Origin of the sequence: Chlamydia trachomatis A/HAR-13 (assembly GCF_000012125.1) — a bacterium.
Classification (GTDB): domain Bacteria; phylum Chlamydiota; class Chlamydiia; order Chlamydiales; family Chlamydiaceae; genus Chlamydia; species Chlamydia trachomatis.
Genome location: NC_007429.1, coordinates 57,672 through 173,014, shown reverse-complemented (window position 1 = coordinate 173,014; position 115,343 = coordinate 57,672). Strand labels below are relative to the sequence as shown.

Here is a 115,343-nt window from a genome sequence, read left to right as displayed (position 1 = left end):
TCACCGCATTGGTATTGCAGGAGTTTCCTTGGGTTGTCACACTACCATTCATCTCGCTAGCACCTATAGACCTAGAGACTATACGGTTCAAGCCATCTCCGTCTGGGCTCCTATTGCTGACGGAGTCATCCTTCTCAAAGAGATCTGTGCTACTATTGGCCTAACCATGACCCAGTTTTCGGATATGGGTGAAGTGGGTAAAGCATTTGGATTCAAACAACTTCCCCTCAAGCTGTGTCGAGATGATATCGATTTCTTCTTAGGTATTCAGGATCACATCCTCCTGCTATCCTTACCAAGAAGAATCCCCGTTCTCCACCAACAAGGACTAGAAGATCGCGTAGTTTCTACGGCTCACCAACGCCTATTTTTAGGGGCTGCTCCAGCGCAAATGCTGTCTAAGAGTTACCCTGAAACTCCTCATGAAATCGCTTCATCTCCTTATCGCCAAGAGGTTTTGCAGGAAATCTTAACGCATTTCCAATCAAATCTTTAATAGTTTGTTTTCGTAGAGAGGCTGGGTTCAGCCTCTCTTTTCTCTTCCATTAGCCACACCAGGTTTTATATCCTCGAGATTCCTTTTAAAAAGCTTCTCGAGTATACTTCTCCACTAGGCACAAACGTAGTTTCTATCCCTCCTTCAAGATAGAAGTTTTCTCTGAGAGAAAAGCACATTTTTGCTTGTGAGGATAACAATGATCGATGTTTTAATCATGGGAGCCAATCCCTCGGGACTGATCCTTGCTAGCATTTTGCAACAGCACAGAGCCCGTATTAAAGTAATAGACTCTCGAGATAGCATAACAGCCTCTCTTCCGCTCCCCCTGCACTCTCTGCCAGTAGTTTTGTCATCATCTTCTTTAGAACTTCTTGATAATATCAATCTATTGGGAGATTTACTTGATAAAGGGCGAAAAATTTTTGGGGTTCGCTATCACTGGAAACAACGTACTGTTCTTTTTAAGTTCAATCAATCATCAGCCTCTCGTTGCCCCTTTTCTTTATTAATTTCTTATAACGAATTGGTGACCCATTTACTCGAAGAGTTTGAAAGGTTAGGCGGTGTGGTGAATTGGGCTACGCGCCCAGTTACCCAAGTAGAGCAGAATCTATTTATTGAAAGCACAAAGAGCTCTTCACAAGTCTATGAAGGACGAGAGATCTTTACTCCTAAATGGATTATAGCTTGTGAAATGGACGCTGATCCCGATCTTAAAGATCTCCTCAAAACACAAATCAAAACAAAAAAAATCCATAAGGAAGCTCTTTTTGTAGATTGTGAGGAGGGGGAGCCTTTTGAAGAATCTCATATTCACTTGCTCCCTGTTACAAAAAGCTTTGTTAATTTTGTTTTTTATAACCCTTACAGAGGCTCTCGTCAGCTATACCTCGCAAATACCTCTGGCCCTCTTTCTTCTAAATTTAAAAATAAACTTCTGTATACCTATGGCCTTGCGCTAGCAGAGGATCCTCTCTCCATTTCCTCATCTCTTCTACAGTATCCTTTTTGTCATGACCGTTATATTTTCTTGGGGAGCATTGCTAATAATCTATCCTTTTCTTACCTGTCGGGAGTAAATTCCAATATCCATGACGCTTTTAATCTAGGGTGGAAGCTCCTGCCAGTAATTAAAAAAGCCGCTTCTTCCCAATTGATCCTTTCCAAAGAACTAAAAACGAGCCATATATTGCCTCATTTTAATGAGGTCCATCAGAAAAGAGCTACCAAGCTTCTTTTTTCAAACATGTATACTCCAGCCCTGATGTACTATTACCTTAAGGGGTGTAAGCAGCTCGATGCTGCGGAAGGAGAGCTATACTATCCCTCCCACCGCGCATCGAAATATGAAGCTAGTGATATTATTATGGTGTCTCCTAATGATAAAGAAATCCAAGGCCCTAGACCGGGATCACGAGCTTTAGACATACGGTTAGACACTGGGAATTATCTATTAGATTCCTTAAAAAATGCTAAACATCTACTTGTCTTTTTCAAAGAACGTCCCGATCTAGTCCACGCTCTTCTAGAAGAATATGGCGAATGGGTAGACGTGATTGTCACCGAGGATCCTAAAGTCCACAAGTTATACCACGCCAACCCAGAATCCTTGTTTATCATTCGTCCTGATCGTTATATTGGATATAGAACGCACACATTCAAGTTGCATGAGCTAATTTCTTATTTGCTTCGTATTTTTGCTGCAGAAAATGCTAATTAAACAAGTCTGTTCTACACATCTGTATCCTAACTAAAAAGGGGGCTTTAGCAGCCCCCCTTTTTTTATTCTTTCTTATCTGTCAGTCTTCTTTTCTGAGACTCCAGCTTCTCCATCTGACTTTTTAGTATCTGATACTGATTATGCCACACTTCCCCATTCTTCTCGAACTCAGCTTCCTTGGCTTTTACAATAGCATTTGTCTTCGCAAACTGCTCTTCTAACTTTTCAAGTTCTAACTTTTGATCCCTAATATGAAGAACTTTAGAAGACAAAGATCGTAAAATAGCACGCAAAACATCTAGAGGTATTTTATTCAAATCTTCTTCTAAGCTAGAAAATAGTATCTCTGTAGATTCAGCAAGATTCTCCTTAGATCCGGCTTTTTGGCAGAACTCGCGTATTTTTGTTTCTACTTTTTGACATTCTGCCGACTCCTGTCGCGTTTTCCGCACCCAATCTTCTAAATGCTCTAAAACATTTCTGCAACTCTCTTGGTAACAAGCGGTTACTCGAGCTTTAACTCGTTGATTATCTCGTATTTGATGTTGTAAACCAACGGTAGCATCTGAGCTCTTACCAAGAGGTAAGCCCAACTTCGGACGCAGACTGTCTCGCGCTTTAAGAAAACGTTCTAACACTCTGCAGACTTTCTCATAATCTTCAGGAGCAATTGCGGCTTGAGAAGCGCTTCTTTTCCAACGTTTGCGTAGAGACTTCAGCTCAGAGCTGGCCTCACTGATCATCTCATATCCAGATCCTAAAACAAACCGTAGAAGAGCCGATCGATCACTTCCATCGTAAGATGCAAACAGATCTTCACCGTATTGAAGAAGTTGCCGAGAGGTTCTAGGGCAAGATGCTTCGAAAACCTCTCTCTTTAGCCTTGAATGATAAAGGGTTTGCTCAGCATTACCTAAACACATATTTAGTTCTAGCAGAGCTTTTACTTTTTGTAGGCTCCCTTCTTCAGATAACTTTTTAAACTGCTGTTGCAGTTGACCGTTTATGCTATTATCCCGGTTCACATCTTGAGCTGTATGAGCTTTTAGAAGTTGATCATCTAAAGACAACAGCTCTCTCATTTTTGTAGAAATCTCTTCTTTAGAAGCGTGTTGAGTAGATGCTCCTTTTTTCATTGAGATGAGCTCTTTCAAACGATTGACTACTTGAGTATAATGAGCTTCTTGATGAGATAAATGGGACACATCTCGACGTTTTTGAACTAACCGCTCTTCCAGAAACTTAGCTTTACGCTGTTCGGCTAAAAATCGCATGCTCACAGACTCAAATTGCAAGCAAGCTGCATGATACTGGTCTTGCAACTCTTCTATGGCAGCCATATCTTGTGCTACCAAAACGTCATCCCTGCTTTCTTGTTCCGTTACACCTTGGACTCCTGTGACTTCAGAGTGTTGAGGCTGATATGACTCAGGAAGCTTCTTAAATTTCTTATTAAGAACCTTCGCATCCGCCCGCAATGCTTTAACAGCACTTTTTAAAGATTCTTGTTTTTGCTCTTCAGGAAGTTTCTGAACTCCTAATAAAGCTGATTCAGCTACCCGTAATTCTGCAACACCATCCAGCCCATAAACATCTCGAATCTTCTCTAGATGCTTGATATTTTGATCCCCCAAATCTGGATAAGGAAGTTTTCTTCCATCCGAAACTAACTGCTTCGCTAAAGAGGCAACCTCATATTTCCAGTTTCTTTTCTCCACCCAAATAGATAAAGCAGAAGGGATAGCTTCCAATACCAAAGCTAAAACGCAGAGCATAATAGGAAGCCATGTAAGCTGCACAGAGAAGAGCGCAATCGCTAGGCAGGAAAAAGCTACAGAGAGAACCGCCGCTACAACAGCTTTAGTGATCATCGCATTACGTAAAGATCCTCGTAAGCCTTTGATCAGCTGTGAAAATGCTTCTAATGTGCGATTCACTTTCGCTTTTACCCCATTATAGACACGCTGATGAGAAGCATACACCACCTTCTCTGCTATAGAAGAAGACTTAGGAGATCCTTTCTTCTGTTCTATAGAAGCAGCTGGAATGCTTAACCCCTCTAATCCATAGAGCAAACTCTCTAAAGAATCCTGTTGGAAAGAGGACAACTCTAGAGCAAGCTCATCAGTCAATCCAATCAGCTGTCGTATATCTTGGGACGCAATTTTCTTGCCTCTAGAACCTTCTAATATTGTCTTAAGCGCATTAATCTTCCTTACAAGACTAGAGAAGTACTCACATCCTTCAGAAAGCTGCTTCAACGTTTTCTTCTTCGTTGGAGAAGGCTGTTCGCCCTTTGTTAAAGCCTCTAACGAGGCTTCTTTTGCTTGAACTTTCTTACGTAATACTTCTGGATGAGAGAAGACTATATTAAGTAGAAGATGTTTACCGCTTACCCCTTCTTCATAAATAGGTTGAGCGATCTGTTCTAGCTGCTCTTGAATACCAGCTAGCTCTTCCATCAACCGCTTAAACTCTTCTCTTGCAGACTCTATCTCTGTAGGATTCATTTTTTGCTCAACATGAGTGAGATCTGCTTTCATAGCATCCTCACAATCTTTGAGCTCTGCAACAGCTTGCTCCAGAGAGCATGCTTCAGCAACGTTTTTCAGGGTATCTAGAAAAGCTTCTGTTCTCGATACAAAGTCCGTAGACACAATGTGATTCAGTTTTGTCTCTTCAAATAGCCCGTAACGTTCTCTCCAGTCTGCTAGGCTCGTTTGGATGCGCGTAAGATCAGAAACAAACTTATGTTTTTGCGCTAGAGTCTCTTCAGCAGAGGTATGCACTGCCGATGCTCCCCACTTAGGATCTCGGATAAATGCTTGCAACTTCTCTACAGCAGATTGCACCCCTAGGAAAGATTGTCTTGGATGTAAAGACATAGCCCGGCTAAGTTCACTACGTAAAGTTTTTCCTTCTCTAATAGCTTTATGTACACCATCAACTAATGGTGTCACTCCTCCTGCCGCACTTCCCATTTGTAAAATAGTAGTGATCAAGTCTCGGTAAATACTCTCTTCGACTTCTTTTATAGGAGTCGGCCCCGAAATTCCTAACTGGCTTTCTAAGAGTGTGACAACAAGATTAGCACACGAACTAATGCCTTCTTGCATTTTAGAAAGATCGCTTTCATTTAATGGTGCTTTCTTATTAAGAAGCTCTTGTAAATCTTGTCGTAAATATTTTTGTGTGACCTTACGCACCCGAATCTGTATAGAAGCGGAAACCCCATCTTCGATACAAACCTTATGCATAGCTTTTTCAATGTCTTGGTACAGTTTTCGTAGAGAGTCTTGATCAAGATTTTTGTTTTGGATTAGAGTATCAATCTTCTCTTTCCAATTTCTCATTTTGCCTAAAACGGAAACTAGCTGCACACGTTTGATAGCATTCTGCATCTTCGTATGATTTTCACTAGCAATATCTAAGATATTCTTACCTTTAAGAACAAAATCCTGAGCAGATGCGGAAAACCCAGCTCCACACCACGTAGCTAAGATGGGACTACCTAAAAAGCGCATTTGATATTGCTGTAAAGCTTCGTGAGAGTCTTTGCCGACTTGAGAACCCCACGCAAACAGACTGGATAAAGATTTTGCTAGATCCAACAAAGACTCTTTCCCTGCAGCGCCAGAGAAACCTACCCCCGCTGCTTGTAGAGCCTGTTGCGCTATCGGGTACAGATCTGTACTCGCCTTATCCCCTAAAACAACATCGTCCTTAACAGATTTTACCTGCTGAGCAACCCCTCTCCAAAAAGCGTCTTGGCTACTAGAGATTCCAAGAGCTGCATCCACCTGGTAGCGTTGATGAGCCAACCCGGCAAAATCATATCTCTTGTCCGCTTCTAGTGGATGATTAACCTCTCTTTTATCAAGATCTAACCCGTGTAATTTCTCTTCCGCTTTTCGAAAACGGATATCGAAGCGACTCAAAAGAGTCCCATCAATGGAATCTTTGTTGGAAAGTAGATAGCGATGATAGAGATGTAGAGCACGATATTCTTCTCGAATCTGCTGACATCTTTTCTGTAAGCATCCTTTGGCGATACTAAAAGCAATTCCTACACCGATACACGTTACAATAGGAATCCATAAAGGTACACCGAGCAACATACAAAGAGGAACAGCGAAGAGAATCGCGGCTCCAATAATTGTAAGAATCTTTAGAGCAATCTCATATATTCGAAGTTTTTTAAGCTCGCTGCCCTTAGCAGTCTCTATAGACTCCTCTACAACATCAATTAAATCTCGCCGAGTAGAAAAGTTTGAGGTCAAGCCTCTGGACTCTGGACTCAAAGGTTGAGGGTCCCCTTGTCCGGCCTGCGTACATTGCTGACTTGAAGCCCTTAAACGACCTTGTAAAGAAAGGTCGGAATGATTGAATGAGGGTGTAGACGGATTCGCCATACTTTCCTGAAAAACTATTTTTGAAGGAAGTATTATACCCTATTCTCACATATAAATCTCGGTTAACTTAGGCTGTCTCTTAGAAAAAAACTCGTTTTCAGGAGACCGATTTTGCGTCAAGAATTCTTAATAATTCGCTCTCGTTCCAAATACTTAAACCTAAATCTTGAGCTTTTTTCAATTTACCCCCAGCTTCGCTACCCGCTATGACGGCATATGTGCTCTTCGATACCGAAGAGCTCACTTTCCCCCCTAGGGAGCGGATACGCTCCTCTGCTTGCGTTCTCGTCATTTGTTGGAGAGTCCCCGTAAGAACAAACACTTTTCCTTGTAAAGGAGCCTCTTTATCGGATTGCTTAGAAAGAACCTGAACTCCTAGCTCTTGCATCCGACGAATTTCCTCTCTATTCTCATGTTTCGAGAAGAACGCGACGATCGATGCAGCTACCTTAGGACCAATCCCCTCTATAGACATCAGCTCATCTAAAGAAGCTTCGATTACTTTGTCCAGAGTTACGAAGTGGTCTGCCAGAGCTATGGCACCAGAGCTCCCCACAAAAGGAATAGAAAGAGCCGTTAAAAGCCGATCTAATGCCACCTTTTTGGCTCCGGCAATGCTTGCCAATAAATTCTGTATAGAACGATCTTTAAACCCAGGGACCTGTTTCAAATCTTCTTCTGTAAGAGCAAATATATCCGAACAAGAACTAATGAGACCTACTTCGAATAATTTAGTTACGACCTTCTCTCCCAAATGATCTATGTTTAAAGCGCTCTTACTTGCAAAGAAACAGATCTTTTCTAGCATCCCCCCTGAACAAAGTGGATTGATACAACGCACCGACACCTTCTCTTTAACAACAGGTTCATGACATACAGGACACAGGCTTGGCATTTTCCAAGGCTCGCTCTCTAATGAACGCTTAGCCAAATTAATCCCAACAATTTTGGGAATAACCTCTCCTCCTTTTTCGACATACACCGAATCTCCGATGCGAATATCTTTTTTTTCAATCTCATCCTGGTTGTATAAGGATGCTCTGGACACGCGGCTCCCAGATAAAAAAACAGGAGCTAACTCGGCAACCGGAGTAAGAATACCCGTTTTCCCTACTTGAACGACAATATCCTCCAAAATCGTTTCTGCTCTTTCCGGAGCATATTTATAAGCTATCGCCCAACGATAATGTTTGCTCGTCAAACCTAGCCGATCCTGGTGTGCAATATTGTCTACTTTAATGACGACTCCATCGATAGCCATCGGGAGCGCTGCGCGCATCTCCTCTATCTCTCGAATACGTTCTACCACCTCTTGTCTCGAACGGCATTGTTTCGGCATCCCTGCAACGAAAAATCCCCATTGAGAGCATAACTGAAGATTTTCAAAGTGTGAGCGTTTTTTTTGATCTGTGATCAACCCATAAACAGACAAGTCTAATTTACGCTTAGCAGCTTCCTTAGAAGATAAAAGCTTAAGAGTTCCTCCAGCTGCATTACGAGGATTAGCAAATTCCAGTTTCCCTTGTTCCCGTTGACAAGCATTGAGCTCTTCAAACGCTTCATATGAAAGAAACACTTCTCCTCGCACTTCTAGATCCTCGGGAGCCTCTTGAGGGAGTCTCATAGGTAAAGAGCGTATAGTACTGACATTAGCTGTAATATCTTCTCCTTTTACCCCATTCCCCCGACTCAAAGCTTGAGCAAACAATCGCTTCTCGTACCGAATGGCGACAGCAATTCCATCAATTTTGAGTTCTAAAGAATATCCAGGAGAGTACCCCAATAATTTTTCTGTACGGGAAAAAAATTCCTCTAGCTCTTGCAATGAGTATACATTCGCTATAGACAACATGGGACTAGAATGAGGAACCACAGGAAACTGTCCTGAAGGACGATCCCCCAAATACATGGTAGGAGACCATGAAACCTTCCATTCCGGATGCTGAACTTCTATTTCTTGAAGCTCTCGCATTTTCACATCATAGCTGTAATCAGAAATCGTCGGTTGATTGAGCACATAATAGCATCGGTCATGTTCCACTAATTCTGTGCATAAAGCAATATAATCATCTCGAGATACAGCACCCATACTCAGTCCTTTATTTTACATCTTTCGCACAACGAAACCCGTAGGTACTGTTAATAGCCCCAGGATTATTTCGATGGCGATGTGCACAACGTAGATCATCTTTTAGACTTTTCCAACATCCTCCTCGCAACACACGGTAGACCCCTTGAGGAGGCCCTAAAGGAGCATCTGGCTCTAAAGCAGAACTCTCATAAAAATCATAACTATACCAGTCTTGGCACCATTCATACACATTGCCAGCCATATCATAAAGACCCAGTATACTAGAAGGATAGCTCATAACTGGAGTAGTATCCGAACTAAAGAAATTTGCTTTGCTTTTATCTATTTCTTCCCCGGTAGGGTACCGCAACCCTAGCTTTCCTCCTGAGGCTGCTACCTCCCATTCAGCTTCTGAAGGCAACCGCTTACCTATCCAACAAGCATAAGAAGAAGCTCCATACCAAGTTACTCCTACAACAGGATGCTTAGCATACCCTGGCTCAATGATCAGTCGGCCTGATCGACGTTGAATTCTCGAATCTTTCAAACGAATGAGCTCATTGTAGTGTTCGTCTTGCTCACTTCCTACGCATTCTAAAAACCGGACAAACTGCTCATTGGTAACAGGATGAATGTCCAAGAAAAACCCTGGTAAAGTAATATTGTGTACAGGCAACTCATCTCGTTGACCATCCCCACTTCCTCGAGAGAACTCCCCTCCCTCAATGAAGATCATTTCCGTCAATAATGGTTGCGGCTTAATCTCTTCTCTTTCCACTTCTACATAGCGACTCACTACAGGCTCCCTTGCTAACAGGGATTGAAGAGGGTTCACATATCCCTCGCTACTCTCAAGCTCTTCCTCTGAATCTACAGTGGTAACCATCGCCTCATCGATCGACTTGGCCTCTACTAATACAAAAGCATGCTGCTCTTCCTTAACTTCACACAGCCTTTCTCCTTCCCGAATAAGAGCGGAAGGGGGTCCCAACTCTGTAGGAGTGTCTTCTATTTCCATTTCACGTAGAGGCTCGCGACAGCTGTCAAGCGTAACCTGCAGCTGTTCTCCTGACGTCTTTCTCCTTAAAGCCTCTCGTAAACATTTAGGGCGAGCTTCCCGTTGTTGTTGTAAACAACTTAAGATAAACCCATCCCAATCATACCAGCTATCAGGCATGCAAAGCGAAGGCTTAGGGAAAGATCCCCAAGGAAAAGATCCTACTAATAAATAATAAGCTAATACACCAACGGAGTAAACATCGGCCTCTCGACCAAAGACCTCTTGTTCTTCAGGAGCCTCAAACATCAACAAGTCACGAATACGTGTAATACTCTCTCGCGCTGATCCAGACTGCATGATAGTGGAAAACATGCGTTCTCTGAGCAAAGAAGCAAAGCCGACTTCTGGAAGATAGATATTAGCTATCCCATTAAAGAAAGAAACGTGTACCGAATGTAAATGAATCTGACCATGGGCTAACCCAATACTATGCACAAGCTCTAGTGCATCGCACAGTTGCTGAATCAAATGCACTACTTCTTCTTCAGACAGTTTCCTTCCAGACAAATACTGCGCAAGAGAAATAGTCCCTCCATTTTCTTCAGTAACAACAAAATACCGATCCCCTTCTCGCGACACATTTTCGATAGCCACCAAGCTTGCATGACGAATGGCAGCCAATTGAACAATCACTTCCTGAAAAACTCGCATAAAATTTTCTGAAGAGGAAAGTTCCGAAGGCAGTATCTTGAGAATATAACGCTTTTTAATGAATCGATGTTCCGCAAGCACATCTCGGCTCCACAATCCATGTCCGAGTTCTGCGATTACTTTGTAGTCTCCCCAATATTCAACTGCGGCTCGCTCTTCCATCTCCTCGGGACCTCTAACCTTATTGCGAAGTTTCTTTACTTGAACCTATTAAGCGACTTGCTCTTCCCAGTACTATACTTGTAGCTTTCCGATCCGTCTACAACAAAAGATCTCTTATTTTGTTTTGATAAAAAGGAACCGCTTAACTAAAGCAAGCTAAGCGGTGTAAATAGAAAAGGGCTCCGTTAAGGAACAACAGGTAGCCGAACCACACTCCAAGAGAGAGAAGAAACACGAAAGTTTCGCTCTCCCACAATCAATTGGAAAAATCCTGAAGAAGTTGCATAGTATGTTGCTGCGCACCAAAACATAGGTACTGTTGTATACCATGTGGACCCTAAACATACGGCTATTCCTAATAAGCGTCGCACCGTCTTCCCAGCAGAATCTGTAGTGTTTACATAGAGCATCACACGTCCCCCTACTCCATTATCTAGCCAGTCTCCATTTTTTCTCATAAAGACGGAGAGACGGAACAAAACGGGAGCCGCAGGAGATGCCTTAAAATACAATTTACCTCTATTCGCAGAGCTAAAAGTCACAGCCTTATCTTCTAAATCCGCTCTCTGCTCAGTATAGGCATCCCAAAGCACTTCTGCTCCCCAGCCTCTAGTATCTCCAGATCCTACGTGGCCTCCGGATAGCGCTGAACGCATACTTATTTTAGGCTCTCCATTCTTATAGAGCCCATAAGGAACGTATTGCTTCCCTTGACGAGAGTTAATATTTGTAAATGAAACTTCTGCACCCCCATTACTATAGTTCACTGTATTGTCCGCTAGGTTCACACGACCACCAAAAGAGATATCCGATTTCGGATTAGTCACGATCAATTTTCCTTGAGCAATAAGATCTTGTGTACACTCAAGTTTGGCTGTACTACTGGTTAAATCCTGTGTTACATTCACGTAATTGGCTGTTGCTGTTTCTGTAATCGTAACCGCATTACTCTTATTTTCCTCTGCTAAATCCGTAGTCGCTACATTCAAACGCACAAATGTCGGGAAAGAAACATCAATAGTATTATTATCTGGTGTTGTCATTAATCTGCCTCCTTATAAGAAGAACCAAAAGGAAACCAAATCACGTTAATCATTGAGTACGCAATATTGACATGAATTTTTGTGAAAACTTGTATAAAAGGATGCTCATTCCCAATAGAAGGAATAGAAAAGATAGAATACAGGGAGGTATTCGTTGTATTCCCTGGATTAAATCCTCTTGTATCTCCAGTACAAAGATTAGTGTACTCATAGGCTGAGGTGTATAATCTTAAGAAGATCGTTGGATCATCATTACCTGAGTGGTATCCCCCACTTCGAAATATTTGAAAGGCTACTTGATAGATGCCTGGACTTTTCAGATATAATTTTTTTTGATCATTATCTTTCCAATAGAACCGATTCCGATACATAGGTGTGTAAGACTCCGAGTCTTCACTATTATGCAGACGTAAATCGATAAACCTGTTCCCATTAACTAGTGCACCATTACGGTGGGTCGCGCAGTTATAAGCTTGTGTAGATCTATCTCGATAATAATCAAAAGTAATCGCATCTCTCGCGGAGAGAGGATCGCTTAAATTAGTGAACTGAGGAACTTGTCCTTGATTACACTTAATATTAAAATCTCCTTCTAGAACGGTTTCACCAAGAACCGTCCTACCTCCTTTAACATCTCCTCCTACTGACAGATCAAGATCTGTATGTATTGTAGGCCCCGTAACCTTTAAATCCCGACTGGTTAATGTGTCATCTATAGTCGCATCTCCCTCTACCTTTAAGGTGGCATTGCGCATCCATAAGTTTTGATCTTTAACCCCCGTTCCTTCTTCTGTACTTATCCCAGGAATAGGAGCTCCCCCTGTAAATACTGGTTTCTTCATGTTATCCTCCTATCTCTGGGTATACGAGCACTCCAAAATATAAAGTGGACAAGGCGGACTTGTCCACATAGTCTCCGCCCTTGTAACGCACCTCTAAAAGTGTCTTCATAAGTTCTGTATCTGAAGAAGAAAAAGGTCCGTCAGGATTTGTGCTCTCTTTTCTGATATGAATTGCTGTTCCTACAGCAGTAGAAGCATAGTATCCTCCTCTACTAAATGTAGAGCTCTCACTGTATTCCTTTCCTAAAGGGACCGCTAAACAGTAATCTCCTCCATATCCATTATTCCACCCCCATCGCTTCCCAACTCCTACGTTGATAATGTACACACCTTTCGCAAGCATTTGCAGGCCTGTAGTCCCTGAGAGATTTATTTTCACCTGATTCTTAGTTTTATCTTCTTCAAACGATACAAAACGAATGAACTCATCAATACGAGACGATTGATACACCAAGCGCGAAGGCCCGATTAGAGGAAGCTTCTGCCCCCGTTTCCATTCGATTCTTGCTCCATCTTGCAATGAGCAGAAATAGTATTCAGGAGTACGAATATAGTTAGCAGGAACTGGTTGGGAGTCTTTCTCCGGGCGTTTGACATTACTAAGTCGATTACCGTTGAGATTGATTGAAATTTTGCCTTGAGTTGTCAGATCATATCCTGCGGCACCGGTAAAACCGTTAACAATGATGTCGTTCTCATTCACATCAACATTTCTTTTCACAGAAAAGGATTCTTTTGCGGAAATACTCTTTACCGTAACGTCCCCTTCCGTAGTCAGATTTGAAGCTAAAAGATCTCCATGAATAGTTGTATTAAAGTCGAACCAACAATCATTAATAATTTTGTCAGAATCACTCATTTAATTGTTTCCAAGTTTTTATTTTGAATAAAAAGCAAACTATTAATTAGAAGTCAAAACTAATTCTTTTTTTAAATAAAACTTGGATGAAAACGAGCATAAAAAAAGCCTGGGAGCACCCAAGCTTCGCAAATAATCGATTTCTGATAGGATTTTTATGAGGTCCTGGGGGTGGCTGGATTTGAACCAACGTATCCGTAAGGAGTCGGATTTACAGTCCGATGCAATTGACCGCTATGCGACACCCCCAAAAAAGATGCTGGAGAAAGGAATTGAACCCTCAACCGTTCGATTACAAATCGAATGCTCTGCCAATTGAGCTACTCCAGCATAAGAACCGGCATTATGACAAAAAGAAAACTTTAGCCGCAACAAAAAAGTTAAGAATTTTCAGATTCTTATGAATCTTCCTCTTTCTGCACACGGTAGTCTTCTTCTGTAGGAAGAAACTGTTCATAATCTAGTGAAGACTGTATATCTTCTCCCGATACTTCTGTATCCATCACTTGAAATTCGTGCTGGCTTAGTTTCTCTGAAATGATGCGCTCTTCTTTTGCCTTAGCCTTGCGAATCGCGCGTTTCCCTATAGGTTCCTTATTTTTAGTAATAAGAAACCGACTCATCCCCTCTTTTTGTTCTGAGGTATAAGAATCCGCTGATTGGCGAAACAGTTTTGTGAAACCTTCCGTGGAAGCGCCTGCGGCAGGCGAAGCTGTTATAGAAAACTTAAACTTCCCTTCAGGAGTATGGCGAGCAGTTAGAGCTTGTGATTTCAAACAACACTGCTTATACTTCTTCCCAGACCCACAAGGACAAGGATCGTTTCTATTAGGCTTTTTCAACATCAATTCTTTCCTGTCTCTTCTCATTCGTAAAATTAATTACAAAGAACCTTCTTTGCAACCCCAGTTTTTACAAGGAGCTCACCGTTTCCTAGTAGCAAGAGGAACGAGAGCAGAGGGATACTAGCAGGTTCGTGTTAATTCGTAAAATTAAATAAAGCTTTCTTTGTGAAAACCTAAAATCGATTAAAAGTGTGCTTCTTCTTTATTCAAGCGATTATAAAAAACCTTGGCTAGAGCCACACAAGGAGAAGCTAACAAAAGAGCCGTCCCTTTGGATAACAAAGAAAACATCATGACATCTGGTAAGTTAGCAACGAGTCCATACAAACCTAGAAAAGAAAAAATTACGGTGTCTATGCTTTGAGAAAGCGCAACGGAGCATGCGGAACGCAATCCAAAGACCCGTCCTTGCGAATGTTTTTTCAGCCAACCAAACACCTTAAAATCAACAAACTGCACAATCATCGTTGTGATCACTGATGCTGAAATAATCCGAAGAGAAGGGGCGAATAGAGCTTCATAGTGCAGTTGGCTGATATCTCCTGGAGAAGGCTTAAGATGGAGATGGAGTTGTGTCAGGATTAGAAAAGAAAGCGTGCTGCACCAAGAAACAAAAATCACTTTTCTTGTAGACTCCTTCCCCCAGAATTCTCTCGAACAATTCAAGCAAGAAAACAGCCCTATCACGTAAACATCCGCTGCAGTTACTTCGAATCCGAATAACACGATTTGCTTTGATACAAAAATGTTCATGATAATGGAAAGCAATGAGGCCCATGCCGCTAACATAATTAGATTACGCGCAGCAAAAAAAGCTCCGAACCCAATAACTACAAGGATTTGCAATACAAATAATGTCTCGTTTAACATAAATGAAACTCACTTTGAAAATACGAGAAAAGCATTCTTTTCAGCGAAAAATACTGTGTATTTTTCTCCGACAGTTATTATACTTCCCGCTCTCTGGGGAAGTATTATACGTTTCTAGAATAGAACCGGCAACAAACAAAAACTTCTGATTTTACAGAAATACTCAAAAATATTTTATGTATGTTCGCTCTATCTTTTTTAGTATTATCGCCTTCCTAACGGTCGGATGCTCCTTTTCTCCTCCAGAATCGGGCTTAATCATAGCCATTCACGATGATCCTCGCTCTCTTTCTCCAGAAAAAGGAGAAAATGCTTTCCATTTTTCTTTGTCCAAGGCTTTATTTGCTACTCTCTTCAGAGAAGAGCTCTCTGGATTAACCCCTGCTCTGGTCTCCTCCTATCAAATTTCGGAAGACGGGCGGTTTTATCGTTTTTGTATTCGTAAAGATGCTAAGTGGAGTGACGGCTCTCTTTTACTTGCAGAAGATGTAATAGCTGCTTGGGAACACACTAAACAAGCTGGGCGATATTCCCTACTTTTTGAAAAGCTATCTTTTCGAGCCTCTTCTTCTTCAGAAATCCTTATTGAACTCAAAGAACCCGAGCCTCAACTATTGGCGATATTAGCCTCTCCGTTTTTTGCTGTGTATCGTCCAGAAAATCCTTTTCTTTCTTCTGGACCTTTTATGCCAAAAACCTATGTGCAAGGGCAAACGCTCGTTCTACAAAAAAACCCTTATTACTATGACCATGCGCATGTGGAATTACATTCCATAGACTTTCGCATCATTCCCAACATTTACACAGCTCTACACCTCTTAAGAAGAGGTGACGTGGATTGGGTGGGGCAGCCTTGGCACCAAGGGATTCCTTTTGAGCTTCGGACTACCTCTGCTCTCTACACCCATTACCCTGTAGATGGCACATTCTGGCTTATTCTTAATCCCAAAGATCCTGTACTTTCCTCTCTATCTAATCGTCAGCGATTGATTGCTGCCATCCAAAAGGAAAAACTGGTGAAGCAAGCTTTAGGAACACAATATCGAGTAGCTGAAAGCTCTCCATCTCCAGAGGGAATCATAGCTCATCAAGAAGCTTCTACTCCTTTTCCTGGGAAAATTACTTTGATATATCCCAATAATATTACGCGCTGTCAGCGTTTGGCCGAGGTATTGCAAGAACAATGCCGAGACGCAGGTATCCAGCTGACTCTTGAAGGACTCGAATACCATGTATTTGTTCAAAAACGAGCCACTCAAGATTTCTCTGTCTCCACAGCAACTTCTATAGCTTTCCATCCCCTTGCTAAATCTAAGTTCGATCAAACGGCTCTAGACAATTTCACTTGTCTGCCCTTGTACCACATAGAATATGATTATATTTTGAGCAGACCGCTAGATCAAATTGTTCACTATCCTTCAGGTAGTGTTGATTTGACCTATGCACACTTTCACTAGAACGCAATGTGATTGACAACTTTCTTTTGTGCCGAAACTACCCGATTCAAAAATCGCTGAGCTCTTTCCTCTAGCAGAGATTGCGCCTTGTCTATAGGAATAGCCTCCTTAATCAAAGCGTGTAGTTTAGGGTGATCTTTTGCTGTGGAAAAATTAGGGAAAAACTTTTCTTCCTCAGTATAAAAAAAGTCTGTTCCTAATACTAAACTATCTAAAATCCCTAACTCTTGGGCATGAGCGATATGCTTTTTAATATCTTCCAAAGATGCTCCTACAAAATAGTTCACTCCATTCAGCCCAATCACCCCATCCCTTGCAAAAATCTCTTTAGCATGCACATCTAATAAGTTCCGCTCGATATCCTGAACCGCGCGAAAATTGGAGTGACTAGCCAATACGAACATGTCCGGCATTTTATCCGCAGTAAAATCTAAAATATCATCCGCTAAAGGATCTGAGCAGTGACTAAGATCCACTGGAATAGCTAGAGCATGCAACAATTCCAAAAGATTTTTCCCATCTCTGGACAAACGTTTAGGCTCTAAAATCCCACCACCAAAACGATTTGCAAAATTCCAAACAAGCCCTATATAGGCTAAGGGGCCCTGTTCATGTAACAACAAAAGCTTGCGAAATAGTTCTTGTAAAGGCTGAGCATCAGAGCCAAGACCTGAAGCATTTTCAATACTACGAACTACCTGCAAAGAGCGTTCTACTTGTGGTTCGTAAGATAGTGGAGTCAGTCGCTCATCTTGCTCTATTAAAGAAAAGAACAATTGGTTTTGTTCATCTAATGTGGTGCATTCTTGTGATTCTGTGAATAAGGCGCAGGCCTGCAATCCCACTCCACCCTCTATTAATTGATCAGGAGAGCTTCGTACCGCTGGGTCTGAAGAGGAAAAGTTTTTATGAGATAGCATATCACAATGCATATCCACTATCATAACTCACTCCTAGAAAACGTGAAAGAATTGGATATTCTGTATTGCACAAATCGTAAACGAAAATGATTTCTTGTGTAGGAGAGCGTAAAGCCTGCCTTAGAACAGAATAAAAAGTATGAGGATGAGGCTGATAGCAAATAACACCCTTAAAATGAGGTCTAGACAAAAGAAAACTACATAAATCTGCGGGGGTTTTTACAACATGGATACCTATTTTTTCTCTAAACCCTAGTTCCTTAGACAGATTAGCACATGGAGCCCCCAATACAGTTTCTATTTCTGCAATAGAAATAGCACTCTCACGATAAACAATTCGCTCCTCAGGATCGATTACTGTAGACTCCAACCCTATAGAACATTCTCCTGAAATCATTACGATATCTTCTTCCGGGAAATCTTGTTTTACCTCATCAGCAGAAACTGCAGAAGGAAAGCCGGATAGATTCGCTGAAGTAGCAAGAAACGGCCCTACTTTTTGAATGATCTGCTGCACTATAGGATGATTAACAATCCTGAATCCCAGTGTTTTCTGAGGAAATCTCGGATTATTATGTTTTGTAATCAAGGTAAGAGGCCCAGGAAGAAACTTTTGAATTATCTTTCTCGAAGATGCTCCTAAAGACTGTTGGGCAACAGCCTCTAATTCTTCTAAAGATGAGACATAGACGGACAGAGCTTTTTGGGAAGATCTGTGCTTAAGAGCAAATAATCGCTGATCAGCATCAAGGATATGAAAAGACACTCCCAAACCATATACTGTATCTGTAGGGAAGGCAAAAACTTGCCCCGCCTTAATGCTCTCCTCAATCTGTTGCGAAAACACCTAAAACTCCTGTCCGCCTTATGTCAACTGACTCCATAGCGCGATGCTTTCCTGTATCTTTTGCATCATAACAACAGGAATTTCATGTCCTCCATGAAAAGAAACCATCTCGCCTTTTAAAGAAGCTGTTAAAACCTTATATAACCGCTCCCCTAAGAAATAGGGCAAAATAGGATCATCGTACCCATGACTTTGTATATAAGGAGTTTTCCCACATAAAGACGCATTTTCTTCCCAAGATTGATTCGGAACGGCTGCTCCAGAGCAAATCAAAGCACCTCGATAAGGAAGCCGCGAAGAAAGCATCAGATGCGTCGTCATCATAGCTCCCTGACTAAAACCTCCAATAATCACTTCCGATCGATCTCTTTCCAAATCGTGAATAAGACCCTCTAAAGCCTGTTTAGGCTTTTCAAAGTCTACATCCAATAGCTGCTGATATAAACGATCCGTATCTGGAGTGATTTCCTGAGAAGAAATCAATTTTTCAAAAAGAACGGTATCCAATGGAAACCAAGCTCGTCCCCCTCCCAACTGGTAGGGAAGCTGTTCTATACCATGAGGGAAGACCCATGTGGGACGCAAATTGGCGCACACGCACATGGTTGGGAAAAAAGTAAGATGATCGGCACTTGCGCCATACCCGTGACAAAAAATGATCACAGGAGCTTCAGGATCTCCAGGACACTCTATAAATTCTATCCCAGCAAGCTTTCGACGAAAAAAAGAATAGCTCATATATCTCCCTAAAAGCTGATCTAAAGCTTTAGGGAGCACTATACCACAAATCCGCCGCTATGAGCAGAAAATTCTTTTTTCGAAACCGTTTACTCTATACGCGCATCTAAAGGACTTGCAGAAAGAAAGGAATACGCCTGAGCATCCATTCCCTCTCTTCCTAAACAAGCTGTGATGCTCGGCATCTCTTCCCAAGCCAACTCTCCTGTATCCAAAGATTCCCCAGCTTGAATCGCAACAACACTTTTCGCTACACCATCTTTAAGGAATTATTTAGGGAATCGCTGCATTTTCTCAAGAACAAGCGCATAAAGAGCACCTCGCTGAATACACCGCGCAGCTTCTAATTTATAGTTGCGCTGGCAGATTCCGGAAACGATGCCGACCAAGACTCCGACAGCTAAGGCTCCTATGCCTCCCCATAAGCACCCAAAGAAAACGCTTGCTAGTCCAGCACTTGCTGCACCAAAGAAAAATGCTGCGATTACCGCAGAAGCTAATAAAGCACAGAAAGCTAGTGTAATGAGTGCATTTGCAACAAAAGCTGTGATCATTTTGTTTCTTAATTTTCGATGGCCCCTCTCTACTTCATTAAGAGCTCTTATGGCTATAATACCTTTGAGCTTGGAGTAAGCAGAACGCATATCTGTAGCTCGTGCTGCTAACTGTCTTTGAATTGTTTCACGGAGCGCATGTGCCTGCGTCATAGTTCTCACAATGCGACTAATTTTCACAGCACAGGAGACAATGGCAACAAACATAGCCCCGCATACCAAAGAAATGCATCCAATTACGCAACTCATCATCACAGTATCGCAAGTTGAAGGTTCATTCCCTCTCAAACGGGCGAAGGCAGATATCCAAAAAGTTGCTTCTACGGCTTCGAGAACACTAGGAACTGCAGCCTCTTCAAACATGATCCGTTCGTTACTTAGAGAATAGAATCCTGCAGCTGGTCCCGAACACGCAACAAAATGTTGAATACGATGCCCTAAGTCTTCAGCACTAGAAGGCCTTTGAGCAAAACAGAAAGCTCCCATTGGAGAGCATACCACTGGTGTTAACAATCCTATGCCGCCAGCAGCACAAGTCGCACTATTGAGCATGCGATTGATATTTCTGTAATGATTGTCTGTATTCCTTACTGGATCATTTAAATCGAAGCTTACCATCTTTAAAAGCTTTACCTCTTTTTATTTCGTTCCCCCAAATCTTTTTTAGACTGTTTTATTAGACCATCACGATCTTTAGCTCAGATCGATTCAAACGAAGGGAGTCTAATAGCATCCATGGAGACTGCATAGCGCACACTAGAGAATCTAAATGTCCATAACCTTCCTCTCTAGCTTTAGAGTAAACAACAGCTGCAACTACCATTGGCCCTAAAACTGGGATTAATGAGAACCATTCAGCACGGCTTTCTGTGATAGGGAAGAAGTTTACTCTCTCACTAGCAGGAGAACAGTAGTTATGAATTGCACACGCAATCAACCTAATAAGAAGCCATACTGCGGAGACCGCTGTGGTGATCGCTGCTGCTATATGAAAAAGCACGCAGTCTACTGCGACCGCCACTACTTTTTCTGCAGTCTCCTCTCTACAACAAATCTCATCGTAACCGTATACACATGCGCAACAAGCCATAACTGCTCTCCTCCCGCCGCAGGATTTCCTTACTTTCTATCGAAGTTTCGGTCTCTCCTAATTAGAAATCGCTATCCACGTATCATAGGTCTCTAAAGGGCAGCCAGCATATCCTCTTTAATTGGAATGAAAACCAATAAGATAGATCTTGCTTATGCAGCCCAGTCCCGCTTTTTGAGCTCTTAGAATATAAAAACTTGCGAAGAAACTAGGAACTTAAAAAAATCCTGATAAAAGCTGCGACTCAGAAGCATTGTACTCTACTTAGAGAAAATCTCCTAAGTCGAAGACTGTCCACCCTTCAAAATAACAACTACTTCTTGAATTCTTACTCAGAGAATATCCGAGTTTTGCCAAAGATTTCTGTTAAGAACTTTACATGGATTCTTCCTTGACGAAACGATCCGAAACGACTTATAGTGTTTAGGATGAAAATTTAAGGAACCTCTTAATTATGTCCAGAAAACCGGCTTCTAACTCATCCCGGAACACCAAACGGGCCTCAGACACTTCCTGGGAAGTCATTGCCCAAGATTATAATAAAGCCGTTGATCGCGATGGACATTTCTATCATAAGGAAGTGATTCTCCCTAATCTCCTTTCTAAGCTACATATTTCCCGCTCATCGTCTCTGGTTGATGTAGGATGTGGTCAAGGGATTTTGGAGAAGCATTTACCCAAACATCTCCCTTATCTAGGAATCGATCTTTCCCCTAGTCTGCTGCGTTTTGCAAAGAAAAGCGCTTCCTCAAAATCACGTCGCTTTCTTCATCACGATATGACGCAACCGGTACCAGCAGATCATCATGAGCAGTTTTCCCATGCTACAGCAATCCTTTCTCTTCAGAATATGGAATCTCCAGAACAAGCTATCGCACACACAGCGAATCTTTTAGCTCCTCAAGGTAGGTTGTTTATTGTTCTCAACCATCCATGCTTTCGCATCCCTAGGCTTTCTTCATGGCTTTATGATGAGCCTAAAAAACTCTTATCTAGAAAAATAGACCGCTATCTCTCTCCTGTGGCGGTTCCTATCGTTGTGCATCCTGGAGAAAAACATTCTGAGACGACATATTCTTTCCATTTCCCCTTAAGCTATTGGGTACAAGCTTTATCTAATCACAATCTTCTGATTGATAGTATGGAAGAATGGATCTCCCCTAAAAAATCCTCAGGGAAGAGGGCTCGAGCAGAAAATCTTTGTCGCAAGGAGTTTCCGCTTTTCTTGTTTATCTCAGCATTAAAAATATCAAAATGATTTTGAAAAACTATAATTAAAAATCTTCTTTTTAGTTTAAAATCTTTTTAAGATCTGTTTTTTATTATAGCTTCATTATGTTGCGCCCTCCGTCTTTTCTTAAAAAGCTTCTCTCTTCTGTTCGCAACAATTTCATCATCAAATCTATCCTAAAAGCTCCTAAAGTTCTTTATCACAACGAGGCTTCTAAAGAAGCCTGCGTTCTAAGCTATTATGGACTATTCAGTTGTGTTCCTATATTGGTCTTCTTCCTCAGGCTTTCTCAATACCTATTCATTAGTTTAGACTGGAAAGAGTGGTTACTCCTCCACTTTCCCGATTACAAAGCGCCGATCTTGGCAATTATTGAAGCAGCTTACTCAACAACTAGCAATATCGGAGTGGTTCTTGTCAGTAGTTTCTTTGTCTTCTGCTGGGCAGGTATTCTGATGCTACAATCTTTAGAAGATGGGCTAAATAAAATCTTCTGTTCAGGAATCACTCAAGCTTCTTTAAAGAGACTAATTAGCTATCTAGTTATCACTCTTGTTAGCCCCATGATCTTTATTATTGTTTGCGGATCTTGGATCTATATTACACAGATTCTACCTATCAACTACCCCCAACTATTTAGTTTCAGCCATTCCATGGCTTTTATTTACATTGTTTCACGATTACTTCCCTATGCTCTTCTGTACGGGATTCTCTTTTGTTGCTATGCATTCCTCTCTAGAGTCCCCACCAAGAAATCTGCAGCTTTTTTTGCAGCAACTATAGCTGGTAGTGCATGGATCCTCTCTCAAAAAATCTTCTTTTGCCTCCAGCTCCACCTTTTTAATTATAGCTTCACTTACGGAGCTCTAGTTGCTTTACCCTCTTTTCTTCTCCTTCTTTACCTCTATGCTATTATCTATTTGTTTGGAGGAGCCTTAACCTTCTTATTCCAAAACAAAGGTTTTAGCATTTTAATCCCTAAAGAAGAAATTTTCCCAAGTAGCTATTTCAAGTTCATTTTATGTGTGTATGTTCTTTCCCTAATCACAGAACACTTTGATAATGCTCTCCCTCCTCCCAGTGCAAACTATCTTGCTAACAAAGCCAAAGCTTCTATTGGAGAAACCTCTCAATGTTTAGATATTTTAGAAAGAGAGGGTATGATTCTTAAATACAAAGAGGGCTATAAGCCTTCTCATAACATTGCGAACCTTCATATCAACACCATCTTCGATCAGCTTACTAAGTCCCCTGCTTTTTCTAAAATCTGCTCCCCCTCTCTTATTCCTATACAGGATGCGCTGACTCATATACTTACTGAAATCAAAAAGAACTCGCATAACCTTTCCCTTTCAGAAATTGCTAAAAAAGTGAATTCATGAAGCGTTCTCCATGGTATAAAATATTTGGCTACTATCTTCTCGTGGGAGTGCCTCTAGCTTTATTGGCGCTGCTTCCTAAATTCTTTTCCAGTGAATCGGGAAAATATCTGTTTCTTTCTGTATTAAATAAGGAAACGGGACTGCAATTCGAAATTGAACAGCTACACTTATCTTGGTTCGGTTCTCAAACGGCTAAAAAAATTCGCATCCGAGGAATCGACTCCGACTCTGAAATATTTGCTGCGGAAAAGATCATTGTAAAAGGATCTCTTCCTCGCCTACTGCTCTACAGATTTCCTAAAGCCTTGACCTTAACAGGCTGGTCTTTACAAATCGATGAGTCTCTCTCCATGAATTCCCCGTCCCTTTATCACTTAGATCCTGGGGTCCTTCTTTCTAAAATAGAGCGCAGCGATATCACTTCAGAACTTGGATCCATAACCATGAAAACGATTAACGGCTCTACCCTTTCGGTTTCCGGGTTTTATGTAAAAAAAACCGCTGAACAACTACTTATACGAGCTCTTACAAAAGAAAATGATGTGCCAGGATCCGTCGCTGTAGAAGGAGCTCTTTCCCCCAATTTTGTTCTTAATGTTGAGCTTTCCTCTGTTCCTGCTTCTCTTTTCAAACTCTTTATAGCCTCTCCTTCCTTAGACCGAATCCTATCAACAGAAAATCTCATCAATCTAACCGCAAAAGCTCATCAAGAAAAAGACTCTACTCTCATTACTCTGACTGCAGAAGGAAATCAAATATCGGCAAAACTTCGTGGTTACGTACGCGATCGCGCATTCCTGATCACACAAGGCGGAGCCTCTTCTGTGCTCTTACAGCCTACAATAACTTCTCGAATTCTCTCTGAACTCTCTCCTCTAGATACGCCCATCCGATCTCAAGAAGCCTACCTTTTTATATCGGAAGCAAAACTTCCTCTCTCCATCTCGAAATGGAGCGCATCAGACTTTTCATTACAAGCTAACCTGCCTCAAATTTCTGTAGATACCCCCGATCCGAACCTTTCTATTCGTACAGAAAATACAAAAATTTCCATACGCAAATCCGATCATCTTACGGTCATTCGTTCTTCTTCCTCTGCCATTCTAGGAGGAGCTTCTCCTTCCTATATCCATAGCACACTCTCTATGGACAATCACAAACATGTTGCAGAATTTCATATCCAACACTCGCTCTTGCCTCACACATATTTGCGAGCTCTTCTTCCTAAACCTATTGAAATCAACACTCCACTTGAAGTCTCCTATTATACTCTAGATATCAAAGGAAAATATCGGAATACACAGCTCTCTTGCGAGGCTTTACTAGATAACCCTCTATTAAGACTCTCCTGCAACCTATCTGGACCTTTATATGCCCTACAATTTAGTGGAGAGGGCGCCTATACATTATCCGAGCGTTGGAAAGAACGTTTAGCTCCACACTTTTTACAAATACAAGCTATCTTCTCTGGGAAGATGCATTTTTCCCAAAAACACGTCTTTTTCCCAAAACTATCAGGCAAACTCATTGCTGGAGATAATGAAATTTTTATCCATGGAAAATTTGGTAGAGCTAGTGAAGAGATGAAGCCTTCCAATTCCTCTCTTTTAGTGTATGGAACACTCTCCTCTCTTCCTTTAGATTTATATTCCCCTAAATTTGCTCCACTGCAAATGACGCGCTATAGCTTTTCACTTCATTCTGATGGGGGAAAGGCGTTGCTCAAAGGAAACGTAAAATTATTTATAACGGATCCAGAATCTCCTCACTTAGAAGAAACAAAAATTCTCATTCCAGATATCGTGATCTCGTCTTTAGATCCCAGTGCTCCTTGGACTGCAGATAATATCTCTGTGCAAGCATCCGGGGAACTTCTACAACTTCCGGTGGATAGGCTCATTCGATTACAACACAAAGACCTTTCTCTATCCCGTTATATTGGAGAAACGAGTGAAGCTTCCTTTCAACTTCTTTACTCTCCGGATAAAGAGGAAACTGTAGATATCTCCTCTAGATTTAAAACGGATGCTCTTACCGGAGACTTCCGTTTTGTTATGAATAAAGAGTTGTCTCTGACTGAGAAAACTCATGGATCATTACAATGGGAAATTTCCCCAGAACGCTATAGCTCCTTCTTTGAAAAAGCCTCTTGCCCACCTTCATGTATTTTGCATCGGCCTACGACATTTCGTCTTGATCTGTCTAAAATTTCTTGCTTAGATAAAAAAACAGGCTATTCCTGTCTCTCTCTATTATCTCAAGGCGGCATAGAAGGGAAGCTATCTTCCACCCCATTAGTTTTTTATGACCATCTATCTAAAGAAAATTTTATCGTAAATAATATAGGTGGATCGGTTTACGCACAAAATGTGAACGATCTCATTCAATATCAACTCAATGGAAATTGCCTTGCTCCTAACCAGGATAATAAGACTCCTGTATCTTTTATTATTGAAGGAGAAGCTAGAAATATTTTTTCCGATGAGACTAGAGCCTGCTCTCAAACAGCAACTTGGGTAAATATTCCTACCTCTTTTATTACAGGAATCTTTCCCATCTCTCCTGGAGTTCGCTCTAAACTAACCTCTTTAGCCGGACCAAAAATTCATGTCTCCATTCACAACGATTTCTCTAGAGGAGAAGGTCCTGTAACGATTAAAGTAGATTCCGAAAATCTAACAGCCTATTTCCCTCTAGTCCTTACAGAACAAGCTATTCTCTTAGAAGGCGACCTTACAGCATCTCTACATATCAATGAGGAAATCAATAAAGCCTTTCTTAGAGAATTCAATCCTTTGATTGCTGAAGGTGGAGCTTATTCCAAACACCCGGTAAGTTTACGAGTGAACAAGCAAAATTTTTATCTTCCTATCAAGCCATACTCCTTTGAAAATTTTCGTATTCAATCCGCTTCTTTAGATTTTGGTAAGATCGAAATAGCGAATACAGGAACTATGCAAGATCTCTTTCAATTTTTGGATGTAGAAGCTGAACAGCAACGTGTTGAGTCTTGGTTCACCCCAATCTTTTTCTCTGTACAAAAGGGGCAAATCATTTGTAAACGCTTCGATGCTCTTATTGATGGGCGCATACGACTAGCTTTATGGGGAAAAACAGATATTGTTCGCGAGAGATTAGCGATGACTTTGGGGATTGATCCGGAACTGATTAAAAAGCTTTTCCGTAATACTATGCTAAAGACAAAAAACTTCTTCCTAATCAAGATTAGAGGACCTATTTCGTCTCCAGAAATTGACTGGTCTTCTGCATATGCGCGAATCGCTCTACTTAAAAGCTATACAATAGCGGGTCCTTTAAACTCGTTAGCCGATAAATTATTCTCATCATTAGGAGAGCCTACTCCTACGCAAACAGTCTCTCCTCTTCCGTGGGAAGTTTCTGAAACAGAATAATCTTATTCATCGGATCCTGTGGGCCCTTCTTGCAGAGAAAGATACTGCTTCACAAAACTATTTGCTTGAGGATCGTCATGCAGACTATCGTAAGCATCTATAATTTGCCCCTTATCTACAAGATACACTCTATCCAAACATTGATTAATGAATAGTATATCATGTGTAGAGATCGCAATAGTCATGCCCTGCTCTTTTAGAGACAGAACGATTTGAAGAAACTTTGAGGCTGAAAAAGGATCCAAAGCAGAAGTCGGCTCATCAAAGAGAATCGTTCTCATATCAAGAGCAAGAGCACGAGCAATTGCTACTCGCTGTCTCTGCCCTCCAGATAACTGATGAGGATAGCTGGATGCATATTCTCTGAGCTCCAGCATACCAAGAAGATCTAAGGCCTTATCCTTAGCTTCTCTCTCCCTAAGTTTTTTGACTATCATCTGAGGATGCGCACAATTATCCAGTACTGTCATGTGAGGAAACAGCTCTGGTTGTTGAAAAACAAAACCTGGAGGATCTCCTACGACAGAAATACTACCGCTGGAAATAGGAGTTAAGCCTACCAAAGAACGTAAAATTGTTGTTTTCCCAGACCCACTTCTCCCGATGAACAAAGTGATTCGCCCGGGGACTAGAGAAAAAGAGACGTTGGAAAGGATCTCTTTACCCTTCACAGCTACAGTCAAATCTTTAACTTCAACAGTCATGCAGACTCCTTCTCTGATAATCTAGCAAAATAAGAAAAAGCAGAGGTCATTATCAAATAAAGCCCTGCACAGATTAAATACATCTCCATAGGGTTGAGTTCCCGAGCTACAATGTCTTTAGTGACTTTTGTTAATTCAGGAACTCCTACTACCATAAGAATGCTGCTCTCTTTGATTAAAGAAACAAACTCATTCGTTAGAGAAGGAAGAATATTTTTAAAAACTTGAGGATACAATATATGCAAGAAGATCTGTGGTCCTGTATACCCCAACACTTTTGCTGCCTCCCATTGTTGAACAGGTAGCGCATTGATCCCCGCACGCACATTTTCAGCTAAGTAAGCAGCAGAATTCAAGGTTAGGGCGATCAGTCCGGCCACCAGTGGGGATAAATTAACTTTGATCAAAGAAGGCAATCCGAAATACACAATCAAAATTTGAATGAACAGCGGTGTTCCTCGAACCGCCACTACATAAAAATTCCCTAAAAATTTAGATATACGACAAGGGAAGTACCGAGAATTCACAGTTCCTATACCCCAGCCCAGTACAAACCCACACACCAAAGAAATAGCTGTAATCAATAGGGTGTATCCGCACCCGCGAAGAAGTAATTTTGCTGTTAGCAAATAGTGTTCCACTATCCCCTATCCTGTCATTAGTATCACAAGAAATCTATGTAACTATATTGACCGAAAGGTTCTTATAAAAAAAGCCTTTCCTAATTAAAATCTTTTATCGAAAAAATTTTATACGACTTCTGTTTCGAAAAAAATAAAAACTCGTGTACATTTTATATGGCCTCCAAAAGTATTGTCGGCTTACAAGATAGTTTATTAGGATGATATGGATCGATCCCCTCTTTTTCTTATTATTATGGGCGCCCCAGGATCCGGGAAAGGCACCCAGTCAAAGTTACTAGCATCTCAATTATCCCTCCTGCATATTAGTTCTGGAGACTTGCTTAGAGATGCGGTTTCCAAAGATACCCCGCTCAGCCAAGAAATTAAGTCTTATCTAGACCAGGGGAAGTTGCTTCCAGATACATTGGTTTGGAAGTTAGTGCACGAAAAACTAGATGAATTCCAACAGGATACGTTATTACGACGACTTTCTTTCCTATCTCGTTCTGAGAACAGTGCTATTTTAGATGGCTTCCCAAGAACTGTCACCCAAGCGAAGCTTTTACATGAGTTTCTTAGTTCCTACTTCCCCAATTACAAAGTTATTCTGTTAGACATTTCTGATGAAGAAGTTCTTAATCGGTTGACTTCTCGGTATATTTGTCCAGCTTGTCAAGGCATCTACAATGAACAACAAGGATTTTCTTCCTGCCCTAAATGCTCTGTAGAACTTATTCGCCGATCAGATGACACTCTAGAAGTGATCCTAGATAGAATTCAAACGTACAAACAGGAAACTCAACCTGTTCTGGATTATTATACGGAGAAGCAAAAGCTCATCACTATTGATGCTAATGCTCCCACTCAACAAGTATTCCAGAGTATCCTAGATAGCCTTTCTGCTTCTCTTGTCTATCAAGAAAGAGACTGTTGCAACTGCGATTGCGATGATGAAGACTAGAATACGGAAAAGAATTTCTTTGGTATAGTCGTGTTCAACAAGGACTAAGAACCTCTTTTTAGTCCTCTTTGTGATGTCTCTACCGAGGTTCTCCCATGCCGCACCAAGTCTTATTGTCTCCTGTTTGCGATCTTTTATCGAATGCTGAAGGTATAGAGACGCAAGTACTGTTTGGAGAAAGGATATGCAACCATAACCATCGACACTATGCCTATTCTCAACTAGTCTTTTCTTCTATATGGAAGCCATACCCTGGCGACTCTCTACAGAATATTCCTCTATTCTCTTCCCAACTGCAGCCTCCTAATGCTGTTGTCTGCTCTCAAGAAGCTTTTTTAGATCCTTGGCATATCCCCTTACCTTTTGCCGCTCCGCTCCACATAGATAACCAAAATCAAGTGTCCCTATCTCCTGCTAGCATAGCATTATTAAATTCCAATTCCAGAAGTAACTATGCAAAAGCTTTCTGCTCTACCAAAGAGATTCGTTTTTTAAATTCTTCATTCTCTCTAAGAGATTTAGTTTCTTTCGCAGAACAATTGATAGATACTCCGTACGTTTGGGGTGGCCGGTGCATTCATAAACAGCTTCCTCGTAATGGTGTAGATTGTTCGGGGTATATTCAACTACTTTACCAAGTCACAGGAAGAAATATCCCTCGCAATGCTAGAGATCAATACAGAGACTGTTCTCCAGTAAAAGATTTCTCGTCTCTACCTATAGGAGGACTTATCTTCCTCAAGAAAGCAAGCACGGGACAAATCAACCATGTTATGATGAAAATCTCGGAGCATGAATTCATTCATGCTGCGGAAAAAATAGGGAAAGTAGAAAAAGTAATCCTAGGAAATAGGGCTTTCTTTAAAGGGAATCTATTCTGCTCATTAGGTGAACCGCCTATAGAAGCTGTTTTTGGCGTTCCTAAAAATAGAAAAGCCTTCTTTTGAAAGAAGGCTTTTCTGAAACGCACTCCAATATATGGACAAGCAATAGCTTATCGTTTGGAGAATTGGAAACTCTTACGAGCTTTCTTACGACCGTATTTTTTACGCTCTTTCTTACGAGGATCTCGAGTCAAGAAGCCTTGAGCCTTCAATTCTTGCTTCATGTCTTCTTTCTCTTGCAGAACAGCTCTAGCTAAACCCAATCGAGTAGCAATAACCTGACCTTGAACCCCTCCTCCACTTACTCGGATAATCAAATCGAAACTGTTGACATCACCGAGCATTCTGAGCGGAGCTAAGATGGTTGCTCTTTGAACTTCAAGAGGGAAATATTGCTCTAAAGTCTTTCCATTTACGTCAATTTTTCCATTTCCAGAACGAAGACGAACGCTAGAAACAGCCTGCTTTCTTCTGCCTGTTGCAACAGACTCTTGTATCATATTCTTTGTCACAAATTACCCCAAATTACGCGTCTAAAACAATTGGTTTGATAGCTTCATACTGTGCGTAAGAACTACCTTTCAAAACTCTTAAAGATTTCATTTGACGTCTTCCAAGTTTTGTTTTAGGCAACATTCCTTTAACAGCATGCTCGATAACATAAGCAGGCTTTCGCGCAATCATGTTTTCAAAAGGAACTTCTCGCATCCCAGAAATAAAGCCTGTGTAATAGTGATACACTTTCTGAGCTCTTTTTGCGCCAGTCAAACGCACTTTCTCAGCATTGATCACAATGACACCATCTCCCATCGCTACGTGAGGAGTAAAAGTCACCTTATGCTTACCTCTCAGGATCTTCGCAACTTCTGAAGATAATCTCCCTAAGGTCTTCCCTTCAGCATTAACTACATACCAGGCTTTGTTTCGATCGTCCGAAGCCTTAGCTAGGGTCGTTTTCGTATCTTTTCTTTTTTCCATAACTTAAATCACCTTATCAGAGGGAATGATTATAATTTTGATGATTATTTTTTCCAAACAAAAAGCAGCTGTATTTGCCTTCTAAAGAATTTAGAAAAGAAAAAATTTCAAAAAGATCTCTTTTCTTTTTGCCTTCAAAAATAGCCTTACACTTCTACACTTCTTTCGAAAAAATATTTTAGGGAAGTTCTTGAATCATGATTTACATAATAAAAAAAATAGTTAGCTGCCATCAGCTAAATTTAAAAAGGTGCTACCAGACGCTAAAAGCTGGTCCACGTAATTAATATCATAATCAGAAAGAAGAAACTTCGGATTATCCAACATGAACTGATGAAAAGGAATTGTAGAATGCACCCCACCAATATGGAACTCTTTTAAAGCTCTTTTCATAATGGCTATCGCTTCCTCTCGATTCTTTCCTTTTGTGATTACCTTAGCAATCATGGAATCATAATAAGGAGGTATCGCATAACCACTGTAGCAAGCCCCGTCTACTCGCACAGCAGGACCTGCAGGAGGGAGATAATAATCTAATCTACCAGGGGAAGGAGTAAAGTTATTAATTGGATCCTCTGCATTGATTCGGCATTGAATCACGTGCCCTTTAAACTCTATATTCTTTTGCTTCCAAGGCAGTTTTTCTCCCTTAGCGACACTAATCTGAGCCTTTAACAAATCGATCCCTGTCACTTCTTCCGTAATAGTATGTTCCACTTGGATACGCGTATTCATCTCCATGAAATAAAAACGCTTCTCCTTATCTAACAGAAATTCTACTGTTCCAACAGAGAAATACCCGGCACTCCGAGCTAAATCCACTGCTACTTTTCCAACTTTAGCTCGCATTTCTGGAGTTAAAATAGGACTTGGAGTCTCTTCTATTAATTTTTGCCGACGCCTTTGTACTGTACAATCTCGTTCTCCAAGATACACGTAATTTCCGTGCTTATCTCCAATTACTTGAACTTCTAAATGTCTTGGATTTTCAATAAATTTTTCAATATACACGTCAGGATTATTAAATCCCGCTTCTGCTTCAGCCCGAGCGGCAGTAAAAGCCCTGTAGAATTCGTCTTTTTCTCTAACAATCCGTATTCCTCGTCCACCGCCTCCAGCAATAGCTTTGATGACGATGGGGAATCCGATCTTTTCTGCAATTCTAATCCCTTCCACCTCATCCTTCACTACACCTTCAGATCCAGGGATTACAGGGCACTTAATCTTTTTAGCCAACTGCTTAGCTGCGACTTTATCTCCCATAGTCGCTATCGACTCAGCACTAGGACCGATAAATGTGAGCCCACAACTTTCACAAATAGAAGCAAAGTTTGCATTTTCACTTAAGAAACCATAACCAGGATGCACAGCATCTACCCCAGTAATCTCACAAGCAGCTAAAATATTGGCGATCTTTAGGTAGGATTTTGCTGCCTGAGCTTCTCCAATACAAACAGCTTCGTCAGCAAGAAGCACATGCAAAGCTTCTTGATCCGCCATAGAATATACAGCAACAGTAGCTAATCCTAGATCATGACATGCTCGAATAATCCGAACAGCTATCTCGCCTCTATTTGCAATCAATACTTTCTTCATTAACTAAGCCTTAACTATACGGAATAACTTAGAACCAAACTGGACTGGATCACCATTAGTAATCAATATTTCTTCTACGCGACCAGACATTCCTGCCTTTACCTCGTTCATTACCTTCATAGCTTCCACGATACAAACAACGGTATCCTCTGAAACAGTATCCCCAGGCTTAATAAATGCTGGAGCCTCTGGCGAAGGAGAGCCATAAAAAGTGCCTACCAGCGGAGAAACAATAAAATCTCCCTGAGCAGGCGCCTCACTTTCTTTCTTCTCGATACTCTCTTTAACAATAGGATTCCCAAGGTTTTGATCTGTAGGAATAGGTCTTTCTTGGGAAAATCCAGCAAACAGTCTGTTATCATAAAAGACTGGCTCCTGAATACTTGGGACTGTATCCCTTTCTAACTCTAACTCCAAACCTTCACGCTTGATAACAATGCGCTTCATTTTATTACGGCCCATAGCAATCATGAGCTTTTCTATCTGCTTTAAATCCATGCTATCCCCAATTTAGACGCGTTGAATATACTCACAAGTACGCGTATCGACCTTAATAACATCTCCTATTTCTACAAAAGGCGGTACCAAAACCTCTACTCCTGTTTCCAAAAGGGCTTTTTTGGCTCCTCCTGATAAGGATAAAGAGTCTCCAGGGAAATCTGTTTTAGCAACCATTAATTCCAAGAAATGGGGTAACTCCATAGAAAAAACAGTGCCTTGATGCACTAAAGCAAAGACGGTAACACCTGCTTTCAAAAACATGGCGTTGTCTTTCATAATTTCTTTTGGAATATAGATCTTATCGTAATTCCCTAAGTCTAAGAATAGGTATTTATCCTCTTCCAGATATAGATACTCTAAATTTCTTGGCTCAAACTGAGCTTCTTTGACCTCTTGCCCCGCTTTAAAATTTCTCTCGACTGTCACGTCTGATCCAGCGGCCTGCAGGGATACTTTAATAAAAGTATCCCCTTTGTTTCCTGAGACTTTCGAAACAGAAACTACTTTGTATAGGCCATCTTTTGTAGAGATAAACATCCCTACCGAGAGTTGGCTACTTAGCACCATGTTCTTCCCCTTGAAGTAACAAAACTTTTTCTTTCATATTTATAGAGTCTTTCTCAAAAAAATAGGAGGCTGCAACCAAAATATCTGCGCCTGCTTCCCTACATGCTCGTGCAGACTCTTTATCAATACCACCGTCAACTTCAATCAAGCAACTTCCTTCTCTTCCTAGGACTTGTATAGCTTGTTTAACGAATTGAATTCTTTCTATCGTATCAGGAATGAACTTTTGCCCACAAAAACCAGGATGCACAGACATAAGCAAGATGACATCGCATAGAGGTATGAAAGATGTGACAAACTCTATAGAAGTCTCTGGAGAGAAAGCTACCCCTGCTTGCACTCCGCATTTTTGAATATAGCTAATAATTTCTTTAATATTTTCCGCTGCCTCAAAATGCACAATGATACGATCCGCCCCGGCCTTAACAAAAGCCTCTACAAATTCAAAAGGCGTATAAATCATAGCATGAACTTCCAGAAATAGCTCTGTTGACCGATTAATCGCAGCAACAACTCCGGGACCAAAAGTAATATTGGGAACAAAATGTCCATCCATAACGTCTATATGAATAAGATCTGCTCCGGACTCTTCTATATTTCGCGCTTCTCTTCCTATGCAAGCTAAGTCAGCTCCCATAATAGATGGAGCTACCAACACCCCTTGTTTTTTCATGGCCTCTTCTCTCATTTCCTTCTGTAGAGATGACGCACATACACTTCAATCTTGTGGTCAAAAATTTTAACTCTCTACGATAAGAAGGAGAGTGTACAATGGCAATTATTTTTGGGGAACTAAGAGTTTCCCTCTATCCTCCTTTTCTCTTTACATACATTTCACGACAGGCATACCCCAAAGCGATTCTGCACTGCGCAGACAAGAATTTTCTTGAATCCCTCCATAGCAATCAGTGCTTTCGTATCGCCAATGCAACATGTTCTACTCTGTCCTATGCAGAAATTGATCGTTAATCCAGTCAACAATATTAATGCAAATGCTTTAGAAAACATGTAAGCTGGTTTTTACATAGAATTTTTATCATATAAAGCCATAGGATCTGGTTTCAGCGAACTTTAAATGAGAAAGTGCCTATGACAACGCCTACTCTAATCGTGACTCCTCCATCTCCCCCTGCACCTTCCTACTCAGCCAATCGCGTACCTCAACCTTCTTTGATGGACAAAATTAAGAAAATAGCAGCCATTGCCTCCCTAATTCTTATAGGCACAATAGGCTTTTTAGCTCTTTTGGGACATCTTGTTGGCTTTCTGATCGCTCCACAAATCACTATTGTTCTTCTTGCCCTATTCATTATCTCATTAGCAGGGAATGCTCTTTATCTACAGAAAACCGCTAATCTACATCTATACCAGGATCTGCAAAGAGAAGTTGGGTCTCTAAAAGAAATTAATTTCATGCTGAGCGTTCTACAGAAAGAATTTCTTCATTTATCTAAAGAATTTGCAACGACATCTAAAGACCTCTCTGCTGTATCTCAAGATTTTTATTCTTGTTTGCAAGGATTTAGAGATAACTATAAAGGTTTTGAATCTCTTTTGGATGAGTATAAAAACTCTACAGAAGAAATGCGCAAACTTTTTTCGCAAGAAATCATAGCAGATCTTAAAGGCTCTGTTGCCTCATTAAGAGAGGAAATCCGATTCCTAACCCCATTAGCAGAAGAAGTTCGCCGATTAGCGCATAACCAGCAATCATTAACAGTGGTTATTGAAGAATTAAAAACAATTCGTGATAGCTTACGAGATGAAATTGGACAACTTTCACAACTTTCTAAAACTCTTACCAGTCAAATTGCATTACAACGAAAAGAGAGCTCAGATCTGTGTTCCCAGATAAGAGAGACGCTCTCCTCCCCCAGAAAGTCTGCATCACCCTCTACAAAAAGCTCCTAGTCTTAGGAGCTTTTTGCAATGCAAAACATAACACCCTGTAAAAGGCTGCAGAACTAGTCTACTCATCCTAACTGTACACAGGGTGCCAATAGTAACGGAACTCTACAAAATAAAAAAAAGAGGAGGTCTCCCTCCTCTTTTTCCTACGCGAATCACATGTCATCCTTAGAAGGAGTGTGATCGAGAACGGCTGTTGTCCTTATTTATATCATCGAATGCCCCAGAAACACTATCTCCTATTGAGCGCAAAGCGGATTCAAGACCAAAAGTAGACGAAGTAGGAGATGCTTGTGGTGAAGCGCTCTCCTCGGACAAACGTCCTCCTGATTCCTGCTGATCAGAGGGACGAGCAGCCCCTTCAATTTCTTCAGGTGATCTCTTTTTACAACTCTGAACAACTGCTGATAAATTTCTTAAAAGCACAATAACAGCACAAACAAATCCTAGAAGAGCTGTTGTTAATATCAGCAGATATGGAAGAACAGCAGCAGTGCCACTAAACAGTACCGCCGCTGATAATATGGATAAACTTCCTGAAGCAAACACCGCAAACAAAGACAACGCAAGAACAGCTGCTTGCTTAGCCGTTTGTAAGCATTTCGTTACAGAGCATTTATCTATAACAGGCATTGATTGTACGCTCGACAAGACTTTGTCACAGCAGATCATGTATCCCCCTATCCCTTTATCAAATTTCGTTTCTTGTCATTAAAAGAGTTAGCAGACCTAGAGGAAGTCTGCTTTTCGAGTTTTGCCTAGCACTTATTTGTAGAAGCGATCCATCCCCGATCCTTAGCAGCTATAAACAAAACACAAGCTGCACACAAGAAGCTCGCCAGTGTTGTCGCTACTAAAACGGCTAAAGGCCCTACAGGAGTAGCTCCCACACATAAAGCAACCAGTGAAAGAACACACAAAGCCCCATTCAAAACAAGAGCGGCGAGAGCAACTACGAGTTTCGCAACTTTAGCTAGCGCTCCCACCACACGTACCAAAGAATCACAGATTCCGCGATGACCCTCAACTAACCCACTTTCTGTTTTCACGCTCTGTATCATTACGTCTCCCATTGTCTTATTGAGTTACTAAAATCACTTTGTCTGCGCTTCCATTTTTACCTTTAAAGAATTGTACAGTAGGTTCATTAGCTGGACTCGATTTGCATGGCAACTTAAATGGACATCCCACCAAACCATGATCCTCTAGAACATCCAAAGCAGATATTGCAAACAATACAATCCCTAAAAGAATGGCGATAACACCCAATCCAATAGCGAATCCACTACACGAAACACCCACTGCCGCTGCAGCGATTCCCAAAGCTAAACAAATAATCGAACAAACAACTCCTAAACAGGATACCACTAGCTGAACTTTTTCTGCAGTTGTTCCTTTCGTCAACACCGAACGCACAGGATCCGTCAAGTTGTCTAAACGTAGATGGTTTCTACATAACTGTTTAACGCATTCCACAGAACCTCCTAAAAACTCTTAAAACAGCCTCTCAATGAAGCGTAATCTTTAAAACCGGACTCGCCTTTAGCTTGCCCCTTTTTTACTCACCGAGTTTTCGAGTCTTATCATTGCTTTTGGCATTTGCACTAGCTGTCGAGATTTTCTGCTCAACCTCTGCCGTTTTACAGCATAAGTTGTTCCACATCAAAGTTTGTGATCGATGCAACCGCTCTCTAATCACAGCTTCTGTAGTCAGCACTCCTCCAACCAAAGCTCCTCCTAAAAGGAAAGCTCCTACCCCGAAGAATAAAGATGCCGCTACAACAGAAACAAGGCTACAGAGCACTCCAGAGAACAACAAGCCCGCGACAACTAGAAGAGCGATGGCCAATATAGTGGCCACAGCAACTGCCACCAATCTTTTCGCTGTCGGCAATGAATTACTCGGATCTAAGCATCTCTCTAAAAGAGCTATCCTATCCACAACCCTCTCTTGCTGAATGCTATTCGCATAAACCTCACCATCGACAGACTTTAGCCAGATCTCATTTCTCACTTAATAAAACAATGTTTCGGACGCAAAAACTACCGGATTTAAATTATTTAGGCATCCATTCTAACTAAAAAACTATTTAAAACAAACTTTTTTCAAATACACCTGAACAAGATTCTTCAAGCCCTCGCTGAGCTTTGAAGAATCTAAATTGTTAAAATATTTACAAAATAGCTAGAAGGCTCCGTTTAACTCGGAGCAACAAGAGATAGCTTTTTCCCGATAGTTTTTAAGAGAGTATAGGAAGTTTTTTCGGAAAACAACCCTTCTTTAATGAGAAGAGCTTGCGCTTGATCAAAATGATATTTTGCTCGGACATAATCATGTCGATTGCAAAGAATTTTACAAAACTGCAGACGTAAAGAGAGGTCCTCTGGGGCATCCTTAACACTCTCTTCTAACAACTGCACCCCCTCCTTGACCAGCCCTAGCTCCAATGCTGTTGTCGCCAACCTCAACCTAAGAGATCCACTTTTTGGATACTTCTTGGAAAGCATCACTAGTTTTTTTCGATACTCCAAAGTTTCTTGATAGGTCACCCCTGAATCGGCAAACAACACCCCTAGGATTTCGGGGGAAATATATCCTTGGAAATAGTCATAGATAGATGACCCTCGCCGAGTCTTTTCTGCAGATTTCTTTAAAAGAGCCTCTCCCGCCGCCTTCTTTCCTAAAAGAACATAAGTAATCCCTAACAAATCAGAAATCTGCTCGTCTGATAAATATGATTGAGCTTGCTCATAAGCTAAGGACGCCTGAAGAAACTCTCCTTTTTGCAAAAAGAAAGCTCCTCTATTCATAAAAGTTAACCCTATAAGCTCCATCTGCGAACGCACCTTTAACTGCGACTCTTTTATGCATTCACAATACCTTTCAGTAGGAAGATGCCTTCCTCCAGAAGTGGTTTCAATATTCACCTTGTCCTTATAGCGTAAGTAAATATGTCCAGGAGGGGTGACAGGGTCCAGAGACAAATCAAGCCGCTGGGCGACAGCTTGATAAAGCACTACAGTTCCCAAGCAAACTCCAAATTTACTATCTGTAACAGCAGCTAACTCAGAAAACCTGCTTTCAAACATCTCTTGTTTTGAAGGATACCTCCATCCTTCTTCCTGAAAAAGGATGGTATTAATAGCTTCTATGGTTGCCAAATCTATCCGCTCAGGATCTCCGTGTGCAGCACTCGCCAAACGCTCTCTTTCAACGTATGCACGCAAAGCTAAAACATCCAGATACAATGAATAGTATCGAGCCTTCTGCTCTTCCGCAGAAGGCTCCGCTAACACCAACACTCTCGCTAAATCATCGTCCCGATGAACACCTAGAGAAACCCTTGGCAAAATCAATTTTGCAAAGAGCTCTTCCTCCGATTTTGAAAAAAGGTATTCTGGACGCTTTGAAGACAAAATGCATCGAGCAAAAACAGATACATCCTCTTCTGAGAGCTGAGGAAACAGATACATTAACCGTTTTGCACTCAAAGGATCTCGATGCGCTACAAAACAAGCGCATATAGATTCCAGACAATAAGGATCTACATTCCAAAAGCTTTGTTGCTTATCTAGGAGCGGGATAGGCTCCTTTCTCATCCGTTCAGTCGCTCGCAGAGCGGTCGGTAACAGAAGACTGCCTATCCCAATAAAGCACATCCAATGCCGCAAACACACAAACGTCCTACACAGCTGGATTTGTTTTAATTTTAAACACAACTACATCTTTTGCCATAGTAAGCTCCACCGCCATTCCAGGTTTGATATCTCCTTTCAAAAGAGCTTTAGACAACATAGTCACTACTTTTTGCTGTATCAAACGCTTCAGAGGGCGAGCTCCAAAAGCGCTGTCATAACCTTGCTCACTGAGAAATAGCACTAAAGAATCATCCCAAGTTAACGAAATTTTTCTTTCCAGCAAACGTAAAGCAACCCGATTCATTTGAATACCGACAATTTTTACAATGTCTTCCGTAGTCAAAGGAACGAAAGGCAGAATGTCATCGATACGATTGATAAATTCTGGACTAAAATAATTTTTAAGCGCAGGGGCAACAACAGATAGCACAGCTTCTTTGTCTACGATAGTTCCTTTCTTAGTACAATAATCAGCAAGCTCTTGCGAACCAATATTTGATGTCATAATGAAAAGAGCATTCTTACAATTTACCTTACGCTTCTTGCTATCCGTAAGAATCCCATCATCAAAAATCTGCAATAAAATATTAAATACTTCTTTATCTGCTTTTTCTATCTCATCAAAAAGAACAACAGAATAAGGTCGTCTTCTTAAAGCTTCTGAGAGACTCCCTCCTTCTTCATATCCTACATACCCTGGAGGAGATCCTATCAATTTGGAAACGGAATGTTTTTCCATATATTCGGTCATGTCAAACCGAATCATCGCTTCTTCCTTATTAAATAAAAGCTCTGCTAATGCTTTAGCAAGCTCAGTTTTCCCTACCCCTGTAGGTCCAAGAAATAGAAACACTCCTAGAGGACGCTGCGGATCACTCAATCCTACTCGAGCAGCTCGAATCGAATCACTGACTGCGGCAATAGCGAAAGGTTGTCCGACAACCCTTTCTTCTAAAGACTCCTCCAACACCAATAACTTTTCAGATTCTCCCTCTAACATTTTTTGCACAGGGATTCCAGTCCAATTCGCAACAACTTGCGCAATCAACCGCTCATCAACTTCCTCTTGAAGCAGGCGCCCATCTCTTTGATTTAAAGCTTCCTCAGCTAAATGAATTTCTTCCTCCAAAGAAGGAATCAAACTATAGCGTAGTTCTGCTACCCGATTGTAATCGGCAGTACGCTCAGCTTCCTCTTCGGCAAATTTTAAATTTTCTAAAGCATTCTTCTTTTCTTTTAATCCTGCAATTAATCCTTTTTCTTCATCCCAGCGCAAGCGTAAAGCGGCCAGCTCTTCCTTAACCCGGTCAATTGCTTTTTGCATGTCTTCAGCCTCCTCCTGATAAGCTGGTGCTTGCTCGCGTTTAATAGCTTCTTGTTTCACGATTAAAGCTGATAATTCTCTTTCCTTTTCATCAATAGGCAGAGGTAAACTTCCTATTTGCATACGGATTAAACTCGCAGCCTCATCAATTAGGTCAATCGCCTTATCAGGAAGAAATCGGTCTGTGATGTAACGATAAGAAAGAACTACAGCTGCATTCAAAGCCCCTTCTGTAATGCGCACACCATGAAAAATTTCATATTTTTCTCTTAACCCCCGGAGAATGAATACAGCATCTTCCAAAGAAGGTTCTGTTACAAAAATAGGCTGGAAACGCCGTTCCAAAGCCGCGTCTTTCTCTATATATTTTTGGTATTCATTCAAAGTCGTAGCGCCAATACAATGCAAAGTGCCTCGTGCTAAAGCAGGCTTTAATAGATTCGCTGCATCCATAGCTCCATCTGTAGCTCCCGCTCCTACTAAAGTATGCACTTCATCAATGAATAGGATACACTCGCCTTCAGAAGCTTCTACACCCTTCAATACACTTTTTAACCGCTCTTCAAACTCTCCTCGATACTTGGCACCTGCAATCAAAGCTCCCATATCCAGTACATACAGATGCTTTTCCTTTAAACTCTCTGGAACATCCCCTGGCACTATGCGAAGAGCAAGTCCTTCAGCGATTGCTGTTTTCCCAACTCCGGGCTCCCCTATCAACATAGGATTATTCTTTGTTCGTCTAGAAAGAACCTGTATCGTACGTCTAATCTCTTCATCTCGACCAATCACAGGATCAAGCTTGCCTTCTCTTGCAAGTACAGTCAAATTTTTGCAGTATTTCTCTAATCCTTTCAGATTTTCTTCAGCACTAGGTGAGTCCATACGACTTCCTTGTCTTAATTTAGTAATTAATTCTTTCAACGCTTCAGAAGTAGTTTTTACAGTTTTTCTCCAAGAAGCAAAAGGCTCTTTAGTCGATCGCCAAAAAGCTAGTAACAAATGATCCCCTGATAGATATTCGTCACCCATACTTCTAGCTTCTTGATGTGCATTGAGCAACAACTGCTGTAAACTTGGAGAAGGACTAGCAACAGCGGTTCCCTCGACTACAGTTGGTTCTCTGCGTAAGGCGTCGTCCACAGCAGAAGTAAGCAAACCAAGATTACCGTGCACATCCTTAATGACCAAACAAAATAGGGAGCCTGGATTTTGTAAAAGACTTTTCAGCAAATGGTTTTCTGTCACGTAGGAATGCTTAGAGTTTTTAGCTAACTCAAACGCCTTTTCTAAGGCTTCGCTTACTGCATCTGAAAATTTCTCCATAAATACCTTTTATCACACCTGTTACAAAGGCTATCAATTCTGAGAAGGCTTGCCAATCACATCGATCAATAAAGCAGACCTCTTATCCATACAGCTTAATTCTCTTACAGTCAATAAAAGAGCTAAGATCATTTGATCACAGAAAACTACAGGCAAAAAACTTGATTAGAAATCGATCTTGATCGAAACTGCTCTCTTTGATCAAGAAACAGCTAACTCTCTTCTCCTTACTGGCTATCCTAACCAAGGAGCTGATGATTTAGCTGACACAAGCATAAACAGCTTACTCTAAGGAGAGATTCATGACCACTTCTACTACTTCACAAACAGCTTTACGCTCTAGAAAAGATGTTCCTCTTTCTGACTGCTGGGATACGAAAAGTTTGTATGCGAGTCGTGAAGTCTGGCAAGACGAATTAAAAAAAGTAGGTGCTGAAGGAGCTCCATTTTGGCCTCACCTTAGCGAAAACAATTTTGATATAAAACAACCTTCTTCTCTTCGTGAGCTGCTAACCACAGTCTTTTCTATTGAAAGAACTTTGGATAAACTTTATGTATACGCTCATCTTACTCATGATGAAGATATTGCGAATCAAGAAGCCGCAGCTGATCTGAAATCTATTACCTTCTTGCTCACATCATTTGTAGAGGAAATTTCTTGGATTCAACCGGCCCTTATCGCCCTCCCTCAGCAAGAGGCTAATATGCTATTAGCCTCTCCCGAACTTCAGGAATACCATTTCTATTTGAAAAAACTATTCCGTTTAGCTCCGCACACAGGAACTTCTCGAGAAGAAAAAATCCTAGCGTCTTCTTTCCCTGCATTGGAAGTAGCCTATAAAACTTTTTCTAGCTTAACAGATTCTGAAATTCCTTTTGGGGAAGCTGTCGACTCTGAAGGTAAATCTCATCCCCTTTCTCACGCTCTAGCTTCTCTATACATGCAATCTACAGATCAGGAGCTACGCAAAAACACTTATCAGAAACAATGTCAACGCCATCACGGGTATCGTTTATCTCTCGCGAATCTACTGAATGGCAAAATTCAAGCCCATCTATTCAATGCAAAAGCTCGCGATTATGATTCTTGTTTAGAAGCAGCACTATTTCAGAATGATATCAGCACTTCTGTGGTTACCACGCTCATTGATACCGTTAAACAACACACACACCTGATCACTAAGTATTTTCAGTTAAAACAAAAAGCTCTTGGTCTCTCGGATTTCCATTTCTATGATGTCTATGCACCGTTGGTCGCTAGCGAAGCTTCACGCCATTATTCTTATCAAGAAGCTGTCACTCTGATCTGCGATAGCTTGTCCCCTTTAGGGAACGATTATGTGGAGACTCTACGCAAAGGTCTTACTTCCGATGGATGGGTAGATAAATATGAAAATACTAACAAACGCTCAGGAGCATATTCGTCTGGGTGTTATGACAGCAAACCTTACATTCTTCTCAATTATACAGGAACGTTATACGACGTATCGGTAGTTGCGCACGAAGGTGGTCATAGTATGCACTCATTCTTGAGTCATAAACATCAAAGTTATCATGAAGCTCAGTATCCGATTTTTCTAGCTGAAATCGCCTCAACCCTCAATGAAACCCTATTGATGGAATTTCTGCTAAAACAAGCTCCGTCTAAAGAAGAGAAGATTGCTATTCTTTCTCGCTCTCTAGACACTGTTTTTGCAACTTTATTCCGACAAACACTATTTGCTGCTTTTGAGCTGGAAATGCATTCTGCAGCCGAACAAGGTCTCCCATTAACTGAAGAATTCTTTTCTCAAAGTTACGAGAAACTGCAGCGCCTATTTTATGGCGATTGCATAACTTTTGATGAACATAGCTGTATCGAATGGGCTCGCATTCCTCATTTCTACTACAACTTCTATGTTTATCAATACGCCACAGGAATCATTGCATCGTTGTGTTTTTCTGAAAGAATTCTTTCTGGAGAAGAAGGCGCTCAAGAAGCATATCTCACATTTTTGCGTAGCGGCGGATCCGATTTCCCTATCGAAATTTTGAAAAAATCTGGATTGGATATGACCTCATCAGCTCCTATGCTTAAAGCCTTTTCCTACATCGAACGGAAGCTGGAAGAACTAGCTAGCTTGCTATAAATTTTTAAAAATAGCAGTTGATCATGCCAATTGCTAAACCAGTTGCAAAAAAGCGAGGACTTTGCTATCGTTCTTCCTCTGAACGTTCTATCGTTCAAATCCCTACGTTGGTAGCGGAACAAAGCCGGACCACGAGGCCTCATAGAATATAAAAATACGAGGAGCTTAAACATGTCAGATCAAGCAACGACCCTCAAGATTAAACCTTTGGGAGATAGAATTTTAGTTAAAAGAGAAGAAGAAGCTTCCACTGCAAGAGGCGGAATCATTCTTCCTGACACTGCCAAGAAAAAGCAAGATAGAGCTGAAGTTTTAGCTCTAGGAACAGGCAAAAAAGATGATAAAGGGCAGCAACTTCCTTTTGAAGTTCAGGTTGGTGACATCGTTTTAATTGATAAATATTCTGGCCAAGAACTTACTGTCGAAGGTGAAGAGTACGTCATCGTTCAAATGAGCGAAGTTATCGCAGTTCTGCAATAAAAACTAAGAGAGTGAAGAAGATTTAAGGAGCGCATCAATGGTCGCTAAAAACATTAAATACAACGAAGAAGCCAGAAAGAAAATTCAAAAAGGAGTTAAGACTTTAGCTGAAGCTGTAAAAGTCACTCTAGGGCCTAAAGGACGACATGTTGTCATAGATAAAAGCTTCGGATCCCCTCAAGTAACTAAAGATGGTGTTACCGTTGCGAAAGAAGTTGAGCTTGCCGACAAACATGAAAATATGGGCGCTCAAATGGTCAAAGAAGTCGCCAGCAAAACTGCTGACAAAGCTGGAGACGGAACTACAACAGCTACTGTTCTTGCTGAAGCTATCTATACAGAAGGATTACGCAATGTAACAGCTGGAGCAAATCCAATGGACCTCAAACGAGGTATTGATAAAGCTGTTAAGGTTGTTGTTGATCAAATCAAAAAAATCAGCAAGCCTGTTCAGCATCATAAAGAAATTGCTCAAGTTGCAACAATTTCTGCTAATAATGATGCAGAAATCGGGAATCTGATTGCTGAAGCAATGGAGAAAGTTGGTAAAAACGGCTCTATCACTGTTGAAGAAGCAAAAGGATTTGAAACCGTTTTGGATGTTGTTGAAGGAATGAATTTCAATAGAGGTTACCTCTCTAGCTACTTCGCAACAAATCCAGAAACTCAAGAATGTGTATTAGAAGACGCTTTGGTTCTAATCTACGATAAGAAAATTTCTGGGATCAAAGATTTCCTTCCTATTTTACAACAAGTTGCTGAATCCGGCCGTCCTCTTCTTATTATAGCAGAAGACATTGAAGGCGAAGCTTTAGCTACTTTGGTCGTGAACAGAATTCGTGGAGGATTCCGGGTTTGCGCAGTTAAAGCTCCAGGCTTTGGAGATAGAAGAAAAGCTATGTTGGAAGACATCGCTATCTTAACTGGCGGTCAACTCATTAGCGAAGAGTTGGGCATGAAATTAGAAAACGCTAACTTAGCTATGTTAGGTAAAGCTAAAAAAGTTATCGTTTCTAAAGAAGACACGACCATCGTCGAAGGAATGGGTGAAAAAGAAGCTTTAGAAGCTCGTTGCGAAAGCATCAAAAAACAAATTGAAGACAGCTCTTCTGATTACGATAAAGAAAAACTCCAAGAGCGTCTTGCTAAGCTCTCTGGTGGAGTAGCAGTCATTCGCGTTGGAGCTGCAACAGAGATTGAGATGAAAGAGAAAAAAGATCGTGTAGACGATGCTCAACATGCTACAATCGCTGCTGTTGAAGAAGGAATTCTTCCTGGTGGAGGAACAGCATTAATCCGTTGTATCCCTACTCTTGAAGCCTTCTTGCCAATGTTGACTAATGAAGATGAGCAAATTGGAGCTCGCATTGTTTTGAAAGCTCTTTCCGCTCCTTTGAAACAAATTGCTGCAAACGCAGGAAAAGAAGGTGCTATCATCTTCCAACAAGTTATGTCCCGTTCTGCGAACGAAGGATATGATGCATTGCGTGATGCATACACAGATATGCTTGAAGCTGGTATTTTAGATCCTGCTAAAGTAACCCGTTCTGCTTTAGAAAGCGCGGCTTCCGTAGCTGGATTACTTTTGACAACAGAAGCTCTCATTGCAGAGATTCCAGAAGAAAAACCTGCTGCAGCTCCAGCAATGCCTGGCGCAGGAATGGACTATTAATTCCTCTAATGGGAACAAATAGATTCTTCGAGCCTCGTTTCCAAAAGGAACGAGGCTTTTTTTTAGATTCCTAATATTTCTCTATTCCTCTATCGTAAACATCTAGTGCTTACGACCATCCTTTTCTATGTTTAAACTAATCAAGAGCGCATTTCTCATAGCCTGTTGTATTGTAGGGTACTTCTGGATAAAAAAAGAAAGTATTGTTGAGCAGTGGCTATCCCAACAGTTGCATGCTCAAGTGACCGTTGGCAATATTTCCCCCGGTCTTTCCAAAACGAAGATTCGCCATTTATGTATCCACAATCCTCTTTCTTCCGATAAGTATCCCTATGCGGTAGAAATTGAGTACGTGAGTCTCAAGTATTCTATTGTTACCATGATTCTTTCGAAAAAGATCGATATTTCTGATGTAATCCTACAAGGAACATCTCTAACTATATTCCCCTGCGAAGGATCTTCTAAGACAAACTGGTCATTCTTTTGGGATAGCTTTATCAATCATTCTAATGAGCTGACCAAGTTTCATTCTTCACAGTTTGAGTCATCTGTTGATACAATCCCCGTATTCATTAAACGTTGTCTATGTACAAACACGAGAGTCAGTGGCATCAAAAACAACTATAAGGAAATCCCTACTACACCTGTGCCGTCTCTCGAATTTAGAGGGTCTTTATCTTGTTCTCCTCTACCAACTTTAGGAGAAACTGCGAGAGCCTTACTGTATCTCATCGTGGAGGAGAGTTTTTATCACGCAAATGTTTCGGGAGATATCGCTCGTCCTCTTTCTAAACAGGCTCGAGCATACTTCAATTCTTCTCTATCCGATTACTCTTATCTAAAAAAACGAGGAACATTTCCTTCGAATCTTACCAATGAACTTGAGGGTTTTATGAAAGAGTTGCTATTCCGATAGAGCCTTTCTTAATTAAAAAGGGTTGTCCGTATCCAAAAACACAACTGATTCTAAACCCGCTCCTTTTAAATATTGAGCCAAGGCTTTTGGACCAACTTTTTCAGTAGCTGTATGTCCAAAAGCCAAAAAATGAATAGCCAGCTCATGCGCTAAAGACCATGCCGGCTCATCAAAATTACCAGTGATGAAGCAGTCTACCTGCTGGTTTTTAGCTTCGGAAATTTCATGATAAGCCCCGCCAGAAATAAGCGCTGCAGAAGAAACTCTTTTCTTTCCTCCAAGAGCTTTCGCTAATACCGGTGTTTGATAGTATGCAGATAATTGAGATATGAAATCATGAACCTCCATTTCTGGGAAGACTCCCTTAACTCCTAAAGAAGGCTGAGAGCTTCCGAAAGATTCTAGTTGTTCCCAACCTAGATCCCTTGCTACTTTCCAGTTATTACCAATCGTTGTATGCGCGTCTAGCGGTAAATGATAAGCTATCAACTGAATATTCCCTTCCATCAAGCGTTGCATACGCTGATAGAGTATCCCTGTGATGGGATAGGGCATCCCCTTCCAAAATATCCCGTGATGTACAAGCAAAACATTGGCTTCGCAAGCTATTGCCTTCTCAATAGTTGCTAAATCCGCTGTGACTGCAACCACCACCTTACGAATCGCAGTTTGTGCATTACCAACTTGTAAACCATTAGGGCCATAGTCACTAAAATATTCAGGATGTAACAGTTCATTCAAAATATTGAGAAGGTCTGAAACGTTCATATAAAAAAACCTCTGCTGCAAAGAGTCGAAAAAAGACTACGGACTATTTTTATTTATCTCCAGAACAGCTTACCATCTTTTTCCAAAGACTTATGATACTCGACTAAAAAAGTCTCTTTAATTCTGCGATGTCCTGATGAGCTTGGGAGACTTGATAGCTCTGCTAACGTGTAGCTATTCGGTAAACTATATTTTGTGTAGAAAACATGTGGGAATAGTGTAACGCGATAGCGAGTAAATGCCTGCTTTTGAGAAGGAAGACTACTAACAAAATACAGCGTCTCTCCATAATCTTTCTGAACAAGATGAGTGATTTTCTCAATATCACAACAATCTTCTTTGGGAAGCTGGTAGTAAGGGAACTCATACAAACCTGCCATAATCTCTTTCTCTTCGCGTTTTGTCATCAAGACCTGATCCTTATACAAAACAATCACAACAGCTCGAAATAACCTGGAAATAGCTGCTCGTGTATTTCTGACAGGGTATTGTTCCATAGTCCCTTGTCGATATGCTGTACAAAATGAACGCAACGGACACTGTTCACAAAGAGGCTGTTTCTTACAAATTCTTGCTCCCAACTCGATAAAAGACTCTGCTATGACTTGAGGATCCTGATCTGGAAGCAAACTCTCACAAAGCCCTGTGATCTCTCTTCGCGTGTTCATACGATCGATGGATTCCTCTATAGCAAATAATCGACTCATCACACGCAAAACATTCCCATCAACAGCAGGATTTTTTTGCTTAAATGCAAATGCAAGGATCGCATTTGCTGTATAAGACCCAATCCCCTTAATGGAGCTAAGAAGCGCTAAATCGTTTGGGATTTCTCCTCCGAAAATCTCTGTAATAACACGAGCTCCGGCTAGTAAGTTCCTAGCCCGAGAATAATAACCTAGCCCCTCCCAAAGCTGCACCACATCGCTTTCTCTTGCTTGCGCAAGATCTTGTAAAGTCGGGAATCTTTCCATCCACTTCAAAAAATACGGAACCACCACTTCTGCTCGAGTTTGTTGAAGCATAACCTCTGAAACCCAAACCCGATAAGGAGTCGGAGAATCTCTCCAAGGGAACGATCTTTTACTTTCAAGAAACCATGAACGTAAAGCTTCCAGAGGAAAATACTCTTTATCTTGGAAAAAAGCTGTTCTTATCATAGAAATTCTCGTAAAATCGTACCAACACACTTATCGATAATGGATTATGCAAGAATTTATTGGTACAGCGGATCGCCACATAAGGCTCTCTTCTTTTCTCCGGACTTCTCTGCCTCATCTGCCTAAAAAAACTATTTTAGAATCCGTTCGCTATCATGGTTGCCGAGTCAATGGTCGCATTGAACGCTTCGAATCCTATAAGCTGCAGCCCGGAGACCGAGTAAGTTTACAAATCATCGAACACTCTTCTCCACAATTACTTTGGGAGGATGAGCATCTCTGTATTTACAATAAACCTGCTAAACAGACTTCTGAGGATTTGGCTCATCAGCTCAATGTTCATCTTGTGCACCGCTTAGATCGAGATACATCAGGGTGTATTCTCTTTGCGAAACATGCAAAAGCCTCTTCTCTTATTACACAACTATTCAAGAATCCAGAAATAGATAAACGCTATATTGCTCTAGTATTTGGACAACCACGCCAAGAATCTGGAATCATTACAACCTATACAGCCCCCTGCTACCGTCGAACTGGTGCTGTATTATTTGGAAATACGGATCAAAATTCCGGTAAAATAACGATTACCAAGTGGGAGATTCTTACCCGCTATCCCAAGTACACTTTACTTCTTTGCCGCCCCGTTACAGGACGCACCCATCAAATACGCTTACATATGAAAACAATCGGCCATCCTATTGTTGGGGATGTGGATTACGGAAATCAAGAACAGCCAAAGAATGTTGTGCGGACTTTGCTTCACGCAGCTAGCTTAGCCTTCATTTCTCCTTTCTCCAATGAAAAAATCGAAGTCTCCTCTCTAACGCCATCACAAGACCCTTACCCTTTTTACGCAGATTTTAGGCCTTAAACCTCTTAAAAAGCCTCCAATAAACAAAGTTGTCTTAATACAAGTAGTTCTGGAAGCTAAAGACTCGGTAAGCAAAAGAATAGTATGAATCCGATACAAAAAAGAGACCGAGCCTCCGCTTAGAATGGGAAGCTCGGTCTCATTATATAAAGCCCTCCGCTGATTAGAAAGGGCTTTATACTAGGGAAGGAAAGTACTTCTAGATAGAAGAGCTTTGCACACCTGCTTTCTGTGCCCAAGAAGCGAAGCATTCTCTCATAAGATCTTTACTTTCTTTGCTATTTGGATCTCTTAGACCCTTTAATAGGGTTAGGAAAGCACTTTGTACCTCATATTTCACAACTAGTTTACGCACTTCTGCTCGAGTTCTGTTGTTTGTTCTCTTAGAAGCTCTCAAGGATGATTGCAAATGCGTTAAACTTTCTTGCAAGACTACATGCTGGAATTCTTGGTATTCCGCACTCTGATTAGAAGGTCCGCCAACTATTGAAATACCACTCATTACCATACAGACGCATAGAATCTCGGTTATCTGTTTAGGTGTTAACCAAATAGGTCTGTGCTCATTTCCTATAGCTGCGGAGAGAACTGAGCAGAACTTACAAAGAAGCATGGTCAACTGGTCTGTATTTAGCCCTTGACCTTCGTCATCACAATCCTCTTCTGTTCCTGTTACCTGCAAGCTAGACAAAGCAGGCAATAGTAATTCAAGACCTAAATTCTCAGCTTCTTGCTTGTTGCCTGAAGATGTAACAACTTTAACACGAGATGTTAGATCTTGAAGAGACAGCATATGTGTACCGCCTGCTAATCCACTGCAAATAGCTCTTTTCCAGAAGGGGTTATCTAAAATTCCTGCACAAGAGCAAAGGCGTAACAACCATTTCTCTTGAGTCATACGCATCATCAACTTCCCAAGGCTAGAAACTGCTTCTTTACAAGCCGTCTCTAGTTGTTCTGGGGTAGGCAGATTGGTGAAATTTCCTTTTACTAGATCAGAGAAAGAAATCCCTAAATTATGTAGTCCCAACATGAATGTGGTAGAACCTACAGCTACTTCTAAAGCTTTAAGCTTACGAGCATATTCTTCCAAATTTGCTTCTTCTGTAGGAGACTCTTGACAGCACCATAATTCGGCACAACTACATACTAAGGCTCCAAAACTTCCGCAGCCACCTTCTCCGTCAGCACATCCGCAAGAAGGATATCCACACGCACTTGTGCAGCAAGGCTTACAAGCATCATGACACAATACCGCGCCTCTTCGAACACGTTGGCTTTGCGCAGCTAACATCAGAAGTTCCGTCAATCCCGTTCCAGCAATACCCACAGAGCTAACAATTGGATTGGAGGAAGAGGATAATGCTCCGCAAAGATGCGTACAACACTCTCCTAGACCAGGTCTTGCTCCATCTGATGTGGGAGCGTCAGTTTGGAGTTTCTTCAAAGCTTCCAATAACTCTTGGATCTCTTTAGTATCCAACGATCCTGAAAGAGAGTATCGGCTGAGTAACGTAGCAACTAACGGGGAATTCACACCTTGAGATCCAGATCCTCCTAAAGCAAGAAACAGAGCTATAAGGTCTGCTGTAGAGGCTCCTTTGGTTGCATCTCGCAATGGAGATGAAGAAGTTGATGTTCCATCAACGGCATCGCCTATTAGATTGGTTATTTGAGATTCTCCAAACAAGTCAAAAATACTATTGCCAGTAAGAGTACTCATCCCAGAAAGCACAGCCCCCATTTGTAAGGAACCAGCACCTCTTGCAGAGGATCCTGATCCTTGAGGCTATTGGGTAATTACTACCGAAGGAAGCGGGCCATCCACAGAGTCTCCCCCTCCAATGGATATAGATGTAAGACTTACTCCACTAGCAGAATATTTTTGGTAGCATCTATTCACGAAACCGCGTCCGCCATGACCCTGATTCACAAGGCTTTGCACATTAGCTGAGTACGTCCCTACCATTGGTATCTGTACACTAGGACCATTCCCTTCTGTAGAAGCACTGCTCGTAGGTTGCTGGCATACAGCAGAAGCAGCACCAGAACTTGAGGCGGCGTCTGAACCTGAAGACGTCACTCCTTCTTCGCTGTTACCCTCACTGCCTGATGAACCACACAAACGGCTCCATAAAGATGAACAAGCACTACCAATACCAAATGACATACCTTTAACTCCCGGATTCTTTTAAGGATTTTTTATTTTTAACAGGAAATTCTACATATAAAACCTGTTTTTCACACTTTAAAGATTAAAACTATTAAACATTTGACAAGGAAACTCTTTACTCTAGAAACCTGGATCCAGCCAGTGAATCTACTCCTTATGTATTATGAGGCCCGTTTCTCAATAATAAAGAATCTGCTACTCTCCTCTCTCAAGAAGACAAAATGGGGTTAGCTCATGTTGAAAATTGATTTAACAGGAAAAATTGCTTTCATAGCCGGCATAGGCGATGATAACGGGTATGGCTGGGGCATTGCCAAAATGTTAGCAGAAGCAGGCGCAACCATACTTGTGGGGACCTGGGTTCCTATCTATAAAATTTTCTCTCAATCTTTGGAGTTAGGAAAATTCAATGCATCTCGTGAACTCTCCAATGGAGAATTGCTAACTTTCGCTAAAATCTATCCCATGGATGCCAGTTTCGACACCCCAGAAGATATTCCTCAGGAAATTTTGGAAAATAAACGTTACAAAGATCTTTCTGGGTACACTGTATCCGAAGTTGTAGAACAGGTGAAAAAACATTTTGGACACATTGATATTCTTGTTCACTCTTTAGCAAACAGTCCGGAAATTGCTAAACCATTACTTGATACCTCTCGTAAAGGCTATCTTGCCGCCTTAAGTACATCCAGCTACTCCTTTATCAGCCTTCTCTCTCATTTTGGCCCAATTATGAATGCAGGAGCTAGCACCATCTCTCTAACTTATCTTGCTTCCATGCGTGCTGTTCCAGGGTATGGCGGAGGAATGAACGCAGCAAAAGCTGCTTTAGAAAGTGATACAAAAGTACTGGCTTGGGAAGCCGGCCGACGTTGGGGAGTCCGAGTGAATACTATCTCGGCAGGGCCATTAGCTAGCCGTGCAGGAAAAGCTATTGGATTTATTGAGAGAATGGTGGATTACTACCAAGACTGGGCTCCACTACCTTCTCCAATGGAAGCTGAGCAAGTAGGCGCAGCAGCAGCCTTCTTAGTCTCTCCCCTAGCTAGCGCAATTACGGGAGAAACTCTCTATGTGGATCACGGAGCCAATGTGATGGGCATAGGTCCAGAAATGTTTCCTAAGGATTAACTAGCTGTTTGTAACGCAGCTCACCAGCTTCCCAGGCGGAGAGAATACCAAAATCCTTCGCCGGGGGAGCCAAAAAGTCCGCTAATCCATGCATCTCCTCTGGAGCCGTCTGTATAACAATTTTAAAATCTCCTCGAGATAGCAGGTCGATATCGTTAGCATCATCCCCAGAAGCCATAATAAAAGGCTTATTCTCTTTATAGAAGGTCTGAACAACTTGATCTACAGCAAAACCTTTTGAAACATCTTTTAAAGTAAGTAAAAGCACTGCGTATTTGAAATCAAAAGGCCAACGCATGTAATTCATGGTTACCTGTGAAGAAACTTCTGGAGATTGAATAAATCTATCCATAATTTTCTTCACTTCCTCTCTCTCACCGAAAAATTTGGCAATGGCAAAATCTTCATAAGAAAATTCTTCTGATAAATGTCCCTGAACATCCACCAGCAGTCGCGCAGCTTCTGGTGTAGGAAAATACACAGCATCAAGAATCGCTTTGAGTTCCTGAGATGTTTTCCCTAATCCCTTTCGAAAGTATACATCACGATTAGAGGCTCCAGATTCTATACAAGCAATGAGATCTAAATCTTCAAAATATTTCTCTAAAACATATAGAAAATCTCGAGACAAGCTACGAAAATAAATAAACTCTTTATCCGTGGAGGACCACACGGAAGAACCATTCTGGCTACCTAATAGAAAAGGAACCGAAAAGTTTTGAAAAAGAGGATATGCATAAGAAAAATATCTGCCAGTTAGAAAAAATAACTGCCAACCAGAATCATAGTATTGATGCAAAGCCTTTACAACACGATCATGAAGTAGGTGGGATTGATGTGTAATTGTCCCGTCAATGTCTGTAACTAATAACTTCTGTAAACTCATAAAGAAGCTCTCTCTTTACCAATAACCTCTAGGATTATTTCTTTTCTTTAAATTGCTTTAAGAAACCTGAAAGCATCTCCCCTCGAGGAGTCGAAGGTTTTTTTTGATCCTTCTGTATTAGCTCATTAAGATCTGTATTCGGAGGAAATTCAGATAATAAGGTCACTCGCTCTCCTCTCTCAGCAACAACTAAAGTCTTGTTCGCTACTTTAATCACATAGATGGAGGTTTTTGAAGCCAAAACCCGTTGATCCAAAATCTTAATGGACGAATTGCCGCTAGGAAGATGTCCGCGGGAACGCAAAAAACGTCGAAATAGCAAACACCCCCCTCCAAATATCCCTAACAGGAGAAGTAAAGAGCCTAGCATCCTACCTACTTCCCAACGCATAGAACCAGAGAAAGCTTCATTGACAAAAGAAAGCTCTTGAGGGACGTCTACAAACGAAGGGTCTTCTTCTAAAAAACACAATATATGTTGAAACAAGCGCAACATAAAAGACCTCTTCCTCGCCGGATCCTAATCAAGATATGTCCCTCATCCTACGAAGCCAAAGCTTATTAATCAAGAGCCCTTGTTCTAATCAATAAGCTTTGGCATACTCCCTCTTTTCTAAAAAATACTTTAGGATGATCTCCATGATTCCAAGGTTTAGCATTGCCTGCATCCCCTTAGCTGTGTGGTTGTTTTCTGGAGCAAAACTGTTAGTGAAATCTCTATATCTTGCCCTGCACTACCAATTTTCTCTTGTTCTATCGGCAGAGCTCTTTGCTATAGCATGGATCCTGGCCTCTATCAAACATCGCTTTATCCTAAGTAAAAGCATGCTCAAACAGCATGAGTTGGATGCTCAGCTACTCATTAAAAAAATTTCCCCGTGGACTTTTATTAAAAGGTCCTTCTTATCCAAACGTATGTTTGTGATCATAAGCATGTCAGTTATTTCTTCTTTGTTGCATCGCTCTACAACAATACCGCTGCTATCTTTTCTGATGTGTTCTTCTGTTAGCTACGCTCTGTTCAAAACAAGCTTAGCTCACTGGAAATCACTTAAAGAGTTAAAATCAAAATATTCTGTTTATTATTACTGATTACTCTGCAATTGCCACAGCCGTAGCGTATTCGCGACTATGACTCACGGAGAGGAGGACTCGTTTCACACCTAGAGAACATAATAGGGCCTCTGGAACAACTACCTGAGGCTGTCTAGAGTCTCTACACATTTCAATTTCTTTCCACTTTAGTAACTTACCTATGCCTGTACCCAAAGCCTTTGCTACAGCTTCTTTAGCAGCAAAACGTGCTGCCAAAGAGGCATAGGGATTCGACTTAGAAAAGCAGTAAACCCGCTCCCCTTCCGTAAAAATTTTCTTTAGAAACCGATCCCCATAGGTCTGATAAGATTTCCGAATCCTATCAATTTCTATAATGTCTATCCCTACACCAAACATAATGCTCTATTTTCTAAAAATCTTTCGGCATCTAAAGCTGCCATGCACCCACTACCAGCAGAAGTAATAGCTTGTCTGTAATATTTATCTTGGACATCCCCCGCAGCAAACACTCCAGGAACTGATGTGCGAGAAGAACCTTTTTCTGTAATAATGTATCCATTCTCGTCTAAAGCTACCTGCCCTCCTAGAAATGCAGTGTTGGGTTGATGCCCAATAGCAAAGAAAACTCCAGCAGCTTCCATGGTTGTGGTGGTCTCATCCACATTATTATAGATGTCGATAGAACGAACTAGAGTATCTCCAGAAATCTTGACAATCTCACTATTCCAAAGGAAAAAGATTTTTTCATTCGCCTGAGCTTTATTCACCATAACCTTAGAAGCTCGCAATGTATCTCTCCTATGAACCACAAATACACGTTTACCATAGCGAGTCAAAAACATGGCTTCTTCTAAAGCGGAGTCTCCTCCTCCTACAACAAACAAATCTTTGTCACGAAAAATGGGAGAAGCTCCGTCACAAACAGCGCAAGCTGTTACGCCCTTTTGCCAAAACTCATTATCTCCTGCCCCAGGGATAGATAAACGCTTTGCTGATGCTCCAGTAGCTATAATACAAGCATCACAGGTAAACGTCTCCTTTCCAGATTTAAGAACAAAGGGTCTGACACTAAAATCAACAGCGGTGATGTCCTTAGAAAGTACTTGCGTACCGAAACGTTGCGCTTGAGTTTTCATAAGATCCATCAACTGGTGCCCCAACACTCCCTCTGGGAAACCTGGGAAATTTTCCACTTCTGTTGTAGTCATTAGCTGCCCTCCAGCAATGCCAGAAAAGAAACCCTCGAAAAGCACTGGAGTCAAAAGTGCTCTAGAAGCATAGATAGCAGCTGTGTAACCTGCAGGCCCGGAGCCTATAATGACTAACTTTGCATGTGTCATGGGAACCCCCAATATGAACTTAGATAAAAGAGCTTTAAATACGCAGGAAAAAGGTTCCCGGCTTTTACAAAAAAAGGAACTATAACCAACCCGACTTTTTCCGCAAACGACATTCATCCCCCTCCGATATCCTTGAAAATCTCAAGGATTGACAGTCCTTTCCATGGGGATGTTTAGATGGAATATTTATAATGTTTCGACACACAAAATCTAAAACTAAAATTACACAGAAACTAGTGAAACTTTTTTTAATAAAGAGATGCATCTTATTACTTGTAGTGCAAGGGAAATCTTGCCTTTTTTAAGGTGAATATTTACACTACTCTTTTTGACTTTGTAGTTTTTAGGAGAACATCATTAAATGCCAAAACAAGCTGATTATACTTGGGGAGCAAAAAAGAATCTCGATACGATAGCTTGCTTACCAGAAGACGTTAAACAATTTAAAGACCTTCTCTACGCGATGCATGGCTTCACCGCGACAGAAGAAGAACCCACTAGCGAAGTACATCCTGGTGCGATCCTAAAAGGTACAGTTGTTGACATAAGCAAAGACTTTGTTGTTGTAGATGTCGGCTTAAAATCTGAGGGAGTTATTCCTATGTCTGAGTTTATCGACTCTTCAGAAGGTTTAACTGTCGGAGCCGAAGTCGAAGTTTACCTAGACCAAACTGAGGATGACGAAGGAAAAGTTGTTTTATCCAGAGAAAAAGCAACAAGACAACGACAATGGGAATACATTCTTGCTCACTGCGAGGAAGGTTCTATTGTTAAGGGACAAATTACCCGAAAAGTTAAGGGTGGTTTGATCGTAGATATTGGTATGGAAGCCTTCCTTCCAGGATCCCAAATAGACAATAAGAAGATCAAGAACTTAGATGATTACGTAGGCAAGGTTTGTGAGTTCAAAATTCTCAAAATCAACGTAGATCGTCGGAACGTTGTTGTATCTAGAAGAGAACTTCTCGAAGCTGAACGCATTTCTAAGAAAGCAGAGTTGATCGAGCAAATCACTATCGGTGAACGTCGCAAAGGTATCGTTAAGAATATCACAGATTTCGGAGTATTCTTGGATCTTGATGGCATTGACGGCCTACTCCACATTACAGACATGACATGGAAACGCATTCGTCACCCATCCGAAATGGTTGAACTCAACCAAGAATTGGAAGTCATCATCCTTAGCGTTGATAAAGAAAAAGGTCGCGTAGCTCTTGGCCTCAAACAAAAAGAGCATAATCCTTGGGAAGATATTGAGAAGAAATATCCTCCAGGAAAACGTGTTCGCGGAAAAATTGTTAAACTCCTTCCTTATGGAGCATTTATTGAAATCGAAGAAGGAATTGAAGGCCTTATTCACGTTTCAGAGATGTCTTGGGTTAAGAACATTGTAGATCCTAATGAAGTGGTCAACAAAGGTGATGAAGTCGAAGTAGTTGTTCTTTCTATCCAAAAAGATGAAGGAAAAATCTCTCTCGGTCTCAAACAAACAAAACACAATCCTTGGGATAACATTGAAGAAAAATATCCTATCGGCCTCCGCGTAACAGCAGAAATTAAAAATCTGACAAACTACGGAGCGTTCGTTGAGTTGGAGCCAGGAATCGAAGGTTTGATCCATATCTCTGACATGAGTTGGATTAAAAAAGTTTCCCATCCTTCAGAGCTCTTCAAAAAAGGTAATACCGTCGAAGCAGTTATTCTGTCTGTAGACAAAGAAAGCAAAAAAATCACTTTGGGCGTGAAACAATTAACTCCTAATCCATGGGATGAGATTGAAGCTATGTTCCCTGTCGGAAGTGATATCTCTGGCGTAGTAACTAAAATTACGGCTTTCGGAGCTTTCGTTGAGTTGCAAAATGGTATCGAAGGACTGATCCATGTATCCGAGCTTTCAGAGAAACCTTTTGCTAAAATTGAAGATGTTCTCTCTATTGGAGACAAAGTTTCTGCTAAAGTTATCAAGCTAGACCCAGATCACAAGAAAGTTTCTCTTTCTATTAAAGAGTTCCTTGTTCATGGGGGAGATGCTGGTCACGATGCGGAAGAAGAATCTTCTGACAGAGACTAGTCTCTTTACTAATAATCTTCGTTAGTGAAGAGCAAACATAAGAGCAGAGCTCTAGGGCTCTGCTCCGTTAGCATTATTTTTTTTGCTTTTTTTCCCTTACCCATAAGAGGAGTATTAATGAACAAGGATCTTGTGGCTATTTTTGACTACATGGAAAGAGAGAAAGGTATTCAACGCTCTACGATAGTAGGTGCTATTGAATCTGCTCTGAAAATTGCTGCGAAAAAGACTCTTAGAGACGATGCAAATGTGTCCGTAAGTATCAATCCTCGCACCGGCGATATAGAAGTTTTTTGTGAAAAACAAATCGTCGAAAAATGCCAAAATCCAAGTAAGGAAATTCCTTTAGATAAGGCCCGTGAATACGATCCAGATTGTCAAATCGGGCAGTATATGGATGTTCCTTTTATCTCCGATCAGTTTGGAAGGATTGCTGCACATGCTGCACGCCAAATTATCGGGCAAAAGCTTCGTCATGCTGAGAGAGACGTAATTTATGAAGAATACCGACACCGAAAAAATGAAATCATTTCGGGAGTGGTTAAAAGTTTCGCTCGCGGAGCCAATTTAGTTGTTGACTTGGGGAAAGTGGAAGGACTACTTCCTGCTCGCTTTTATCCCAAAACTGAAAAACATAAAGTGGGTGATAAGATTTATGCGCTTCTTTACGAAGTGCAGGAATCTGAAAATGGTGGAGCTGAAGTAATTCTCAGCAGAAACCACCCCGAATTTGTTAAGCAGTTATTTGTTCAGGAAGTTCCTGAGCTAGAAGAAGGGTCTGTCGAAATTGTTAAAATTGCAAGAGAGGCAGGATATCGAACAAAAATGGCTGTACGCTCTTCCAACCCTCAAACAGATGCTGTAGGAGCTTTTGTAGGAATGCGAGGATCTCGCATCAAAAATATCATTCGGGAATTGAATGACGAGAAAATAGACGTTGTAAATTATTCCCCTGTATCGACAGAATTGTTACAAAATTTGCTCTATCCTGTAGAGATTCAAAAGATCGCTATTTTAGAAGACGACAAAGTTATTGCTATTATTGTCCAAGATTCGGACTACGCAACCGTTATTGGTAAACGAGGTATCAATGCTCGCCTAATCAGTCAGATTTTAGGCTATGAACTTGAAGTCCAAAGAGTGAGTGAATACAACAAGTTGTTGGAGATTCAACGTTTGCAATTGGCAGAGTTCGAAGACCCTCGATTAGATCAGCCATTAGAAGTTGAAGGGATTAATACGCTGATAGTGCAGAACCTAGAGCACGCAGGATACGACACGATTAGGAAAATATTGCTGGCTAGTGCTAGCGAATTGGCTTCTGTTCCAGGAATTAGTTTAGAGCTAGCTTATAAGATTCTTGAACAGGTCAGCAAATATGGAGAAGGTAAAGTTGACGAAAAACCTCAAGTTGAAGATTAAGAACGCACAGTTAACGAAGGCTGCTGGCTTAGATAAACTGAAACAGAAACTAGCTCAAGCCGGATCTTCTGACACCAAAAATTCTCCAGCAAGTAAAGCTCAGACTAAAGAAAAGAGCTCTAAGAAAACTGCTGGCACACCTGCTCCTGCGCCTGAAGTGGATTCGGGCGCAACAGAATCTACTGCGCGAAGAATTCGCGCAAAAGATCGCTCTTCATTTGCTGCAGAACCGACCGTAACAACGGCTCTGCCAGGAGATGCATCGCATTTAACTTTAGATGCCATCCCTGCAATGAAGGCTCCAGAAATTACTTCTGTTACTCAAAAAGAACAAACCCTAGGAGAGTGCACAGACACTTCTTCGGTCCAACAAGAAGAAAAGAAAGAGTCTTCAGAAGAGACTTCTCCGGAGCGTGTTGAAGAAACTCTTATTATTAGAACAAGAACAGAGCCTAAAAGCGTTGTTTCTATCAAGCCTAAGTTTGGGCCTACAGGGAAACACATCAATCATCTCTTGGCTAAGACGTTCAAAGCTCCAGCTAAGGAAACGAAAGCGGCATCAACTGAAGAGACTACTCAACAACAGCCTCGACAAAATGATGCTGCTTCCTATAACAATAAACAACAACCTTCTGGAACAAGCTCTCGCCCAGCCTCCTCTGCGCCTTCTTATCGCAGAGAGTCAACGAACAACAATAATAACGCGAAGCGCGGATCTGAACGAGATCGATCTAAAAGATCTGATGAGAGCGTTAAGGCGTTTACAGGACGCGATCGCTATGGATTAAATGAAGGTTCTTCTGAAGAAGATAAATGGCGCAAGAAACGTGTTCACAAAACGAAAAAGCAAGCGGAAGAACACGTTGTTCAGTGCCCAGCACACATTAAGATTGCTCTTCCGATCACTGTAAAAGATCTTGCTGCTGAAATGAAGCTAAAAGCTTCAGAACTTATTCAGAAGCTCTTTATTCATGGCATGACCTACGTAGTGAATGATGTCCTAGATAGCCAAACGGTTGTGGAATACATCGGTTTAGAATTTGGATGTACGATTGAAATTGATTCTTCAGCAAAAGAGAAGCTGTGTCTATTAGAGAACGCAGTTCGAGACGAAGTCAATGCGACAGATCCAGAAAAACTTATTATTCGCTCCCCTATCGTAGCTTTTATGGGTCACGTCGATCATGGTAAGACAACGATTATTGATGCACTAAGACAAAGCAATATGGCAGCCTCAGAAGCCGGAGCAATTACCCAGCATACAGGAGCCTTCAAATGTACAACTCCTGTTGGTGAAATTACTGTTCTCGACACCCCAGGCCACGAAGCCTTCTCTGCTATGAGAGCTAGAGGAGCAGAGGTTTGCGATATCGTAGTCTTGGTAGTTGCTGGAGACGAGGGTATCAAAGAACAAACCATTGAAGCTATCGAGCATGCTAAAGGAGCTAACATTACGATTGTAGTCGCTATTAATAAATGTGATAAGCCGAACTTCAATGTAGAAACAGTGTACCGTCAGTTAGCAGAATTAGATCTTCTTCCTGAGGCGTGGGGCGGATCGATTGCTACTATTAATACTTCTGCTAAAACTGGCGAAGGGTTGCAAGACTTGCTTGAAATGTTGGCTTTACAAGCCGAAGTTCTGGAATTGAAAGCCGATCCTTCTGCTAGAGCGCGAGGACTGGTTATTGAATCCGAGTTGCATAAAGGATTAGGAGCTGTAGCTACCGTGCTCGTTCAAAATGGAACCTTGCATCTAGGAGAAGCGTTAGTATTTAACGATTGCTATGGGAAGGTCAAGACAATGCATGATGAGCATAACCAGCTCCTACAGTCGGCAACACCTTCTACCCCTGTTCTGATCACAGGATTATCTGCAATCCCTAAAGCTGGAGATCCTTTTATAGTTGTAAAAAATGAGAAGGTCGCGAAAGAGATTATTAGCGCCCGACTTGCTGGCCAACAAAGATCTGCAGCTTTGCAGAAAAAACGACCAAACTTTGACGCTGTATTACAGAACAAGAAAACTTTGAAACTGATTATCAAAGCAGATGTTCAAGGTTCTATTGAAGCTTTAGCGCACTCTATATTGAATATCCGCTCTGAGAAGGTAGATGTCGAAATCTTATCTAGCGAAGTTGGAGATATTTCCGAATCAGATATTCGTTTAGCATCGGCATCTAAAGCCACTGTCATTGGTTTCCACACAAGCGTAGAAAGCCATGCAGAACCATTAATCAAGAACTTGAATGTTAAAGTTTGTCTATTCGACATCATCTATCATGCTGTAGACGCTATCAAAGAGATCATGACAGGTCTATTAGATCCTATAGCAGAAGAGAAAAACTTGGGTGCTGCAGAAATTAAAGCGACCTTTAAGTCTTCTCAATTGGGTACAATTTACGGCTGCCTAGTTACAGAAGGAACCATAGTACGTAATCAGAAAATCCGTATTATCCGGGATAAAGAGGTTCTATGGAAAGGGTCTCTGTCTTCCTTAAAACGCCTTAAAGAGGATGTGAAGGAGGTGAAAAAAGGAATGGAGTGCGGTATTCTGTTAGATAATTATCAGCAAGCACAAGTTGGTGATATATTACAGTGCTATGAGGTCATTTATCACCCACAAAAATTGTAGGCTAATATGGCTGAAAATAGAAGAATGAAGAAAGTGAATGCAATGCTTCGAGAAGCTATTGCAAAAGTCATTTTGAAGGATGTGAAGCACCCAAAGATTTCGAATCGCTGGATCACAATAACACGAGTATCTTTGTCGAGAGACCTACAGTCGGCTTGTGTTTACGTATCCATTATGCCGCATGAGAATTCCCAAGAAGAAACTCTTGCGGCATTAAAAGCTTCGGCAGGGTTTATTGCTTTTCAGGCTTCTAAAGACTTAGTTCTTAAATATTTCCCGGATTTGAATTTCTATTTGGAAGATATTTTCTCTCCTCAAGACCATATAGAAAGTCTTCTCTTGAAAATAGCGGAACAAGATAAAAAAACTAACCCATAACAAAAAGACAATCCTTCTGAACTCCACTATCAATATTATGGAACTTGCGACAGAATCTATTGAAGGCGTTTTGCTGGTAGACAAACCACAAGGGAGAACTTCTTTTAGTCTTATTCGTTCTCTTGTTAGGTTAATAGGTGTGAAAAAAATTGGCCATGCAGGGACTTTAGATCCTTTTGCTACAGGCGTTATGGTTATGCTAATAGGGAGAAAATTCACCCGACTATCGGACATCATGCTGTTTGAAGACAAAGAGTATGCAGCGGTAGCGCATTTAGGAACCACGACGGATACTTACGATTGCGATGGGAAAATTGTTGGGCGATCTAAAAAAGTTCCAACTATGGACGAAGTCTTGACTTGCACAAGCTATTTTCAAGGGGAAATTCAACAAGTCCCTCCTATGTTCTCTGCAAAGAAAGTACAAGGAAAAAACATTATACGAATATGCTAGGCAGGGGTTATCTATAGAACGACGTTTTGCCACAGTAACGGTAAATCTTCGTTTGGTTAAATACGAATACCCTCGTCTACATTTTGTAGTTCAATGCAGCAAAGGAACATACATCCGCAGTATCGCTCATGAGTTAGGCAATATGTTGGGATGCGGAGCTTATTTAGAAGAACTCCGACGGTTACGTAGTGGAAGCTTCTCTATCGATCAGTGTATTGATGGGAATCTTTTAGACGAACCCGGGTTCGATGTATCTCCTTATTTACGTGATGCAAATGGACTTATTCTACAGCCTGCTCCCGTCCTCTAATCCTGTAGAATCTGTTACTATAGGTTTTTTCGATGGGTGTCATTTAGGACACCAAGCTTTGCTTTCTTTTTTAACGAAGTTTCCTAGCAAATCTGGAGTAATTACGTTCAGCCAGCATCCTGAGCATACTTTGTCTAACTCTCCTCCAGAAACTATTACCTCTCTTGAGGAGCGTGTTCAGCTTCTGGCTGGCTGCGGCATTGATTATCTAGCCGTTCTCCCTTTTAACCAGGAAATAGCTAATCAAGAGGCAGAGCCATTTATCCAGTCTATTTACAAGACTCTACGTCCATCAAGAATTGTCTTGGGTTACGATTCTAGACTTGGGAAGGGTGGTTTAGGAACAGCACAAACGTTAAGGCCTTTTGCTGCCTCTTTAGGGATATCTCTAGAAGAAGTCCCTCCCCTACAGATTGAAGGCACTATTGTATCTAGCAGAAAAATTCGACAATTTCTTAGAAAGAAAGATTTGTGCTCTGCAGAAAAGTTTCTTGGGAGACCTTTTTCTTATACAGGAAAGGTTGCTCATGGACGAGGAATCGGGGCATCTTTTGGATATGCAACAATCAATCTTCCCCTTACCCATTCTCTACTTCCTTTAGGGGTATATACTTGTACTATCGTTATTGAAGGGTTCAGCTATGCAGGTGTTATGAATTTAGGTATGGCGCCCACAATGCAAAGACACCAACTATGCCTAGAGGCACATATCCTTGATTTTTCAGAAGATCTCTACGATAAGAGTATTACTGTGATTCCTGAGCAATTTCTCAGGGAAGAAAAGCTCTTTTCTTCTAAAGACGAGCTTGTCCTTGCCATTCAAGAAGATATCCGCCAAGCCCGTCTCAATAAAAATAGATGAATGCTCCTTTAATTATGCAAAAAGAGCATAATATCCCCATCCTGAACAATATAGTCCCTACCTTCAGCACGTAGTTTCCCGGCTTCTCGCGCTCCAGCTCTTCCATCGTAAGCAACAATATCCTCCATAGTTACAACTTCAGCGCGAATAAATCCTCTTTGAATATCCGAATGAATTTCCCCTGCAGCCTCTGCCGCTGTAGCCCCTTTAGAAATTGTCCAAGCTCGAGTCTCTTGTGGTCCTGTAGTGAAATAAGAAATTAACCCAAGAGTGTGGTATGCTGAAGCTACTAAACGATTCAATCCAGACTCTTGTAGACCTAAGCTATGTAAAAAATCTTGTCGTTCCTCTAGAGGGAGCGATAGAATTTCTTCCTCTAATTTTACACAGATAGGAACTACATTCGCCTCTTCTCTTTTAGCGATCTCCCGTACTTTCTGGACATAGGGGTTATCCAGATCCGTTAAAGAGTCTTCATCAATATTCGCAATATAGAGCATAGGCTTTCCTGTGAGGAAAGGATAGGGTTTCAATAAAACTTTTTCCTCTAAAGAAAGCGAGAGGGTTCGAACAGGATTTCCTGATTCTAAATGATCAACTACGCGATCTAATAGAGGTAGCAACTGCCCAATATCTTTTTTCCCTTTAGCCTGTTTTCCAAGTTTCTCTCGCACGCTAGTGGCAGAAGAAAAGTCTGCTAATACGAGCTCTAGATTAATCACAGCTATATCTTCTTCAGGATCAATTTTCCCAGATACATGGGTTATATCATCATTGTCGAAGCAACGAACAACATGCGCAATAGCGTGAGTCTCTCGAATATGTGATAAAAAACGATTCCCTAAGCCAGCACCGCTAGCTGCTCCTTTTACTAATCCTGCGATGTCTACAAACTTCATATCTGCATAGATAATCTTTTGGCTCTGACTGATACGTGCTAAGGTCTCTAACCTTGAATCGATAACAGGCACAATACCGACATTAGGATCTATTGTGCAGAAGGGATAATTACAGGAGGCAACTTGTGCGCCTGTCAACGCATTAAATAATCCTGATTTCCCTACATTAGGAAGACCTACTATTCCACACTCTGTTTGTCCCATTTTCATTACCTAAGAAGTTGTACAGCTTTTTCTTAAGGCTAACACAGCCTTTTTATTATTAAGGAAAAAGAAATTCTAAAGAAAAAGCAAGATTAGTGCTTCATGAAAAACGCTCTTTAAAAAAAATATTCCGTTCTCTAAAGAACCCCTTACTCTTTGTTTATAAATGGGATGAGCATCTGCCACCTTCTTTCTTGAGAAAAACATTTATATACGGTAACTTGCGAAGTATTCCTTATAGCGCTTAAGCAACTGGCCATCTATGGGCGAAAAAACAGAAAAGGCGACCCCCAAGCGTCTTCGGGATGCTAGAAAAAAGGGGCAGGTAGCCAAATCTCAAGATTTTCCTTCTGCGATTACGTTCATTGTCTCCATGTTCTTAACGTTTTCTTTGGCTTCATTTTTTGCTGAACACTTAGGAAGCTTTTTAGTATCTATTTTTAAAACAGCTCCCCAGAATCATGATCCGCACTTAGCCGTCTATTATTTAAAAAATTGCCTTATTCTGATTCTGACGGTCTCTCTTCCTTTGTTAGGAGCGGTGGGATTCGTAGGATTGTTGATAGGATTCTTAATTGTTGGTCCTACCTTCTCTACAGAAGTTTTCAAACCGGATTTAAAGAAATTCAATCCCATTGACAACCTGAAACAAAAATTCAAAGTAAAGACTTTCATTGAGTTACTGAAGTCTATTTTTAAGATTTCAGGAGCTGCTTTAATCCTCTACATTGTTCTAAAAAATCGTGTAGAACTTGTTATTGAAACTGCAGGAATTCCTCCTCTGGTTACAGCTCAAGTGTTTAAAGAGATTCTATATAAAGCGGTTACTTCTATTGGCATATTTTTCCTTGTGGTTGCAGTGATAGACCTCGTGTATCAGCGTCACAGTTTCGCTAAGGAACTCAAGATGGAAAAATTTGAGGTGAAACAAGAATTCAAAGATACAGAAGGAAACCCTGAAATTAAAGGGCGACGACGTCAAATTGCTCAAGAGATCGCTTACGAGGATACGTCCTCTCAAATCAAGCATGCTAGCGCCGTTGTATCTAACCCTAAAGACATCGCTGTAGCGATTGGCTACATGCCTGAAAAATACAAAGCTCCATGGATCATAGCTATGGGGGTAAACTTAAGAGCAAAAAGGATTATTGCGGAAGCTGAGAAATATGGAGTTCCTATCATGCGGAATGTTCCCTTAGCACACCAGCTGCTAGATGAAGGAAAAGAGTTGAAGTTTATTCCAGAGACCACATATGAAGCTGTTGGGGAAATCCTTCTCTACATCACTTCTCTTAATGCGCAAAACCTTGAGAATAAAAACATTAACCAATTCGATAATCTGTAATGAACAAGCTACTCAACTTTGTCAGTAGAACATTCGGGGGAGATGCGGCCCTGAATATGATAAACAAGTCCAGTGACCTGATCCTCGCCATGTGGATGTTAGGCGTGGTCTTGATGATCATTTTGCCATTGCCTCCAGCTATGGTGGACTTTATGATCACCATTAACTTGGCGATCTCTGTGTTCCTGCTGATGGTTGCCTTGTATATTCCCAGCGCATTACAACTTTCTGTTTTCCCCTCCTTACTCTTAATCACCACAATGTTCCGATTGGGGATTAACATTTCTTCCTCCCGACAAATTCTCCTTCATGCTTATGCTGGTCACGTGATCCAAGCCTTCGGAGACTTCGTCGTTGGAGGAAACTATGTCGTTGGATTTATTATCTTCCTAATCATCACCATCATTCAGTTTATCGTGGTAACAAAAGGTGCGGAGAGGGTCGCTGAGGTAGCTGCTCGATTCCGATTAGATGCCATGCCTGGTAAACAGATGGCCATCGATGCCGACCTACGAGCAGGAATGATTGATGCGACACAAGCTCGTGATAAGCGATCTCAGATTCAGAAAGAAAGTGAACTTTATGGAGCTATGGACGGAGCCATGAAGTTCATTAAGGGAGACGTGATCGCAGGGATTGTTATCTCCTTGATTAACATCGTAGGAGGATTAGTCATCGGAGTGACCATGAAGGGCATGACGATGGCTCAAGCCGCGCACATCTACACGTTGATTACGATCGGTGACGGGTTAGTTTCTCAAATCCCCTCTCTGTTAATCTCTTTAACAGCTGGTATCGTAACCACTCGAGTATCTAGTGATAAAGACACTAACCTTGGTAAGGAAATTTCTAGCCAGTTGGTTAAAGAACCTCGGGCACTTCTCCTATCCGCAGGCGCAACCTTAGGAATCGGATTCTTCAAAGGTTTCCCTTTATGGTCATTTGCTTTAATGGCCGTTCTCTTTGCAGTATTAGGTATTCTGTTAATCACTAAGAAAAACTCTCCAGGGAAAAAAGGCGGAGCCAGCTCTACTACTACAGTAGGTGCCGCTGATGGAGCTGCGGCTTCAGGAGAAAATTCTGATGATTATGCTCTGACTCTTCCTGTAATTCTTGAACTTGGAAAAGATCTTTCTAAACTCATCCAACAACGAACCAAATCGGGGCAAAGTTTTGTGGATGATATGATTCCTAAAATGCGTCAGGCTCTCTATCAGGATATTGGAATTCGTTATCCAGGAATCCATGTACGTACAGACTCCCCTTCCTTGGAAGGTAATGACTATATGATTCTGCTGAATGAGGTTCCCTACGTTCGCGGAAAAATTCCACCAAATCATGTGTTAACAAATGAAGTAGAAGAAAACTTATCTCGGTATAACTTACCTTTTATTACTTACAAAAATGCTGCAGGATTGCCTTCCACTTGGGTTAGTACAGATGCTCTCACTATCTTAGAGAAAGCTGCGATTAAATACTGGTCTCCTTTGGAAGTGATTATTCTTCACTTGTCCTACTTCTTCCATAGAAATTCTCAAGAGTTCTTAGGCATTCAGGAAGTACGCTCTATGATTGAATTTATGGAACGTTCCTTCCCTGATCTTGTTAAAGAGGTTACCCGTCTTATTCCTCTACAGAAGCTTACAGAAATCTTTAAGCGTTTAGTTCAAGAACAAATATCCATTAAGGATTTACGAACTATTTTGGAATCTTTGAGCGAATGGGCACAGACGGAAAAAGATACAGTATTACTTACTGAATATGTGCGCTCTTCCTTGAAACTCTATATCAGCTTCAAGTTCTCTCAAGGGCAATCCGCTATTTCTGTATATCTGCTCGATCCTGAAATTGAAGAGATGATCCGCGGAGCAATCAAACAAACTTCTGCAGGATCTTATTTGGCTTTAGATCCAGATTCTGTAAACCTCATCTTAAAATCTATGCGGATGACTATTACTCCTACACCTCCTGGAGGACAGCCTCCTGTGCTGTTGACAGCAATTGATGTCAGACGCTATGTACGGAAATTGATAGAGACAGAATTCCCTGATATCGCTGTGATTTCTTACCAAGAAGTTTTACCTGAAATTAGAATCCAGCCTTTGGGAAGAATTCAAATTTTCTAACCGTGAGGTGAGAAGAGATGACTGCATCAGGAGGAGCTGGAGGGCTAGGCAGCACCCAAACAGTAGACGTTGCGCGAGCACAAGCTGCTGCAGCTACTCAAGATGCACAAGAGGTTATCGGCTCTCAGGAAGCTTCTGAGGCAAGTATGCTCAAAGGATGTGAGGATCTCATAAATCCTGCAGCTGCAACCCGAATCAAAAAAAAAGAAGAGAAGTTTGAATCATTAGAAGCTCGTCGCAAACCAACAGCGGATAAAGCAGAAAAGAAATCCGAGAGCACAGAGGAAAAAGGCGATACTCCTCTTGAAGATCGTTTCACAGAAGATCTTTCCGAAGTCTCCGGAGAAGATTTTCGAGGATTGAAAAATTCGTTCGATGATGATTCTTCTCCTGGAGAAATTCTCGATGCGCTCACAAGTAAATTTTCTGATCCCACAATAAAGGATCTAGCTCTTGATTATCTAATTCAAACAGCTCCCTCTGATAGGAAACTTAAGTCCGCTCTCATTCAGGCAAAGCATCAACTGATGAGCCAGAATCCTCAGGCGATTGTTGGAGGACGCAATGTTCTGTTAGCTTCAGAAACCTTTGCTTCCAGAGCAAATACATCTCCTTCATCGCTTCGCTCCTTATATCTCCAAGTAACCTCATCCCCCTCTAATTGTGATAATTTACGTCAAATGCTTGCTTCTTACTCGCCATCAGAGAAAACCGCTGTTATGGAGTTTCTAGTAAATGGCATGGTAGCAGATTTAAAATCGGAGGGCCCTTCCATTCCTCCTGCAAAATTGCAAGTATATATGACGGAACTAAGCAATCTCCAAGCCTTACACTCTGTAGATAGCTTTTTTGATAGAAATATTGGGAACTTGGAAAATAGCTTAAAGCATGAAGGACATGCCCCTATTCCATCCTTAACGACAGGAAATTTAACTAAAACCTTCTTACAATTAGTAGAAGATAAATTCCCTTCCTCTTCCAAAGCTCAAAAGGCATTAAGTGAACTGGTAGGCCCAGATACTGGTCCTCAAACTGAAGTTTTAAACTTATTCTTCCGCGCTCTTAATGGCTGTTCGCCTAGAATATTCTCTGGAGCTGAAAAAAAACAGCAGCTGGCATCGGTTATCACAAATACGCTAGATGCGATAAATGCGGATAATGAGGATTATCCTAAACCAGGTGACTTCCCACGATCTTCCTTCTCTAGTACGCCTCCTCATGCTCCAGTACCTCAATCTGAGATTCCAACGTCACCTACCTCAACACAGCCTCCACCACCCTAACTTGTAAAAACTGTAATAAAAAGAGCGTGCTTCCTTTATGCAAAATCAATTTGAACAACTCCTTACTGAATTAGGGACTCAAATCAACAGCCCTCTTACTCCTGATTCCAATAATGCCTGTATAGTTCGCTTTGGATACAACAATGTTGCTGTACAAATTGAAGAGGATGGTAATTCAGGATTTTTAGTTGCTGGAGTCATGCTTGGAAAACTTCCAGAGAATACCTTTAGACAAAAAATTTTCAAAGCTGCTTTGTCTATCAATGGATCTCCGCAATCTAATATTAAAGGCACTCTAGGATACGGTGAAATCTCTAACCAACTCTATCTCTGTGATCGACTTAACATGACCTATCTAAATGGAGAAAAGCTCGCCCGTTACTTAGTTCTTTTTTCGCAGCATGCCAATATCTGGATGCAATCTATCTCAAAAGGAGAACTTCCAGATTTACATGCTCTAGGTATGTATCACCTGTAAATTATGCCATCATTATCCCAATCCCGACGTATCATCCAGCAATCTTCCATTCGAAAGATTTGGAATCAGATAGATACTTCTCCTAAGCATGGCGTATGTGTACCGTTATTTTCTCTCCATACTCAAGAAAGTTGTGGGATAGGTGAATTTCTTGACCTGATTCCTATGATCGATTGGTGTATCTCGTGTGGTTTTCAAATCCTTCAAATTCTTCCGATTAACGATACAGGGTCCTGTTCGAGTCCTTACAATAGCATTTCTTCGATAGCACTCAATCCTCTTCACCTTTCTATCTCTGCGCTCCCCTATAAAGAAGAAGTGCCAGCTGCGGAAACACGCATACGAGAAATGCAGCAACTCTCTCAACTTCCTCAAGTACATTATGAAAAAGTTCGCTCTATGAAGAGAGATTTTTTTCAAGAGTACTACCGCGTGTGTAAACAGAAAAAACTCACTGATCATCCTGATTTTTATGCCTTCTGTGAACAGGAAAAATATTGGTTACATCCCTACGCTCTCTTTCGCTCTATCCGAGAACATTTGGATAACCTTCCTATTAATCATTGGCCAACCACCTACACAGATCTCTCCCAGATTACCGAGCATGAACGTACTTTTGCGGAAGATATACAATTTCACTCTTATCTACAGTATTTGTGCTTCCAACAGATGACACAAGTGCGGGAGCATGCCAATTGCAAAAGCTGTCTCATCAAAGGGGATATCCCTATTCTAATCAGTAAAGATAGCTGCGATGTCTGGTTTTATAGGCATTACTTTTCCTCTTCAGAATCTGTAGGTGCTCCTCCTGACCTGTATAATGCGGAAGGTCAGAACTGGCATCTCCCCATTTATAATATGAAAACTTTGCAACAAGATAACTACCTCTGGTGGAAGGAGCGCTTACGTTATGCGGAGAATTTTTACTCTTTATACCGTCTTGATCATGTCGTCGGTCTCTTTCGATTTTGGGTATGGGATGAGTCTGGATGCGGACGCTTTGAACCTCATGATCCGAAAAACTATCTAGCTCAAGGGCAAGATATCTTATCTCACCTCTTGACCAGTTCATCTATGCTACCTATAGGAGAAGATCTGGGAACGATCCCTTCCGATGTGAAACGTATGCTCGAGTCTTTTGCCGTATGCGGCACTAGAATTCCTCGTTGGGAACGAAACTGGGAAGGGAATGGAGCCTATACCCCTTTCGATCAATACGACCCTCTATCCGTCACAAGCCTCTCTACTCATGATTCCTCTACATTAGCCTCATGGTGGAAAGAATCTCCTCAGGAATCCAAACTATTTGCTCAGTTTTTAGGACTCCCCTATTCTTCCACCCTATCTCTTCACAATCATACCGAAATCCTGAAACTCTCTCACAAAACCTCTTCTATTTTTCGCATCAATCTTATTAATGACTATCTGGCTCTGTTCCCGGATTTGATATCAAAAACTCCTCGCTACGAAAGAATCAATCTGCCAGGAACTATTTCAAAAAATAATTGGGTGTATCGAGTTAAGCCTTCTATTGAAGATTTATCCTCTCATTCTAAGCTAAATTCTTTACTTGAGGCTCTATTTTAGGTTTCCTTGAGTACTTTTATTTTGAAACACATTTTCTGCCACTTTTTCACGAAAACTTCTTCCCGATATATTAAAAAAGGTCTAACATAGTTTCTTTTTGTTACAGTTGCCCTGTCGAGAGATAGCGGCCAGTGAATATAGGAAAGTCATGTCGAAAAAATGTGCGCTTACAGGAAGAAAGCCTCGTCGCGGTTATAGCTATGCTATCCGAGGGATTTCTAAAAAGAAAAAAGGGATCGGTTTGAAAGTTACAGGAAGAACAAAACGTCGATTCTTCCCTAATATAATGACTAAGAGACTATGGTCTACTGAGGAAAATCGCTTCCTCAAACTCAAAATTTCTGCAGCAGCTTTACGCCTTGTTGATAAACTAGGGTTAGATCAGGTTGTTGCTAGAGCTAAAAGCAAGGGTTTTTAGTCTCCTATGTGCATGCTGAGAAAGATTTTCCCTCAGCATGCGTATATCTATTGTCTCCCTGACACATAGCCTTTTTGGGGCAGTTCGGAAAATTATTTTTAATATTCGAATAAGCAGACTACGACGTGTTGTCCTTACGATCTTTAGTGGATTATTTGCGCTCTCAACATGAGCTCATTGATATTCATGTTCCTGTAGATCCCCATTTGGAGATCGCTGAAATCCATCGTCGTGTTGTAGAAAGAGAAGGACCAGCCCTCCTTTTTCATCAAGTTAAGGGATCGCCTTTCCCTGTGCTCACTAATTTATTCGGCACTCGAAGACGTGTTGACCTACTGTTCCCAGATCTCTCTTCAGATCTTTTTGAACAAATTATTCACTTACTATCTTCTCCCCCTTCTTTTTCTTCTTTGTGGAAGCACCGCTCTCTTTTCAAGCGTGGAATCTCTGCATTAGGAATGCGTAAACGCCATTTACGCCCCTCCCCTTTTCTTTATCAAGATGCTCCTAATCTCTCCCAGCTTCCTATGCTTACCAGCTGGCCAGAAGATGGCGGCCCTTTTTTAACACTTCCTTTGGTGTACACCCAATCTCCTGAGAATGGCGTCCCTAATTTAGGGATGTATCGTATGCAGCGCTTCGATAAAGAGACTTTGGGATTACATTTCCAAATTCAAAAAGGTGGTGGAGCCCATTTCTTTGAAGCTGAGCAAAAAAAACAAAATCTTCCTGTCACAGTGTTCCTATCTGGGAATCCTTTTTTGATCCTATCTGCTATTGCCCCTCTTCCAGAGAATGTTCCAGAGCTTTTATTTTGTTCTTTTTTACAAAATAAAAAGCTTAGCTTTGTAGAGAAGCATCCGCAGTCAGGGCACCCTCTGCTATGTGATTCTGAATTCATTCTTACAGGCGAGGCCGTTGCAGGCGAACGTCGTCCAGAAGGTCCTTTCGGAGATCATTTCGGATACTATAGTTTAACACATGATTTCCCGATCTTTAAATGCAACTGCTTATATCATAAGAAAGATGCTATCTATCCTGCGACTGTTGTAGGAAAACCTTTCCAAGAAGATTTTTTCTTGGGAAATAAGCTTCAAGAACTACTTTCTCCTCTCTTCCCTCTGATCATGCCTGGAGTTCAGGACCTAAAAAGCTATGGAGAAGCCGGGTTCCACGCTCTGGCTGCAGCTATAGTTAAAGAACGTTACTGGAAGGAAGCTCTACGCTCTGCTTTGCGAATACTTGGAGAGGGACAACTCTCCTTAACAAAGTTTCTATGGATTACAGATCAATCCGTAGATTTAGAAAACTTTCCTAGCTTGTTAGAATGCGTTTTAGAACGCATGAATTTTGACCGCGATCTTCTTATCCTTTCGGAGACTGCGAATGATACCCTGGATTATACAGGTAGCGGATTCAATAAAGGATCCAAAGGTATTTTTTTAGGCGTGGGAGCTCCCATCCGCTCTTTACCCAGACGGTATCGAGGCCCTTCTCTTCCTGGAATATCTCAAATAGGAGTTTTCTGTAGAGGTTGTTTAGTTTTAGAAACTTCTCTACAGCAGCTAGATATCCCCGCTCTACTCAAGGAACCCCATTTAGCAGATTGGCCTCTTGTTATTTTAGTGGAAGATCTATCCAGTGCTCTCTCTAGTACGAAAGAATTTATATGGAGAACATTTACACGATCTTCTCCTGCAACAGATTTACACATCCCTGTAAGTCAAATCACTAATCACAAGGTGAGTTACACCCCCCCCATGATCCTGAATGCCCTCATGAAACCTCCTTATCCTAAGGAAGTCGAAGCTGATGAGGCAACGCAAAATCTTGTTTCTTCTCGCTGGCATAGCTATTTCCCATAATAACCTTTTTATTGTTTTTTGTTTAAAAACAGATTGGAAAATAGATTTTTTGTTTTGTTTTTAATTAAAAGAAAATAAATAGCCGTAAAAAATCATGTTAGTAATAACTATTCATGAGTAGATTAAAAACAGCACCTTATCGAGGTGTCAAGGAGCTAAACACAATCAAATGAAAAAAACAAAACACCTTATTTCCAAAATAATGTTCAGCTTAGTTTCCCTTTTTGTTGGAGGATTTTTACTAAAAGCCCCAGCCCCGACTCAATCTGCTGATACCTTCCAAACGCTTATTGAATCCAAGGAACCTGTTATCTTCACCAAACAGTGTGGAGACAATGTAACGCAAATACTATGTGATGCGATAGACTCTGCAAAAAAAGATATTTTTCTCAGTATTTATGACCTATCTGCTCCCGCTATCACGATAAGTTTGAAAAAACAAGTGTCCGCTCGCATTCCTGTATGTATTCATTACCAACGTATCTCTAAAAATGCGGAGTTCTCTCAGTCTCCCTATCTTACCTTGGGAGAACATCCTCCCATGCACAGAAAACTCATGCATCAAAAAACTATGGCAATAGATGGAGAACTCGCTTGGATCGGATCTGCTAATTTTACATTAGCTTCGTTAGAGAAGAGCGCTAACCTAATAATTGGATTAAAAAGCGCAGAAATTTGTCATTTTATTAAAACGCAAACCTCTGGTCGGTGCTTTATTAACAATCAACTCATCGAGTATTTTTCCTTTGATGGGGGGAGTTCTGCTGCTCTAGAAACAGTTCTTCACCATATTCGATCAGCGAAAGAATCCATCCAAGTAGGTATGTTTGCTCTCACTTTACCTCAGATTATTGCTGAATTGAATGCCGCACAAAACTGTGGTGTTGATGTAGTGATCCTCGTCGACAAAGGATACAAATCCTTTACCGTACAGCAAATTAAGCAATTGGAACATCCTAGTCTCTCTATTTATGAAAAGGTAACCCCGTACCAACTACATCATAAATTTGGCATTTTCGATAAAAAGACGCTAATTACAGGATCTGTCAATTGGTCTGAGAATGGCTTCCTTATTAATACAGAAGACATGATTGTCATTGAAAATCTGACAGAAAAACAGCAAAGCAAAATACAGGCGATATGGGAAGGATTAGTAAGAGAGTGTGCTTTGTATTACTCCCCAGATCAAGAGGAAAAAGAAAAAGATCCTTTAATCATTCCGTTCCCTCCTAGCGAAAAAAAACAAGCTGCTTGATTGGATTGCAAGATTATTCGTTGTCTTTATGTTGGAATAGTGACAACGTCATCTCCAAGATTCCTTCATTGCGGGCAATCACCCAAGCCTCTGCGGCATGAGCAATAGCTTGTGCTGCAGCAGCGCTAATACAGATCGTTTTCTTAGATTTTCTGGTAATCCGAGATCCTAATGACTTAGAGCGCTCGGATTTATCATCCCAAGACCACTCGATGACAACTCCTGCTTGCAGTTTTTGGAAATCCAATCGGAAATGACGTAGCTGACCAAGCAATATCCTGGTTTGTTTTTTGGTTAAGATTTTGAACCGATGCTTTTGTTTTTTTTCTTTATCTTCTTGATCGGCAATAGCCAATAAAGCCATGCGTAAAGCTTCATTACGAGCAATCTCTTCTGAAATTTTCTCTGATATGCTCCCATTCTTTCGCTCTTGAGGATCTTTCGCTATCGCTTGAAAAGCCATGGATCCATAAGGATCAAAAGGGATTATTCTCATGAATCGCCTCCTGCATCCTCTGTTTCTCTCGTTTTATCCTGCTCTTGGTCTTTCCCTTCATCACTATCTCGATTTCCACCTGCAGCTTCTTCTTGATCATCATTGTATACAGCTACAGCTTCCGGCTTACCTTGCACGGAAAAACGCGAAGAAACACTGAATGGAGACGGTGATTGAAAAATAATGGCGGGATCAACAGCCACATTTCGGTATTGATAAATCAATGGGTCTGGAGGTCCTCCAGGACCTTTACGATGTTCTACTGCAGTCTTATAATCCTCTGTAGAAAGAGGAACCGAGGCTAACACGGCCATCCCTAAATGGGAAGGAAACTGGTAAGCCGAACTAACCGTATCTTGTCCTACTACCTCAGCAGAAACTGGTATCTCTCCCAAACTCTCATTCTGAATAAGAGCTTGTTCTGTATTCGCAGTCTCCTCTGAAAATACCGTACTATGTTGAACAGCAAAAGGGATTTCATTAACATCCAAAGGAGCTTCTCCTACAGGGAACCTATAAGAAGCCTCCTCGTGCAAGCTTGTTGTCGGTAAGGGGGACGCATTATTTTCTCTCCGTGTATCAAACGCTATGCTTCCTATCTGAGAATCCAATCCCCAAATGGTTTCGCTATCTTCCTTTTTAGAAAAATAATGTGGGATAGTTCCTGAGAACTTAGGTTCAGGAAATTGTGTTAAGCCTGAACTAGGATTGGAAGAAGCTATAAAAACTGCCATCCCTTGACCAGAGCTTAATAGCGCTGCTATCATTTTTGCCATGGCTGCCATCTCTTCCAAAGAGAGCTCTCCAGTCTTTTTTTCTTCTTCTGCAGAAGCTGGATCATCAACAACAGTATTTACTAATCCTTCCATGGATAAACTTGTAGTCTGGTTTCCCATATCCGAAACATCGACCATCCCTTCGTTACTTACGGTAGGAGCTCGACGTAGAAGAGAAGACGTCTCAATATTGGGGTCTAAGAGAGTGGAAACCATTTCTCCTCCCAACCTAGCTTCTGTCCAAGCATTAATTGTCTGCTCATTCAAAGAAGCTGTACGAACATTAGGATTAAACGAAGCTAATGCAGTGATTTCTCCAGATGATAGATGCTCTATAGACACAGGATCTTGCATAGTCGTCAATAAAGGGGTTGTTGACAGGGCAGTAGCTCCCAAACAATTTTCCGTTATAGAAGAAACATCAGACGTTGGACTCCATAATCCTGAAGCTCCAAGATAAAAATTTTGCATTTCAGGAGAAACCCGATTCCCTTTTTTCTTCACATATTCCATCTGGCTGGGGATCATAGACATCCCTTCTCCATTATTTTCTGCCTTACGAGCAGAAATACGAGAAGCTCGCGTTCCAAATCCTGTAAGGAATCCTTTAGTACCTGCACGTACTTTGGAAAAATTCCCTTTTAATTTTGTTTTAGGAGATTTCGAAGTCTTATCGAGGGTCTTTTTGTATTTACCCTCGCTTTGCTGCAAATCCGTGACATAGTCTAGTTCCGTTCCAGAACTAATTAACGCTTGTTGTTCTGCAGCAGACGTTTCCGTAGCCTTGGATGCTCCGGAGGCCTCTTTGGCTGCATGAGCTGATGCCGCCTGTCTTCCCATCAAGATGGATGGGTCAAAATCAGGAGTTGCAGGAGATACATTACCACTTCCAGAAATTGACATGATTTTTTCCTAAAAAACAAAAAACCAATGAATGGGTAATAATAATTTTAAACTGAAACAGTGAATTATGAAATTAAAACAAAAGATCGGAATAAAAACATTTGGACAAAAAAAACGCAAGGCTATGGGCCTTGCGAAAAAAACCAAAAAATAGGTTAGACGGAAAAGAAAAGCGGGTAGATGCAATAAAGTGCATCTCTGTAGCCCCAAGCAGGCACTCATGCCTAACCGCTCAGTGATAAAGATTTTGGAGATCTTTATTACTGGGCGGTCTTTGAGACCAATATATACACCCAGGCTCCCCATCTTTCCATTTTGGGTTAATCCCACTTATTAGTTTTTTATTTGATCTTTCTCCCCCACTACAGTTTCACAGAATATCGCCCAAAATTATGAAAGTCTGTCTCCACAAAGCCATTCTGGTACGTAAAAATCAAAACTTGGTCAGAATTTTGAGGAACGTGTTTATCTAATAACGAATGTACTAGCACATCGAACTCTTTCGCTCTTTTTCGTAGAGACTCTTTTTCTTTTGAGGCTGTGCTGTAATGATGTTTGTGCTCTTTCTTGGTTTCGCCTTCAATAGAAGCTGGGAAATAGTTTCCCGTCTTACGCCCAATCACTTGAGCTAGCTTGCGACTGCTTCTTTTTTTCATGAGCAGAAACCAGAATAATTTATTTCAAAATCTATTCTAATTTTAAATTAAAAAATTGTTTTTCATAAACCATAAAACAATTGATAGGAACATTAAATTATTAACAATCCTTGCCGTTATCCCTCTATATTGCTGTAAATCATTCTATCTTTTATAGTCCGGCGATGCTGACACTAACCCATTGAGGCCTATATTCCTCTCCGCAATATTCCTTTCCCAACGCTCATCAAAACATTCTTCGAGAATCTCTCCCAAGCCACTCTACTCCTAGTCTCTTTGGTCAGTTTTCTCTCATTCCCTCGCTATTTCCCTGAATGGCGACCAGTGTACTTTGCTCCTTTGATTGTCACTACTTTCTATTCCCAACCTAAAGAACGCGTGCTGCTTTGGGCTATGCTCTCGGGTCTGCTTTGTGATATAGGCTCCACCTGCTTTATGGGCATCCAAGCTTTTCTGTATGTGAGCACCTCTCTTATCCTGTACAAAACACAAAGATTCTTTATTAAAGAACGTTGGATCTCGTTCCCTCTCATCAGTGCTCTATTTTCCCTAACGTTCTATTTTCTCTCTTACCCCGTTCTAGCATTCTTCAATCGCCCTCTATGCCTATATAACACAGCCCTTCTTGCCGATTTACAACACGTTCTCATGGTGGATCTACCTTACGGGGCGCTTCTCAGTCTTCTGGCTCATAAAAAGTCTTTCACTCCTCAGATCTGATTCTCTTTCAGTCTTCTAGTTTTAAAAATTCATCAGCTTTTGTAAACTGATCAAGAGAGGTCTAGACTCTTTCCCTCTAAACAACCTATGTGAAACCATTTAACTAAGTATTTGTGCATGTTATTAAAGGGTGCGCCAGCAGCTGACCATATTTTAGCAACAATCAAGGAAAATATCCGAGCCTGCTCCAAAGCTCCTGGTCTTGCTGTTGTGTTGATAGGAAATAATCCGGCCTCAGAAATCTATGTGAATATGAAAATCAAGCGTGCTACGGATTTGGGGATGGTGTCTAAATCCTATCGCAAGCCCTCGGATGCCACACTATCCGACATTTTAGCGCTCATCCACCAACTCAATAATGATGAGAACATCCACGGAATCCTTGTTCAACTCCCCCTACCCAAACATTTAGACGCTCAAGCTATTCTTTCCACTATCACCCCTGACAAAGACGTCGATGGACTACACCCTGTCAATGTAGGGAAACTACTTCTTGGAGAAACAGATGGATTTATCCCATGCACTCCTGCTGGAATTGTAGAACTGTGCAAATATTATGAGATCCCTCTCCATGGAAAGCACGTTGTTATCTTAGGACGTAGCAATATCGTAGGTAAACCTTTAGCGGCCTTACTTATGCAAAGACATGCAGATACTAATGCTAGTGTCACTCTCCTTCATAGCCAATCTGAGCATCTTACCGAGATCACTAGGACTGCAGATATTCTCATTTCAGCTATTGGAGTACCACTCTTTGTAAATAAAGAGATGATTGCAGAAAAAACGGTGATCATGGATGTCGGTACCTCAAGAATCCCTGCAGCGAATCCTAAAGGTTATATCCTTGTAGGAGATGTCGATTTTAACAATGTTGTACCTGTTTGCCGAGCCATTACTCCTGTCCCTGGTGGAGTTGGCCCAATGACCGTCGCTATGCTAATGAGAAATACATGGGAAAGTTTTTTGCGTCATACCTCCTGATCCTAGCCCCCTTCTTCCTCCAATCCTGTTCAGCTCCTTCAAGAACTACTCTTGAAGGGGTCCGTATGACAATTCCTTATCGCATTGTATTTGGAGAAGCACTTTCTCCAGATGCATTCCAACAAGCGCAAAAGGAAATTGATCGAGTGTTTGATCATATCGATCAAACTTTTAATAATTGGAATCCTCTATCCGAAATTTCCCGTATTAATCGCACCACAAAACAAACCCCTATCCCCTTATCGCCAGCACTCTTTGCTTTTCTACGCGAAATAGACCATTTCCACGCCTTCTCTGATGGCCGTTTTGATCCCACCTTAGGCGCTTTAAAAAGCTTATGGCTACTGCACCTAAAATCCCATACCATCCCTTCTCAAGAGCTCCAACACCTCTACAAACACAGCTCTGGATGGCATCTGATTTCTCTTGATAAAACTCAGCAAACTTTAAGGAAACTTTCGCCTCTCGTCCAATTAGATCTCTGCGGAACTGTAAAAGGTTTTGCTGTAGATCTATTAGGAACAGCTTGTGCTCAATTCTGTCAAAATTACTACGTAGAATGGGGAGGAGAAATCAAAACCAGAGGGAAACATCCTTCCGGAAGATCTTGGGCTGTCGCTTCATCAGCTACCCCAGAAATTCTTCATCTGCATGATCATGCTATAGCGACGAGCGGGAGTCAATATCAACGATGGCATGTGGACAACAAAACCTACACCCACATTCTTGACCCGTTAACGGGAACTCCTCTAGAAGATAGCAGCCATCCCATCCTTGCAGTTTCCGTGATCAACGAAAGCTGCGCCTTTGCGGATGCTATGGCTACTGCACTGACGACCTTCTCCTCTAAACAAGAAGCTCTTGACTGGGCAAATAAGAAACATCTTTGCGCATATATTACCGATAAGAACGTTTCATAGCTGCAGCCAATTCACGATTCTTTTCTCGTTCAATGATAGACTGCCGCTTATCATGAGCTTTCTTCCCTCGGCAACAGCCAATACGCACCTTGACAAATCCTTTAGAAAAGAAAAAGCTAAGCGGCACAACCGTCAATCCCTTTTGAGAAATGCGAGCGTCTAGTTTGTGAATCTCGTACTTATGTAAAAGAAGTTTGCGCTTGCGGCGCTCTTCATGATTATTGATATTCCCAAACCGATATGGAGCTATACTTGACTGTAATAGCCAAGCTTCTCCCTTAGAGATCGTCACATAAGCATCCCCCAAATTTCCACCATGATCTCGCAGAGATTTAATTTCTGTTCCTGTTAAAACAATCCCTGCATCCAAGGTCTCTAAAACCTCGTAATGATGAAAAGCTTTGCGATTCGAAACAATTTCCTTAACGCCCATGTTTTTACCTCTTAAAAACTAAGGAGAGTATAGCAAAAAGGGCTTCTTCTTGAAAGAACCGTATGCCCCTCTCTCCTTAAAAGGATTCTTCCTTTGTCATTGATAATAATCCTAATCAGCAAGTACCATGTGAATTTCCGCCTTCATGGGGCTTTTTCAAATCCGTCTTTTGTCAATATATTTTTTACTAAAGCTAGCCCCGAGAGACGACTTACTTGCTTCCATGTCACAAAACATGGTTATTCATTCCAAACAGACTTACATGATTACAGGAAAATAATGAAATTCGTTATCTCCCGCAATGAATTAGGAAATCTAATTAAAAAAGTTCAGAATGTCGTTCCACAAAGCACGCCAATTCCAGTATTGACTCATGTACTCATTGAAAGCTGTAACGACGAGTTGGTTTTCACGGCTACAGACCTGACGGTCAGCACTCGTTGTGTTGTTAAAGCAAAGGTCTATGAGTCTGGATCTGTTACCATCCCTTCTCGAAGATTCTTCCAACTCATTCGTGAGTTAACAGAGGCAAATATTGAAGTAGCAGCTCATTCTGGAGAAATGGCGACAATCACGTCGGGTTCTTCCTGTTTTCGCCTGTTAAGTATGGGGAAAGAAGATTTCCCTATGCTTCCTGATATGCAAAATGCTCTGCGTTTCACTCTGGATTCTGAGCGATTAAAAGACATGTTCCAAAGAACCTCTTTTGCTGTATCCAGAGAAGAGAGTCGCTATGTACTCACTGGCGTTTTACTTTCTATTGCGAATGGAACTATGACAGTCGTGGGAACTGATGGGAAACGGTTAGCTAAGATCGATACAGAGATTTCTTTAGATCCTAGTTTTTCAGGAGACTATATCATCCCTATCAAAGCCGTCGAAGAAATTATTCGCATGTCTTCGGAAGATGTTCAATCCACTATTTTCTTAGATCAAACTAAAATCGCTGTCGAATGTGGAAATACACTATTAGTAACCAAACTCCTTTCTGGTGAATTCCCGGACTTTTCCCCTGTGATCTCCACTCATAGCAGTGTACAATTAGATCTACATCGTGAAGAACTGATCTCCCTTCTCAAACAAGTGGCCCTTTTCACTAATGAGTCTTCGCATTCTGTCAAATTTAGCTTCTCACCTGGAGAACTAACTCTTACAGCCAACTGCACAAAAGTAGGAGAAGGCAAGGTAAGTATGGCTGTCAATTATACTGGTGAAACCCTAGAAATAGCCTTTAATCCTTTCTTCTTCTTAGACATCCTGAAACACAGCCGTGATGAACTTGTTCAATTAGGTATCTCAGATTCTTACAATCCAGGAATCATTACAGACTCCACTCGCAGCTTGTTTGTCATCATGCCTATGAGATTACATGACGATTAATGCGAGTTCTTTCTTTATTTCTTAAGGATTTCAGAAATTATACAGATCTTCGTTTAGAATTAGGACCGGAGATGAATTCCATCTTCGGTCTTAATGCACAAGGAAAGACGAATCTTCTTGAGGCTCTGTACATTCTATCACTAGGTAGGTCTTTTCGAACTAGTCGACTGACCGATGCCATACGTTTTGGAGCATCCCACTTTTTTATAGAAGCTGTGTTCTCGCATAAAGAGGTTTTTCATACTCTTTCTATTCAAGTGGATAAAAAAGGGAAGAAGATCCTGTTTGACGGAGCTCCTATTACGAAACTCTCTGAGCTAGTAGGGTTATTTCCTGTTATTTTGTTTTCCATCAAAGACATAGCAATTATTGAAGGCTCCCCTTCAGAACGTCGTCGTTTTTTAGACCTCTTACTAGCACAAGCTTCAGATAAATACACCGAGCATATTTCTCTCTACCACAAAGCTTTAGACCAGCGTAACGCTTCTATTAAAGCTCAGAATCAGAAAGCTATTTCTGCATGGAATTCCCCATTGATTGCTTATGGTAGTCTGGTAGCCTTCTTACGCAATGAATGTACTAAAAAGCTAAATACGATCTTTCAAACTCTTTGGGATAATACGTTAAAAGAGACTCTATCTCTTCGTTATGAGAGTTCTCTCATTACAGAGGAATCCCCTACCCTCAATGACATAGCGAGTAATTACTACGAACAACTTCGCATAGCAAATACTAAGGACCTCGATCTTGGCTATACTATGGTAGGGCCCCATCGGGACGAACTCCTTCTAACTATCAATGATCTTCCTGTCGCTAAATTTTCCAGCGAAGGCCAAAAACATTCGCTTTTAGCCGTTCTTCGATTTGCTGAATGCGTGTATCTTCAAGAAGAGTTTTGTATCCATCCTATTCTGTGCATGGATGACATCCATGCTTGTCTAGATCAACAGCGTTTAGATCAGCTTCTGCAACTCTCAAACTCTTTAGGGCAAGTGGTTACAACTTCTACTATTTGTCCAGATCACCGCAGCACAACATCCTGCATTTTTCATGTGACACAAGCTCAAGTATCCCTTGTAGCTCCTCAATCTCTATAATTTCTCCTTCGCAAAAACTGTTTGTTAATTGAAACAAACTTTGTTGTTTTATTTTATTGATAAAAAGATGTTTAGATCACATAAACAAACTAAGTAAATAAACACCTGTTTTTAATAAAACAAACTTATTTAAAATAATATTAATCGGTATTGCGAAATGAAGAATTTTTTATTAACTATACTCTTTCTATTAATGGGAACTTCCCTATTAGCTGATCCCTCTGTGATTCAAACATTGACATCAGGGGTTGCTGGGGTGAACTCGATACGCGAAGAAAAGGAATCTGTTGTATGCGTTCACGCGTTTCTAAGATCCTATGGTTCGCTAAAACCTATTGGCCGGGTTCTGGAAAAAGAAAACTATGATGTTTTCATTTGGAACTATGAAACCCGAAAATTTACATTAGAAAAACATGCTGAACATCTTGTTCGATTACTCAATAAGATTGCAGAACTGAAACCTGGCATACCGATTAATTTCGTTACGCATTCCGTAGGAGGAGTTATTGTTCGTGTAGCATTAGCTCATCCCGATTGTCCTGAAGAAGCTAAAAAAGGCAAAGCGGTCCTTATGGCGCCTCCTAATGCAGGGTCTACATTAGCAAGACGCTATAGCCGAAGCTCTTTAGTGCAATTTGTCTTTGGCAGAAAGCTTGGTATGCAGCTTCTTACATATAGCCCTGAGCATATGTTGAACGTTGCAAAAATGCCTTCTTCTGTTGATGTTCTCGTATTAAGTGGAACTAAGAAAAGTAAGTTTCTACTGTTTCAATTAGAAGAAGATAATGATGGCAAGGTCTGTGTAACAGAAACGAGATTAGATACTCCACACCAAAACTACATCATTGATGCGAATCACACATACATCATTACGAACAAAACCTCCCTATTCTTAATGAGGGAGTTCCTAAGAAACGGAAGTAAAAGCTCTGCTCTTACCCAAGTCCCAGAAGAGATAGAGGCGAGCATACAACAATCTCCTAAAGCCGACGTGAATAAAGAAAAGAGTAAAGATATCTACGTTATTCACTGCTTAGGAGCTCACCCCTATAGCCTTTACGGGTTCCCAAAAAGTAGAACATCACCCAACGAAAACTCTAGAAAGGTCTTGGAGGGTCAAGAATACAAAAAATAGGACCAATAGAATCATAAACGGGACAAGAGCTTTCTCAACGAGCCGCATATTTAATCGACGTCTGGAAAGAATCTCCCATAAACACAAAAGTATATAACCGCCATCCAATACAGGGATAGGAAGTAGATTCAACACTGCTAGGTTTACACTGATCAACCCGATCCAAGCCAAAGCCTCAGGAATCCCTACAGACCATCCTGTATGGAGAATACGCACAATTCCTACAGGTCCTGATAGCCATTGAGGGCTCACCCGCCCCATCCCCAAGGCTTTCACAGTCTTTAAGCTGTCTGAAACGGATTCCTCCATCAATACCCAGGGATCCGGATTGTACTGAACGGCTAGATCCTTAAGGGGAATGCCTAAAGAAATCCGCTGTTTTTCGGCTTCTATTCTTTCGAGATAATAACGTCTCTCTTGTTCATCTCGGAACTTGGATGCAAGAGCTCGCTGTTTGTCCAATAACGCCTCAGAATAAATATGTGCCCAAGGTCTAGGCTGCACCCGTGTTACCAAACGATAATCCCCTAAACGGGATACCTCACGTTCCTCTCCAACAGACTCTGCAACACGTAGAAGATCGTCCATATCATAGGAATTAATAAATGCCTGATCTGCAGCCTTCTGCTCTAAAACAGTCAGCTGCTCTGGAGACATCCTTTGAAATATCAAAGACACTCTATGATCTTGAACAAGACGTAAAATATCCGCATTGCTCATGACAGGGATTCCATCAACGGCTACGATTTTGTCGCCTAACTCTAGATTATAGTCCAAAGATACCCGCTCATCGTTGAGCAGTTTGACCTTACTTTCAACAAAACCATCCCCATTAATAATATATGGGAGCGTGTACAATGAAGCCCATTTGCCTTTAAGACCTGCTTCATACTGACAATCTATGAGTTCGTTTTTAAAATACGGAGTGAGAGTTAAATCTCCCGCTAGGACTCTAGCTTGACGAACAAACACCACCTTCCCTTGACGCTCAACCCTCAAAAAGGATTGCTTTTCATTGAGCATTTGAGAAACTTGCGCTCCAGAAAAGACTAACAACCCATCCATCCATACTAGACGATCTCCTTCAGACAATCCAGCGTCTACTAAAGGAGATTTTTCAGGTAAAGGATCGGATCCTCGATACAGCAGATAACTGGCTCCTAAACAAGGAACTCCTTCCATATTAGGATTAAACGGTGCTTCTAATGAAAAAGCCTCGGACTCAGAAAAGTAGGCTGGATGCTGCCCTTGCAACGATAACTTTCTTTCAAGAAGAGAAGATGAAAAAGCCATTTTATGCCCAGAATAAGGCTGCCCATTACAAAAGAAAATCTGATCCCCTGCATGTAAGCCTTGTTGCTCCAAAGAAGGGTGCACCCAACCTACAATGCTGGTGTATTCAGAAAATGATTTTGTTCTACCACCAGAAAAATAGAGAATCCCGAAAACAAATATAGCCACAAGTAGGTTAGCTAAAGGGCCTGCGGCTAAAACAAAAATCCGCTTCCAAGGCGACTTACTAAAAAAGCCTTCTGGGATATCGTAAACAGTTTTCTCTTTGTCTCCAGAATTGTCTTTATCATTTCTATCCATACCTTTGATACGAACATATCCCCCAAAAGGAATCGCTCCTATCCGGTACTCAACGCTCCCCATTTTCTTTCGAACAAGAGCTGGGCCAAACCCTATACTGAAACTCTCTACAGACATTCCGACAGCTTTTGCTGCTAATAAATGGCCAAGTTCATGAATTAAAATCAGAAAACCTAAAGCCAGGGCTGCAAGAACAAAATATATTATTGTCATACTCTATATACCTGAATGATCTTTGTTCTAAGCCAGACTATACTCTACTTAAAACAGCTGCTATACAAGCCTCTATCAGCAAGCCTAAGATACTATAAGACGCTCAACAAAACAAAGAGCCGTCCCTATACTACACGAATCGTTTTTTTCCGCACCACTATCGAAAAAACTGACATCCCACGAACATAGAAATAGTTAACACTCTTGAGCACGAGCTCTGGCCTCAGCATCTACCGATAGAATTTCTTCCAGGGATAAACAGGATTGCACGCGATGCTGATCCACAAGAGCTTGTAATTTAGGAACTATTTGATGCCAAGAAATCTCGCCTGCTAAAAATCGATGAACCAAAGCCTCATTGGCGCCATTGAAAAAACACCCCATAGACCCCTTTTCAAGAAGCACTCGCTTTGCTAGATGAACACTAGGGAATCTATCTTCATCTATCGGGAAAAACTCTAGAGTGCGATTTGAAAGAAAATCGAATCCTGGACCTATTGCAGGGCTACGTTCTGGGAAAGTCAAAACATGTTGTATTGGAAATAGCATACTGGGAGGATTCATCACAGAAAGGATCGTTCCATCACAAAACTCCACCATTCCATGAACAAGACTTTGAGGATGGATCACCGCCTCTATCTCTACAGCTTCCAGCCCAAATAGCCAGAAAGCTTCTATAATTTCTAAGCCTTTATTTACTAAGGTAGAAGAATCTACTGTAATTTTGGGCCCCATATTCCAAACAGGGTGTCGCAAGACCTCTTGTAAAGAGACCTTTTGTAATTCTTCTTTTGATTTATTCCTTAACGGCCCTCCAGAAGCTGTTAACAATAATTTTTTAATGGTAGAAGAGTCTCTTCCTTCTAAGCACTGGAAAAGTGCGTTATGTTCACTATCGATGGGAAGAATCTGCACACCATTCTCTCTAGCCAAAGTGGTAACCAACTCTCCAGCTGCCACTAACGACTCTTTATTAGCCAAAGCTATTGTCTTTTTCTGTCGGATAGCTGCAATGACTGCTGGTAAAGCATCTATACCAGACGAAGCTACAATGGTCATTGTTACAGAAGGTTCTGTAGCAACAGAAACTAACCCCTCTTCTCCTAAAAGAATCTCAATATGAGGGAATAACTTACGGAGCTCCTTGTAAGTTGTTTCTTCACGAACGGCTACCACGCGAGGATTAAACTCTCTAATCTGAGAAATCAATGCTTCTTGATTCCGTCCATACGCAGCAAGAGTTTCTATAATAAAAGTATCGGGAATAGAACGAACTACTTGTAAAACCTGTCTACCAATACTCCCTGTTGACCCTATCAGTGCTAAATGCTTCAAAAGAACCTCGTATTCTCTACATTGCCTTACTTATCAAGTTTTTGACGGAGCATAATAGCCCTTTTAGAACAAACGAACACTAACATAACTACATAAAACACAAGTAGTAGACCGACAGCTAATCCTGAAGTAGATAGACCGATTCCGTAAATCGAAAGAATGGATCTAGAAAGAGCCGGGGCAATCAAAGCTGCCAAACCTCCAAAAACCATGGAATACACCATCATCTCTTGAACAGAAGAGGCTATCAATTTTGCGATCAACCCAGGAATGAGTAGAAAAGCCAAAGACATCAACACGCCAACCGCTTTAAAAGCTCCAACAATAGAAGCTGAGAGCAAAAGCATAATGAGATAGTCTACAAGACGGATTCGAATACCTAAAGAAAAAGCAAAAATCGTATCAAAAGATACACAAACAAAACTTGAGAAAAAGCAGTACGAAATACCCAAGTTAATTAATAAAACTAAAAATATAGGGAGAATATCTGTTTTAGCTAAAGCATCCGCATTACCAATGACAAGCTCGGTCCCTACATGCGCGTTACGAGTCAAAAATACAAGCAGTAATAAACTAGCTGAAAACAAGAGAGAAAAGACTAAAGCTGTGCTTGCTTCTTCTGCTACCTTAAATACATTCCGAATAAAATGAATGGATGCTCCAGTCAGTAAAGTTGTTGAGACTGCAGCGATAGTCAATGCTTGCATAGATAAATGAATGAGCTGATGAGTAAATAAACAGACACAGACCAACCCAAATAATATAGTATGGGAAACTACATTCGCATACATAGCCATCTTTTTAAGCACTAAAAAAGTCCCTACTACAGAACAAGAAACTGCTATTGCAAAGAACACGATCACCTGAATGTCATCGATATACAAATGATCGTAAAACAGCTTCCCAGAAAAAAGCCGGGAAAAAAAGACTAGAAAAAACTCTAAAAATGATACTCCGTAGTACGGAGAAATACTAGCAACCATCCGACTTCCTTGTTCGTTTTGGAATCTCTCGCTGATGCGGATCGTAATCAGGATCTTGCAACATCTGCGACAGAGTAGAATCTAATTCATCTGTCAAAACATGCTCCATTTCTTCCGCGAAATGATGTACTTCGTTCTTATTAAAATCTAACTGACTCACCAGATAAGATTCCCAAAGTCGATGAGCACGCACTAATTTAGCAGCTCTAGCTAATCCTTTATCTGTTAAAGACCATTGATGTTCCGAACAGGAGACTAATCCCTTTTTACACAGTAAAAACATCCTAAATCTGGGAAATACCTTATCACCAAAATACTCTTGGTACTTTCTAGAACGAACAAAATCTCTCATACCTACTTGATAGGTATTTTGTTCTCGTAAATACCAAAAGATTTTCAATAGATGTTCTTCATCTCGAGAAAATAAGAACCATTTTCTTCGGAAATAGCGAGTGATCCACCCTGTTTTCCATGAAAAAATTAAACATAAGAAAACTAGCACTCCCGCGAAGAAAACAACAAGCGGTCCTGTAGGAAGAATAATCGATATAGGCTTCCCTTCCACTACAGTCTGACAAGTGAAAGCTACGGAAAAATAGCATCCTAAAGCCCCGCAAATACCCCCAAAAATACTCGATAGAATTAAGATTGTACTTAATCTATCCGAAAGCTGTCTGGCAGATAAAGGAGGGGCAACGAACATAGCAGAAATGAGTAGAATTCCTACAGAACGCACACCACTGACTATGACCAACGAAATAAATACGAGAACAACGAGTTCTGCTGTACGCGTTCTTAATCCACAGGAATACGCAAATTCTCTATCAAAAATAGCTACAGAAATTTGTCTGTACCACCACCACAACACTACAGCTGATAAACAAAAAATGATCAATGCAAGCTTGGCTTCTGTATACCCTAAAGTCGCCGCTTGGCCGTACAAATATGCATTAATCTTGTTGTATAAAAGAGGACAGCAATCTTTGACGTAACTAACAAGAATCACCCCTACGCCAAAAAATGAAACCAAAACTAAACATAAAGCTGAATCTTTATGCATAGCTAATTTCTTTTCTAAAAATGAGATTCCTAAACATCCCAAGACAGAAGCTAGGCAACCAAAAAAGATAATAACCCACAAAGAATCTGAAAATGCAGGAACTTTATAAGAAAGAAGGGCACCTATTAAAAGCCCTGGATAACAAGCATGAGAAAGGCTCTCACTTAATAAGGGCTGTCTCTCAACTAAAAGAATAGTCCCCCACAAGGCAGTCGTCATGCAAATCAGCGAAACTGCCAAAAAACTGGATAGAAAGATAGTGTCCTGAAATATACAACTCAGCATCTAGCACGATCCTTGGTACTTGCCTCTAGACAATTTGAGTGTGTAATCCAAAAGCTCAAGTTCACACCCATAAGCCTGAAAAATGGCTTCTTTAGTCAAGCATTCTTCTACGCTTCCAGAGCACACAAGATGCTTATTTAATAAAATCACATGATCAAAAAGCTTCCGGACATTACTCAAATCATGATGAATGACCACAATAGTCTTCCCTTCGCTTTTAAGCTCTTGCAAAACATCTACAACCATCTGATAAGAGGCCATATCGATCGCAGAGAACAGCTCATCCATGAGATACAAATCTGCTTTTTGCATTAATGACCGCGCTAAAAAAGCTCTCTGTTGTTGTCCTCCAGAGAGCTTACCTATTTGACGATTTGCAAAAGCTTCCAAACCAACCCGCTCTAAAATACACATAGCCTCCTGACGATCATCAGTGGAAATACGATTCCATATTCCTTTATAGCCGTAACACCCCATCAACACGAGATCAAGAACAGTCATTGGGAAATCCCAATCCACACTCGCTCTTTGAGGCATATAGGCTATTCTATGATGTACCTTGGAAAATCTCTGACCAAAGAACAAGCTTTGGCCAGAAGAAGCACGAATCAGTCCTAAAGAAGCTTTAAGCAAAGTACTTTTACCAGCTCCATTCGGCCCAATAATAGCAGCCATTGCCCCTGCAGGCAGAGAAAAAGTAATGTGACATAAGACGTCTGAGTGATCATAATTAACACAAAGATCCTCTACAGACCAAGCAATTGCATTATCTCTATTCAAGAACAGTCCCTCCCAATTCTTCTGTAATTGTGCGAACATTGTGCTGGAACGTGCTAAAATAGTTATCACAGACATTATCGCTATATAAAGGAGACTTAGCGAGACGAATCTTTTGTCCGCTCTTAGAGCAAGAAACAATCTTTCTCAAAGCATCTTGATTTAAGGTATCCTCTAAAAAGACAACTTCTACATCGTTTGCAGAGATATACTCCACTACACGCATAATATCTCGGATACTAATCTGAGCCTCAGGAGACAACCCTTCTGGAGAAATGCAACGCGATCTCCATTCCCCAGACACTCTCTCCGCATCAGAGGATAGATACCGACGAGTAAAGTAACTGAACGCATTGTGGCCTGTGACTAAATAGCGATTTTTTTCAGGAATCGTAGAGAGAGAACGCGCTGCCCAACGATCAAGTTCCTCCATCTCTGATAAGATCTGATCCGCATTCTTTTGAAAATCTTCTTCATATTGAGGAAATTGTTGAATTAATGCCGCAGCCATCTCTTTTACAGCAGCACCCCATACTCTCATATCCGTCCAAATATGTGGGTCAGGGAATCCTTCTTCACTCAGAAGATCAAAACAGTTTTTGTTAAGCAAACGTTGACCTAAATCAACGACTTTTGGGTTACCCTCTAAATGTTTACGTAAACTAGCTGAATGCTCTAAACCTAAACCATTGCAAAAAATCAGCTGGCTCATAGCCATTCGGTCTTCATCCCCCTTCACCATCTCATATGAATGAGGATCAATCGCTCCATCAATCAGAACAATATTCTTGACTCGATCCCCAGTTATGCGAGACACGCAATCACAAATCATGCGATTCATAGACAAGACATAGATGCTTTCATCAGCGGGTTGATTTCCTCGACTAGAGGAACAGCTGTTCATTAAGAAACAGCCTGCTAAACACAAGAGTCCTCTGAGGATAAGCTTATATTTTCTAGTATGAAAAAAAGACATAAGAGCCTCCAGATAATCGATACGGGGACCATACTTTGAAAAAGTATACGATCCCCTAAGGACAAAAACCAACCGATATTTCTACTATCGGCGCTAGACCCGGCCTATCGCCACATGGGGTCATAAGAAAAACTCTATTTTAAAGGATACAAGCCTCCTGTAAGGAGCTCCCCCTCCAAAAAAAGAACCTCGCTTATCGCAAAGATACTTTTAACAGAATGAATTTATATCCTCAACCGAAAGGAAAGTCTAGCGCGTTTCTCATCTCGAAGAGACAATTCTAAATAATTTTAACAACTAAGAAAAATGCATACTAATACGTGTTTTCTAAGCAAACAACTATAAAAAGTCTGAAGAAAAGTAAAATTGTTCCAAACAGATTTCTGCTACTAACCTGCATAAATGATGGCTGTTTATGCAAACAAACTTAGAAAACAATCTGAAGTACTTTATTTTCTTTTGTCCAAATCAAAAAAATCTCTAAAATGAGATTGCGAAAAAAGCAAAAACCACTATAGAATTCACCAAAAGATAAACACTAATTGATTTTTATTTCGACTGAACATTAAATCGAAAAAAACAGACTTAGTTGACTATTACAATTAATAAAGCAAAAACTACCATCTGTAGAACTAGACTACCCACTAAGGAGCTATTCATGGCTACGGCACAGATTACTATCCAAGAAGAAATAGAGCAGCTCATAACTAAAGCGATTAGCAAAGTCGGAGGAAGTAAAGAAAATGATCTTTGTCGTTATCTCCCAGGGCCAACAGGCGGCTACATGCATCATTTTACTTTAAAAAAAATGAAGAACTCTGCTCCTGAGCAACTGTTAAAAATGTTAAAGACGTTTGTGATCGATTCTATCACTCCCAGATCCATTAGCCCTAAACCACGAGCTCCTCGAGGTTCTAAAAAGCGCAGAGACTTTGTGAATTTCACAAAAACCGATATCGAACGGGTGTTAGAGTTAGCTCGTCAAGTTGGCGATAAAGATCTTTTGGCTCGCTTCAGCCCCAAAAAACCTCTTCCATCACTAAAAAGAGAATTAATTCGCTCTATCCGCAATAATATTGTAAGTACGGAGCTTTGGAATGCTTACGTTGAAGCTCTTTCTCAACCTACAGAATAAGTTTTGTAAAGTCTTTTTTTAATTTTTTAATAAAAGCTTTTTTTTCTCAGAGGCTCATTCTCAGTGGGCCCTTCTGCTTGTTCAGCATACAGCCCTTTTCTATTGCCTTCCGAGACCTTTGGTGGTATACTCTTTTCCTAAAGGTTGGATTTCTGCCATTTTTTATTCCGCCCTCCTGGGCTCCTTGAGTGGAGGGCATCTCCTCCTCACGTAATCGAAGATTCAGCCGGAATAGGGAGTCGTGAAATCAAAATTTTTTCACGACTTTTTAAAGAAATACTTTAAATCTTCGTTGATTTGATCAACAAAGAAAACTTAACAATAAACATAAGCTTTTCAGAGGGTGAAATATGACTCAAACCGCGGAAAAACCTTTTGGAAAATTGCGCTCTTTCCTTTGGCCGATACACATGCATGAGCTGAAGAAAGTTCTGCCAATGTTCCTAATGTTCTTCTGTATTTCATTCAATTACACGATTTTGAGAGATACAAAAGATACTCTTATCGTTACAGCACCGGGATCTGGAGCAGAGGCCATTCCTTTCATTAAGTTGTGGCTAGTCGTCCCTTCTGCTGTTGTGTTCATGCTTATCTACGCCAAGCTAAGCAATATTTTGAACAAACAGGCTCTTTTCTTCGCAGTGCTCTCACCATTCGTTGTATTCTTCGCACTGTTCCCTGTGGTGATCTACCCTTGCCGTCATATTCTTCACCCAACAGCTTTCGCTGATACTCTACAATCCATTCTTCCTTCCGGATTTATGGGATTCATTGCGATGCTACGCAACTGGACATTTGCTGTGTTCTACGTGCTTTCTGAACTTTGGGGAAGCGTTATGCTCTCTTTGATGTTCTGGGGCTTTGCCAATGAAATTACTAAAATTAGCGAAGCTAAACGTTTCTACGCTCTTTTCGGAGTAGGAGCTAACGTAGCTCTCTTAATTTCTGGTCCAGCTATTATCTGGTCTTCTAAATTACGCGCTAGCCTTGGCGAAGGCGTTGACCCATGGGGAGTCAGCCTCTATTTCCTAATGGCTATGTTCTTGTGTTCTTGCGCTATTATTGCTGCTTGCTACTGGTGGATGAACCGCTACGTGCTTACAGATCCTAGATTCTACAATCCTGCAGAGCTCAAAGCTAAGAAATCTAAACCTAAGATGAGCATGGGCGAAAGCTTCTCTTATCTGTTAAGATCTCCTTATATGCTTCTTCTAGCTCTTCTAGTTATTTGCTACGGAATCTGCATTAACCTCGTTGAAGTAACTTGGAAAAGCCAACTCAAAATGCAATTCCCTAATCCAAATGACTACAGCGCATTTATGGGGAACTTCTCTTTCTGGACAGGAGTTGTATCTGTATTTGTAATGCTCTTCATCGGTGGTAACGTTATCCGTAGATTCGGTTGGTTAACTGGAGCTTTGGTTACACCTATCATGGTTCTCGTAACAGGAGCTGTCTTCTTTGCTCTCGTTATCTTCAGAGATCATGCTACAGGTTTAGTTGCTGCTTTGGGAACAACACCACTAATGCTAGCCGTTGTTGTCGGAGCCATTCAAAATATTCTTTCCAAATCAACTAAATATGCTCTCTTTGATGCAACTAAAGAGATGGCTTACATCCCATTGGACCAAGAGCAAAAAGTTAAAGGGAAAGCTGCTATTGACGTTGTTGCCGCTAGATTCGGTAAATCTGGGGGATCTTTGATCCAACAAGGTCTCTTGGTCGTTTGCGGAAGCATCGGCGCTATGACTCCATTCCTAGCTGTTGCTCTCTTTGCAATTATTATGGTCTGGTTGACATCTGCAACTAAACTAAACAAACTGTTCTTGGCTGCATCCGCTGCTAAAGGACAGGAATTAGCAGAAGTTGCAGAGAAGGAAGCTTCTTCTGCGGCTAAAGAATCCGCTCCTACTATAGAAGGTGTTTCTTAATAAGACTTTCTAAAAATTCTCTAAAAAGAAGCCCCGTTCTATCTCGGACGGGGCTTTTCTTTTGTCTTTAAAAATCCCCTCGCCTTTTTTATAAACTCTTCTAGATCTAGATTACTTTTCTCTAGATAGACAACTCACAATTCCGTTAACATGTCCTTTTCGAAGCAAAAACTCGGTTAAAAACATTGAAACCGTATAAAATTGAGAACATTCGTAATTTTTCTATCATTGCTCATATCGACCACGGGAAATCTACGATCGCAGATCGTTTGTTAGAAAGTACTAGTACTATCGAACAAAGAGAGATGCGCGAACAACTTTTAGATTCTATGGATCTAGAAAGAGAACGCGGGATTACCATCAAAGCGCATCCGGTCACTATGACCTATGAATACGAAGGGGAGACTTACGAACTCAATCTAATAGATACTCCTGGACACGTAGATTTCTCTTATGAAGTATCCCGATCACTAGCAGCTTGTGAAGGAGCGCTGCTTATAGTAGATGCTGCCCAAGGTGTTCAAGCTCAAAGCTTAGCTAATGTATATCTGGCTCTAGAACGAGATTTAGAAATCATTCCTGTTTTAAATAAAATAGACTTACCTGCTGCTCAACCAGAAGCTATAAAAAAACAAATCGAAGAGTTCATCGGATTAGATACTTCAAACACCATTGCTTGCTCAGCGAAAACAGGTCAGGGTATCCCTGAAATTTTAGAGTCTATTATACGACTCGTTCCCCCACCAAAACCTCCACAGGAAACAGAACTTAAAGCTTTGATCTTTGATTCTCACTACGATCCTTATGTAGGAATCATGGTTTATGTACGCGTGATCAGTGGAGAAATCAAAAAGGGAGATCGCATTACCTTCATGGCAACCAAAGGCTCCTCTTTTGAGGTCTTAGGAATAGGAGCTTTCTTACCGGAAGCTACTCTCATGGAAGGATCCTTACGAGCCGGACAAGTGGGATACTTCATTGCCAACCTAAAAAAAGTAAAGGATGTAAAAATTGGCGATACAGTCACTACTGTTAAACATCCTGCTAAAGAGCCTTTAGAAGGCTTTAAAGAAATCAAACCTGTAGTGTTTGCTGGTATCTATCCTATAGATTCTTCTGACTTTGATACCCTGAAAGATGCTCTAGGCCGGTTGCAGCTAAACGACTCAGCTCTTACGATTGAACAAGAGAGCAGTCACTCTCTCGGATTTGGGTTCCGCTGTGGATTTTTAGGACTGCTGCACTTAGAAATCATCTTTGAGAGAATCTCTAGAGAATTTGATCTCGATATTATTGCTACAGCTCCTAGCGTTATCTACAAAGTCGTCTTAAAAAATGGTAAAACCCTTTTTATTGATAACCCAACAGCATATCCTGACCCAGCTCTTATTGAACACATGGAGGAGCCTTGGGTCCATGTTAATATCATTACGCCTCAAGAGTATCTCAGCAATATTATGAGCCTTTGTATGGATAAGCGTGGGATCTGTCTAAAAACAGATATGCTTGACCAACACAGACTGGTGCTTTCATATGAGCTGCCTCTCAATGAGATTGTTTCTGATTTCAATGATAAACTCAAATCTGTGACGAAAGGATACGGCTCCTTTGATTACCGGTTAGGAGATTATAAAAAGGGTGCTATCATTAAGCTGGAAATTCTAATTAATGATGAGGCTGTTGATGCCTTTTCCTGCCTTGTACACAGAGACAAAGCAGAATCAAAAGGCAGAAGCATCTGCGAGAAACTCGTAGATGTTATCCCTCCTCAGCTCTTTAAAATCCCTATTCAGGCGGCCATCAATAAAAAGATTATTGCCAGAGAGACGATTCGAGCTTTAGCGAAAAATGTAACTGCTAAGTGCTATGGTGGAGATATCACAAGAAAACGCAAGTTGTGGGACAAACAGAAAAAAGGGAAGAAACGAATGAAAGAATTCGGAAAAGTATCCATTCCGAACACGGCGTTTGTTGCAGTCCTTAAAATGGAGTAGACTACTTCTAGCTATATTGCTTCATAAAAAAGACCCAGTAGTTTACTGGGCCTTCTTGTTTTATACTCTAAAAGTTTTCTTGGTTTCTAGCCAATCCGTATGATAAAACTCCCCTCGAGGACAGTCTCGACGCTCATAACCATGAGCTCCAAAGTAATCTCTTAATCCTTGCACTAAGAATAAAGATGAATCCACCGTACGATATCCATCATAAAAAGATAGTGCAGAAGATAAGCAAGGAATAGCTACACCAGATCCGATAGCATGCAAAACAGCTCGCCGGAAACCTGTTTCTGAATCAAACAGAACCTTTTTAAAATAATCTTGTAATATCAAAGAGTGTGCTTCTGGACTATTTTCAAAACCTTGGTGAATTTTATCTAAAAAGGCACTTTGTATAATGCAACCCCCACGCCATATCAAAGCTAACTCACCTAAATTCAGATCCCATCCTTTATCTTGAGAGACCTGCTTCAGCAGCATAAATCCTTGAGCGTAACTGATAATCTTAGCTGCATACAAAGCCTCTCGCACATTCTCAATGAAGGCAGAAGCTTCTTGTGGAGGTTGACAGAGAAGAGGAATCCCTGGAAACTCTTGAGCTGCCTTTGTGCGCACTTCTTTCCAAGTCGAAAGGTATCGAGCTAAGACCGATTCAATAATTAGGGACATAGGAACGCCTGCCTTAATAGCGTCCTCTGCGACCCAACGCCCAGTCCCCTTCTGTCCAGCAACATCAAGAATCGTAGAAGCAATCGCATTGCCATTCTCATCTTTTGCTATTAAAACGGCCGCTGCTGCTCCAATGAGGTAGCTATTCAGATCGGTTTGATTCCATTCAAAAAAGATATTCCCTATCTGCTCTAAAGAGAGATTAAGACGAGTCTTAAGAATCTCATATGTTTCACAAATTAACTGGATATCCCCGTATTCGATCCCATTGTGAACAGCCTTAACAAAATGCCCTGCACCTCCTGTGCCAATCCAAGAGCAACAGGGTCGTCCATCCACCTGAGCAGCTATGGATTGAAAGATAGGAGCGATTGCAGGCCAAGCATCTATATTCCCTCCGGGCATAATGGAAGGCCCTTTTCTAGCCCCCTCTTCCCCTCCAGAGACTCCTATCCCAACAAATAGAATTCCTTCTTTTTTCAGGTCGACATAGCGTCGCTCAGAATCTAAATAATAGCTATTCCCCCCATCGATGAGAATATCTCCCTCTTCCAAGAAAGGAAGCAGGGAGGCAATCATTTCATCAACAGGAGCTCCCGCTTTAATCATGATCATGATCTTACGAGGACGCTTCAAAGATTGAACAAACTCTTGAATCGTAGTAAATCCTTGCAGAGCTCCACTCTCTCCATGATCTTTCAAGAACTCTTCTGTTTTCGCCGGACTTCGGTTATAGACAGAAACAGAAAAACCATGATCCACCATGTTCAATACAAGGTTTTTGCCCATCACGGCCAAACCAATCAACCCAATATCTGTATTTGGAGCCACAGACCCCTCCTAATTAAGATCTATCACTTGTTTTTTTCTTTTCCCTTGGGACAACAAAACATAACGATCGAAACACAACTGAGTCCCGTCTAATATACTCTGTTCATCGGCCAAAGGCTCCTGATTGATGTACAGACCTCGCTGTTGAATGAGTCTTCTAGCTTGTCCTCTTGAGGAACAAAAGCCTAGTTCCACAACGATATCTAACCAGCGTTTCCCTATTAAATCTGTTCGAGCTACTTTAACGCCAACACCTGACTCTACTAACGCTACTAGTTCTGCTTCTGTAATACTCTTTCCCTTACTAGCAAAAAAGCTTTCGGTTGCGGCTTGAGCCTGAGCTAATCCCTCAGAACCATGAACATCTTTAACGATCACTTCCGCAATGTATTTCTTCACAGCTTGTGGATCACTAGTCAAACGCTCATCAAGAGCAAAAATTTCTTCGTTATCCAAAAGAGTAAGAGTTCTCATTACTTTGGAGATTTCTTGATCTGGCAAGCGTAAGAAATATTGGAATAGTTCATAAGGAGGAGTTAACGCTGGATCCAGCCAGATAGTTCCAGACTCCGTCTTCCCTATTTTCTTCCCTTTGCTATCAGTGAGCAAAGGATAGGTTAGACCATAAGCCTGCCCTAGTCCTCTTCGACGGATATAATCAATCCCCGAAGTAATATTCCCCCACTGATCACTCCCTCCACACTGTAATACAACATTATGCTCTTTAAAGAGATGTGCAAAATCATAAGACTGCAGCAATAAATAACTGAACTCAGTGTAGCTAATTCCCTCTTCAGAATAGACTCGCTGCTTCACTACGTCTTTAGCTAACATAGAACCTAAACGGAAATGCTTCCCAACATCTCTTAAAAAATCCACCATACTTAAAGATCCTAGCCAATCCGCATTATTCACAATACGGATACCAGGAAGATAGCTAGCAAGAGCAGCCGCTATTTTCTTACTATTATCAAGCACCTGTGCCTGATCTAGTAATGAACGCTCCACACTTTTACCAGAAGGATCTCCGATCATTCCGGTAGCTCCGCCAACAAGAGCAACAGGAGTGATTCCATATGCTGCTAATCGACGCAAAAAACAAATTCCAATCCAATGTCCTATGTGTAAAGAAGGCGCAGTTGGATCGAACCCTAAATAGGCAGAAACAGGAACTGTTAAACTTTCTAATCCTGCAGAAGAATTATCTAGAATACCCCGTTTCTTAAGGTTATCGATTAACTGTTGCATAAGAATCTATCCATATAAACTTATCTAGCAACATCTTATCTATCCTGTTCTTTTTATAGCAAGGCAAGCGATAGCAGACACCTCGTCAAAAAAACGACGCGCTTCTCCAATAGAATATTGATAGGAAAAATACAGAGAGGATCTTCTGGAGACAGTTACTAAAGCAGACTGGACAATGTACCTCGTAACTTCAATAAAGCTTTGGAGTGTATCTGAGAAACTCGGGACTCGCTCACTCCTAAAATCTTCCCAATTTCTTTTAATACCAAGTCATCATAGTAATAAAGAGCCATAACCTGCCGCTCTTTTTCATCAAGAGCCAGCAAAGCTTCTGTCAAAATAGAAATAGCTTCTTTTTTTCTGATGACATCGTATCCGGTTTCCGCTCGCTCATCTGCTATGCGCTCTTCTAAAGCAAGCCCCTCATCGTCATCTTGGCAGGAGAAATCATCATGTAAAGAAAGAACTAGAGCAGGTCTAGAGGAGGAAAACCAATGGGATAACTCTTGTTGTGAAATATTTAGATACTCACAAAGTTCTCCATCAGTAGGTTCTTTACCTAAAGTCTGTCTCAAAGAATCCATCGCATCAGCTAATCGATTGGCTCTTTGATAAACACTGCGTGGTACCCAATCCTGTTTGCGCAATCCATCAATAATCGCAGCTTTTATGATAAAAAGAGCATAGCTCTCGAATCGCTTGCTTTTTTCTGGATCAAAACGTTCGACAGCACGAATCAACCCTTCAACCCCCAGAGCATAAAGATCTTCCATCTTTACATGAGAAGGCATTCCTGAAGCAAGCCGATGCGCTACATTCTTTACTAAAGGAAGGTAGGATTCGATCAAAACATCCCTATGATGGATTTCTTTTGTCGACCAATATAGCTGCCAAGTATCTGCGAGATCGTGAGTCTTCACAAAAAAAATTTCTTTTACAAACTAAAAAATAAGGCTAAATCAAATAAAATTTTTAAACAATATCTACCCTTACACAACTAACACATAACTCCTAATCAATAACTCTTTTATGATAATAAAACCTCATCAGACACCGCTCCTAACAAAGTTATAGGGATCTCTTCTGGAAGTTCGCTATGTGCTAAAACCAATAAATCTGGGAAATAAGGATCCACTATGCGTTTCAGTTCTTTTCTTGTTTCGGATCCCGTTACGATAGCTCGAAAATTCCCCTCCCCTACCCGCAATAAATGCTTCACCTGAGCAACTACTTTTTCATTTAAATCCAACACAACCTTTTCTTGTGAATCTCTCACAAACTGCTCAACCAGAGAGTCTATCGTAATTACCTCTAAGACATCTTGGCGATTCCATAAGGATAAACCAATTTGCTTCCCAAGATATTTTCGTACACACTCTACCAATTCCTGAGAATTCTTTGATTGAGAGCCATATACATCTATAGCTTCGAGAATCTTAGGGAATAAATGCAAAGACACTCGTTCTCTAACAAGAGCTCTCAATAAGAAAATCAAAGAATTCTCTGATATTTTTAACGGAAGGATCTCTTCTATCGATAAGAATGCATGCTCTCGAAACTCATCAACTAAGCGAGTAACGAAGCGTTCACTGATCGTTTCTGGAGCTAGCTGCCTAATCGATTCTAGTATAGCTGGGCAAGACAGCTCTCTCAAAGCGACCTCTTGCCCAGAAAAGATTAAACGTGGAGAAGATCCTGTTACATGACGTACAACAATAGCTTCCGGGAAAACTACGCCTAACTCTTGATAAATCTGATTGCGGGCGTCCTTGTACAAATTAGCAGGATTTCCCACTCCCTCATCAGGCAATACAAACTCTACCCGTTCTTTCTGGAAGAGAAGAGTCTCTCCTGAAGAAGGATTCTTATAACCTAAGAATAATAAAACTGAAAAACCTAGGATCAGAGCTTTAGGAGCTCCTGGAATACAAGCCATCCCACATAGGATCAAAGCGATAAAAAGAAAACTCTGGCGACTCTGCTCATAATAATCTAGCAGATGCTGCGCTAGACTTTCTTTTTCCCCAACTTTAGCTATAAGCGTTGCTGCTGCACACGATGTAAGCAATGCTGGAATTTGACTCACTAAAGCATCGCCTAATACAGTTAACCACAAATCGCCAACATGAGTAGCTCGTCCTAAAAACAGAGCAGCTAGGATATTCACTCCTAACAACACCCAACTCATTATCGCATCGCCTTTTACAAAGCGGAATACGCCCTCCATGGCGGAGAAGTAATCACTCTCTTCTAAAAGAGAGCTTTTTTTAACAGACGCTCTGCTATACCCGATCCTTCCAGCAGCAATATCAGCATCTAAAGACATTTGTTTACCTGGGAGCGCTTCTAATGAAAAACGAGCTCGCACTTCCGCAATACGCTCCGCTCCTTTAGTTATGACGAGAAAATTCACTAAAAACAGGAGTAAACATACCGTAAGAGCAACCGGGATGCTCCCAAGGGAAAAGAAATTCCCTAACGCAAAAATTAAAGGAGAAGCCCATCCAGAAGATAAAATCCATCGGGTGGAGGCTAAATTCAGGCCAAGTCGCAATAGACAAAGATACAAAAGGAGAGAAGGGAAAATACGAGCCGAAGCTGAAGAGCGTAGAGAAAACACCCAAAAAATGATCGACAAGGAGCACGCTAAATTTGTACATACCCCAAAATCAATCAGCCATCTAGGTAAATGGAATATCAAAGTAAACAGTATACAACTGGGGATTGCTACAATTTTCCATGAACTTCCTCTAAAGTTATTCACAACAGCCACCCGATTCCACACCGAACGAATACCCAGCAAAAACATATATCTGCAAGAAGAAGTTCGAAGAATATTTTGCATTTACAGTATCTTTCTCTTGTCTAGTATATAGGCAATATGCTAACTTCCTTAGCTCCTACTTTTTTAAATCGGAGTATAGCGCAGCCTGGTTAGCGCGGTTGCTTTGGGAGCAATAGGTCGGGGGTTCGAATCCCTCTACTCCGATTCTTAACTAATCTTTTCTTTTTCCTTCTGGAGTCCTATGGCTAAGCTCATCATTTCGGCAGATGACGAGAATCAAGAGTTCCATTTAGAAGACGGTTCCTCTATAGCAGAGGTTTGCGAACATTCTGGCGTGCCTTTGGCTTGTACGGAAGGAGTTTGTGGGACTTGCGTGATTGAGGTCTTGGAAGGCGCGGATAACCTATCTGACTTTTCTGAGGCTGAGTATGATTTTCTAGGTGATCCTGAAGATTCTAATGAACGCTTGGCTTGTCAATGCTGCATTAAAGGTGGCTGCGTTAAGATAACTTTCTAGCCTCCGGACACTTGCGTTCTTGCGCAAAACGGTGTGTTGTCCTTTGCTCTTGGGCAAAAATTTTAAAAGTTAAGAGTTTATGTTTACATCGCTGTCCGCAATACAGAATGCTATACGTCCTTCTTGTCAACTTCCTGTTTTGACTCCTAGACGCGCTCTCATTACTTCTCTTGCGTCTGGAATCATTTTAGGACTTGTGCTGGTTTGCGTGGTTGGCGTTTTAGCCTCCTTTCCTGCCCTAATCGCCGTTTCTGCTGTTATTTTAGGTGTCAGTCTTTTTGCTTCAGGACTATTTCTCTGTCGATATGTTTGTCCCCCAAAAATTGTGTCCCGAAGACCTTCTACCGAACTCCCTGCTGAACCTACTCCCGAGCTGCCTGAAATCAAAAGACCTAAACCTATAGCTCCTCCTCCAGATTTCATACCTCCAAGACCACTGAGAAGAACGATCGGTGAAATGCTTTTTGGATGGAACTGCATAGGATCGATAAGACAGATGCCGTTTTTCCTTGCTAATGACAAAACGCCTCTGTCCTTCAGAAATCCTTCAGCAAGATTTAGAGCCTGGAATATTCCTTCCACTCATACTATTTTTGTCTCTACTTCAGGCCAATTTTCTTCTTTGAGAATGCAATCGAATCTACCTGCTGCGATTGCAAATGCCACGCAATCGGCAGCCTTCGCGAAGAGAGGCCAAGGAGGATTAGGAGTGAACGATGCATTCCCTGCTGTGCTTACCGACAAGTGCTGGGAAGAATCGAAACCCGACTCAGGCATCCTACTTCCAGGAGAATGCTCTTCTGCCACCTGGGAAGACAAAAATCATCTAGTGCCTTGCTGGGATGAGGAAACAAAGACCTATAACAAGCCTCTATTGTTCATCCAAATGCTAGCTCCTAAAGCTTCTATGTATCAAGATGACTCTAAATCTTGCTATGAGATAACCTTACGAGCTTACACAGCTTGTTTCGAAGAGGCTATTCGTTGTGGTTGTCGTGTGATCCAAATTCCTTTAATCGCTGCTTTCGGAGATTTTGTTCCAAGAGCGCTAAGCAAACAGCCAAAATGGATCGAGTCTGCTAAACTATCCTTACTCCATGCCGTAGAAAAAACCGCGAAAAAACACGCATCCAAAGATCTAGTGATTGTTTTAACGAACATCCCTCAACCCGTGAATTTATAAACAATTTTTAAAGGGAAGTTTCTCCATGGAGACCTTCCTTTAAATTGATCTAAAGCTTATACTTCCTCAGCCCCCAAAACCTTTAGGAGAAAGAGATTCGGCCGGTACTGTCCCAGCCAATTTCAAAAATTGTTTGTAGGACACCTCGTCATGGCAACACCCTGTATACAAAATGCGTTTCGACGCAAAACCCTCCCAGTAAGAATCGGAGATCTTTTTGTTGGTAGTGAGCATTCCATCAAAATCCAATCTATGACGACTACAGCCACCACAGATGTGGATGGAACGGTTAGACAAATTTGTGCTCTGCAAGAGTGGGGTTGCGACATCGTTCGTGTTACGGTACAAGGTTTGCGAGAGGTTCATGCATGCGAGCACATTAAAGACCGCTTGATTCAACAGAACATTTCCATCCCTCTTGTAGCAGATATCCATTTCTTTCCTCAAGCAGCCATACATGTTGTGGATTGTGTAGATAAAGTGCGTATCAATCCAGGAAACTATGTAGATAAGCGTAATATGTTTACTGGGAAAATTTACTCTGATGAGCAATACGCGCATAGCTTAGAGCATTTGATGAACAAGTTCTCTCCACTTGTGGAAAAATGCAAACGCTTAGGCAAAGCTATGCGCATAGGCGTTAACCACGGCTCCTTATCAGAACGCGTAACGCAACGTTATGGAAATACGATTGAAGGCATGGTGTACTCTGCATTGGAATATGCCGAAGTCTGTGTTGCTATGGACTATCATGATGTCATCTTCTCAATGAAATCCAGTAATCCAAAAGTTATGGTGGCAGCGTATCGATCTTTAGCTTATGAGCTAGACCAACGAGAATGGTCTTATCCTCTGCACTTAGGAGTTACAGAAGCAGGATCTGGCACTGCAGGCATTGTAAAATCTGCTGTAGGAATAGGTACGCTTCTTTCAGAGGGATTGGGTGATACCATCCGCTGCTCTCTAACCGGTAGCCCCATCAATGAGATCCCTATTTGTATCGATCTTCTCAAACAGACAACAGAACTCTCCGAAAGATGGGGAGAAGCCGACAATCCATTTGCCATCCATTCTTCAAAACAACTGGGTACTCGAAACACTTTGAATACCCCTCCTTGGGGCAATGTCTATGGACTGTTAATTAACTTAACCGATGTACAGCTACTGACGGCAGAGCCTATAGAACTTCTTCAGTGCTTAGGCATTGACACAACCACAGGGAAAATAGATCCTACAACCCCAGAAGGAGTCGTTGTCCCCAAAGCTATGCGCTCCTCTCCTATCGTTTCTGAAATAGAGAAGCATCTTCTTGTCTTTAATAAAGAAGATGCTCCTATCCTTAATCCGATGAATGAGGAGGAATGGCTCTCTGAAGAGACTCTTTCTGCTCCATTTGTCTATTTTGAAGTAACCGATATCCATACTGCTCGTCGCTTTTTTTCTCTGCGACAACATTCTACACAACCTGTGTGTTTAAGCTTTTCTTTAGATCCTCACCTTTCTAAAAATGAAGCCATTATCGACTTGTCTGCTCGGTTGGGAGCTTTACTTCTAGACGGGTTAGGATCTTGCGTACTACTAGATTTTGTAGATATTAAACTCTCTAGAACTCTGGGTTTTTTGATTTTACAAAGTGCTAATATTCGGTCCGTAACAGTAGAATATGTCTCTTGCCCTGGATGTGGCCGAACGCTTTTCGACCTTCTCGCAGTTTCTCAACGCATTCGTGAAAGAACGCAACATCTTCCAGGAGGTTTAAAAATTGCTGTGATGGGATGTATCGTCAATGGCCCAGGAGAAATGGCTGACGCCGATTTTGGCTACGTAGGATCAAAACCAGGTATGATTGACCTATACGTCAAACATAAATGTGTAAAATCATGCATTCCCATAGAAAATGCTGAAGAAGAATTGGTCCAATTGTTAAAAGAACATGGCGTATGGAAAGAGCCAGAATAGGATCCCTGATGACACTCCCTTCCGAAGCTTTACGTAAACAGACATTTCCTGAGTTAGAATACCTTCCTATTCGCCATGGTATTTTCCCAAAACAAGATGATAAGGAAGAAGCGAGTCAAGTTTCTGATGAGGTCATTTCCTCTTCCTTAGGAGGCAACGATTTTTGTAACGCTCGTCAGGTGCATGGAACGAGCGTACGTTATGTCACCCCTAAAACTCCCAAGAGAGCGCCTGCCGATGGGTTATTCACAACAACTCCTCTTCTCTCCCTACACATTTACCATGCAGATTGCCAAGCAGCCATTTTCTATGACCCAGAAAACCATGTGATTGCTAATGTACACGCAGGATGGAGAGGTCTTGTAGGCAATATCTATGCTGTCACTGTTCGCCTGCTGAAAAAGACATTCAACACTCGTCCTCAAGATCTTATCGTGGCTATATCTCCCTCTCTAGGTCCTGATATGGCTGTCTATCCAGATTATAAGAGACTGTTCCCTTCTAGTTTTTTCCCTTTAATGCCTAAAGAAAATCACCTCGATTTCCGAGCAGTAGCAAGAAAACAACTGCTCTCCGAAGGACTATCCGGTAATCATATTTTCATCTCAGAACGCTGCACTTGTTCTGAATCTAATACCTTTTTCTCGTTCAGAAGCTGGAAATCTCGCCACCAGCAGGATCCGTCAGCGATTCGTTCTCGAAAAAATAATGTCACTGCAGTTCTTCTTCTTCCTAGATAACGAGTAATGCAGCCTCTCTCTGACGCTTCTACATTTTTAGCAAAAGCTCGGGTTGTTCTAATTGCTCTTTAACATTCACAAGGAATCCTACGGCTTCCTTTCCGTCTATAATCCGATGATCATAGCTCATAGCTACATACATCATATCGGCTATCACAATTGCATCTTCTCTAACCACAGGGCGTTTCTCTATCTTATGCATCCCAAGAATACCTACCTGTGGAGGATTGATAATGGGAGTGGATAGAAGAGAACCATATACCCCTCCATTGGTAATAGTGAAGCCTCCCCCTTCTAACTCATGAATAGCAAGTTTGCCTTCCCGAGCACGAGAAGCTAAATCGGCAAGCTGTAACTCAATCTCCCCGCTAGATAACTGATCACAATTACGAATTACAGGAACTACTAATCCACGATCTGTCCCTATGGCAATGGAAATATCGTAGTAATGTCTGTAAACGATTTCGTTATCTTCAATATAAGCATTCACCCGGGGATATTTTTTCAAAGAATCTACAACGGCTCTAACAAAGAAAGACATGAACCCAAGTTTTACCCCATACTTCGCAATGAAATCTTCTTGTCTTTCCTTACGCAGAGCAATAAGCGGCCCCATATGGATTTCATTAAATGTCGTTAACATTGCTGAATCATGTAGAGATTGCACCAATCTACGAGAAATCGTCTTCCGAATAGCACTCATAGATTCTCGAGATTCTCTATGATCAGAAGAAGCTGGTTGGATCTCCTTTAATGGAACAAAAGTTTTCCCTTCTGCAGGAGGATCCTGTCTCACTGATGAAGGGAAGGCAATAATCTGCGCATCGCTTTCCTGCTCTACAAGACTAAATGGCATCTGCTCATGGATAGGTGCAGTATCTTGACTCTTTTCCGCTTCACTAATAATCCCTACAACACTACCAACAGCGACCGTATCTCCTACGGAAACGCTCCACTCTACCTTTCCTGAGCAAGGAGCGTAAATGAGCTGATTCACCTTGTCACTCTCTATCTCCAGAATCCCTTGATTCTCCTGCACCAAATCTCCTGATGGAATCAAAAGTGCAGAAATCGTCACTTCACTAATAGATTCTGCGATATTGGGAATACGAACCTCTATACTCATGCTCTACTCTCTACCTATAGAAAACAAGGTTTCCATTAACGTCGATAATTCTTTTTGACTTAAACTCGCAGATCCTGTTGCCGTTGAACTACTCCTAGGACGGCAAACGCACTGCAATTTGCTAGGGAAAATCTCGTCAGTTGCTAATGCAAAATAACTAAAAGCGCCCATATTTTGAGGTTCTTCTTGCAACCATACATAATGGTGAACTTCCGTATATTTGCTTATCAGAACCAATAGATCTTCTAAGTATAACGGATACAAACTCTCTACTCGTATACAAGCAAAACGACATTCAAGATCTTTAGGAAGAGAAGCACGATAGTCATAATAAATCTTGCCACTACAAAGAACAAGAACTTTTGCATGATAGTTAGGATTCTCGTCTTCCAAGAAAGGCTTGAAGCCTCCCTTCATTCCAAACTCTGCGATAGAACTCACGCACTGCGGATGCCGCAATAACATCTTAGGAGAAAAAATGATAAGAGGAAGAGAGAGGTCTCTCTTCGTATGCTCCCGCAGAATACGAAAATACTGTACGGGAGTAGAAGGAAGAACAACTTGAAAATTCCAATCGGAAGCGAGCTGTAAATAACGCTCTATACGAGCCGAGGAATGCTCAGGTCCTTGCCCCTCATAGCCATGAGGAAGCAGTACAACTACATCGGAATGTAAATCCCATTTCTGAATTCCGGAAGAAATATATTGGTCAAAAATGATTTGGGCTCCATTGGAAAAGTCTCCAAACTGCGCTTCCCAAATAACAAGAGTCTTTTCTGCTTGTTGTGCATAACCATATTCAAAGCCTAAAACGGCGTATTCAGATAGAGGGGAATTGTATAATTCCACGCTGCCTTGACTCGGAGACAAGTGATATAATGGAGAGAATATATCCCCTGTCTGGACATCCGTCCAGACTAACTGTCGTTGACTGAAAGTTCCACGAATAGAATCTTGTCCTGACAAACGTAATGAAAAACCTTCTTGTAATAAGGAAGCGAACGCCACCTCTTCAGCCATTCCCCAATCATAACCGATCTCTCCATCAGCCATGCTCATACGCTTATTTAATAAAGATCGAATCTTTGCATGAGGAGAAAAATGCTCAGGAATATCACAAAGTTTGGCACTCAGATCAAACAAGGCTTCTTTGTCTAACGATGTATCCACATTATCGACAAGAAGCTCTCCAGCTGCCATACGAGTGCAATGCATACATTCATCTAGCCGTTCGACACCTGGATCTTTCAGAGAAGCGTACTCCTGGTTTAAAACATGCGCTATCTCTGTGTCTATTCTCTCCAACTCGTCGGAAGAAATGTTCCATTCAGGATGGTGTAAAAGGATCTCTTTGAATAATTCTGACCCTTGTTTTTTCTTTTTGATCTCTTCGTATAAAAATGGAGCTGTAACAAAAGGATCGTCACTTTCATTGTGACCGTATTTTCGATAACAACAGAGGTCGATAATCACATCACAATGAAAACGCTCACGGATATGTATAGCATACTCCATGACCTGGAGACAGGCTAAAATATCCTCTCCATTCACTCGGAATACAGGGATCCCCATCATTTTAGCTATATCTGTACAATAAGGAGTAGAACGAGACTCTCGAGGCTGCGCAGTGAAACCCATCTGATTATTCACTACAATATGCACAGTTCCTTCTGTTGAATAACCTGGTATCCCACTCAACTGGAAAGTTTCATATACAACGCCCTGACCCGCCAAGGCTGCATCTCCATGCATCAACACAGCTAAGCAGGCTTGCTCCTTCCCAGCCTCTCCCTGATGTTGAATCGCTGCTACAGCACCTTCCACAACAGGATCCACGGACTCTAAATGGCTCGGATTCGGCAATAAAGCCATCATAACGTTCTGTTCCGGCCTATTGGCAACATATCCCTTGTGGTACTTTACATCACCGACAGTTTCCAGCCCTCTTATTTGGGGAGCGTCTTCAAACTCCATGAAAATCTGCCGGTAAGGCTTTCCAAAAATGTTAGCAAGAACGTTTAATCGGCCTCGATGAGGCATTCCCATCACGTAACGATTGATGCCTTGCTTAACCCCACAAGCAATGAGATGCTCCAACATGGGAACCAAGCTCTCTCCACCTTCTAGAGAAAAGCGCTTTTGTCCTGTGAATTTAACCTGTAAAAATTCTTCAAAAGCTACTGCTCTTTTTACGTCTCGATATCGCGCCAGAAGAACTTCTTTGGTTAAAGAGGGCTTCTCTCCTTCCATGAGTTTCCAGATATATTCTTGGATCTCAGGAGAGCAATTCAATGTCTCAACAGCGATGCTCCGACAATACTTCTCTTTTAATACCTGAATAAAGTCTGCTATACGAACATAAGATTGCGGTAATAATCCTAAAGAAGGAATCTCTTCTTGAGGATCGAAATTACGAACCTTTTCTGTAACTAGAGAAGATTCTTCTGATGAGGATATTGGAGACACTTGCCCCTGTAAATAGCCGTAATAACGGTATATCATCAAAAGACTGTGTGCTTTTTTCTCTTGCAAAGACGTAAAGACTTGATCATGAGAAGATTCTGTTGGGCTCCCCTCCGTCTTCCCAACCTGATAACCTTCAAAGAAATATTTCCATGAAGAATCCATCGGCTCATGCTTCTCAAATCGCTCGAACAAAGATTCTATCCAGTCAATATCTGATGAATGCACATGCCTAGCAAAGTCTGAATCCATAAGACGAATCTATCGATTGAAGGTGATACTTTTAGAAAATTCCCATAGCAAAATTTTTATTTTTCAAAAAAAGCAAACTTTGCTTTTTTTTTAAGTATCGAATACCCTAGCCTCCTGACTTCTTACAAAAGCTAGCAGAGCTTGGCTTATCAGTTGAACAAATACTTTGGAATGAGTATTTTATTAGCCAAAATCTCTCCTGATCTATTTGTTTATGCCTGCTCACTTTTTGCTCTGTCTGAGCAAAAGATGCAGTTACCCTTGGTAGGAAGCAAGTAAATTGGCTCTCAGGGGGTTTCCGGTTTCAATCATAGAACAGGACTATTTACGAATGAAAAGTGAGCGTTTAAAAAAATTAGAATCAGAGCTTCATGATCTTACCCAGTGGATGCAACTTGGCCTTGTTCCTAAAAAAGAAATCGAGAGACACCAGGAAGAAATCCGTCTGCTAGAAAGCAAAATCCTTGAAGAGAAAGAACGTCTACAACTTCTCAAAGAAAGCGGTGAGATCAAAGAGTACGTAACCCCTCGAAGAACTCCAGCTAAAACCATTTACCCAGATGGCCCCAGCGTTTCAGACGTTGAGTTTGTAGAATCCTCGGATACAGAAGTGGATCTCGATGCCGGTGACACAATTGAGATTGACCTAGGTGATGAGGCAAGAGAAGAAAGCGGAAACGAACTCGACTACTCTAGTGAAGACGATGAGGATCCTTTCAGTGATCGCAATCGTTGGCGCCGAGGAGGCATCATAGATCCTGACGCGAATGAATGGTAAGACTCCCTTAGCTCTTTACATACATATCCCTTTCTGCTCGAAGAAATGTCATTATTGTAGTTTCTATACGATCCCGTATAAAGAAGAGTTAATGCGCTCTTATTGTGAAGCTGTCATTAAAGAGGGGCTAAAAAAACTAGCCCCTCTACGTTGTTCTCACTATATTGATACAGTATTCTTTGGAGGAGGGACTCCTTCTTTAGTTCCCCCTGCTTTGATTCAAGATATTCTCGTAGCTCTAGAAGCTCAGCATGCCACAGAAATCACTCTTGAAGCAAACCCTGAAAATCTTTCTCTGGAGTATATCCAGGCTCTCGTCTTGACCTCGATCAATCGCATTAGCATTGGTGTACAAACATTCAATGATCCCCTACTTAAGCTACTAGGACGCACACACTCTTCATCTAAAGCGATTGAAGCCTTTATGCTCTGCTCCCAATACGGATTTTCTAATGTGTCTGCAGACCTTATTTATGGCCTCCCTACACAGTCGATTAGTGATTTTATTGTTGATCTTCACCAAGCTATTTCTCTCCCAATCCAACACATCTCTATTTATAATCTAACTATAGACCCTCACACCTCCTTTTACAAACACCGTAAACGTATTCTTCCATCCATAGCAGATGACGACTCCCTAGCTGAGATGGCACTAGCAGCCGAAGAGCTACTAGAGAATCAAGGATTTACTCGCTATGAACTTGCTTCCTATGCAAAAAACCAAGCGGCTTCTAAACACAATACCTACTACTGGACAGCTAAGCCTTTCTTAGGATTAGGAGTTTCTGCCTCACAATATCTCCATGGCATTCGATCCAAAAACCTTTCTAGGATCTCGCATTACTTACGAGCTGCGCATCAACATCTACCGACTTTAGAGTCTATGGAAGAGCTCCCTCCAAACGAACGCATTAAAGAGACTCTAGCTTTGCGCCTCCGTCTCTGCGACCCCATCCCCTTTGGAGTTTTCCCTCAGGAACTCGTAGACGAAATATTAATGCACCCGTCTATAGGTTCTCTATTTACTAAGGATGACAAAGCTTTTTCATTAAATAAAAAAGGGCGTCTTTTTCATGATTCTATAGCAGAAGAAATCATGGCTTCTTCTTTTTCATTTTCAAAATAAAAATTAATCTATATTAAAACCAATAAAAAATCGATTAATTTTTAATTGAAAAAATGAATAAAAAAGAACGAATTAATAAAAAAAACGCATCTACGAAATTTCAACGAAGTACACCCACTAGAGCTTTACTGAGTATTGGTTCACAACAGCTCTCTTCATTCACTAAGTTAAGCTTTGATGGACAAGCTAAGTTAACCGGAGTAGCTACTCCGACTCGTGATACGGATGTTGTGCCACTACAATACCTTCAAGCACACTATCTATCTAAAAATGACCCTAATCCAGGTTATCTTCCCATTCATGGAGGGAACATGACTGGGAACATTAATATGGGAACGCATTCCGTATTTAATTTGAAGCAGCCAGAGAAACCTAAGATAGAGCTTCCTTCCGAAACCGACAAACCAAAAGACCCGCGAGAAGAAGACGGTTTTGCAGAAAAAACAGCCGAGGAACAAGAACAAGAGATCAAAGAGTACAACACAAAGCTGGCAGAATACCAGAAAAAAATCGATGATTACAATGCAGCATGGGAAGCTTTTTACTCAGAAGCAGCTACTGTGAAATATGTCAAAGGTATTGTTGATAAGATTTTGAACAATGACAAACTAAGCACAGCTCTAAATTCTGCTACTGAAGTAGAAAAAAAAATCGCATTGGCTCAAAAAGCTCTCGGAATTGAAATTACGATCAACCCCGACGCTGATACCGATCCTGAACCAGAAACACCTGAACCTACTCCTACCGCAGATACAGAAGAAGAGGAATCTCCTCCTTTATCTTATGACGATCTCCCTTCAGTAATTAAGAATTCTCAGTTTGTGGTGACACAATCTCAGAATAATCTTACAGGGGATCTCAAGATGACCAACGCACAGATCGCCAATATCAAAACTCCTGTGGAAGGAGAAAGCAACTATGCAGCCAATGTAACCTACCTGGAATCCAAACTCCAAAACCCTAAGAGAGCTTTTCTTTCCAATACTCTTCCAACTACGACAAGTTCTCCAACAATCTCATTCAATGGATACATCCCATGGCTCAGCACAACAAACGGATCTTCCTCTCCTACAGAACCTGATTTTAAGAGCAAACTAGCTGATCAATGCTTCGACACCTCATCACAAGAAAATCTAAAAGTAAAAACGGCAGGCCTACTGGTTTTATCTGTAAGAGGGACGTGGAATCCTACAACTGCCACACCTACTGATGATGCAAGCACACCGACACCCACGACTATATCCGTGAACCTAACAGTCACTCCAGACAATTCTAGTGGGACTGTTACTTCTAGCAGTGGATCAGGCTCTTCTGAAGACACCTCAGCAACCGAAACGCTCACTATCCCTCTGACACTATACTCTGGGGAATCTGTACAACTACAACTTCCTATTAAGACCGCATCCGACATAAAAATGGATACCTCCTCCCAAACTTCTAATGGAGGAAGTGGTTCAGTATCATCTTCAGCAACATTGTCATCTTGGTCTTGGGAAGCAGCTCTATATCCAACGGATGTTACTAAAAATACGCCCTCAACTCCTTCAAGTCCGACAGATCCCTCACCATCACCGACATCTCCAGGTACAAATACGAATACAGAACAAACACCTTAAAAGGTTTTCGGTTTGGAGGATCCGATTTTATCACTAAATCAAAAATGATTAAAAATAAGCTAGTATAGAGACTTACGAAGTTAAAGATTTAAAAAACGAAATAATGAACGATACAAAAAATAATATTTCTTCTTCCTTTTGGAACCCTAATAAAGTAATGACAAAAGTCTTATTAAAGGTTAGTGAGACAGGCATTGAGTCTACTCCTGGCATTGTTAAACATAACCAACCCATCACACAATCAGAGAATCCTACAGATCCCACAGATGCAGTCACATTCAAATATCTAAAAGAAAACTACACCAAAGAAAATGACCCTAATCCTGGTTTCTTACCCACAACAGGGGGCACAATGACTGGGGACATTGACATGCAGGGAAACAATGTCACCGACATTGTGATGTACAAGCAAAACGG

Annotated in this window: 95 protein-coding genes, 3 tRNA genes and 6 pseudogenes (2 of these 104 cut by a window edge); 49 read left to right on the top strand and 55 right to left on the bottom strand. The window is 41.2% G+C overall.

Features of this window, described 5'->3' with window-relative positions:
• Both CTA_RS00780 and CTA_RS00775 read left to right on the top strand, forming a co-directional pair.
• Positions 1–496: the 3' portion of an alpha/beta hydrolase gene (locus CTA_RS00780; protein WP_011324597.1), read on the top strand. It extends 452 nt beyond the left edge of the window; the window shows 496 of its 948 coding nt (coding positions 453–948); its start codon lies beyond the left edge, outside the window; it ends in the stop codon at positions 494–496.
• 199 nt (positions 497–695) lie between these two features.
• On the top strand, positions 696–2,219 hold the full coding sequence (locus CTA_RS00775; RefSeq protein ID WP_011324596.1) for an FAD-dependent monooxygenase: 1,524 nt from the start codon (positions 696–698) through the stop codon (positions 2,217–2,219).
• A gap of 62 nt (positions 2,220–2,281) precedes the next feature.
• Here CTA_RS00775 and CTA_RS00770 read toward each other — a convergent pair whose 3' ends face one another.
• The 10 genes from CTA_RS00770 to CTA_RS00725 all read right to left on the bottom strand — a co-directional run bounded on the left by CTA_RS00770 (position 2,282) and on the right by CTA_RS00725 (position 15,034).
• Positions 2,282–6,631, bottom strand: coding sequence for an inclusion membrane protein IncS (locus tag CTA_RS00770; protein ID WP_011324595.1), 4,350 nt, complete (start codon positions 6,629–6,631; stop codon positions 2,282–2,284).
• A 97-nt stretch (positions 6,632–6,728) separates the two neighbouring features.
• Entirely contained in the window at positions 6,729–8,720 is a 1,992-nt protein-coding gene (ligA, locus tag CTA_RS00765) for an NAD-dependent DNA ligase LigA (protein WP_011324594.1), read from the bottom strand.
• Between the two features lie 10 nt (positions 8,721–8,730).
• On the bottom strand, positions 8,731–10,575 hold the full coding sequence (locus CTA_RS00760; RefSeq protein WP_009872410.1) for an SUMF1/EgtB/PvdO family nonheme iron enzyme: 1,845 nt from the start codon (positions 10,573–10,575) through the stop codon (positions 8,731–8,733).
• A 185-nt stretch (positions 10,576–10,760) separates the two neighbouring features.
• The gene (locus CTA_RS00755) at positions 10,761–11,618 is read right to left on the bottom strand and encodes a hypothetical protein (RefSeq protein WP_011324593.1); all 858 of its coding nucleotides are present in this window, start codon (positions 11,616–11,618) and stop codon (positions 10,761–10,763) included.
• A complete protein-coding gene (locus tag CTA_RS00750) occupies positions 11,618–12,460 on the bottom strand; it encodes a hypothetical protein (protein WP_009871489.1) in 843 nt (280 codons plus the stop codon). Before CTA_RS00750 ends, CTA_RS00755 begins: the two co-directional genes overlap by 1 nt.
• A 1-nt stretch (position 12,461) precedes the next feature.
• Positions 12,462–13,319, bottom strand: coding sequence for a hypothetical protein (locus CTA_RS00745; RefSeq protein WP_011324592.1), 858 nt, complete (start codon positions 13,317–13,319; stop codon positions 12,462–12,464).
• A gap of 166 nt (positions 13,320–13,485) precedes the next feature.
• Positions 13,486–13,568, bottom strand: a tRNA-Tyr gene (locus CTA_RS00740).
• An 8-nt stretch (positions 13,569–13,576) separates the two neighbouring features.
• Positions 13,577–13,649, bottom strand: a tRNA-Thr gene (locus tag CTA_RS00735).
• Positions 13,650–13,717: 68 nt separating this feature from the next.
• Positions 13,718–14,164: a YecA family protein gene (locus CTA_RS00730; protein ID WP_011324591.1), complete on the bottom strand. Its 447-nt coding sequence runs from the start codon at positions 14,162–14,164 to the stop codon at positions 13,718–13,720.
• Positions 14,165–14,347: 183 nt separating this feature from the next.
• Positions 14,348–15,034, bottom strand: a complete 687-nt coding sequence (locus tag CTA_RS00725) for a queuosine precursor transporter (RefSeq protein WP_011324590.1) — start codon at positions 15,032–15,034, stop codon at positions 14,348–14,350.
• Between the two features lie 176 nt (positions 15,035–15,210).
• Between CTA_RS00725 and CTA_RS00720 the strand changes: the two genes are divergently transcribed.
• A complete protein-coding gene (locus tag CTA_RS00720; protein WP_009872405.1) occupies positions 15,211–16,491 on the top strand; it encodes an ABC transporter substrate-binding protein in 1,281 nt (426 codons plus the stop codon).
• Here CTA_RS00720 and CTA_RS00715 read toward each other — a convergent pair.
• The 5 genes and pseudogenes from CTA_RS00715 to CTA_RS00695 form a co-directional block, all read right to left on the bottom strand.
• Positions 16,488–17,435 carry a dipeptidase gene (locus CTA_RS00715; RefSeq protein WP_011324589.1) on the bottom strand — a complete coding sequence of 316 codons (948 nt, stop codon included), beginning with the start codon at positions 17,433–17,435 and terminating at the stop codon, positions 16,488–16,490. The two genes, CTA_RS00720 and CTA_RS00715, sit on opposite strands and share 4 nt — an antisense overlap.
• Positions 17,413–18,258 (bottom strand): L-threonylcarbamoyladenylate synthase, encoded by an 846-nt coding sequence (locus CTA_RS00710; RefSeq protein ID WP_011324588.1) that lies wholly within the window; start codon positions 18,256–18,258, stop codon positions 17,413–17,415. Before CTA_RS00710 ends, CTA_RS00715 begins: the two co-directional genes overlap by 23 nt.
• A gap of 18 nt (positions 18,259–18,276) precedes the next feature.
• Positions 18,277–18,996, bottom strand: coding sequence for an alpha/beta hydrolase (locus CTA_RS00705; protein WP_011324587.1), 720 nt, complete (start codon positions 18,994–18,996; stop codon positions 18,277–18,279).
• Between the two features lie 89 nt (positions 18,997–19,085).
• A pseudogene (gene garD, locus CTA_RS00700) lies at positions 19,086–20,168 on the bottom strand (inclusion membrane protein GarD).
• A gap of 58 nt (positions 20,169–20,226) precedes the next feature.
• On the bottom strand, positions 20,227–20,640 hold the full coding sequence (locus tag CTA_RS00695; RefSeq protein WP_009871481.1) for a hypothetical protein: 414 nt from the start codon (positions 20,638–20,640) through the stop codon (positions 20,227–20,229).
• A 454-nt stretch (positions 20,641–21,094) separates the two neighbouring features.
• Here CTA_RS00695 and CTA_RS00690 point away from each other — a divergent pair, with 454 nt between their 5' ends.
• From CTA_RS00690 to CTA_RS00680, 3 genes are all read left to right on the top strand, one after another.
• A complete protein-coding gene (locus tag CTA_RS00690; protein WP_011324585.1) occupies positions 21,095–21,898 on the top strand; it encodes a class I SAM-dependent methyltransferase in 804 nt (267 codons plus the stop codon).
• 77 nt (positions 21,899–21,975) lie between these two features.
• Positions 21,976–23,253, top strand: a complete 1,278-nt coding sequence (locus CTA_RS00685) for a YihY/virulence factor BrkB family protein (RefSeq protein ID WP_009871479.1) — start codon at positions 21,976–21,978, stop codon at positions 23,251–23,253.
• Positions 23,250–26,666, top strand: a complete 3,417-nt coding sequence (locus tag CTA_RS00680; protein ID WP_011324584.1) for a hypothetical protein — start codon at positions 23,250–23,252, stop codon at positions 26,664–26,666. Before CTA_RS00685 ends, CTA_RS00680 begins: the two co-directional genes overlap by 4 nt.
• Positions 26,667–26,668: 2 nt before the next feature.
• On the opposite strand, the gene CTA_RS00675 is transcribed toward CTA_RS00680, so the two are convergent.
• Entirely contained in the window at positions 26,669–27,370 is a 702-nt protein-coding gene (locus CTA_RS00675; RefSeq protein ID WP_011324583.1) for an amino acid ABC transporter ATP-binding protein, read from the bottom strand.
• The gene (locus CTA_RS00670) at positions 27,367–28,011 is read right to left on the bottom strand and encodes an amino acid ABC transporter permease (protein WP_009872399.1); all 645 of its coding nucleotides are present in this window, start codon (positions 28,009–28,011) and stop codon (positions 27,367–27,369) included. The genes CTA_RS00675 and CTA_RS00670 overlap by 4 nt, the downstream gene beginning before the upstream one ends.
• A gap of 205 nt (positions 28,012–28,216) precedes the next feature.
• Between CTA_RS00670 and CTA_RS00665 the strand changes: the two genes are divergently transcribed.
• A complete protein-coding gene (locus tag CTA_RS00665; RefSeq protein ID WP_009872398.1) occupies positions 28,217–28,954 on the top strand; it encodes an adenylate kinase in 738 nt (245 codons plus the stop codon).
• Between the two features lie 95 nt (positions 28,955–29,049).
• Entirely contained in the window at positions 29,050–29,901 is an 852-nt protein-coding gene (locus tag CTA_RS00660) for a C40 family peptidase (protein ID WP_009872397.1), read from the top strand.
• 47 nt (positions 29,902–29,948) lie between these two features.
• On the opposite strand, the gene rpsI is transcribed toward CTA_RS00660, so the two are convergent.
• The 6 genes from rpsI to rpe all read right to left on the bottom strand — a co-directional run bounded on the left by rpsI (position 29,949) and on the right by rpe (position 34,168).
• Positions 29,949–30,338, bottom strand: a complete 390-nt coding sequence (gene rpsI, locus CTA_RS00655) for a 30S ribosomal protein S9 (protein WP_009872271.1) — start codon at positions 30,336–30,338, stop codon at positions 29,949–29,951.
• 25 nt (positions 30,339–30,363) lie between these two features.
• Positions 30,364–30,816 (bottom strand): 50S ribosomal protein L13, encoded by a 453-nt coding sequence (gene rplM, locus CTA_RS00650; RefSeq protein WP_009871472.1) that lies wholly within the window; start codon positions 30,814–30,816, stop codon positions 30,364–30,366.
• Positions 30,817–31,038: 222 nt separating this feature from the next.
• Positions 31,039–32,412, bottom strand: a complete 1,374-nt coding sequence (gene accC / locus CTA_RS00645) for an acetyl-CoA carboxylase biotin carboxylase subunit (RefSeq protein WP_011324582.1) — start codon at positions 32,410–32,412, stop codon at positions 31,039–31,041.
• A 3-nt stretch (positions 32,413–32,415) separates the two neighbouring features.
• Positions 32,416–32,910 (bottom strand): acetyl-CoA carboxylase biotin carboxyl carrier protein, encoded by a 495-nt coding sequence (gene accB / locus CTA_RS00640; protein ID WP_009871470.1) that lies wholly within the window; start codon positions 32,908–32,910, stop codon positions 32,416–32,418.
• Positions 32,911–32,922: 12 nt separating this feature from the next.
• Positions 32,923–33,480 (bottom strand): elongation factor P, encoded by a 558-nt coding sequence (locus tag CTA_RS00635; protein WP_011324581.1) that lies wholly within the window; start codon positions 33,478–33,480, stop codon positions 32,923–32,925.
• Positions 33,467–34,168 (bottom strand): ribulose-phosphate 3-epimerase, encoded by a 702-nt coding sequence (rpe, locus tag CTA_RS00630; protein ID WP_010725075.1) that lies wholly within the window; start codon positions 34,166–34,168, stop codon positions 33,467–33,469. The genes CTA_RS00635 and rpe overlap by 14 nt, the downstream gene beginning before the upstream one ends.
• Positions 34,169–34,251: 83 nt before the next feature.
• On the opposite strand from rpe, the pseudogene CTA_RS00625 reads away from it, so the two are divergent.
• Both CTA_RS00625 and incA read left to right on the top strand, forming a co-directional pair.
• Positions 34,252–34,492 (top strand): annotated as a pseudogene (locus tag CTA_RS00625) (hypothetical protein).
• A gap of 77 nt (positions 34,493–34,569) precedes the next feature.
• Positions 34,570–35,391: an inclusion membrane protein IncA gene (gene incA, locus CTA_RS00620; protein ID WP_009871466.1), complete on the top strand. Its 822-nt coding sequence runs from the start codon at positions 34,570–34,572 to the stop codon at positions 35,389–35,391.
• Between the two features lie 165 nt (positions 35,392–35,556).
• On the opposite strand, the gene incG is transcribed toward incA, so the two are convergent.
• The 7 genes from incG to CTA_RS04970 form a co-directional block, all read right to left on the bottom strand.
• Entirely contained in the window at positions 35,557–36,060 is a 504-nt protein-coding gene (gene incG, locus CTA_RS00615) for an inclusion membrane protein IncG (RefSeq protein WP_009871465.1), read from the bottom strand.
• 86 nt (positions 36,061–36,146) lie between these two features.
• On the bottom strand, positions 36,147–36,461 hold the full coding sequence (incF, locus tag CTA_RS00610; protein ID WP_011324579.1) for an inclusion membrane protein IncF: 315 nt from the start codon (positions 36,459–36,461) through the stop codon (positions 36,147–36,149).
• A gap of 4 nt (positions 36,462–36,465) precedes the next feature.
• On the bottom strand, positions 36,466–36,864 hold the full coding sequence (gene incE / locus CTA_RS00605) for an inclusion membrane protein IncE (RefSeq protein ID WP_011324578.1): 399 nt from the start codon (positions 36,862–36,864) through the stop codon (positions 36,466–36,468).
• An 82-nt stretch (positions 36,865–36,946) separates the two neighbouring features.
• Positions 36,947–37,390, bottom strand: coding sequence for an inclusion membrane protein IncD (gene incD / locus CTA_RS00600; RefSeq protein ID WP_049749261.1), 444 nt, complete (start codon positions 37,388–37,390; stop codon positions 36,947–36,949).
• A gap of 197 nt (positions 37,391–37,587) precedes the next feature.
• Positions 37,588–39,048 (bottom strand): transglutaminase family protein, encoded by a 1,461-nt coding sequence (locus tag CTA_RS00595; protein ID WP_011324576.1) that lies wholly within the window; start codon positions 39,046–39,048, stop codon positions 37,588–37,590.
• Between the two features lie 25 nt (positions 39,049–39,073).
• Complete coding sequence (locus CTA_RS00590; RefSeq protein WP_011324575.1) at positions 39,074–41,677, bottom strand: ATP-dependent Clp protease ATP-binding subunit; 2,604 nt, start codon at positions 41,675–41,677, stop codon at positions 39,074–39,076.
• Positions 41,678–41,710: 33 nt separating this feature from the next.
• Positions 41,711–41,833: a hypothetical protein gene (locus CTA_RS04970; protein WP_014541559.1), complete on the bottom strand. Its 123-nt coding sequence runs from the start codon at positions 41,831–41,833 to the stop codon at positions 41,711–41,713.
• Between the two features lie 146 nt (positions 41,834–41,979).
• Here CTA_RS04970 and pepF point away from each other — a divergent pair, with 146 nt between their 5' ends.
• The 4 genes from pepF (at position 41,980) to CTA_RS00570 (ending at position 46,874) form a co-directional block, all read left to right on the top strand.
• The gene (gene pepF / locus CTA_RS00585; RefSeq protein WP_011324574.1) at positions 41,980–43,806 is read left to right on the top strand and encodes an oligoendopeptidase F; all 1,827 of its coding nucleotides are present in this window, start codon (positions 41,980–41,982) and stop codon (positions 43,804–43,806) included.
• A 171-nt stretch (positions 43,807–43,977) separates the two neighbouring features.
• Positions 43,978–44,286, top strand: a complete 309-nt coding sequence (locus CTA_RS00580; protein WP_009872382.1) for a co-chaperone GroES — start codon at positions 43,978–43,980, stop codon at positions 44,284–44,286.
• Between the two features lie 37 nt (positions 44,287–44,323).
• Positions 44,324–45,958, top strand: coding sequence for a chaperonin GroEL (groL, locus tag CTA_RS00575; protein ID WP_011324573.1), 1,635 nt, complete (start codon positions 44,324–44,326; stop codon positions 45,956–45,958).
• Between the two features lie 127 nt (positions 45,959–46,085).
• Positions 46,086–46,874, top strand: coding sequence for a hypothetical protein (locus CTA_RS00570; protein ID WP_011324572.1), 789 nt, complete (start codon positions 46,086–46,088; stop codon positions 46,872–46,874).
• Positions 46,875–46,886: 12 nt separating this feature from the next.
• Here the strand turns inward: CTA_RS00570 and CTA_RS00565 are convergent, their stop codons facing one another.
• Both CTA_RS00565 and mutY read right to left on the bottom strand, forming a co-directional pair.
• Positions 46,887–47,642 (bottom strand): Nif3-like dinuclear metal center hexameric protein, encoded by a 756-nt coding sequence (locus CTA_RS00565; RefSeq protein ID WP_011324571.1) that lies wholly within the window; start codon positions 47,640–47,642, stop codon positions 46,887–46,889.
• A 49-nt stretch (positions 47,643–47,691) separates the two neighbouring features.
• Positions 47,692–48,802 (bottom strand): annotated as a pseudogene (gene mutY / locus CTA_RS00560) (A/G-specific adenine glycosylase).
• Positions 48,803–48,848: 46 nt separating this feature from the next.
• On the opposite strand from mutY, the pseudogene CTA_RS00555 reads away from it, so the two are divergent.
• Positions 48,849–49,761: pseudogene (locus CTA_RS00555) on the top strand (pseudouridine synthase).
• 111 nt (positions 49,762–49,872) lie between these two features.
• Here CTA_RS00555 and CTA_RS00550 read toward each other — a convergent pair.
• Positions 49,873–51,843 (bottom strand): annotated as a pseudogene (locus CTA_RS00550) (hypothetical protein).
• 237 nt (positions 51,844–52,080) lie between these two features.
• On the opposite strand from CTA_RS00550, the gene CTA_RS00540 reads away from it, so the two are divergent.
• Positions 52,081–52,977 (top strand): enoyl-[acyl-carrier-protein] reductase, encoded by an 897-nt coding sequence (locus CTA_RS00540; RefSeq protein ID WP_009871451.1) that lies wholly within the window; start codon positions 52,081–52,083, stop codon positions 52,975–52,977.
• Here the strand turns inward: CTA_RS00540 and CTA_RS00535 are convergent.
• Both CTA_RS00535 and CTA_RS00530 read right to left on the bottom strand, forming a co-directional pair.
• Positions 52,967–53,863 carry an HAD-IIB family hydrolase gene (locus CTA_RS00535; protein ID WP_009872377.1) on the bottom strand — a complete coding sequence of 299 codons (897 nt, stop codon included), beginning with the start codon at positions 53,861–53,863 and terminating at the stop codon, positions 52,967–52,969. The two genes, CTA_RS00540 and CTA_RS00535, sit on opposite strands and share 11 nt — an antisense overlap.
• Before the next feature lie 34 nt (positions 53,864–53,897).
• Positions 53,898–54,359: a FliO/MopB family protein gene (locus CTA_RS00530; protein ID WP_009872376.1), complete on the bottom strand. Its 462-nt coding sequence runs from the start codon at positions 54,357–54,359 to the stop codon at positions 53,898–53,900.
• Positions 54,360–54,493: 134 nt separating this feature from the next.
• Here CTA_RS00530 and CTA_RS00525 point away from each other — a divergent pair, with 134 nt between their 5' ends.
• Entirely contained in the window at positions 54,494–54,955 is a 462-nt protein-coding gene (locus CTA_RS00525; RefSeq protein ID WP_010725055.1) for a hypothetical protein, read from the top strand.
• Here the strand turns inward: CTA_RS00525 and acpS are convergent, their stop codons facing one another.
• Positions 54,956–55,315 (bottom strand): holo-ACP synthase, encoded by a 360-nt coding sequence (gene acpS / locus CTA_RS00520; protein WP_009871448.1) that lies wholly within the window; start codon positions 55,313–55,315, stop codon positions 54,956–54,958. It abuts the gene before it with no gap.
• Positions 55,303–56,259 (bottom strand): thioredoxin-disulfide reductase, encoded by a 957-nt coding sequence (gene trxB, locus CTA_RS00515; RefSeq protein ID WP_024067118.1) that lies wholly within the window; start codon positions 56,257–56,259, stop codon positions 55,303–55,305. Before trxB ends, acpS begins: the two co-directional genes overlap by 13 nt.
• Before the next feature lie 361 nt (positions 56,260–56,620).
• Between trxB and rpsA the strand changes: the two genes are divergently transcribed.
• The 6 genes and pseudogenes from rpsA (at position 56,621) to CTA_RS00485 (ending at position 64,391) form a co-directional block, all read left to right on the top strand.
• Positions 56,621–58,330, top strand: a complete 1,710-nt coding sequence (rpsA, locus tag CTA_RS00510) for a 30S ribosomal protein S1 (RefSeq protein WP_009871446.1) — start codon at positions 56,621–56,623, stop codon at positions 58,328–58,330.
• A gap of 117 nt (positions 58,331–58,447) precedes the next feature.
• Positions 58,448–59,752: a transcription termination factor NusA gene (gene nusA / locus CTA_RS00505; protein ID WP_009871445.1), complete on the top strand. Its 1,305-nt coding sequence runs from the start codon at positions 58,448–58,450 to the stop codon at positions 59,750–59,752.
• The gene (gene infB / locus CTA_RS00500; protein WP_009871444.1) at positions 59,709–62,387 is read left to right on the top strand and encodes a translation initiation factor IF-2; all 2,679 of its coding nucleotides are present in this window, start codon (positions 59,709–59,711) and stop codon (positions 62,385–62,387) included. Before nusA ends, infB begins: the two co-directional genes overlap by 44 nt.
• A 6-nt stretch (positions 62,388–62,393) precedes the next feature.
• On the top strand, positions 62,394–62,765 hold the full coding sequence (gene rbfA, locus CTA_RS00495) for a 30S ribosome-binding factor RbfA (RefSeq protein ID WP_011324565.1): 372 nt from the start codon (positions 62,394–62,396) through the stop codon (positions 62,763–62,765).
• A gap of 37 nt (positions 62,766–62,802) precedes the next feature.
• A pseudogene (gene truB / locus CTA_RS00490) lies at positions 62,803–63,529 on the top strand (tRNA pseudouridine(55) synthase TruB).
• Entirely contained in the window at positions 63,486–64,391 is a 906-nt protein-coding gene (locus CTA_RS00485) for a bifunctional riboflavin kinase/FAD synthetase (RefSeq protein ID WP_009871441.1), read from the top strand. The pseudogene truB and the gene CTA_RS00485 overlap by 44 nt, the downstream one beginning before the upstream one ends.
• Positions 64,392–64,399: 8 nt before the next feature.
• Here CTA_RS00485 and ychF read toward each other — a convergent pair whose 3' ends face one another.
• A complete protein-coding gene (ychF, locus tag CTA_RS00480) occupies positions 64,400–65,500 on the bottom strand; it encodes a redox-regulated ATPase YchF (protein ID WP_011324562.1) in 1,101 nt (366 codons plus the stop codon).
• 256 nt (positions 65,501–65,756) lie between these two features.
• Here ychF and cdsU point away from each other — a divergent pair, with 256 nt between their 5' ends.
• The 8 genes from cdsU to CTA_RS00440 all read left to right on the top strand — a co-directional run bounded on the left by cdsU (position 65,757) and on the right by CTA_RS00440 (position 75,851).
• Positions 65,757–66,839 (top strand): SctU family type III secretion system export apparatus subunit CdsU, encoded by a 1,083-nt coding sequence (gene cdsU, locus CTA_RS00475; protein WP_009871439.1) that lies wholly within the window; start codon positions 65,757–65,759, stop codon positions 66,837–66,839.
• Positions 66,839–68,965 carry a SctV family type III secretion system export apparatus subunit CdsV gene (gene cdsV, locus CTA_RS00470; RefSeq protein ID WP_009871438.1) on the top strand — a complete coding sequence of 709 codons (2,127 nt, stop codon included), beginning with the start codon at positions 66,839–66,841 and terminating at the stop codon, positions 68,963–68,965. The genes cdsU and cdsV overlap by 1 nt, the downstream gene beginning before the upstream one ends.
• Before the next feature lie 17 nt (positions 68,966–68,982).
• Positions 68,983–70,248, top strand: coding sequence for a SctW family type III secretion system gatekeeper subunit CopN (copN, locus tag CTA_RS00465; RefSeq protein ID WP_011324561.1), 1,266 nt, complete (start codon positions 68,983–68,985; stop codon positions 70,246–70,248).
• A gap of 37 nt (positions 70,249–70,285) precedes the next feature.
• Positions 70,286–70,726, top strand: coding sequence for a type III secretion system chaperone Scc1 (gene scc1, locus CTA_RS00460; RefSeq protein ID WP_009871436.1), 441 nt, complete (start codon positions 70,286–70,288; stop codon positions 70,724–70,726).
• Positions 70,727–70,729: 3 nt separating this feature from the next.
• A complete protein-coding gene (locus tag CTA_RS00455; protein ID WP_009871435.1) occupies positions 70,730–72,313 on the top strand; it encodes a 4-alpha-glucanotransferase in 1,584 nt (527 codons plus the stop codon).
• Positions 72,314–72,461: 148 nt separating this feature from the next.
• A complete protein-coding gene (gene rpmB / locus CTA_RS00450) occupies positions 72,462–72,731 on the top strand; it encodes a 50S ribosomal protein L28 (RefSeq protein ID WP_011324560.1) in 270 nt (89 codons plus the stop codon).
• Positions 72,732–72,856: 125 nt separating this feature from the next.
• A complete protein-coding gene (locus tag CTA_RS00445) occupies positions 72,857–74,596 on the top strand; it encodes a menaquinone biosynthesis decarboxylase (RefSeq protein ID WP_011324559.1) in 1,740 nt (579 codons plus the stop codon).
• A gap of 169 nt (positions 74,597–74,765) precedes the next feature.
• Complete coding sequence (locus CTA_RS00440) at positions 74,766–75,851, top strand: phospholipase D-like domain-containing protein (RefSeq protein WP_011324558.1); 1,086 nt, start codon at positions 74,766–74,768, stop codon at positions 75,849–75,851.
• Between the two features lie 13 nt (positions 75,852–75,864).
• Here CTA_RS00440 and CTA_RS00435 read toward each other — a convergent pair whose 3' ends face one another.
• From CTA_RS00435 to ltuB, 4 genes are read right to left on the bottom strand one after another with little or no spacing between them, the layout of a single operon-like run.
• Positions 75,865–76,347 (bottom strand): hypothetical protein, encoded by a 483-nt coding sequence (locus CTA_RS00435; protein ID WP_009871431.1) that lies wholly within the window; start codon positions 76,345–76,347, stop codon positions 75,865–75,867.
• Complete coding sequence (locus CTA_RS00430; RefSeq protein WP_011324557.1) at positions 76,344–78,026, bottom strand: type III secretion system effector protein; 1,683 nt, start codon at positions 78,024–78,026, stop codon at positions 76,344–76,346. The genes CTA_RS00435 and CTA_RS00430 overlap by 4 nt, the downstream gene beginning before the upstream one ends.
• Positions 78,027–78,035: 9 nt before the next feature.
• On the bottom strand, positions 78,036–78,332 hold the full coding sequence (locus tag CTA_RS00425) for a hypothetical protein (RefSeq protein ID WP_011324556.1): 297 nt from the start codon (positions 78,330–78,332) through the stop codon (positions 78,036–78,038).
• A gap of 56 nt (positions 78,333–78,388) precedes the next feature.
• Positions 78,389–78,682: a late transcription unit protein LtuB gene (ltuB, locus tag CTA_RS00420; RefSeq protein ID WP_009871429.1), complete on the bottom strand. Its 294-nt coding sequence runs from the start codon at positions 78,680–78,682 to the stop codon at positions 78,389–78,391.
• A 276-nt stretch (positions 78,683–78,958) separates the two neighbouring features.
• On the opposite strand from ltuB, the gene CTA_RS00415 reads away from it, so the two are divergent.
• The 3 genes from CTA_RS00415 (at position 78,959) to CTA_RS00405 (ending at position 81,303) form a co-directional block, all read left to right on the top strand.
• Positions 78,959–79,402: a hypothetical protein gene (locus CTA_RS00415; RefSeq protein WP_011324555.1), complete on the top strand. Its 444-nt coding sequence runs from the start codon at positions 78,959–78,961 to the stop codon at positions 79,400–79,402.
• Positions 79,403–79,519: 117 nt separating this feature from the next.
• Complete coding sequence (folD, locus tag CTA_RS00410) at positions 79,520–80,383, top strand: bifunctional methylenetetrahydrofolate dehydrogenase/methenyltetrahydrofolate cyclohydrolase FolD (protein WP_009871427.1); 864 nt, start codon at positions 79,520–79,522, stop codon at positions 80,381–80,383.
• Positions 80,353–81,303 (top strand): FAD:protein FMN transferase, encoded by a 951-nt coding sequence (locus tag CTA_RS00405; protein ID WP_011324554.1) that lies wholly within the window; start codon positions 80,353–80,355, stop codon positions 81,301–81,303. Before folD ends, CTA_RS00405 begins: the two co-directional genes overlap by 31 nt.
• Here CTA_RS00405 and smpB read toward each other — a convergent pair.
• Complete coding sequence (smpB, locus tag CTA_RS00400; RefSeq protein ID WP_009872362.1) at positions 81,281–81,736, bottom strand: SsrA-binding protein; 456 nt, start codon at positions 81,734–81,736, stop codon at positions 81,281–81,283. The two genes, CTA_RS00405 and smpB, sit on opposite strands and share 23 nt — an antisense overlap.
• 279 nt (positions 81,737–82,015) lie before the next feature.
• Here smpB and dnaN point away from each other — a divergent pair, with 279 nt between their 5' ends.
• The 3 genes from dnaN (at position 82,016) to CTA_RS00385 (ending at position 85,348) form a co-directional block, all read left to right on the top strand.
• Complete coding sequence (dnaN, locus tag CTA_RS00395) at positions 82,016–83,116, top strand: DNA polymerase III subunit beta (RefSeq protein ID WP_009871424.1); 1,101 nt, start codon at positions 82,016–82,018, stop codon at positions 83,114–83,116.
• Complete coding sequence (recF, locus tag CTA_RS00390) at positions 83,116–84,213, top strand: DNA replication/repair protein RecF (RefSeq protein ID WP_011324552.1); 1,098 nt, start codon at positions 83,116–83,118, stop codon at positions 84,211–84,213. The genes dnaN and recF overlap by 1 nt, the downstream gene beginning before the upstream one ends.
• A gap of 157 nt (positions 84,214–84,370) precedes the next feature.
• Positions 84,371–85,348, top strand: a complete 978-nt coding sequence (locus CTA_RS00385) for an outer membrane protein (RefSeq protein ID WP_009871422.1) — start codon at positions 84,371–84,373, stop codon at positions 85,346–85,348.
• Here the strand turns inward: CTA_RS00385 and CTA_RS00380 are convergent.
• From CTA_RS00380 to CTA_RS00355, 6 genes are all read right to left on the bottom strand, one after another.
• Positions 85,295–87,154 carry an RIP metalloprotease gene (locus CTA_RS00380; RefSeq protein ID WP_009872359.1) on the bottom strand — a complete coding sequence of 620 codons (1,860 nt, stop codon included), beginning with the start codon at positions 87,152–87,154 and terminating at the stop codon, positions 85,295–85,297. The two genes, CTA_RS00385 and CTA_RS00380, sit on opposite strands and share 54 nt — an antisense overlap.
• 195 nt (positions 87,155–87,349) lie before the next feature.
• Positions 87,350–88,489, bottom strand: coding sequence for a 1-deoxy-D-xylulose-5-phosphate reductoisomerase (dxr, locus tag CTA_RS00375; protein ID WP_009871420.1), 1,140 nt, complete (start codon positions 88,487–88,489; stop codon positions 87,350–87,352).
• A gap of 26 nt (positions 88,490–88,515) precedes the next feature.
• Positions 88,516–89,472: a metal ABC transporter permease gene (locus CTA_RS00370; RefSeq protein WP_009871419.1), complete on the bottom strand. Its 957-nt coding sequence runs from the start codon at positions 89,470–89,472 to the stop codon at positions 88,516–88,518.
• Entirely contained in the window at positions 89,462–90,817 is a 1,356-nt protein-coding gene (locus CTA_RS00365) for an iron chelate uptake ABC transporter family permease subunit (protein ID WP_009871418.1), read from the bottom strand. The genes CTA_RS00370 and CTA_RS00365 overlap by 11 nt, the downstream gene beginning before the upstream one ends.
• Positions 90,818–91,597 carry a metal ABC transporter ATP-binding protein gene (locus tag CTA_RS00360; RefSeq protein ID WP_012727797.1) on the bottom strand — a complete coding sequence of 260 codons (780 nt, stop codon included), beginning with the start codon at positions 91,595–91,597 and terminating at the stop codon, positions 90,818–90,820.
• On the bottom strand, positions 91,590–92,570 hold the full coding sequence (locus tag CTA_RS00355) for a metal ABC transporter solute-binding protein, Zn/Mn family (RefSeq protein WP_009871416.1): 981 nt from the start codon (positions 92,568–92,570) through the stop codon (positions 91,590–91,592). Before CTA_RS00355 ends, CTA_RS00360 begins: the two co-directional genes overlap by 8 nt.
• Before the next feature lie 658 nt (positions 92,571–93,228).
• Between CTA_RS00355 and CTA_RS00350 the strand changes: the two genes are divergently transcribed.
• From CTA_RS00350 to lepA, 3 genes are all read left to right on the top strand, one after another.
• Complete coding sequence (locus CTA_RS00350; RefSeq protein ID WP_009871415.1) at positions 93,229–93,705, top strand: DNA binding protein DdbA; 477 nt, start codon at positions 93,229–93,231, stop codon at positions 93,703–93,705.
• Positions 93,706–94,055: 350 nt separating this feature from the next.
• Positions 94,056–95,636: an NTP/NDP exchange transporter Npt1 gene (npt1, locus tag CTA_RS00345; protein WP_011324550.1), complete on the top strand. Its 1,581-nt coding sequence runs from the start codon at positions 94,056–94,058 to the stop codon at positions 95,634–95,636.
• Positions 95,637–95,821: 185 nt separating this feature from the next.
• A complete protein-coding gene (gene lepA / locus CTA_RS00340) occupies positions 95,822–97,630 on the top strand; it encodes a translation elongation factor 4 (protein WP_011324549.1) in 1,809 nt (602 codons plus the stop codon).
• Between the two features lie 60 nt (positions 97,631–97,690).
• Here the strand turns inward: lepA and gnd are convergent, their stop codons facing one another.
• The 4 genes from gnd to CTA_RS00320 all read right to left on the bottom strand — a co-directional run bounded on the left by gnd (position 97,691) and on the right by CTA_RS00320 (position 103,226).
• Complete coding sequence (gene gnd / locus CTA_RS00335) at positions 97,691–99,133, bottom strand: decarboxylating NADP(+)-dependent phosphogluconate dehydrogenase (protein WP_011324548.1); 1,443 nt, start codon at positions 99,131–99,133, stop codon at positions 97,691–97,693.
• 9 nt (positions 99,134–99,142) lie between these two features.
• A complete protein-coding gene (tyrS, locus tag CTA_RS00330; protein ID WP_011324547.1) occupies positions 99,143–100,381 on the bottom strand; it encodes a tyrosine--tRNA ligase in 1,239 nt (412 codons plus the stop codon).
• A gap of 158 nt (positions 100,382–100,539) precedes the next feature.
• Positions 100,540–101,301: a FliA/WhiG family RNA polymerase sigma factor gene (locus CTA_RS00325; protein ID WP_009871409.1), complete on the bottom strand. Its 762-nt coding sequence runs from the start codon at positions 101,299–101,301 to the stop codon at positions 100,540–100,542.
• Between the two features lie 107 nt (positions 101,302–101,408).
• Entirely contained in the window at positions 101,409–103,226 is a 1,818-nt protein-coding gene (locus CTA_RS00320) for an EscV/YscV/HrcV family type III secretion system export apparatus protein (protein WP_011324546.1), read from the bottom strand.
• Positions 103,227–103,295: 69 nt separating this feature from the next.
• Here CTA_RS00320 and CTA_RS00315 point away from each other — a divergent pair.
• From CTA_RS00315 to pgeF, 5 genes are all read left to right on the top strand, one after another.
• Positions 103,296–103,370 (top strand) — tRNA-Pro (locus tag CTA_RS00315).
• 37 nt (positions 103,371–103,407) lie between these two features.
• Positions 103,408–103,683, top strand: coding sequence for a 2Fe-2S iron-sulfur cluster-binding protein (locus CTA_RS00310; protein WP_009871407.1), 276 nt, complete (start codon positions 103,408–103,410; stop codon positions 103,681–103,683).
• 79 nt (positions 103,684–103,762) lie between these two features.
• Positions 103,763–104,866 (top strand): membrane protein, encoded by a 1,104-nt coding sequence (locus CTA_RS00305; protein WP_011324545.1) that lies wholly within the window; start codon positions 103,763–103,765, stop codon positions 104,864–104,866.
• A gap of 150 nt (positions 104,867–105,016) precedes the next feature.
• Entirely contained in the window at positions 105,017–106,825 is a 1,809-nt protein-coding gene (locus CTA_RS00300; protein WP_011324544.1) for a 4-hydroxy-3-methylbut-2-en-1-yl diphosphate synthase, read from the top strand.
• 8 nt (positions 106,826–106,833) lie between these two features.
• Positions 106,834–107,565, top strand: a complete 732-nt coding sequence (gene pgeF / locus CTA_RS00295) for a peptidoglycan editing factor PgeF (RefSeq protein ID WP_043020555.1) — start codon at positions 106,834–106,836, stop codon at positions 107,563–107,565.
• Positions 107,566–107,593: 28 nt separating this feature from the next.
• On the opposite strand, the gene sucB is transcribed toward pgeF, so the two are convergent.
• Both sucB and CTA_RS00285 read right to left on the bottom strand, forming a co-directional pair.
• The gene (gene sucB, locus CTA_RS00290; protein ID WP_011324542.1) at positions 107,594–108,691 is read right to left on the bottom strand and encodes a dihydrolipoyllysine-residue succinyltransferase; all 1,098 of its coding nucleotides are present in this window, start codon (positions 108,689–108,691) and stop codon (positions 107,594–107,596) included.
• A gap of 3 nt (positions 108,692–108,694) precedes the next feature.
• Positions 108,695–111,406 carry a 2-oxoglutarate dehydrogenase E1 component gene (locus CTA_RS00285; RefSeq protein ID WP_011324541.1) on the bottom strand — a complete coding sequence of 904 codons (2,712 nt, stop codon included), beginning with the start codon at positions 111,404–111,406 and terminating at the stop codon, positions 108,695–108,697.
• 331 nt (positions 111,407–111,737) lie between these two features.
• On the opposite strand from CTA_RS00285, the gene CTA_RS00280 reads away from it, so the two are divergent.
• The 4 genes from CTA_RS00280 to CTA_RS00265 form a co-directional block, all read left to right on the top strand.
• Positions 111,738–112,184 (top strand): hypothetical protein, encoded by a 447-nt coding sequence (locus CTA_RS00280; RefSeq protein WP_009872349.1) that lies wholly within the window; start codon positions 111,738–111,740, stop codon positions 112,182–112,184.
• A complete protein-coding gene (gene hemW / locus CTA_RS00275) occupies positions 112,174–113,310 on the top strand; it encodes a radical SAM family heme chaperone HemW (protein WP_011324540.1) in 1,137 nt (378 codons plus the stop codon). The genes CTA_RS00280 and hemW overlap by 11 nt, the downstream gene beginning before the upstream one ends.
• A 53-nt stretch (positions 113,311–113,363) precedes the next feature.
• Positions 113,364–114,926: a hypothetical protein gene (locus CTA_RS00270; protein WP_011324539.1), complete on the top strand. Its 1,563-nt coding sequence runs from the start codon at positions 113,364–113,366 to the stop codon at positions 114,924–114,926.
• Positions 114,927–115,029: 103 nt separating this feature from the next.
• Positions 115,030–115,343: the 5' portion of a hypothetical protein gene (locus tag CTA_RS00265; protein WP_011324538.1), read on the top strand. The gene runs 1,435 nt beyond the window's last position; 314 of the gene's 1,749 nt are visible here — the first part of the coding sequence; its start codon is at positions 115,030–115,032; its stop codon lies beyond the right edge, outside the window.

Excerpts from the sequence above, each read along its gene's own strand:
- pepF (WP_011324574.1), top strand. The coding sequence starts at position 41,980 with ATGACCACTTCTACTACTTCACAAACAGCTTTACGCTCTAGAAAAGAT.
- ychF (WP_011324562.1), bottom strand. The coding sequence starts at position 65,500 with ATGAAAATGGGACAAACAGAGTGTGGAATAGTAGGTCTTCCTAATGTA.
- CTA_RS00320 (WP_011324546.1), bottom strand. The coding sequence starts at position 103,226 with ATGCAAAATATTCTTCGAACTTCTTCTTGCAGATATATGTTTTTGCTG.
- CTA_RS00350 (WP_009871415.1), top strand. The coding sequence starts at position 93,229 with ATGGCTACGGCACAGATTACTATCCAAGAAGAAATAGAGCAGCTCATA.
- ltuB (WP_009871429.1), bottom strand. The coding sequence starts at position 78,682 with ATGAAAAAAAGAAGCAGTCGCAAGCTAGCTCAAGTGATTGGGCGTAAG.
- CTA_RS00570 (WP_011324572.1), top strand. The coding sequence starts at position 46,086 with ATGTTTAAACTAATCAAGAGCGCATTTCTCATAGCCTGTTGTATTGTA.
- CTA_RS00595 (WP_011324576.1), bottom strand. The coding sequence starts at position 39,048 with ATGTGCTTTATTGGGATAGGCAGTCTTCTGTTACCGACCGCTCTGCGA.
- ligA (WP_011324594.1), bottom strand. The coding sequence starts at position 8,720 with ATGGGTGCTGTATCTCGAGATGATTATATTGCTTTATGCACAGAATTA.
- CTA_RS00370 (WP_009871419.1), bottom strand. The coding sequence starts at position 89,472 with ATGGTTGCTAGTATTTCTCCGTACTACGGAGTATCATTTTTAGAGTTT.
- incF (WP_011324579.1), bottom strand. The coding sequence starts at position 36,461 with ATGGGAGACGTAATGATACAGAGCGTGAAAACAGAAAGTGGGTTAGTT.
- recF (WP_011324552.1), top strand. The coding sequence starts at position 83,116 with ATGCGAGTTCTTTCTTTATTTCTTAAGGATTTCAGAAATTATACAGAT.
- rpe (WP_010725075.1), bottom strand. The coding sequence starts at position 34,168 with ATGAGAGAAGAGGCCATGAAAAAACAAGGGGTGTTGGTAGCTCCATCT.
- copN (WP_011324561.1), top strand. The coding sequence starts at position 68,983 with ATGACTGCATCAGGAGGAGCTGGAGGGCTAGGCAGCACCCAAACAGTA.
- CTA_RS00280 (WP_009872349.1), top strand. The coding sequence starts at position 111,738 with ATGAAAAGTGAGCGTTTAAAAAAATTAGAATCAGAGCTTCATGATCTT.
- CTA_RS00775 (WP_011324596.1), top strand. The coding sequence starts at position 696 with ATGATCGATGTTTTAATCATGGGAGCCAATCCCTCGGGACTGATCCTT.
- CTA_RS00635 (WP_011324581.1), bottom strand. The coding sequence starts at position 33,480 with ATGGTGCTAAGTAGCCAACTCTCGGTAGGGATGTTTATCTCTACAAAA.
- CTA_RS00675 (WP_011324583.1), bottom strand. The coding sequence starts at position 27,370 with ATGACTGTTGAAGTTAAAGATTTGACTGTAGCTGTGAAGGGTAAAGAG.
- CTA_RS00770 (WP_011324595.1), bottom strand. The coding sequence starts at position 6,631 with ATGGCGAATCCGTCTACACCCTCATTCAATCATTCCGACCTTTCTTTA.
- CTA_RS00300 (WP_011324544.1), top strand. The coding sequence starts at position 105,017 with ATGGCAACACCCTGTATACAAAATGCGTTTCGACGCAAAACCCTCCCA.
- CTA_RS00695 (WP_009871481.1), bottom strand. The coding sequence starts at position 20,640 with ATGGCTTGTTGCGCATGTGTATACGGTTACGATGAGATTTGTTGTAGA.
- CTA_RS00665 (WP_009872398.1), top strand. The coding sequence starts at position 28,217 with ATGGATCGATCCCCTCTTTTTCTTATTATTATGGGCGCCCCAGGATCC.
- folD (WP_009871427.1), top strand. The coding sequence starts at position 79,520 with ATGTTATTAAAGGGTGCGCCAGCAGCTGACCATATTTTAGCAACAATC.
- CTA_RS00685 (WP_009871479.1), top strand. The coding sequence starts at position 21,976 with ATGTTGCGCCCTCCGTCTTTTCTTAAAAAGCTTCTCTCTTCTGTTCGC.
- CTA_RS00365 (WP_009871418.1), bottom strand. The coding sequence starts at position 90,817 with ATGCTGAGTTGTATATTTCAGGACACTATCTTTCTATCCAGTTTTTTG.
- CTA_RS00285 (WP_011324541.1), bottom strand. The coding sequence starts at position 111,406 with ATGGATTCAGACTTTGCTAGGCATGTGCATTCATCAGATATTGACTGG.
- hemW (WP_011324540.1), top strand. The coding sequence starts at position 112,174 with ATGAATGGTAAGACTCCCTTAGCTCTTTACATACATATCCCTTTCTGC.
- CTA_RS00580 (WP_009872382.1), top strand. The coding sequence starts at position 43,978 with ATGTCAGATCAAGCAACGACCCTCAAGATTAAACCTTTGGGAGATAGA.
- CTA_RS00305 (WP_011324545.1), top strand. The coding sequence starts at position 103,763 with ATGTTTACATCGCTGTCCGCAATACAGAATGCTATACGTCCTTCTTGT.
- CTA_RS00540 (WP_009871451.1), top strand. The coding sequence starts at position 52,081 with ATGTTGAAAATTGATTTAACAGGAAAAATTGCTTTCATAGCCGGCATA.
- sucB (WP_011324542.1), bottom strand. The coding sequence starts at position 108,691 with ATGAGTATAGAGGTTCGTATTCCCAATATCGCAGAATCTATTAGTGAA.
- CTA_RS00380 (WP_009872359.1), bottom strand. The coding sequence starts at position 87,154 with ATGACAATAATATATTTTGTTCTTGCAGCCCTGGCTTTAGGTTTTCTG.
- CTA_RS00430 (WP_011324557.1), bottom strand. The coding sequence starts at position 78,026 with ATGTCAATTTCTGGAAGTGGTAATGTATCTCCTGCAACTCCTGATTTT.
- CTA_RS00705 (WP_011324587.1), bottom strand. The coding sequence starts at position 18,996 with ATGAGCTATTCTTTTTTTCGTCGAAAGCTTGCTGGGATAGAATTTATA.
- CTA_RS00425 (WP_011324556.1), bottom strand. The coding sequence starts at position 78,332 with ATGGGGAGCCTGGGTGTATATATTGGTCTCAAAGACCGCCCAGTAATA.
- nusA (WP_009871445.1), top strand. The coding sequence starts at position 58,448 with ATGAACAAGGATCTTGTGGCTATTTTTGACTACATGGAAAGAGAGAAA.
- trxB (WP_024067118.1), bottom strand. The coding sequence starts at position 56,259 with ATGACACATGCAAAGTTAGTCATTATAGGCTCCGGGCCTGCAGGTTAC.
- tyrS (WP_011324547.1), bottom strand. The coding sequence starts at position 100,381 with ATGCAACAGTTAATCGATAACCTTAAGAAACGGGGTATTCTAGATAAT.
- CTA_RS00535 (WP_009872377.1), bottom strand. The coding sequence starts at position 53,863 with ATGAGTTTACAGAAGTTATTAGTTACAGACATTGACGGGACAATTACA.
- CTA_RS00455 (WP_009871435.1), top strand. The coding sequence starts at position 70,730 with ATGCCATCATTATCCCAATCCCGACGTATCATCCAGCAATCTTCCATT.
- pgeF (WP_043020555.1), top strand. The coding sequence starts at position 106,834 with ATGACACTCCCTTCCGAAGCTTTACGTAAACAGACATTTCCTGAGTTA.
- acpS (WP_009871448.1), bottom strand. The coding sequence starts at position 55,315 with ATGTTTGGTGTAGGGATAGACATTATAGAAATTGATAGGATTCGGAAA.
- dnaN (WP_009871424.1), top strand. The coding sequence starts at position 82,016 with ATGAAATTCGTTATCTCCCGCAATGAATTAGGAAATCTAATTAAAAAA.
- rbfA (WP_011324565.1), top strand. The coding sequence starts at position 62,394 with ATGGCTGAAAATAGAAGAATGAAGAAAGTGAATGCAATGCTTCGAGAA.
- infB (WP_009871444.1), top strand. The coding sequence starts at position 59,709 with ATGGAGAAGGTAAAGTTGACGAAAAACCTCAAGTTGAAGATTAAGAAC.
- accB (WP_009871470.1), bottom strand. The coding sequence starts at position 32,910 with ATGGATTTAAAGCAGATAGAAAAGCTCATGATTGCTATGGGCCGTAAT.
- cdsU (WP_009871439.1), top strand. The coding sequence starts at position 65,757 with ATGGGCGAAAAAACAGAAAAGGCGACCCCCAAGCGTCTTCGGGATGCT.
- incG (WP_009871465.1), bottom strand. The coding sequence starts at position 36,060 with ATGATCTGCTGTGACAAAGTCTTGTCGAGCGTACAATCAATGCCTGTT.
- CTA_RS00760 (WP_009872410.1), bottom strand. The coding sequence starts at position 10,575 with ATGGAAGAGCGAGCCGCAGTTGAATATTGGGGAGACTACAAAGTAATC.
- CTA_RS00715 (WP_011324589.1), bottom strand. The coding sequence starts at position 17,435 with ATGATAGTGGATATGCATTGTGATATGCTATCTCATAAAAACTTTTCC.
- groL (WP_011324573.1), top strand. The coding sequence starts at position 44,324 with ATGGTCGCTAAAAACATTAAATACAACGAAGAAGCCAGAAAGAAAATT.
- rpsA (WP_009871446.1), top strand. The coding sequence starts at position 56,621 with ATGCCAAAACAAGCTGATTATACTTGGGGAGCAAAAAAGAATCTCGAT.
- CTA_RS00530 (WP_009872376.1), bottom strand. The coding sequence starts at position 54,359 with ATGTTGCGCTTGTTTCAACATATATTGTGTTTTTTAGAAGAAGACCCT.
- CTA_RS00680 (WP_011324584.1), top strand. The coding sequence starts at position 23,250 with ATGAAGCGTTCTCCATGGTATAAAATATTTGGCTACTATCTTCTCGTG.
- CTA_RS00730 (WP_011324591.1), bottom strand. The coding sequence starts at position 14,164 with ATGTTGAAAAAGCCTAATAGAAACGATCCTTGTCCTTGTGGGTCTGGG.
- CTA_RS00725 (WP_011324590.1), bottom strand. The coding sequence starts at position 15,034 with ATGTTAAACGAGACATTATTTGTATTGCAAATCCTTGTAGTTATTGGG.
- CTA_RS00590 (WP_011324575.1), bottom strand. The coding sequence starts at position 41,677 with ATGGAGAAATTTTCAGATGCAGTAAGCGAAGCCTTAGAAAAGGCGTTT.
- cdsV (WP_009871438.1), top strand. The coding sequence starts at position 66,839 with ATGAACAAGCTACTCAACTTTGTCAGTAGAACATTCGGGGGAGATGCG.
- CTA_RS00440 (WP_011324558.1), top strand. The coding sequence starts at position 74,766 with ATGAAAAAAACAAAACACCTTATTTCCAAAATAATGTTCAGCTTAGTT.
- rplM (WP_009871472.1), bottom strand. The coding sequence starts at position 30,816 with ATGGAAAAAAGAAAAGATACGAAAACGACCCTAGCTAAGGCTTCGGAC.
- CTA_RS00435 (WP_009871431.1), bottom strand. The coding sequence starts at position 76,347 with ATGAGAATAATCCCTTTTGATCCTTATGGATCCATGGCTTTTCAAGCG.
- scc1 (WP_009871436.1), top strand. The coding sequence starts at position 70,286 with ATGCAAAATCAATTTGAACAACTCCTTACTGAATTAGGGACTCAAATC.
- smpB (WP_009872362.1), bottom strand. The coding sequence starts at position 81,736 with ATGGGCGTTAAGGAAATTGTTTCGAATCGCAAAGCTTTTCATCATTAC.
- CTA_RS00385 (WP_009871422.1), top strand. The coding sequence starts at position 84,371 with ATGAAGAATTTTTTATTAACTATACTCTTTCTATTAATGGGAACTTCC.
- rpmB (WP_011324560.1), top strand. The coding sequence starts at position 72,462 with ATGTCGAAAAAATGTGCGCTTACAGGAAGAAAGCCTCGTCGCGGTTAT.
- CTA_RS00660 (WP_009872397.1), top strand. The coding sequence starts at position 29,050 with ATGCCGCACCAAGTCTTATTGTCTCCTGTTTGCGATCTTTTATCGAAT.
- CTA_RS00745 (WP_011324592.1), bottom strand. The coding sequence starts at position 13,319 with ATGAGTGATTCTGACAAAATTATTAATGATTGTTGGTTCGACTTTAAT.
- accC (WP_011324582.1), bottom strand. The coding sequence starts at position 32,412 with ATGAAGAAAGTATTGATTGCAAATAGAGGCGAGATAGCTGTTCGGATT.
- CTA_RS00755 (WP_011324593.1), bottom strand. The coding sequence starts at position 11,618 with ATGACAACACCAGATAATAATACTATTGATGTTTCTTTCCCGACATTT.
- CTA_RS00720 (WP_009872405.1), top strand. The coding sequence starts at position 15,211 with ATGTATGTTCGCTCTATCTTTTTTAGTATTATCGCCTTCCTAACGGTC.
- CTA_RS00525 (WP_010725055.1), top strand. The coding sequence starts at position 54,494 with ATGATCTCCATGATTCCAAGGTTTAGCATTGCCTGCATCCCCTTAGCT.
- rpsI (WP_009872271.1), bottom strand. The coding sequence starts at position 30,338 with ATGATACAAGAGTCTGTTGCAACAGGCAGAAGAAAGCAGGCTGTTTCT.
- CTA_RS00565 (WP_011324571.1), bottom strand. The coding sequence starts at position 47,642 with ATGAACGTTTCAGACCTTCTCAATATTTTGAATGAACTGTTACATCCT.
- CTA_RS00690 (WP_011324585.1), top strand. The coding sequence starts at position 21,095 with ATGTCCAGAAAACCGGCTTCTAACTCATCCCGGAACACCAAACGGGCC.
- CTA_RS00270 (WP_011324539.1), top strand. The coding sequence starts at position 113,364 with ATGAATAAAAAAGAACGAATTAATAAAAAAAACGCATCTACGAAATTT.
- CTA_RS00405 (WP_011324554.1), top strand. The coding sequence starts at position 80,353 with ATGGGAAAGTTTTTTGCGTCATACCTCCTGATCCTAGCCCCCTTCTTC.
- incA (WP_009871466.1), top strand. The coding sequence starts at position 34,570 with ATGACAACGCCTACTCTAATCGTGACTCCTCCATCTCCCCCTGCACCT.
- CTA_RS00355 (WP_009871416.1), bottom strand. The coding sequence starts at position 92,570 with ATGTCTTTTTTTCATACTAGAAAATATAAGCTTATCCTCAGAGGACTC.
- CTA_RS00310 (WP_009871407.1), top strand. The coding sequence starts at position 103,408 with ATGGCTAAGCTCATCATTTCGGCAGATGACGAGAATCAAGAGTTCCAT.
- npt1 (WP_011324550.1), top strand. The coding sequence starts at position 94,056 with ATGACTCAAACCGCGGAAAAACCTTTTGGAAAATTGCGCTCTTTCCTT.
- CTA_RS00750 (WP_009871489.1), bottom strand. The coding sequence starts at position 12,460 with ATGAAGAAACCAGTATTTACAGGGGGAGCTCCTATTCCTGGGATAAGT.